Origin of the sequence: Desulfatiglans sp. (assembly GCA_012513605.1) — a bacterium.
In the GTDB taxonomy this organism is placed as follows: domain Bacteria; phylum Desulfobacterota; class DSM-4660; order Desulfatiglandales; family HGW-15; genus JAAZBV01.
Genome location: JAAZBV010000069.1, coordinates 1 through 105,174 on the forward strand (window position 1 = coordinate 1; position 105,174 = coordinate 105,174).

Below are 105,174 nucleotides of genomic sequence, written 5' to 3' on the forward strand. Positions count from 1 at the left end.
CAAAGGGAATAGTTATCGTCTTAGAAAGAATAATGAAAAGGAGGCAATAAAATCAGATCAAATTGAAATGTAAAGTGGCTCAGTTTTCACGACCGAAAATGGCTCACTTTTTAACGACCATTGACAACTGATTCTCTGTGGCTGCTGCCCGATGGAATACCTGTGTATGCCTCACCAATTTGATCTACAAGAATTCCATTTCTGCGGGGTTTATCAGTTTGATGTATTGCAAGCCCAATCCCTGTTGTCATAGTTTTAAAATGGAAGCTGGCATCTACAATAATTGTTTGCCTGAGAGACATAAAAAAATCCTTTTATTTTTAATATCCTGTTGAACAGCCAGACTGCCAAGCGTCTCATTGGTGATATGATTTCAAAAATGAGATGGTTAATTTAAATAAATTTCGGAAAGGCATAAAAGCATAGGCACCCTAATCCACCCTTCCCCATTAAATTTCTTTTTTTGATATTTATAAAAGAAGGATGTAAACGGTTAATAAGCTACAGAAATATTTTTAAAATACCATTTATTAAAATTTAGTTTACTTCTACTATCTTCAAAAATACTATTCTTATTTATAATTTGTAGATCAATTTTATCAGGTAAATCTCCCCTTGTTTTAATCTGATTTTCTTGTATTGAATTTCCCGGTATATAAAAAACATGCAATTGTCTTCTACTAACATCATTAAGTAATAACCACCAATTCTGAGTTAAACACTTTTTTGATGGATTTGCCCAAAACTTAAGATTTGATGCGTTTTCCGACGAAAAAGTAATAAAACCATTAACATTGATTCCATTTTGTTTGCATAAATTGATTGCATCACTTTTCGATAAGGATTGTGCATGTGTACCGGTAATATCATTATTAGTTATAGGTTGTTTACTTATACTTTCTTGAATAGCACTATTCACTTGGGAAATATTGATATTAAAGGATTTTGTAGCTTCATCAAATTCTTCTTTTGTATATCTGCTTAAGAAATGTTTCGCAAGTAAATCCCAAATTAAATCTTTTAACAGTTCTTTTTTAATCACTTGAATATTTTCAAATTTTTCCTTTTTTTGTTGTATAAACTTTTTTATAGATTCTTTATTGAAATTATGTTTACTAAAAAGCTCAACAAATTTGATGCCGTCAGGATTATCCGGTAGAAACTCTATCTCTATTTTATTCTGTTCTTCATCATTTTTATGATAATTATAATCAAATATATGAATTTTATTACATATTAATATTCCTAAATCATTATTCAACTGTTTCAGGTAACTAAAAAGTTGCTTTATCATGCTGTTATTTATGAACATGCAACCTTGTTTTAATTCGATGATAAATAAATCAGTTTCATGATTCCTAATAATTATATCTGTAATAACCCTTTCAGTTGAGCCAATTTGGATATTTCGCTGCCTATCAATTTCATTTTCTAGGCGACTATATCCAAATAATTCAGAAAAAATACTCTCCCATATGCTTTGTATTTTTTGTTCTGGTGAATTGTAATTCTTAACATAATAATCACAGAGTAAATTCCACTTTTCATTTGATGTCATAATATTTCCTTCAACAACGAATTATTTGTCCTATTACCGCCCGCGTAGCTTGAACCTGACATTGCCTCACCAGTTCCGGATATCTTTACTTTGGAGATATAATACAAAGAGATGAGCCGGAAATCTTTAATTTTATATGGTTGATTTTTTAAAAGAAACGAAGGGATAATACTCATTTAAAATGTAATTATCAATAATAAATAATATGTTGAAGTCTGATAACTATCCGGGTGATTCCTGGTGAATTGGGGATTCACTTAAGGATTAAAATGGATGCCCGACTTCTCGGACATGACGACATATTGTTCTTTTTCTTTTAAGCAAATAAATTATAATGCCACTTATGTGGACATTAAGGAGGCTAAACATGAAAAAATCATTCGGGGCTAAAACGCTTATATTCCCCACGCCTGTATGGTGTGTGGGCACATACGATGCCAGGGGTATAGCAAATATTATGACCATTGCATGGGGCGGTATATGCTGCTCCGAGCCTCCATGTGTGAGTATTTCCATTCGTAAGGCCACATACACCTATGGCAATATCATTGAACGAAATGCATTTACCTTAAGCGTGCCCCCTCAAAAACAGGCGGCTATAGCTGATTACTTTGGCATGGCATCGGGTAGAAATGAAAACAAATTTGAAAAGGCTGGTATTACACCTGTAAAGGCGGCCTTGGTTAATGCCCCATACCCTGAAGAGTTTCCCATGTCGCTTGAATGTGCGCTTATGCAGTACCATGACTTGGGGCTCCATACCCTGTTCGTGGGGAAAATCCTTGATGTCAAGGTGGATGAGGCGGTTTTAAATGAGAAAGGAGAACCGGATATAAACAAGGTTGATCCCTTTGTCTTTACACCCTTTAGCGGCGGGTATTATGGTATTGGTAATTTTGTCGGCAAGGCCTTTGGCATTGGCAGGGAGTTATGCTGATAATATGTCGCCCCGATGGGGCTGAAAAAAAGATGCACATATAGTGCTATTAATATACCGCACCTATGGTGCTTTTATTGTCTGCACATAGAGATCAGAAATTTGTTTTCAAACCCCAAAGGGGTGGCATGTTAATAGAAAAATACTGTTTTTAAGTAACTATACCTACAAATTCTTGTGAGGATCCTTGATACAAGATCATTTTATATCCCCATCAGATTTTCCCAGCGCCTTTCTAATGGTTTTTGACAGGTCAGACAGGATAAATGGCTTCATCAGAAAGCCTTTTATATTAAGTTCATCTGCCCTTTTATCAGTAATCCGGTCGCTGAAACCTGTGCAGAGAACTACCGGGATATCATTATGGATGGCATGGAGTTCATTTATCAGTTCAAGCCCTGACATAAATGGCATTTCAATATCACTTAATACAAGATCAAATTCCATATGCCTTGCCTTGAATGCCTTAAGCGCAGCCTGGCTTTCGCTGAATGCTGTAACCCTGTAGCCAAGTTTTTTCAGCATCTCAACGGCCATCTCCATGAAAGTGGCCTCATCATCAACAAAAAGGATGTGTTCCTTCTCAGTTTTAATAACCGCACTGTCGTACAATTCCTTTCCATCACCAGCATGACAAACAGGGAAAAACAGACTGAATGTGGCGCCATCTCCATATGTGCTTTTGACTGTGATTCGACCTCCCGAGTTTTTTACTATATTTTGCACTACAGAGAGGCCCAGACCTGTGCCCCCTTCCTCCTTTCTGGTCGTAAAGTAGGGGGTAAATATCTCCTCCAGGTCATCTGCCTTTATACCGCTCCCATTATCCATTACCTCCAGCTTCTGATATCTTCCAGGAGCAAGCCCCTTCAACTCCGGCTCTTCGGGATTATCAATGATTACATCAGATAACCGCACCTCAATAATCCCCTCTTTCTCTTTTATTGCATGGCTTGCGTTCGTACAGAGGTTTATCAGCACCTGATATATCTGGGTCGGATTAGCCATAACCGGTGACTTACTCTCGATCTTTTGTATTATCTCTATACCGGGAGGCAGGGAGGATTTGATAAGCTTGAGCACCTCCTGGGCTATAGCGCTTACCTTGATCGGCCTTTTTTCCATGCCGGCCTGCCTGCTGAATGTGAGTATCTGGTTAATAAGCTCCTTTGCCCTGTTGCATGCCACCTGTATCTGTTCAATATTTTTATTGTTCGGGATATTTTCACTGCTGTCTAAAAGCGCCAGTTCAGCATGGGCCATTATTGCCATGAGGATATTATTAAAGTCATGGGCTATGCCTCCTGCAAGGCTGCCTAATGCCTCCATCTTTTGCGACTGGGCTATCTGCCTCTCGTAACTGTAAAGCCTCTGTTCAGCATACTTACGCTCCCTGATTTCATACTCAAGCCTCTTATTTGCCTCTTCAAGCTGAAAGAGTTTATCCTCAAGTTTGTGAACAAGGGCCTGATTATAAAGTCTGAGATAGACCTCTTCCTGAGGTGATTCCAGCTCTTTATCAGGGTGTGCGCCGGTTTTGTTCCTGTTCATCAGCTCTTTCGTGATCCTGATCAGTTCAATGGTATCAAGAGGTTTTTTAATAAACCGGTCAGCCCCAAGGCTTAATGCAAACTGTTCGTCTTCAGGTTCTGTATAGGTGGCAGTATAGAAGACAAATGGGATATTTTTGAGGGTTTCATCCTTGCGCCACTCGCGGCACAGGGCAAAACCATCCATAACGGGCATGAGGATATCAGAAATAAGCAGGTCTGGCGGGTTGGCGCGCCCCTTTTCAAGCGCCTCTTTTCCATTTGATGCTGTCTCAACTTCAAAGCCGTTTCCTGCAAAAAGTATCTCAGCCATATAAATGTTCTGCTTATTGTCATCCACAACCAGTATTCTTTCCATGATAAAGACCTTTCAAATTCGCAGTTTATTACAAATATTTTTTTATCTCATCAACAAAGGTGTTGGGGTTGATAGGTTTTTCTATATACCCGGTACACCCGGCTGCTATGGCCTTTTCCTTGTCGCCAACCATTGCATAGGAGGTAACAGCTATTATAGGCACCTCTTTTAACCCTGCCGACTTTCTGAGGTTTCTAGCCACCTCATAACCGTCCATGCGGGGTAACTGGATATCAAGGAGTATGAGATCAGGTATTTCCCGGCATGCAATCTCTATCCCATCATGCCCATCCATTGCCTTTATCACCCTGAAGCCATTTTTTTCAAGTATGAAATTCATCAGGTACATGTTCTGTTCATTATCCTCAATAACAAGCACGGTTTCTGACATGATTATTTCTCCCTTAAAGGTAGCATAAATGAAAATTTGGCGCCCCTGCCAGGGCCGTCACTGCTGGCTCTGATCTCGCCACCAAGCAGCCCGATAAGTTTTTTACAGATCGACAGACCAAGCCCGGTGCCTTCATATTTCCGGGAAAGGCCTGTTTCGATTTGCTGAAATGCCCTGAAAAGCTTATCCATATCTTCAGCAGCAATTCCAATGCCTGTATCAATGACCTCTGTTAATATATTCCTGTCGTCAACCCTGCACATTATCTTTACACCGCCTCTCTCTGTAAATTTAATGGAGTTGTTAACAAGATTGAGCAAAATCTGTTCAACACGTCGCCTGTCGCTCATTATAATTGGGATAGATTCGGATACTACACCTTCAAGCTGAAGCCCTTTTTTTAAGGCCATTTGTGAAACTGTTTTTATCACCTGGTTGATAACACCGGCCATATCCACCTGTTCAGATGCCACATTAAGCTGCCCTGCCTCTATCTTTGAAAGGTCAAGCACATCATTAATAAGGCTTAAGAGATGCTGTGCGCTTTCCTGAACCATATTAAGCTGTTTTGCCTGTTCATCATTCAGGGGGCCGACAAGTTTCTGGAGAATAATGCCTGTAAACCCGATTATGGAATTAAGAGGAGTGCGCAGCTCATGAGACATGGAGGCGAGGAAAGCGGATTTAAGCCTGTCCGCCTCTTCTGCCCGATCCTTTGCGATGGCAAGCTCTTTTGTGCGCTCCGCCACCTTTATCTCAAGAAGGTCATAGGCCCTTTTTAGCTCCTCCTGCGCCCGTTTTCGTTCGGTAATATCCCTTATAATAACAAGGTCTGCCGGTTTATCCTCATATGTTATTCTGCCAGCGTTTACCTCAGCATATATCTCCTGACCATCCTTCCTTAAAAGGATTGTCTCATATATGTTGTAAAGCAAATCACCTGTCAGCCTGCGGTTGTAAAAGTCTACGATATTTTCCTTTGCATTAGGGTGAAGGTATGCAGAAAAGGGCTGACCTACAAAATCTTTCTTGTCCTGTCCTGATAACTCAATAATACTTGGATTTGCATATCTAATGATCCCATCCTGCAGGATGATAATGCCATCATTTGCCCTTTCAACTACATTGCGGTATTTCAGTTCGCTTTCCCTCAGGGCGGTTTCCGCCTCCATGCGCTCTTTGATCTCCTTTTGTATGCGTGCGACCTGCATGGCGTTTGACACGGCAAGGCCAATGGTCTTCCCGATAGACATGAGTGTTTCCTTTTCAAGCTCATCTATTGTAAACCTTGTTTTATGGATCAGATTCATTGCCCCCAGTACCTCATCCCTTGCAAGTATGGGGACTGAATAAATACTAACCATGTTTTCCTGCATGAGGGCATCTTTTACGCCATTTTCTACCCTTTGATCCGAGGCAATATCGGTTGAAAAGAGCACCAGTTTTTCTTTAACAGTCCTGCCCGTGAGAGATCCATCAAGGGGAAGTATTGCAGCCTTTTTAAGTGTGTTTTCAGTGAAGCCCTCAGAGTAAAGCAGGTCGAGTTCTCTTTTTTTATTGTTAAGCATAAAAAAGGCCACGGCTGTGGATTTACTGTAGTCCATCATTGCCTTTACAGCACGCTCAGCTACAGTGTTGATATCAAGGGTGCTGTAGACTATATCTGCTATCCTGTTTATTGCAGTCAACTGGGTCTGCTTTATTTTTATTTTGTTAAACATCTGGTTAAAGGCATCAACAAGCTGACCTATTGCATCCTTGCCATCATATTGAAGTGAGTAATCAAACTTACCCTTTCCTGCGAGTTCTGCATGTGCGGCCAGGTTATGTATCGGGGCGCTGATCTTTTTTGAGGCTATGAGGGCCAGGGCAATGCCCGCAATAACCGCAATAATACTTATGGTAATGATTCTTTGTTTGAAAGATAATAATTTCCTGTGAGCTTCATCAAAAGAAAAAGCTATATGGAGGGTAGCATATTGTTTGCCGTCTATAATAACAGACGCTGATTTTATGTATTGAAATTCATTTTTCTTTGAACCTGATTCCAAAAGGTTGCTGTCGCTTATATCCAGAGCATATCGCATCTTTTCAGGTAATTCTGAAAGCAGATCGCCATCAAAGGCATGATCGGAATGCGCAAGAACCCGGTTATCTGCGCTATCAACGATCAGGGCATAACTCACCTCATCAATCTTGCTGAGCCCATTCACAAAATTATCAAGCAACTCTTTATTATAGATGACAAAGCCATGAGACATAGAAAGACGCGTCAGATTAACCAGGTCGTCTGCCCTTCTCTTATCTTCTCTTTGCATGACCTTTTCAAATGACCCGATAAGTATTACGATTATGATAGTAATTACAAGCATGACAGGGAGCACAGAGGGGAGCATTAGCTTGTACCAGAGTCCACGGTCTTTAAATATTATCCTTAATAATTTCATCGCTCTGTTTCCTCTAAGATGACATCATGCATTTCAACCATGCCGGACAGGGATGGATGAAAATTTTTCACATTTGATGTGACCGCATAAAATTCAGCAGGGCCATATCCGAATATCATGGGTGCCCCATCAAAGATTATCCTCTGTACTCTTTCAAAATATTCCTTCCTGAGAGAGGGTGACATGGTTTTCTGAACCTTCTCCATTATCATGTCCAGTTCGTCTGAGATAAACCCGGAATAATTTGCTGACCCCCTGCCTGTTAATTTGGGATCTATTATATCGACCGGGTCAAGGGTGGAGTTACCCCATGACCCTGCAAAGATATCCCAGGGGGCATTAGCGCCAATCATGTCAGGCCTTGCATCCCTTACAACCTTGACCCTGTTTTTAATACCCAGTTTTGTGAGATATAAAGATATACCATCGGCAAAGAGGAGTTCACTTTGATTCGTGTATATCAATATTGTTTGCCCGTATGGAAAGTTTGCCTCGATAAGGAGCCTTTTTGCAGTCTGAGGGTCATAAGTATATGCCGCAAGCCCGGGATCAAAACCGGTTGTGTTCGGTAGAAAAATGGTTGAGAGCCTCTGACCCTTTCCCATGAATTTCTGTTTTATTATGGTCTCCACATCAACCGCATGGTTCAGGGCGCGCCTCACCCTTTCATCTTTTAAGTAAGGACGGGAGAGGTTTAACTCCGCAAAAACAGACCTTGTAGCCGGGATACTTTGTATTGCAACATCCTTTGACATCCTGACCACAGGAATCAGGTCTGATGGTATGTTAAATATTATGTTGCAATCCCCCTTTTTCAGCATTGAAATCTGCTCAATGTATGAAGGGACTACCCTGAAAACAAGATGTTTTACCGGGGCAGCCTGCACAGGAGGAAGTTCCGGAGGGCCGCCGTAATAATCATTAAAGGATTCAAGAATGATCTCAACCCCCTTTTTTCTGCCTGCAAATTTATATGGCCCTGTGCCTATGGGCTTTTCATTGAATCCTTCATAACCAGCCTCTTTCATATGTTTTTCAGGAACGATCTCCTGTAATGAAAGCATAAGCGGGAGGTTAGGCCATGGATAGGCTGTTTTTATCACGACAGTGTAGTCACCCATTGCGTGTACCTCTTTTACCGGTACAAAGAGCCCTTTTCTCGGGGAGGAGGGAAATCCTGTGAAGGATGGGTTAATGACACGGTTTAATGTAAAGACAACATCAGATGCCGTAAGGTTGTCACCGTTATGGAACCTTACACCCTTACGCAGTGTAAACTCCCATTCCGTGTCGCTTGTATTCCTCCATCCGCTTGCGAGCTGAGGGACTACCCTGTTGTTTACGTCCCTTGCAGTGAGGCTGTCAAAGATATTTTTCAATACAATCTGGGTGTTCCTGCTGCGATGGCTTACAGGGTCCATTGACTCCACATCCTCCTGGATGCAGATCACCAGGCGGTTATTTTTATCGACTGTGTCAGGAGCTTCTGTTGCATATGCTGTTAATGATATGAGAAAGAAAAGGCATTCAAGGAAGAGAATGCTCAAGCACTGCTCCCCTATTCTATATGTTTCTCTCCCCCTTAAACGTAAGGCAACCCTGACAAGCATGAAAGCCTCTAACCTAGATAGTAAAACTTATACGGGTATGGAACAATTCTGGTAAACAATTACCTGCCATTAAATTATAAGCTGAAATAATTGCTTAACCAAGATTTGGAAGAGATTATAAAATTCTGTATAAATTATGTCAATTCATGAAAACAGGCAAAGTGTAAAAACCTTGATGGGGCATTCACCTGTCTTGACATTAAAACCCAAATAGGAAATTATACCTCCTCTTTAATAACTAAAAATATATTCCAGGGAGGCAACAATGGCCAGTAATGTAATAACCAGGACTGACTTTAAGGATATAGGCACTGTAAGGCGCGGAAAGGTAAGGGATGTCTATGATATGGGGGATAAACTCCTTATCGTTGCAAGCGACCGCATATCCGCATTTGATGTTGTAATGGATGACCCTGTGCCTGACAAGGGTAAGATACTTACCGCCATATCGGTCTTCTGGTTTGAAAAACTCAAAAAGGTTGTTGAAAACCATATTATATCGGTAAACCCGGATGAATACCCTGAGCCGTTAAGAAGATATAAAAAGGAGCTTACCGGGAGGAGCATGCTGGTAAAAAAGGCAAGGCCCCTGCCGGTAGAGTGCATTGTAAGGGGTTACATCTCAGGTTCAGGCTGGAATGATTATAAAAAGAGCGGCGCTGTATGCGGCATTCCCCTTCCTAAGGGGCTTACTGAATCGGAGATACTCCCGGAACCCATATTTACTCCATCAACAAAGGCGGAGCTGGGCGAGCATGATGAGAACATCTCCTTTGAAAAGACCATTGATATACTTGGTAAAAACACCGCTGAAAAGATCAGGGACCTTAGCCTTACTATCTATGAAACAGGTAGAAAATTCGCAGCGGAAAAGGGGATCATAATCGCGGATACAAAGTTTGAGTTCGGTTTTATCGGTGATAAACTCATCCTTATTGATGAGGTGCTTACACCTGATTCATCCCGTTTCTGGCCAATGGACACCTATAAACCCGGAGGGGCCCAGAAGAGTTTTGACAAGCAGTACTTAAGGGACTACCTGAACGGTCTTGACTGGCCCAAGGCACCGCCTCCGCCCAGGCTTCCATCTGAGGTTATTGAAAAGACCCGTGAAAAATACATGGAGGCACTTGAAAGACTTACAGGAAAAGGGCTGGGTTATTAATCAAGCCTCATTTCCCTGCCTTGACAAAGCAAAACCAGATGCTTAAGGTAACAGTGGTTTTTTACAGCCCTTTTATCAGATCAAAATAAGGAGTCAGTTTTAGGAATTATGAACAGAAATTTATTCGACAAGAGTAAAAAGATTGATGTCAAGGCAGATGAAACGGAAACAAAAGAGGGTGTTACATCAGCAAAGAGTGAAGCAGGCTCTATAGAAATAACCCCTGAAGAGACCTCAACAGATGATCTTTTAAAAAAGATAGAAGAGCTCAAAGAAGAATCAAAGAATAATTATGATAAATATCTCCGCTCACAGGCGGAAATAGAGAATATTCTAAAGAGGAATAAAAAGGATAAAGAGGAATGGTATAAGTACGCAAATGAGGGGCTCATAAAAGAGCTGCTTCAGGTTATTGATAACCTTGAAAGAGCGCTTACCCACTCCTGCAATGAAGAATCATATAATGCCCACATAGAAGGGGTAGAACTTACACTCAAGGGTCTGAAGGACATACTCACAAAGGCAGGCCTTTCCGAGGTGAAAACCATTGGTGAAGATTTTGACCCGTGCCTTCATCATGCTGTTATGCAGGAGATGAGTGACAGCGTGGAAAAAGGCAAGATACTTAAGGAGTTCCAGAAGGGCTATCTTCTTAACCAGAGATTAATAAGACCTGCCATGGTTGTTATCAGCAAGGGGGTATCTGATGATAACATCCCTGACGAGACCTTCCAGGGGGCATGTGAAGAAAATAATATAGAGTAAAGGGGGATAAGAAATAAAAATGGGAAAAATTATAGGAATTGATCTTGGTACTACAAATTCATGTGTTGCTGTTATGGAAGGTGGTGATCCGGTTGTAATTGCCAACCAGGAAGGAAGCAGGACAACACCCTCAATAGTTGCCTTCAATGACAAGGGAGAGAGGCTTGTTGGGCAGATAGCAAAACGTCAGGCTGTGACAAACCCTGACAATACTATCTTTGCGGTAAAAAGGCTTATCGGAAGAAAATACGCATCTCCTGATGTGCAGAAGGATGTGGGCATTCTTCCATACAAGATTACCCAGGCCTCAAATGGTGATGCGCAGGTAACCTGCCGCGGCAAGGACTACAGCCCTGCTGAAATATCATCCATGATCCTTGTAAAGATGAAACAGACCGCAGAGGATTACTTGGGCGAGCCTGTTACAGAGGCGGTAATTACAGTTCCTGCATATTTTAATGACAGCCAGAGACAGGCAACAAAAGATGCCGGCAAGATTGCAGGCTTAAACGTTTTAAGAATAATAAATGAACCTACTGCTGCATCCCTTGCCTATGGAGTAGATAAAAAGGGTGATAAAAAGATAGCAGTATTTGACCTTGGCGGCGGTACATTTGATATATCAATCCTTGAAATAGGCGAGGGCGTGTTTGAGGTTAAATCTACAAATGGCGACACACACCTTGGCGGAGAGGACTTTGACAACAGGGTAGTTAATTATCTGGCCGATGAGTTTAAAAAGGATCAGGGCATTGACCTGAAGACTGACAAGATGGCGCTACAGCGTCTTAAAGAGGCGGCTGAAAAGGCAAAGATAGAGCTTTCAGGCTCAATGGAAACAGATATCAACCTGCCATTTATCACGGCAGATGCGAGCGGCCCGAAACACCTTAACATTAAACTCTCAAGATCAAAATTGGAGGCCCTTGTTGATGACCTTATCCAGAGGGTCATAAACCCCTGCAATATTGCCATCAAGGACTCAGGCTTCAAGGTCAGTGAGCTGGATGAGGTTATCCTTGTCGGCGGTATGACAAGGATGCCCAAGGTACAGGAAAAGGTTAAGGAGATATTTGGTAAGGAGCCCAGCAAGGGTGTAAACCCGGATGAGGTTGTTGCTCTTGGCGCTGCAATCCAGGGCGGTGTGTTAAAGGGAGATGTAAAGGATGTACTTCTTCTGGATGTTACACCCCTCTCACTTGGTATTGAGACCCTTGGCGGTGTCTTTACAAAGCTGATAGAAAAGAACACCACGATCCCGACAAAAAAGAGCCAGGTATTCTCCACCGCCGCTGATAACCAGCCCGCGGTTGAGATACATGTGCTTCAGGGTGAAAGGGAGATGGCCGCAAACAATAAGACCCTTGGTCGCTTCCAGCTTGTGGGTATCCCGGCGGCTCCCAGGGGTATACCCCAGATAGAGGTAACCTTTGACATAGATGCAAATGGTATAGTAAGTGTTTCTGCAAAGGATATGGGCACAGGCAAGGAGCAGTCAATAAAGATAACCGCATCAAGCGGGCTTTCAGAGGAAGAGATCAAGCAGCTTATGAAAGACGCTGAGATGCATGCCGATGAAGACAAGAAAAAGAGGGAGCTTGTTGACGCAAAGAACATGGCTGACAGCATGATCTATACAACAGAAAAATCCCTCAAAGAAGATGTAAAAGATCTGGATGCAACCTCAAAGTCAGCGATTGAAACGGCCATTGCAAACCTGAAAAAGGCAATGGAAGGAGACAATGTTGACGAGATCAAGCGCCTGACAGAAGAGCTTACACAGGCATCACACAAAATAGCTGAGGCCATGTATGCAAAGGCCAGTGCAGAGCAGCAGGCGCAGCAGCAGGCAGGCGGAGCAGGTGGCGACTCTTCCGGCAAGGCAAAGGATGATGATGTTGTTGATGCGGACTTTGAGGAAGTTGGCAAGGATAAAAACTAGTGCATTTCACTAAATTCCTTATAAAAAAGGCTGTTCCCGTGATTTTATCGGGAATGGCCTTTCTCTTTTTTTCCTGCGGGGCAATGCATAAGGGGGTGCTGTCTGAAAAGAGAGTAAGAACTGCGCCAGGCTATTCAAATGCCCTGGCAGATTATGAGGCAGGCAGGTATGGCAATGCCCTTGAGGCATTCAACCGGATACTCAAAAACAGGCCGGATCACCCTGATGCCCGCATTATCAGGTATTACAGGATTTTCTCTCTATACCACACAGGTGATTATAAAGGTGTTGTTTACTATGCAGCAGATTGGTTAAAGGATTACCCTGAGAGCCCTGAACGTTACAAGATGCAGAGGCTGATTGGTGATGCAAACATGGCAATGGGTCTCATGCATGAGGCCTGCTTCTGGATGACTGTCTCCATTAAGACAGCAAAAGCAACAGGTATATCAGGAGATTATGAGGGTGAAACTGTCAAAGTTGTTAATGATATTATCAGTATGACGAGTGAGGCAGACCTGAACAGGATCAAAAAACTTGACGGTATAAGCAGATTCATGCCTGCCATAAACCTGAGGCAGGCTGAAATAGCCCTTGCCAGAAATGCATTCGTGCAGGCAAAAAGGCTTGCAACCCTTGCTGTTAATTCCGCATCTGAGCAAAACGATACAGTGCTTGTCACAAAAGGCAGAGAGCTCTTATCCCGGATTTCTGAAACAAAAGAAGAAAACATCATTGCAACCAAAAAGGTTATAGGTTGTCTTTTGCCGCTCAAGGGTGACTACGCTTTATACGGGGAGGAACTCCTGAACGGGATTGAGCTTGGTCTTGATATATTCGGCGCAGGAGAGGCGGGAGCCCCCATAGAACTTGTTATAAAGAATACCAATGCCTCACCCGAAGATACAATTACTGCGATTACCGAATTAATCCAGAAGGAGAAGGTTATTGCCATCCTTGGCCCCCTTTCTCAGGCTGCATCTGCTGCTGCTGCAAAAAAGGCGCAGGAGCATGGTGTGCCGATCATAACCTTTACCCAGAAACCCTCTATCATAAAAGAGGGAAACTGTGTATTCAGGAACTATCTGACACCTGAAAAGGAGGTGGATGCCCTTGTGACAAAGGCTATTGGCGACATGGGCATGCTGAGGTTTGGGATATTTTACCCTGAAACCTCCTATGGTAAATACCTGATGAATCTCTTCTGGGACAGGGTGGATGAGATGGGTGGTATAATAACCGCAGTTGAGTCTTATAAACCGGGTGATACTGACTTTGCTGAAGGCATTAAGAAGATGGCCGGGCTTTACTATCCACGTCCAAAGTCGGTTATTGAAAGGCTAAAGGCTGAGATGCTTGCCCTGGCAGGCATAGTAGATGCGGAGGTTATCCCCGGTCAGGAATATACCCCTGAGACCCATGCTAGCGCTTCAGGTACAGCTTTACCTCACGAGGGGATTGGCCTGGAACCAATGTATGATATGGAAGCTGCCACAGAAGAGGCCCTGGTCGATGATAACCCTGATGCAGAAATAGATACTGAGCGGCCTGATATCGAACAGGCCGATAATATAAAACCCGGGGCAGATGCCTCTGACATGGCACGTATAGAATATCATGCAACAACAGACCCAATAGTGGATTTTGATGCGGTGTTCATACCTGACAACAGCCGGAATATTGCGCTTATTGCGCCGCAGTTCCCTTTTTACAATGTCTTTAATGTCCCCTTCTTAGGCACCAGCCTCTGGCTCTCAGGTGACCTTTTAAAAACCACGTCCGAATACATTCAGGGGGCTGTTTTCCCCACAGGTTTTTATGCGGATAATGAATCCACAGGCATTATGGATTTCGTAAACCAGTACAGGGATATTTATGGCAAAGAGCCTGGGATTCTTGCTGCTACCGGGTTTGACACCATAAAGATGATGAGCGTTCTTTTTACTGAAAATGATATCAATACCAGGTCTGATTTTAAGCAGGCACTCATTGAATATAAGAACTACTCAGGAGTGACAGGACAGATATCATTTGATGAAGATGGCGAGGTTGAAAAGATGCCCACGCTCCTAACCATTCATGGTAAAGGTTATCATATTCTGAAATAGTATCCCTCAGCCTGTCATTCGCATGAAAGGCGGGTCATTGATCCCGGTACACCGGGGAATCCATTTTTACTTAGAATTTGGTGTAGCATGGCATGGTTAACCGAAGGTTATTTCTCCGCTTTTTTCTCTTCCGTTTTCTCCTTTTTTTTCTCAGGCCTGGCAAAGCGCGAAGAGAATATACCCACCTCATACAGAAGGACCAGAGGCCCTGCCATCAGGCACTGAGACACAGCATCAGGAGAGGGGGTAAGTATTGCCCCTACAATAAATGCAAAGAGGAATGCATACTTACGGTGCTTCTTTAAAAAGGGGACAGTAACGAGCCCCATCTTGGTTAAAAAGAAAAGCACCACCGGGAGCTCAAACACAAGGCCAAAGGCAAGTAGCATCTTTGAGGCGAAACCAAAATACTGCTGAACAGATGGCATGGCCCTGAGGCTTTCGCTTGAATAGCCGAGAAAGAATTTAAACCCTACCGGGAAAACAATAAAATAACCGAATAGCGCACCGGAGATAAAAAGCACTGTGGATGAAATGACAAAGGGCGCAACATACCTTTTTTCATCGGGGTAAAGACCTGGCGCAACGAATTTCCAGATCTGGTAAAAGATTACAGGTGATGCTACCAGTATGCCTGCAACAAATGCGGTCTTAAGCTCTATAAAAAACATCTCCGGAAGGCCTGTAAAGATAAGGCTGCTCCCTTCAGGCATGTTCTTTGTGAGTGGCGCGGTAAGAATACCAAACAGCTCTTCAGCAAAATAATAGGCGCAGCAGAATCCAATGCCTACTGCGATAAATGCGCGGATAAGTCGTTTTCTAAGCTCCTCAAGGTGGCTCATGAAAGGCTGCTTTGCTTCATCAGTCATTTTTCAGGGGTCTCCTTATTATCTGGCTCAGTGGCTGCGGAAGCTTGTGCAGAGGGTGTTTCAGGGTTTGCGGCATCTGCCGCAGGTTCGTTTACCGGTGCGGTTATTAACGCCTCATTTACCTCAGGGGCCTCGTCAGCGGCATCATCTGCCATATCTGTGGCCGCCTTATCAATAGACTTTTGGAAGTCATGTAATGTCTCGGTTGTCTCTTTTTTAATAGCCCTTATCTCTTCATCAAGGTTCAAACTCGCCTTTATCTCCTGGGATGCCTTTTTGAATTCAGCCAGACCCTTGCCCAGCGCCTTTGCCAGGTCAGGCAGCTTGCTCGGCCCTATTACTATCAGGGCTATTACCATAATGACTAATAATTCAGTCATTCCTATTCCAAACATGATAAACCTCTTTTAATGTTAAATATTCCTGGTTAACGCAATTTCATCACAGTTTGGGAATTTAGTGCACTTCAGGCAGTCTGACCATACCTTGTGGGGCAGTTCCGATTTATCCACAATACTGAATCCCAGCTTTTTAAAATATTCCGGCACATAGGTAAGTGTGAATACCTTGTTAAGCCCGAGGGCCTTTGCCTCTTCCATACACTTTTTTACAAGCATTACACCGTAATTGTTCCCGTAATACTGCTCCATTACAGCAAGGGACCTTATCTCTGCAAGGTCCTCCCAGCATAATCCGAGTGCGCATACTGCTATTATGCTGCCGTCATCGCCTGTCACCACATAAAAGTCCCTCAGGTGTTCATACAGTTCACTCAGTGAACGGGGGAGCAGTATCCCCCTGTCGCCATAATGATTAAGCAGGCGCTGGATCTGTGGAACCTCATTTATATATGCCTTTCTGATCATTTTGCCTCTACCTTTGAGATAAAACCATTATGCCCCAGTTCATTTTTAAGCCGTAGATGGTATTTAACCGCATCGTTACGGTCATGGAATCTCCCGCACATTATGCGAAAGGTCTTTTTACCATTTACAGTAGCTGCATAATAATATGCATCATATCCACGATCAACAAGATCTTTTATCGTTTCTTTAGCCTTTGTGAGGTCGCTTATAGCAGCGATCTGCACGGAATAGTGTTCCCCCGCCACTCTTTCACGATCAGGGGGCAGCTCCTTTGATGATGAAGAGAGACTTTTTTCCTTTTTCTCATTCACCAAAGGGGTTTGAATGGTATCCTCCTTAATGAGGGGAGTGGCCTCCTCACCTGTTTCCTTTGACCTTATTACCACCCTTACCTCATTACCTGTATCAGACATGGGGCCCTTTTCATCCCGTGAAAGGGTGATCTGCTGATCAGGGATCTTATCTTCTGCTGTAATGAGGTCCTTAATCTTTGCCTTCTTTTTTTTATTTTCAAGATCAGCATAAAAATCAAGAGAAGCCTCCTTTGGTGGTTCATACTCGATTTTTTCATTCAGGCCAAAAAGCGCCCTGACCCTGTTTATGGGGTGTTTTATATCAAACATGGCCCCGGGTATAACCCCTTTTCCGACCAGCACCCCTAAGACAAACATCCAGAAAAAAAGAAAGAGTATAAAGCAGCCAAGCAGGAAGGCGTAGCTGCGGCTTATAACGATCATCTTTTGTCCTGACCTTGATTTTTCTTTTGCCTTGCCCATATGGCTCTACATCTTCTCCGGGGCGCTTACACCCATCAGGTTCAGCCCGTTTCTCAATACTATCCTTACCCCTGCCACAAGGGCAAGCCTGGCCTTTGAAAGATTCACGTCACTGGTGATAATCCTGTTTTCCGCATCCTTGATCCCCAGGTTGAAATACCTGTGGAATCTGGCTGCAAGATCAGTAAGAAAATAGACAATCCTGTGTGGCTCAAATGAGTCGCAGATACTGTCAAGGAGTTCAGGGAACCCATCAAGCGTCCTTATAAGGTCTATCTCTTCTTCAAGCGTTAGCATCTTAAGAAGGTTAATGTCCGTGTCAGGCAGCACATCAACACCCTCTGCCTCTGCCTTCCTGAATATGCTGCATATCCTTGCATGGGCGTACTGCACATAATAGACCGGGTTTTCATTATCATTCTTTGTTACCATATCTATGTCAAAATCAAGGGGAGAATCACTGCTCTTGGTAAGGAAGACAAACCTTGCCGCATCAACATTCACCTCCTCAAGCAGGTCCTTCATGGTCACATACTGCCCTGCCCTTTTTGACATCCTTATCTCCTCACCCTCTTTCCATAGCTTTACAAGCTGTATAAGCAGGACAGAGAGCCATTTGCCCGAAACACCATTGGTCTTAAGGGCAGATTGAACCCTGTTTATATACCCGTGATGGTCAGCCCCCCAGATGTTAAGCGCCCTTTTAAAGCCCCTCCTGTATTTATCCATGTGATAGGCGATATCAGATGCAAAGTATGTGTACTGGCCATCCTGTTTTTTTATTACCCTGTCCTTGTCATCCCCATAACCGGATGTGCTGATCCAGAGGGCACCATCCTTTTCATAGAGCTTGCCCTTCTCCTTCATCTCATTAAGGGCCTTATCAACAAGACCATTTTTAAATAGATCCGATTCATTGAACCAGGTATCAAAACTGACCCTGAACTGTTCAAGATCCTTTTTCAGTTCCGTGAGCATCTTTGCTTTTCCGATCTCGGAACAGGTAATGATTGCAGCCTCTTTATCCATAGCAGAAAGGTCTGCCTCTTTTTCTATCTCCTTTGCAAGGTCGATAACATAATCACCATGGTAACCCTTTTCAGGGAAGGGGTAATCCGGCTCCTTCATCTGTTTCCATCTTGCGTAAACAGATTCCCCTAAAAGCCTGATCTGCACACCCGCATCATTTATATAAAACTCCCTTGAGACCTCATATCCCCTGAACTCAAGGATTCGGCATATGGTATCGCCCAGGGCCGCGCCCCTGCCGTGACCAAGGTGCAAAGGGCCGGTCGGGTTTGCGCTTACATACTCTACAAGTACGCTCTCATCCCTCTTTGCTGCTGCACCATACCCTTTATCAAGGTCAATTATGTTTTTAAGACCTTTGAGCCACTCTACGCTGCTGATGGTAAAATTGATAAAGCCGGGACCGGCTATCTCTATCTTTTCAAGAAACCTCTCAGGGTCCCTGAAGTTATCCACTATTATCTTTGCAATGTCACGCGGCGCCCTCTTCTGTGATGATGCGAGCATCATGGCAAGGTTTGTTGCCAGGTGGCCGTGCTCCCTGCTGGCAGGCACCTCTACCACATAATTAGGGGGTGTTGTCTCCTTTAAAAGCCCCTCTTCTATACAGTAATCAAGGGTATTTTTAATAAGTATATTGAGATTTTCCTTCATATTTCTTTTTTACCAACTCCTTTTACATCTGATTCTTAGATATATTCCCTTTCAAGGCCTTTGCCAAAAGATAAATATACCTCATATGAAATGGTGCTGCATAGCCCTGCTATCTCATCACCGGTTATGGTTTTTTTGCTATCTGTACCTATGACAGTGCATTCATCCCCTGCCTTAACAGCATTAATCCCTGTTATATCGCAGGCAAGCATGTTCATGCAAACATTACCTCTTATGGGTGCAAATTCACCACCAATAATTACCCTGCCTCTGTTGGAGATGGCCCTTGGTATGCCGTCTGCATAGCCTGCCGATACAATAGCAATCTTTCTATTACCCTCTGTATAATATCTCCTGCCGTAACTCACCGGGGTATTATCATTAAACTCCCTTATCTGCAGTATGTGGCATTTTAAACCCATTACCGGCCTGAGGTCTAACCCTGTTTTGAAATCAGGGGATGGCAGCCCTCCATAGAGCATGATGCCTGGCCGCACCATGTCAAAATGGGAACCCTTATGGGCGATAATCCCTGCGCTGTTTGCCAGGTGGTTTAGCCTGAGATCAAGCCCCATTTTTTTTGCCTCGTTAACCACTGCATTGAATCTCTCTATCTGCCCTTTTGTAAAGGCGATATCTTCTTCATCTGCGGAGGAGAGGTGCGACATGAGCGCCTCTATCTCAAGGGATTTAAAACCTGCAACCCTTTTTATAAAGGATACGGCATGGTCACAATCTATTCCAAGCCGTCCCATACCGGTATCTATCTTTACATGTACCTTAAGCCTTTTATCCCGGATGGAGGCCACCCTTTCAAGTCTTTCAGCCGAATCCAGGTCATATACAACAGGCGTAAGCCCATTATCAACAGCAGCAAAGGCCTCCGCCTCTTTATCTATGCCGCAGAGGATGATTACAGGTATCCTTATGCCCTCTTCCCTGAGCATCAAGGCCTCACTGATAAATGAGACACCAAGCGAGTAGACCCCATTTTTTTCAAGGGTTTTTGAGACAGGCACCATACCGTGACCATAGGCATCGGATTTTACAATCCCCATGATGCTTATGCCAGGCCCTATGCAGCCTCTTACCTCTCCAAGGTTATGTACAATGGCCCCAAGGTCTATAGTCAGTTTATTAGGTGATATCAGCATTCCAACCCTGTAATATTTTTTAAGAGAGTATTAGATATATGATATGTGGTTGTATATCAAGGATTATATGAGGTCCATTCAAACACACAGTCATGAACCCCGGCTCCTTCCAATCCATTTTTCAGTTGTATACCCGGCTGGTTCCTGCCTGCCTCTTTTACCAATTAAAGCTTTTGACTTTATTAAATATTTTATATAAGTTACCCCTCTTGTTATTCGCTTGATGCAACAATTATCAATAGGGGTAATAAAAGATAATAAACCACGGAGAGCACGGAGTAAAAGCTTTTAATCTTCTCCGTGTCCTCAGTGCTCTTGTATGGTTGAAGTGACAGACTAAAATTAAACCGCAAAGACGCAAAGGGCGCGAAGAAAAATAAAAATTATTTATTAACAACTTAAAAGAAGCTTTTCTCCGTGTCCTCCGTGCTCTCCGTGGTGAAATATTATGTTTGATATTGAAGAATATGATTTTGAATTAAGGGAAGAGCTGATTGCCCAGACCCCTGCCCCGGACAGGGACAGGTCACGGCTTCTTTATGTGGAGAAGCTTGAGGGGCGTATATCTGATTACAGGTTTTATGACCTACCCATGCTCCTAACGCCGGGTGATCTCCTGATAATTAATAACACAAGGGTAGTGCCTGCAAGGCTCTACGGGCACAAGGAGAGCGGCGGCAGGGCAGAAATACTGGTGCTTGAACACCCTGAGACCCTGGATGAGAATATATCTGAAAGCAGGTGGTGCCTGTTAAAATCCTCAAAAAGGCCAAAAAAGGGGAGCAGGATCTTTTTTGAAAAGGGTCTTATCGGCACGGTTGAAGAGGTTACCGAAGGGGGGCTTGCAAGGATCTCTTTTTTGGGTGCAGCCTCCATTGATCATATACTTGAAAATGATGGCACTATCCCCCTCCCTCCATATATAAAGAGAGAGGATAATGGCCTTGCCCCTCTTGACAGGGAGAGGTATCAGACCATATTCAGCGCAAAGAGGGGTGCGGTCGCAGCCCCTACAGCAGGGCTTCATTTTACAGATGAAATTGTATCTGCCCTTAAAAAAAGGGATATAGAGGTTACAGGTATAACGCTTCATGTGGGATACGGGACATTTCAGCCTGTAAGGGTGACAGACATAAGGGAGCACATCCTTGCCGAGGAGTATTACAGCATCACGGGTGAGACCGCAAGCGCGATCAGGAGGGCAAAGGATGAAGGCAGGAGGGTTGTTGCCGTGGGTACAACCACTGTGAGGACACTTGAGAGTGCGGCTATCAAATCGGGCTGTATTGAGCCATCCAGCGGGAAGACAGGGCTTTTAATTACACCCGGTTTCAGGTTCAGGGTGATAGATGCACTTATTACAAATTTCCATCTGCCAAAGTCATCGCTACTTTTCCTGGTCTCAGCCTTTGGTGGCAGGGAGCTTATTAAAAAGGCATATGCCCATGCGGTTAGAAGTGAATACAGATTTTTCAGTTATGGCGATGCCATGCTGATTGACTAGAGAGGATAAGATTTTTGGAATTTCAGATTACACATAAGGATGGCTCCACAGGTGCGAGGTGCGGCATAATAGAGACTGCGCGGGGCAATATTGAGACCCCTGTCTTTATGCCTGTGGGCACGCAGGGGACAGTAAAGGCCCTCACACCGGAGGACCTTACAGATGCAGGGGCACAGATAATACTATCCAATACCTATCATCTATACTTAAGGCCCGGCCATGAAACAGTAAAAAAACTTGGCGGCATACACAGGTTTATGAACTGGGACAGGCCTGTGCTTACGGACAGCGGCGGGTACCAGGTATACAGCCTTGCCAAACTGAGAAAGATTACAGAGGATGGGGTTACATTCCAGTCGCACATAGACGGGTCAAGCCATTTCCTTGGCCCAAAGGAGTCTATGGCCATACAGAGGGCACTTGGAAGTGATATTGTTATGGCATTTGACGAGTGCACACCCTGGCCGGCAGAATACAGGTATGTGGAAAATTCTGTCAGACTCACCACAAGATGGGCAGAGATCTGCCTTAACGAGGAGCTTGAAAAGGAGCAGAACCTCTTCGGGATCGTGCAGGGGGGCATGTACAGCGACCTGAGGGAAAGGAGCGCTAAAGAGCTTGTAAAACTGGACTTTCCTGGCTATGCACTTGGGGGCTTATCGGTCGGGGAGGACAGGGAGACAAGGGAGCGCGTAATAAGCGAGACCATCCGGTTTCTGCCGGAAGAGAGGCCCAGGTACCTTATGGGTGTTGGAAAGCCAGAGGATATCCTTGAGGCAGTTATCCTTGGCGTGGATATGTTTGACTGTGTGATGCCTACCAGAAATGCCCGGAATGGCTCACTTTTTATTGATGGCGGCAGGATTGTAATAAAAAATGCAGAATATAAGGAAGATAATTCCCCATTAGATGAAAACTGCGGGTGTTATACATGCAGGAACTATTCAAGGGCCTATCTGAGGCACCTTTTTATGGCTGAAGAGCTTTTAGCCTACAGGCTGAACACCATACACAATATCTATTATTACATCCATTTCATGGAAAGAATAAAAAATGCAATAAAAGATAATAAAATATTGGAATTTCAAACAGAATTTTATAGATTAAGAAACTGAACTGAAAAATAAAACATTGGAGGGATTATAATGATAGATGTAGCATACGCCATGGGGGCGGGTGGCCAGGCAGGGACACAGGCACAGGGTGGAGGCCTGATGGGCTTTCTGCCCTTTATAGCATTGATAATTATCTTCTATTTCCTGCTTATGAGGCCGCAGCAGAAAAAGGCAAAGGAGCATCGTACAATGCTTACGGCCCTGAAAAAGGGAGACAAGATAATAAGCTCAGGAGGGCTTCATGGTGAGATCACCGGCCTTACCGATGATGCAATAATAATGGAGATCGCCCCAAAGGTAAGGGTAAAGATATCAAGGGGTTCGGTCGCAGGCAAGATTAACTAAATAAAAAGGGGGAGATAAATCGTGTCAAAGAACTTGCGCTGGCGCGGCATAATAATCGCGATCTTTATTGTCATTGCGCTCATATACCTTGTTCCATCCATGCCAGGTGGCATGCCCCAGTGGTGGTCAGGGGTGCTGCCCCAGGATAAGATACATCTGGGGCTCGATCTGCAGGGGGGCATTCATCTTATTCTTGAGGTAGAGGCTGAGAAGGCGGTGGAAAATGACCTTGAAAGGGCAGTGGATGATATCAAGGATGAGTTAAGAAAAGAGAAGATAAGATACCTTGATCTGAAACGTGAAGGGATAACCGGCATTAATGTTACCCTCATGAGGGAAGAGGATAAGGGCACCTTTAAAGATATGATCTCCGCCCGCTACAGGGAGTATGATATAAAAGATGGCGGTTCTGTGGAAAATGGGGCAAGATACACGCTGCTCCTAAAGCAGGAGGCCAGGGATGAGGCCATGAAGCTCGCCACTGAGCAGGCACGTGAGACAATAGAAAACAGGATCGATGAATACGGTGTGGCTGAGGCAGATATAAGGCTCCTTCAGAACCACAGGATACAGATACAGCTCCCCGGTGTATCAGACCCTGACAGGGCCAAGGATCTCATGAAAAAGGTTGCAGAGCTGGAATTCAAACTGGTTGATACTGAAAACAGCATTGATGAGGCGCTTAAGGGTAATGTGCCACCCGGCAGGGAGGTGGTTTACGAGGTCGATCGTGACAGGATATCAGGAAATGTAACCAGGACACCCTATCTGCTTAAAAAACGCGTTGAACTTACCGGAAAATATATCACTGACGCCAGGGTAACCCTGGACCCACAGGATGGCTCCCCCTATGTCTCTCTCTCATTTAATAATCAGGGCGCAAGGATCTTTGAAAGGATAACAGGGGAGAATGTTAATAAGCAGCTCGCCATTGTCCTTGACGGCAATGTCTATTCTGCCCCCAATATCGATGAAAAGATATCCGGTGGTAATGCTGTAATTAGAGGCAGGTTTTCAATGGATGATGCAAGGGATCTTGCAATCGCATTAAGGGCAGGCTCTCTTCCTGCGCCGGTAAAGTTCCTTGAGGAGAGGACAGTAGGCCCATCCCTTGGCCAGGACTCTATAAATAAGGGGTTCCTCTCCATGATCGTGGGTGCTATTGCAGTAGTTATATTTATGGCCATATATTACGGGGTATCAGGCCTGATAGCCGATCTCTCCCTTTTGATTATGTTTGTTCTGATAATGGCAGGGCTTGCTGCATTCAAGGGAACCCTTACTCTCCCAGGTATTGCGGGTATAATACTAACCATAGGTATGGCCGTTGATGCCAACGTACTCATCTTTGAACGAATACGTGAGGAGCTTAAGCTGGGCAAGACTCCTAGAACCGCCATAGATGCAGGATTCAGCAAGGCCATTGTCACCATCCTTGATGCAAATATAACCACATTGATAGTTGCCATTGTCCTGTTCCAGTTCGGCACAGGCCCTGTAAAGGGGTTTGCGGTGACCTTAACTATCGGTATTGTGGCGACCATGATAACGCAGGTGTTTATTACAAGATTTATTTTTGACTACCTGTACACAAAGCTGAACTGGAAAAGGATCAGCGTTTAAGTAATAATGCGTAATCTCAAATATTGGAGCTGATGTATGCAATTAATTAAAGATGATGTTAACATAAACTTTATAGGAAATAGAAAAAAGGCATATGCCTTTTCACTTGCACTGATTGTTATAAGTATACTGCTGCTTCTCTACAGGGGCGGCCCAAACCTGGGGGTGGATTTTACCGGTGGCACACTTATACAGGTAAAAATGGCAAAGGCGCACACCCCGGCAGAGTTAAGGGAGGCGCTGAAACCTATTAACCTCCAGGACAGTATTATCCAGGAGTTTGGTGAAAAGGATCTGTTCGAGTACCTTATCAGGGTGCAGAATCCTGATATAGAGAGCGAAGGGCTTGAGGATAAGGTGATCAATGTCCTCTCTGAAAAATTCGGTGAGTCTGCAGAGATGAGAAGCTTTGAGATGGTCGGCCCAAAGGTGGGTAGTGACCTTCGTGATAAGGCAAGCCTTGCCATATTATATTCCATCCTTTTGATTGCCATCTATATATCCGGACGTTTTGAGCTCAAGTGGGCCAAGAGCATAACCATGACAGTTGCGCTTGGTTTTGTGATATTTATTGCCTCAAAGATGGGGGCAAGCATAGTCTGGCTTTCCATTATAGTGCTCATTGCCACAATCATCCTGTTGTGGGTGCTTAACCTTAAATATGCTATGGGCGCGGTAATTGCGCTTGTCCATGATGTTACCATAACAGTCGGTGTATTTGCCCTTACGGACAGGGAGATATCCTTAAGTATAATTGCTGCCCTGCTTACTATAATCGGTTATTCACTGAATGACACGATTGTTGTGTTTGACAGGATTCGTGAGAATGTTGCCCGGTTTAAAAAGCGCGACCTGGGAGAGGTAATGAATACAAGTATCAACCAGACCCTGAGCAGGACGATCCTTACCGCTGCAACAACCCTGGTAGCTGTTATTTCCCTCTATGTGCTTGGTGGGGCGGTTATACATGATTTTGCATTTGCAATGATCATAGGTATTGTGATCGGGACATATTCATCCATATTTGTGGCCAGCCCCGTAATTCTTGCATGGGAAGGCAAAGCGGAAAAAAAGAAGTGATAACTTTTTTAAAAGATTAGTACCGTGGCATTATCAAACAGAGAAAGACTGGCAAGAAAGGTAAAGAAGATAAGAAAAAAACCGGGCGAAGGCAACAGGGTCAGCCCGGTTTTTATCATTATTATTATTGTTTTATTGGCCGGAGGGGTCTATTTGTACAGGGGCTTTAATCCCTCTGAGGTCCGGCTCAATTATATAGTTATCACAAAAAACTCGGAAACCATTAAACTAATTCAGGGGGAATCTGCCAGTTTTCACCCCTCTGACACCTGCAGAATAGGCGAGATATCCACAAATGTATTCTTCAACCAGGGGATAAGTCTCACGTCGGCAGATATTGATGTAGATGGCCTTTTGTACGGAGACACAGCCCTTGAAAAGCTACTTAATGATAAGGATATCTTTAAACGTCATCAGGTCACCCTTGAGGTTAAGCGTAATCAGGATGTTGCAGGCACAATAAAAATTGTTATTGAGCCGGATGTTAAGGACTGGGTAGCAAGGGTTGAAGGCGCCCCTGACAGTAAAACAAAGGTCGAGATTCTTGAAAAGGCAGTAGATACAGGTTTTACTGACGATAAGATCATAGAGCTTCTCGTTGATGAATACATTGCATCAAAGGCATGGCTCAAGGCGACTGACCTTATTGAAAAGAGTGCAGGAGATTCACCAGATTCAGAGGATATTAAGAGACTCCTTAAGGTATATGAGGCGGCAAAGAATAATGTAAAAATAGCCGATATGCTCGTAAGACTTATAAAGTTGAACCCGGAAGACCTTGACTTAAGAAAGAGACTCGCTGAACTTTATGAAAGAACTGGTAAAAGAGAAAATGCAATAACCGAGTACAATATACTGCTTGAAAAGGCGCCTGAAAATGAAAAGGCATTTATATACAAGACTATCGGTTATCTCTATTCTGAAAGTAAACAGGCAAAAAACGCCATAGGCGCCTATCTGAAGGCCCTTGAGCTTGACCCTGAGGATGTGAATATCTACTATAATCTCTCCGGTTTGTATGAGAGTGCCGGTGACAAGGTAAATGCTGATAAATATCTTACAATGGCCCTGGCCAAAAAGCCTGATGATATAGAGAGCCGGATCAGGATGGCAGAGGGCCTTATAGCTAAAAAGGAATATAAAAAGGCAGAGGAATACCTGAATGAGGCCATAAAGATCAGACCAAATTATACTGATGCATGGTTAATGCTTGCAAACCTTGAAGAAAAAAGGGGCAACAAAAAGGCATTAAGGGAACATTATAAAAAGATCCTCTCCCTTGTGCCGGGCAACAAGACAGTCCTCTTCAACCTGGGCACACTTGAGTATGAAACAGGAAACCCTAAGACCGCAAAGGATTACTTTCTAAAATACCTGAAAGCAACTCCGGGTGACATAGAATCAAGGGAGTTTCTCTTTGATATCTATAAAAAAGAGAAAAATGACAAATCTGCCTTTGAGCATGCATTAAAAATAGTTGAAAAGAGCCCTGGGAAAAAACAGTATTACCCCTTTTTATTTGAATACCTGAACAGGCAAAAGGATTTTAAGGCCATGTACAGTGTAATGGATGCAGGTCTTAAAAAGAACCCCGGAGATGGTGATATAACAAAATACCTCATCATTGCATGCCTTAATACTGGTAAAGAAAAGGAGGCAGCCACCCACATCGAGGGGCTGCTCAAGCAAAAGCCAAATGATGTGCCCACCCTTTTGCAGCTTGCTAGGCTCTATGAAAAGCTGGGAAAGCCCGCTGATGCCCTTAAAACTTATAAAAAGGTACTGGATCTTGCTCCTGGTAATGGTGAGGCTGAAGATGCATATCTCAGGTTAAGGATGGAGACTCTCTGATAAAAGGATTTCAGCACCTTTATGACAATCAAAAAAAAGATAGAGGTCACTGCCGCAATAATAAAGCATGAGGCGAAGATCCTTATTACAGAACGGCGGGGGGGCACACACCTTGAGGGGTTCTGGGAATTCCCCGGCGGTAAAAGAGAGCAGGGTGAAGCCCTTGAGGAGTGTGTTAAAAGGGAGATAAGGGAGGAACTCGGGGTAGTTATAAACCCTTATGAGCTGCTTATATCTGTGACCCATGAATACGAGACCAAAATAGTGGAGCTATACGCATTTTTATGCTCCCTTGTTAATGGCTCTCCCGCTCCCCTTGAAGGCCAGAAAATGCGATGGGTTGACACGGAGGAGTTATCTCTCTACCAGTTTCCTCCGCCAGATCAGAAAATTATAGAAATTTTATGTAAAGGCGCCTAATTTATGCTTGAGAAATTAAAAGAAAAAGGATTTGAAATATTAGCCTTACATCATGCCGAAGCGATATTACAACATGATATGCCAGACGCCGTGACAGAGCTGGAATCAGTGCTTTCCAACATTACATTGCCAGTCGAAGAACTTGTTAAAGGTGGTGGAGGTGAAGGTCAACTAACCCAGAGGATGAGGCATGCCTTATCAAATTTGGGATGGAAAAAGCATATATTTCAAATCCAAAAAATTGTTGATGGTGTAGAAAAAGAGGCGATCTCCCATGAGATAGACCATGTAAAGCATTTTACCTCCGGTACATTTGCTTTAGAGATAGAATGGAATAATAAAGATCCTTTTTTCGACAGGGATCTGGAAAATTTTAAACGTCTTCATGCTGATGGCGTTATTTCAATAGGTGGAATCATAACGCGTGGAATATCTCTTCAGAACAACCTCAAAAAAAGTATAGCTAAGTTTGCAAAAAAAAATCATATTAAATGTACAGATGACCTTTCTCCTTATTATACCCCCACAGAAAGGCAGATAAAAAATATAGAAAATTCAGTGTCAAGTGCAGGATCATTTGGAGACGGCTGGGCAAATGTGTTTGTAGCAGATAAGTTTGGAGAGGCAACTACCCATTGGAAGAAATTAGAAATTAGAGTGAAAAGGGGAGTCGGGAATCCATGCCCATTACTCTTAATAGGCATCCCAGGATCTATTGTTACATTGTAATGTAGGGGATTGGTATGGCAGGAAAAATAATTAATCTCACTGAAGTAAACCCGTCTCGGGATCTACTCGAAAAAATAGAGGGTCAATATTCAACAATATTGGCTGACCCTCCGTGGCAGTTTCAAAACCGCTCAGGAAAGGTTGCGCCTGAGCACAGAAGGCTTCTAAGGTACCCCACAATGGAACTTAAAGAGATAATGGACCTGCCTGTTTCAAGGCTTGCTGCTGCAAAATCACACCTTTATCTCTGGGTGCCAAATGCACTGCTCATGGAGGGTCTTAAAGTCATGGATGCATGGGGGTTTACATATAAAACCAATATAGTCTGGTACAAAATACGAAAAGACAGTGGCCCTGATGGCAGAGGGGTAGGCTTTTACTTTCGTAATGTCACAGAGCTAATCCTGTTTGGTGTCAGAGGAAGTATGAGGACGCTTCAACCTGGCAGGACACAGGTAAATCTTCTCGCGACCCGAAAACGAGAGCATTCCAGAAAACCTGATGAAATTTATGGGCTTATTGAGTCATGCTCTCCAGGGCCATATCTGGAATTATTTGCCAGGTTTAAACAACCTGGATGGCATCAATGGGGTAATGAAGATGTTGAAGAGAATTCATTGTATAATGTAGCAAAAAGAAAAGGACATTCTGATGCCCAGTTTAGACTTTTTGAATCGCCCAGAGGTTATAAGGCGAATCAATAACTGCCATTCAGTGAAAAGAAGGCTGTTTTACTTTAAAGAAATTGAAGGATATTCTCATGCCCCTGAAGACTAAAATCGTTGCAACCATATCAAATATGAACTGTTCGCCTTCGTTTATAGAGAGGCTGTACAGGGCAGGTATGACAGTGGTCAGGCTCAATACCGCCCATATGACCCATGATGACGCCATTAAGGTGATAGAGGATACTCGAAAGGTCTCGGATAAAATAGGTATACTTATTGACACAAAGGGCCCTGAAATCAGGACATGCGCAAGTGATTCGCCGCTCAAGGTAAAATGCGGGGATAAAATACGGATCAAAGGGGCGCCGGGAAAGCCATCCCATGATGATGTAATCCATGTATCCTATGAATATTTCGTAAGAGATGTGCCTGTTAAAACCTCCATACTGATTGATGATGGCTTTATTGCCCTTACTGTAACCAGTAAGGATGAGGAATATCTGCATTGCAGGGTTGAAAATGACGGGGTTATATATCCCAGGAAAAGCATAAATATCCCATCTGTACATGTGAAACTCCCGGCCCTTTCTGAAAAGGACAAGGCTTTTATCGAGTTTGCAGCAGACCAGGAGCTGGATTTTATTGCACATTCCTTTGTAAGAAACAAAGAGGATGTTATTGCTGTGCAGGATATTCTTGACAGCAAAAAATCCCCAATAAAGATCATAGCCAAGATAGAGAATGCCCAGGGGGTGCAGAACCTTAATGAGATCCTTGATCATGCATATGGTATCATGATTGCAAGAGGTGATCTCGCAGTAGAAATCCCTACAGAGCAGATACCCCTTATTCAGAAAGATATCATCAAAGCCTGTATAGAGAGACGCAAGCCTGTTATTGTGGCCACCCAGATGCTTAACTCCATGATAGATTCGCCAAGGCCCACAAGGGCAGAGGTCTCAGATGTGGCCAATGCCTGCCTGGATCATACAGATGCGCTTATGCTTTCAGGGGAGACCGCAAATGGAAAATACCCAGAAGAGGCAGTGAAAACCATGGCCAGGATAGCGCTCGAGGTAGAGAGCAAAATAAGCAGCTATGTTGATGTCTCCTATTCCCTTGAAAACAGGGTCACAGCATACCTTGCAAAGGCCGCTGTAAAGGCGGCGCTGAGGCTCAATACAAAATGCATTGTTGCGGATTCAATGACAGGAAAATCCATAAGGGAGCTGGCAGCATACAGGGGTGATAACCCTATTTATGCCCAGGTCTATGACAAACGGGTGGTGCGTCTCCTCTCCTTATCCTTTGGTGTTTTTGCCGAATATTCGCCTATGGATGTTACTTCAACGCGCCCTTTAAGAAAAAAAATCTATTATCTTATTAATGAAATACCATTTAATGATGAAGATCTTATAATCATTCTTGCAGGGAGTTTCGGCGTGGAGCATGGGGCCTCATATATAGAGATAAGCTCTATTGAAAAATTCAGGGAAAAATGTGCATAATTTTTTTATTGTGTTTCAAGCGATTAGAATTTAATAATAGGTATAAATCCGAAAAAATAAGGTCTGAGTAACTATGCCCAGTCTCCTCGTAATAAATGGCCCCCTTCAGGATCAGGTCTTTGACCTAGGTTCAAAGGAGATCTTTTTCTGCGGCAGAAGCCCGAAGATGAATGATATTGCCCTGCTGGATATATCTGTCTCCCGCAAACACTTCAAGGTATTCAAGATCGGCAGGGATTTCTTTATTGAGGACCTGAACAGCAAACATGGCACCCTGGTTAATGGAGAGCCCATATCTCCAGGTGAGGGGTTCCAGATCAATGAGGGAGACCTTGTATCTGTCGGCAATACTGTAATGAGGCTTATTGATGTCGGTGGAAGGGGCTCATTAATCAAGCCTGCCACCTCACCTGACCATATTCCAGGTGAAATCTCTTCAGAGGATAAACCTAAAAAGGAGCGCCGCACCGCAAAAGAGCTTGAGCTGGTCTACAATGTTTCAGAGTTGCTAAAGACCCAGATGGATATAAATGCCTTTTTCAAGCTGTTTCTCAACCTGGTGCTGGAGACCCTGCCCAGGATAGATAACGCAAGTGTCTTTTTAGCGCAGGCTGGAGACCCAAAGGGGAAAATGGTAGAGATAGTAGCTGATTCACATGAAAAGACCTCCTCAAGGTACAAGAAAGAGATCATGAAAAGGGTGGCAAATGAAAAAAAGACCATAAGGATGTCCAATACAGATTTTGAACTGCCCCAGGCATACATAGAAAAGGGAGATACCCTTGAAATAAAGTCCGCAATGGGTGTCCCGATAATAAGCGGAAATGAGCTTCTTGGCGCAATTTATATTGAATCAATAAAGCCTTACGGGTTTCGCAAAAAAGACCAGTTCCTGCTTAACTCTCTTGTAGGCCCGATAGCAGTAGCTATTGAGAAAAACAGGCTGAACGGGAAGATAATACCTGAAAAAACACTTCCCTTTAGACAAAAATTGCTTAATATTTTTAAAAAATATTGATATTTTTAGCTTTATCAACCTGAAAACATGGAGGTATTATGGCAAAAAAAACAATCCAAACCAAATGGTTATTGCTGGGAGTCTTAACAGTGATGCTGTTCTTCAAGGTGTCATTGTATGCTCAGACTGAAAAGGGGATAGAATTGTTTAATGCCTATGAGTTCAGCAAGGCAGAGCAGGTGCTTCGGGACAATCTGAAGAGCGATCCCGGCAATATAGAGGCTGGCTATTACCTCGGATTGTCCCTTTATATGCAAAAAAAGTACGAAGATGCACTTAACGTTTTCAAGGGTATCAAGGATTCAAAAAAGGAGATCCCCCATAATAACGGCAGGCTTGAAATCATGATAACGCGTATATGCCTTGAACTTAAAAAATATCCTGAGGCGCTTCAGAGCCTGGAGGAGGCAAAGGCAGCCAAGGCTGACCCGGCAGATATACATGTTTACCAGGGGGCATATTATCTTGAGACAGGGGAACCCAAAAAGGCTATAAAAGAGCTGGAAAAGGCTATCAAGATTGACCCGGATAATGCATATGCGTATTTTTATGCGGGTTACGCCTATGTGCGTCTCGGACATCCGGCAGATGCAGAAAAGGCGCTTAAAAGATTTCTTGAGCTGGCGCCATATGCGCCCGAGGCAGAAAGGGTAAAGATTCTGGTAGATGCCCTCTGCTGAAAAAGGTATTGATAAAGCATTTAAATTTAACAGGGGTTTAATAGTCTGATATGAACAGCAACGAAACCAAAGATGATGATCTGGCCGTAGTCCGCCTTAAATATAAAAAGGGTGACCTTATAATAAAAGAGGGTGATTATGGGGTATCCATTTATAAGATAATTGAGGGATCGGTAATTATATTTACTGAAGCAAATGATGCTGTTATTCCGCTTGCCACCATAGGGCCTGGCGCTGTTATAGGGGAGACGATCTTTCTTAATGATAAAAATATGATGGAACGAAGGTCTTCATCCGCAAGGGCGCTTGATGATACCCTGGTGGAGGTGTGGCATCCGAAGCTATTAAAAATGGAATATGAACAGATGCCCCCGGTAATAAGGTACCTGGCAGATCAGACACTCACACATATTGGAAGGATGAATAAGATTGTAGTAAAACTCACTGACCAGAAGATAAAGAGAAGAGGACATCAGAGAGAGGCTGACCCCTGGGCGACAAAAAGGCGTTATTACAGGAAGAGGGTAAATCTGCCTTTTCTCTGTACTCCCCTTTATTCAAGTTCAAAGAGCACATTGAAGGGGTTGATAAGGGATATCAGCCTCGGTGGAGCAGGTCTTGAAATAAGGCCAGTATTAAGCCCTGTTTTCCCATACAGGGTTGGAGAAGAATTTCTTATTTCAACTACACTCCCTAATAATAGAAACATAGAGTTTTCATGCAGACTCGTGAGTATCAAAGAGGGTAAATTCCATGATATACGTATTCTGGGGGTCTCATTTATTGAACTCTCCGAGCACTCGGCAAAAAACCTGGGCTTTTTCCTGATGCCCTGATGAAAGGAATCGTGTTATGTCAATTGAAAAGTATTTATACCCCTATATTACCCAGGAAGAGGAATACGAAAAGGGCGAGGCAATTATCAAAGAAGGGAGCAGGGGTGACTGGGTCTATATAATCCTTGAAGGGCTTGTAAAGATAAAAAAGATGTCGCTCAAGGGGCAGATAACTATTGCACCGCTCACTGAAGGGGAAATATTTGGCGAAGCCACCCTCTGGCAGGCAGGTCAGGGGGTAACAAGGAATGTATCCATAGTTGCAGAAACAAGGACAAGGGTAGGGCTGTTGGATACAGCACTCCTGTTAAAAGAGTACGAGTCCATATCCCCAAGGCTGAAAAGCCTTATCTCATCTCTCATACAGAGACTTACAATCACCACACAGAAAGCAGTAAGACTTGCCACAGAATAGCTATTTCAGGACATCGTTTTACTCAGATAAAGGGGTTTTTACATCATGAATTGCTTCATCAAGAGAGGTCTAGTCCTTTTCAGCCTGGTCATATTTTTATCTATCGGCAATACAGTTGCTGCCGAGAATGGGGATGAACTCTTTCCTGTTTATGAGAGCATAAAACCAAATATTGAATTCTGGAAAAAGGTTTATTCTGAATGCACCACATCTCAGGTGATTATCCATGATAAGAGGCACCTCTCCCTTATATATGAGATAATTAATATTAAAGGCAAGGATGAACCAGGGGCACAGAAATACAACAAAAATATTGTAGACAAAAAAAAAGAGCATTATTCAGATATGCTTAAAAGGCTTGCATCAGGCCATAAGGCATCATCAGAAGAAGAAAAACGCATTCACGGGCTCTTTTCTGAAAATAACCTGAAACATCTTCTCAAAGAGGCACATGATAATGTGCGCGCCCAGCTTGGTCAGAAAGACCGTTTCATGGCCGGTGTAATACGTTCCGGGTCATATATAGATGAGATAAAGCAAATATTAAAGAGCCACGCCATGCCGGAAGATCTGGCATACCTTCCCCATGTTGAGTCTTCATTTGATTATCAGGCATACAGCAAGGCCGGGGCAGCTGGCATCTGGCAATTCACCAATGCAACAGGGAAAAGATTCCTGAAGATAGATTATGCTGTTGATGAACGACGTGACCCTATACTCGCGACACATGCAGCAGCAAAATTTTTAAAAGAAAATTATAAAACCCTTGGTTCATGGCCAGTGGCGCTCACAGCTTATAACCACGGTCCGCAGGGCATGCAGAGGGCCGTTAAGGAGCAGGGTAACTACGAAAAAATATTTAACAACTATAAGAGCCGCTCATTTGGCTTTGCCTCCCGGAATTTTTATGCAGAGTTTCTTGCTGCACGCGAGGTGGCGAAAAATCACAGGAAATATTTTGGAGAGTTAAATTTTGACAGGCCCATAAAAAGAATAAATTTGGAGGCCCCAGGTAATATAGATATAGAGGATCTTGCCAGACATTTCAATCTTTCAGTGAGAGTCCTCAGGGGATTAAACCCTGCATTCCGAGAGCCAATATATTTAAATCAGAAATACATTCCAAAGGGATGCACTATTCATCTACCCCCTGATTCAGTATCAAAGGAGATGCAGGCCTCTTTAAAAATACCGGCACAGCTTTTAAAGGGCAGTCAGAAACCCAGCCACTTTTACCAGGTAAAAAAAGGTGATACCGCCAATAAGATAGCAAGGAAACATAATGTCAGGCTTCAGGACCTTATAAATGCAAACCAGCTCAATTCAAGGGCAGCAATTTATATAGGGCAGAACCTGAGAATACCTGTGGCCGGGGAGAAGATTGCGGCTGCATCTGTTAAGAAAGAACCCGTTTTAAAGCAAGAGCCGGTAAAGAAATCCTCCGATACTGGCAAGTCAGTATCTCCTTCATCTGCAGGAAAAGCTGACACCCCAATTTTACCCGGCATTGAAGGGGCTGAAATTGTTGCTCTTCCTCCCCCTGACTCTATTGAGGAGACTGTATTAATAAACCCGGCCATAGTAACTGGCGATTTTAATGTAAAAAAGGTCATGCTTGTTAATGGTAAATCTGTCGGCACAATACAGGTAGAGCCTGAAGAAAGCCTTGGCCGCTATGCAAGCTGGCTCCAGACAAGCAGTCAGAATATCCGGACTCTTAACGGGTTTTCCGCATCAGCTAATATACGTGTTGGCCAGAAAATAAAGATACCCCTCAACAATGTTTCAAAAGAGACCTTTGAGGAAAAAAGGTATGAATATCACAAAGAGTTAGAAGAGGATTTTTTTGCATCCTATAAGGTTGATAGGACAGATGAATACATAATAAGGGGGGGAGATAATCTGTGGTCTTTGTGCAAAGAAAAATTTGAGATCCCTTTCTGGCTTTTAAAAAAGTACAACCCGGAAACAGACTTCAGCCGTCTTGCATCCCGGCAAAAGCTGATAGTGCCGGTTGTATCAAAGATAGGGAATGGAACCGGCATTAACTAATAATTGATTTTAAACCTGAAGTTGAAGTTCCGGTCTTCATTGCTTGAGACTGATGATGGATACTGCATAAATCCCTGGAAGCTGTCACTGAAGTTGCTGCCGCTAATAGAGAAGGACATATTGTCTGTGAGTTTCTGCTGATAGGTCAATGAAAGACCTACAGTGTTGTCAAATGCCTCCACTTCATGGCCTGGAAACGAGTATTTCTGAAGAGGCATGTGCAACCCGCCTGTCATAGACCATTTGTCCGATGAAGAGAAGAGCCTGTAGTTCAGGTCAAGGGCCACCCTTGGAAGGTTATACCTCTCTATCTCAGAACTGTAGTCAAAATATGAGAGAGATGGGATAATGGACATATTGTCGTTCACATCAAAACGCCCTGAAATCTTAAGCCCCTGGGTATATTCAGGCCTGATCTCGTCCCTTATGCCCTTATAATCCATGTAATATGCGCCATCAGGCATATCCCTGTCATATAAAAAGGCGCTTCTAAAATAGCTGAAACTGGTCAGGCTGGAATGAGATTCCCTGGTAAACCCGAACTCCATAGTATTATATATATTAATGATATCGCTGTATTCTGTGTAACCATCCAGACCTGATCCTGAAAGGTTATGAAGCCTCTCATTATTCATGAACGAAAGATTTACATCTTCTGAGTTGATAACCCATTCCATACCTATGAAGAAATCACCCGGACTATATTTATCTCTATCAGATAGGCGTTTTGAGCTGACCACCTTTGTGCGCCAGTACGAGGTATTCAATGAAGATATTGCAATGCCGGTGCTCCTGCCTGCATGAATGAATTCACCATTGGACAGGTATATACCTACATGGTTGATCCGCTTTTTTTTGCCACTCATTGAAAAAAAGATAAGATCGCCAGTGCGAAGGGCATCCAGAGAAACCGGGGAAAATTCGGGCAATGAAGACTGCTGTGATGACTGGTGCGGCAGATCAATGCTGAAGTATTTACTGTAGATCTCTTTTACAAAACCGGAGCAGTCAAAACCCTTTATTGTTGCTCCGCCGTATTTGTATTGTATACCAAGGTAACTCTTCATCAGCTCCTGAAGATCTTCGTCAGAAAAGGAGTTCAGCCATGATATCTGTTCATTAACCTGTTGTGTTGCAGCCGCTTTTGCCTCGATAAATGGAGAAAAGAAAAGAAGTATCAGGCCTGAAAAAAAAAGTCCCCGAAACGCCTTTTGAGATATATGAGAAAGAAGCCTGTTCATAAAATCAACTATTTCCCGGTACCGCCTGTGTATTAAGTCTTAATGAGTAAGTGAAAAAGCTACTGTCTGTATTTGCCTAATGCAATAATCCTGCCCGGATGATCGCACTTTATGAAACAGATGGTGCAATATATTAGGAAGAGACCTTTCTGTCAAGATTTTTCAGGCAGGGATAATCCATGAATAACATATTGAATTATCTAGAAATATTGATTATAAATCACCTTAAAAAATTGATTTAAAAGTTGCATGAATAATATTTGCTTTTCTGTGCCTCTCTGTTTTATATTCCTTTGAAATACACCACCTCAATCAACCTTTTTTATACCAAGGAGTTATCTTATGTCGAAAAAAATAGACTCTGACAGAAAAGAAGCGCCGGAACAGAAGAAATTCACAAGACGGGATTTCCTTGCCATCAGCGGGACTGTTGTGGCCGCTGATGTCCTGCTCGCAGCAACCCCGGTGGGAATGACGGCAACTGCTGCTGAAAAAGAGGCGGCCTCCTACCCGGAATCAAAGGCCTACCTGGTCTATGACAGCAAGAAATGCATGGGCTGCACCACATGCATGCTGGCCTGTTCATTGACCCATTACGGGGTTCAGAACCTCTCTTTGTCACGCATCCAGATAATCCAGGATTCATTTGGCAAATTCCCGGACGATATAAAGATTGCGGTATGCCGCCAGTGCGTAACACCTCCCTGTGTTATAAACTGCCCTGTTGGCGCAGCATACATAGACACGGAAAACGGCAATGTGAGGAGGATCAATGAGGAGGAGTGCATAGGCTGCAAGACCTGCCTTGAGATGTGTCCGCAGCAGCCGCACAGGACTGTATGGAATCATATCGCTGAAAAGTCCTCAAAGTGTGACCTCTGTATTGACATCCCCTTTTGGAATGAAAAAGGGGGGCCAAATGGCAAGCAGGCATGTGTATCAGCATGCCCCATGCAGGCTTTAAAGGTTGTTTATGAGACCCCTGATCAGAAGGAGACAGAGGGGTATAATGTGAACCTGCGCAATGATAACTACCTGAACCTGGGGCTTGTGGATGACAGCAGGATCGTGCCACCCATGATGAAGAATGCAAAGCCAAAGCCCTTCTTCAGCAAACCCAAACCTGAATCAAAGGAATAGGAGGTAAGATATGAAAGGCGGATATACAGGTAAAATAGCAAGGGTAAACCTGACCGATAAAACGGTCAGCACACTTTCGACAGAAAAATATCTGGCATTTGGGGGCGGCCATGGAATAGGATCGGCAATATTCTTTGATCTTGTAGGTGATCAGTTGCCATTTGATGCATTTGATCCAAGAAATCTGATCATGATGATAACATCACCCTTTTCAGGCACCTTTATGCCTGGCTCAGGAAGGTGTGACGTACAGGGGCTAAGCCCAATGCTTTATCCGATAGAATGGTTCGGGCACAGCAACTTTGGAGGCCGCTTTACGGCCCAGTTGAAATTTGCCGGATGGGACGGTGTTGTTGTTGAAGGAGCGGCAGATAAACCCTGCTGGATAAATATTATTAATGACAAGGTGGTCATTGAGGATGCCAATGGAATATGGGGCATGGATACATGGGACACCCAACAGGAGATTGCAAGAAGGGTAATGCCCTCTCTCAGGCATGGCGAATGGGCTGAGGTAAGTGATGATGATTACTCTACTCAGGTGCCGGCCGTGGTGTGCTGCGGCCCCGCTGGCGAAAATAAAAGCCGTCTTGGCTGCCTGCTTCAGGGACCAGGTTCACAGGCTGCATTGTGCGGTTTCGGAGGGGTATTCGGTTCAAAGAATCTCAAGGCCATTAGCGCCATAGGAACGGGGAGTGTGCCCATTGCCGATCCCAAGGCATTTATGGATACGCGTCTGTGGTTTAACAAATTTCAGTGGAATGTAGACAACCCTCGTGAGGGCAACCGGTTTCTTTCCGGAATGTACAGGGTGTCGGCAGGCGCTCCCAGCGGCGCGAACACCACCAACGGACAGGTTCCTCTTGTTCCTGCCAGGGCTGCCGCCTGCGCTTCGTGCCCGCGGGGCTGCCGCATGCGAACTGCAAGTTCTGACAGCAATGAATCCGTTTGCGGCGGGACAATGACCTTCGGAAGTTTAGGGGCCGGCGGAGATCAGAAGAAGACGCGCAGAAACAATGACCTGATGCAAAAATATGGTTTCGGTCACTGGCAGCTTATACCGACAAAAAACTACCTTAAGAATCTTTATGACAGGGGTCTGGTGGGAAAAGGCAAAATGATCGAATGCGATCTCCCTCTCGATCAGTGGGACTCAGAAAGTTTCCCTGACATGCTTATGGAGGCAATGGCATCGCGCAAAGGAATAGGCAACGATCTTGCAGAAGGCGCCGCGAGATTCGCCAAAAAATACGGGCTGCTTGAGGAAGACCTTCATAAGGGCGTGCTTCCTCTGACTTACTGGGGCACTTCCGACCACTACGATGCCAGGATCGAGGTGGAATGGGGGTATGGATCCCTTTTGGGAGAACGCGATCTTATGCTGCACATGATGTCCGATTATCCCCTGCACTGGATGGCGTGGACGGGTGATCCCTTTCTGACAGCCGAGCAGGCAGCCAGGCTTTATACCGATGCCATGGCGCCTTACAACGGAGACATATTCATGGCGGATTACAGTGAAGAAAGGATGTACTCCGAGAGCAAGGTCAAATCGGTTGCATGGGTTAAGCATTATGAAAAATTCTGGATCGGGGCGGGCGGTTTCTGCGGCTGGCGATGGCCCATGTGCATTACCTGCACCACTGAAGACAGGAGAGGCCCCACGCCGGAAGCGGAGCCAAGATTCTGGAACGCGGTAACGGGCCAGAACCTCTCATTTGCAGATGGGATGGAGATCGGACATAAAATCTATACCCTTGACAGGGCCATCTGGGTGCTGCAGGGCAGACACAGGGACATGGAGGTATTCCCCGATTACATATATGACCAGCCTTCAAGGGGAAGTGACATGCCCATGTACATAAATGGAGAATGGAACTATAATAGTGGCGCCGGTAGAAAGATTGACAGGAAAAAGTTTGAAGAGTGGAAGACAAAGTTCTACAAGTTCGAAGGTTATAACCCTGAAAACGGCTACCCGACACGCAAAACCCTTGAAGGCATGGGGCTAAAAAATGTTGCAGAGCTGTTAAAGAAGAGGGGCAAGCTGGGGTAAACGATTTAAATTTTTTAATTCAGATTTGACTATAGGCGGGGGGAACCTCTCCCCACCTATAGTTATTAACTGATGTTGAGAAGAGTGTCTTATAGTTATTCTTCAATTGTTTTTCTAATATCGAGCCATTGCTAAAGGATATTAAGTATAGTTTCCTTATCATTAACATATCTTTTAAAAACCAATATTCCAAAAATGAGGATAGCCCAATCCCATTTATGTAATACCTGGCAATGTTATTATTTCCATCAGCCTCTTCCTGCAGGTTTAATATTGTTTTTTAATTCTTTCAATTTCTTCCTTTACTGTATCGGAAAGGTTTAATGTTTTTTCATCCAGACGTTGTAAGCCACCTGAATACGAATAAGGGCAAGATGGGTCTATAGATCTTTGGATGTTTAATTTTTTAAGACTTGCGGGCACAAGCTCTTTTGCAGCACGTTCCACCAAACGTCTTCTGGACTGGTTTTCCCCTGTGAGTTTTGCTCTCATTTTAGCATATGATAAGATGCTTACAGGAGAGTCTTTGTGTCCGCCATACAGGCTAAATACAAAATTGGTTTCTCCTGAATAAATATCCAGTTCTGTGATTCCCACTACCATTGTATATGGATCTTTTGAAAAATAAGGAGAAATTGATAATGAAAGCCAACTCATAATAGGGTCTGCTTCCCATTGGTAACCTTCCTCATCCATTTTATTGAAAATTTGATTTATGGAGGTTACAGCCTGGGGGCCTTCCTCTTTTGCTTTTTTCATTATTTCCTCTTTTAGTTTTGATAACGACCAGTCATTAAAATCAGATTTTGTTTTCCATATATTTGAGGCAATTTTTTCCAGATAGGGTCTATAGGTAGACCTCGATGATTCAGGCGGAGTCCAATTGACAGGCAACCTTCTTATAACAACAGGAATTGATGTGATCTTCTCGTATGTAATAGCTATTTCATCAAGAAACCAAGGATTGCACGGTTCTAAGGGGATGAGTATAACCTTTAGCCCTTTTTCATTCTGATTTAAGACCTGGTATGAGGAGATTGTAGGAATGTCTTTGTTTAATATTTTAGCAGAAGCATTCAGGAGTTTTTCTTCCTCTGCATCTCTTTCGACTATTTTGGCACACTGAATTGCCTCCTCACTATTTTTTATTATCGAGGAATATTCTATTTGAGCATCATAATTTGATGGGCTGGTCTGTAATAAATTTCTGTATACATCTATAACCCTTGGATCATTTTTGCTTGCAAGCAATTTGGCAAATTCATGAATAGGTCCTCCCCATCTTCCCATAACAACATTACCATATTTTAAAGCCACCTTATATTGATGTTCTCTGGCTGCTGATGTAATAGCGGTAATATAACTATCAATATTTGTCGCAAATGTATTGGGTACTTTGTATTTCCAAAAATATGCTCCTTCAGGAGTACCATATAACAGATTTACCGAATGATCGGATTGTGTGTCACTGATAAGGATAACAGCAAAAAACTCTTTCAGGGTGAGTATATTTCCCCCGACTTCTTTAATGCTTTTATCAATCTCTTCGGCGATTCCCTGATATACAGACTGTATTGTATTGGGTGTAGCGTCAAGATATTTTAAAGTGATTTCATGTTTGGGTAGATTTTCCCATTGAAGCAGAAAGAAATTCTCATCTTTTATATTTTTATGTAATTTCCATTCGCCTATTTTATTAGGGAAAAAAATTTCCTCTTCCACAAAACCAAAAAACTTGGGCAGATCTTCTGCATTAGTAACATATGGTAAAAATATTAAAGACATGAAGATTATTATTTGGATTGTTTTTGTCATTCCAGGTTCCTTTTTTTAATAGAGACATTATCAAGATTTAATGGTTAGTCACCTGGTCGTAATGATAATGGTGACTTTTCATTTTTTCTAAAGGTTGCGGTTGTTCTAATAATTTCATTTTTAATCATTATCGTTAAAATAATCGTAGCCTAGAACCATTTTCAAATAGGTGATGCGGCAACAACTCCAGTGTCACTATGTCCTGCTACTGCGGACAACAGCCTATTTTTCTGATTATTTAAGCCTCAAAAATAGTTAAAAAACCTCGAACGATAATTACTCTATCAACTGAAAGACAAAACAATTCCTAATAACACCACGCAACCGATTGGCCATATAACCGATGCAATAATAAGGATAACTGCTTGCTGCCGTAACTTCCAAAGGTCATTATGTTGTCGAAGTAAGGCTATGGACTCCTTACGAAAAAGAAACGTAAAGTTCTTTGGCTCCCATATGTGGGAGGTGTGACATATCGTTTAGCCTCATCTGGACACTTCTTCAAGAAATGATTACGCACACAATTGAATTGAAGCGCAGTAAAAAACCATAGCACACCGGTCGAAATAAAAATTATCAATGGTACTATTTCGTTTTGCATGATCCTGAATCCTTTCCAAAAGCATATCCAGCAGTTTTAACAAATAATCCTTGTATCTCCGCGAATGTAAGACTAAACCCATTTAGTTTTCTTAACTACCTTTAAAATAATTTTCTATATTATTCTCATCGATATATTGTTTAAGTTTTTTGGATATATATGTACCAACCGGGAAGCCCAAATATAATAAACTCAAATATAATTTCATCAGATAAAATCCCCATCTTTTTTGAAAAACAATTCCTAATCCAATAAAGGAATGAAACAAAGAAGATAATAATATGAAAACTTGAAATTCAATAGTATACCTAATATCGACTCGTAATAAAAAATGCATAGTCATTCCTAGGATAGCTATGCCAATAAGTGTATATCCGAATATGAAAATTGGTTTTAAGATATAATTTGTTTTCATTTTTTACAACCCTTACCCTGTTTCCAATACCATCGTATAAGCATTGAGGGGTGCAACCTTTAATTAGTCAGCAATTTATAAAATAAAAGACAAATTACACTTACACATACAGCTACAATGGCGATTTGGATAGTTTCTTTAATTAACCACCCTTTAGGTTTTTCCACTATTTTATTATTGATTATTGAATATAGATCCGAGCCCTCTTCTACTTCATTTTTTATTTTTTTTATTTCATTTGCAATATCAGTAACCCATGCCTTCCGCTCAGGTACATGCAATTCAATTAAAGAGTTGTTATGCAATAAAATGGTCAATTTAGAAGATATGAAATCAGGATGTTTCATATTTATTGAATTAATGCTTTCAAGGGGAATAGATTCGTCTAGCGTTTCAATATTAAAAGCATTTGATTCAAAATGAAGCCGAATATTTGTTAGATACCATGTCCCGCCAACCCAAGCAAATGGTGTTAGATAGTTACCGCGGTAATTCCCACGACTTTTTCGTATCAGTTTTTCATTAACATTGAATTGCATATATTTATTTACCACTTGAAGAATTGTTCGTTCCAGAAAAACTGCTTTTATTTGAAGAAGGATTGTTTTTTACATCTGCAAATACCGGGTCTGAAACCATCAAAATAGAATCTACCACTCCAGTTGTTATTCCTGTACGCACCGCTGCTTGTATTCCGGTTTTTGAAATTGTAGTTACGATATTCCCTACACCTGCTCCTACAAAAGCAGAAATGGTGCCAGATACATCAGCATTCGCGACATCAGATATATCACCTCCCATTAAAGATGTTGATGCTGTACCCAATAATGTCCTTCCGATCAAAGAGGCTGGAGTACAACGATTTTCCAAGCTGATACCCGCAGAGCTCTCAGGATTTCTTTATTTTGCCTGTTTTAATTAGTACAATCATAACTAGAATAAAAATAAAAATAAAACAGAATAAATAAATAGTTATAAAACGAGATATTTTCATTTCGCATAAAACATTAATCCACAGATATATAATTTGACCAGGTATGATTAAAAAAAATAATAAAAAAATAAAAGGGAGGGTAACCCTCCATATTATATCTATCGCCTTAAAAAATTTATTTTCATTATTACTTTTCTCTTCAATGTAAGTCTTAAATTTGCCAACATACAACATAAAGAATCCTATGCCTAGTCCGACTAACATAGACATGATTACAACAAAGAAATATAAAAAAGGTACTTTACACATTATTTAGCTCTACTGCCTCCATATATCCCTTATTCTTTAATCTAAATTATGTCTTATATTTTTAATTTCTCGTTTCTCTTGTCTTAATAAAATAGATTACTCCAACAATTACAGCAAAAATTAGCGCAACGATTTCTCCATCAAAACCAAGTCGATTACTAAAGCTAGCGAGCACTGCACATACAAGAATAAATGCTATAAAATATACACCTCTTTTCTTGTTTTTTCGTATTTCTATCCATGAAATTAGCAAGATCCAAATTATACAAATTATGGTTAGAGCTCCCATCTGAAAATCCTTTATTTTAGTTTTAGCTAAATGATTCTTATTTACTATTATTAGAAGATGTCAACTGGTTATATGCGAATTTAGCTGTGGGGAACAAAGTTCCTCTTCCAACAGCAGTAGCTATTTCACCTAATGCAGCATTTCTATTGGAAACTTGCATAGCTGTGGCAATGGGATTGCGGTACTTTCCTGCCGCCATAGCAATTTCCCTTGCTTTTAAATTTTTTGAAGCGACACTATATGCTTTATAAGCTTTAATTGCTTTACTACCTTGAGTAAAAGCCCCATACCCTATAGCACCGGATACTGCCCCAACCCCACTAGAAATAAACACAGATTTCAAATTAATATCTGAAAAAGCACTTTCACCCTGTGCTATATTCGATGCCGCTTGAAACATAAGATCAGCAGCGGAACCTCCAATCGCCCCAAAAACAGCACCTAAAATTGCTGCTTCTCCTTCTGGATCAATCAACAACACCGGGTTGTTGTTCACATACACATATAGATTTACATCCCCACCCCCGAACCCCAGGGGGTCTTCTGATATAAACCTTCCCAGTGTCGGATCATAATAGCGGGCTTTCATATAGAAGAGACCATTAGGTTCTGACATAACACCATACTGCCCTACATACTTGAACGGTTGCACAAAGGTTTCCTGTTCATTTCCTATTTCTCCAAAGGGTGTATATGCGTACTTGTTTACTATATTCTGGCTGCTGTCTGTTATGGCAATTGTGCTTCCTGTTGCATTATAATGATAGCAATATAATTCTCCTGTTGCAGTTACCATCGCCATTAAGCCATTACCATATATGTAATACCTCTGGATTACATTATTTGCATCAGCCCCTGCAAGCAGGTTGCCTCTGGCATCATAGATATATTTTGTAGTAACACCATTTCTTACAGCCCTTACCCTGTTTCCCATACCATCGTAAAAGTACTGTATGGTACTCCCTATGGTCTTAAGCCTGTGCTCATAATCAAAGGTGTATGTCGTGCTGTTTTTTGCTGACAACTGCCCTTCGTCATCATGGGTGAAGGTGTCTGCCCCTGCGGTTAGCAGCCTGTTCTTCTGGCTGTTGTATGTATAGTTAATGGTTTGGGCGCTTGGGTCGAATGTTAAAGGCTCATTTTTCGCTATATGTGTCCTGTTGCCATTGTTATCCAGGGTAAAATGATAGGTGGCTAAGGGTGTTGTATCGCCTTTTTCATTCTCCAGATCAGCTAACCTGTCCGCATTATCATACCCATAATAAACCTTCGTCCCATTAAACTGGTCTATCTGGTCAAGACGCCCTGAAGCATCATAATAAAATGTGCTCGCCGGGGTGCCAGTTACAAAGTTGATGGTAACTGTCTCAAGCCGGTTCAGTTCATCATAGGTGTAGGTGACTGTCTTATTGCCCGGATAGGTCAATGTGGTGAGGTTCCCTGCATTATCGTAATTGTAAGCAATCTCAAACCCCTGTGCATCTGTAAATCTCCTGAGCCTACTTGCTGCATCATACTCATTGTATGTGGTTGTACCAATGGAATCCTGCATCCTGTACAGGTTATCACGTGAATCATACTGGAAACTCACAGTTGAAGCATCCTGATAGGTGATTGTATCCATCTTACCGCTGGGAGTGTAGCTGTATGAGATAGTATTGTTTTTCCGGTCTGTGATGGTATGAAGGCTCCCATCATCATAATAGGTGTAGCCAGTTGCCTTACTTAGAGGATCTGTCCTGGTTAAGATTTGCCCCCTGTTGTTATAGGTAAAGCCTGTATGTGAACCAGCCTGATCATTCAGGTCTGTCATCCAGCCTCTTGAGTTGTATGTGTAATCTACAATAGGTTCTGTATCCACTTTGGAGGTATCAGGGTTTCCGAATGGATCATATGTTAATGTGGTTATAATCCCTTTGCCATCTGATGTTGTATTTGTAAGCCCGTTTGGATAATAGGTTATATCTCTATGAATCTCCTTTCCTGTTTCAGGATATGTGGTAGTTTTTTCAAGGCGATGTTCAGAGTCATAGTCAAGGTGAGAAAGGTTTCTCTGTATGACATCATTCATAGTCAGATAAGTATCTGTAAGCTGGAATTCCGTATCATATGTATATTTAGAGTCATATTCTATTCCTGATAAAGGGCCTACAGCCTTTACAAGATTATGATTGCCATCATATATAAACTCTGCCTCATTTCCCCTCGGGTCAGTCGTTTTAACAACATGGTTTTGTCCATCGTATTCAGAGTAACTCCTGTTACCTATGGCATTTTTAAAACTTACGGTTCTCCCCTTATCATCAAAATAATAAACCGCCTGGTTACCTTCTGTATCCTCTTCTATATTTCTGTAACCTGAAAAATACAGGTTGTATGTCCTGTTAACTATACTGCCATTAATCTTTCTTGGGACTGTCTGGGTTTTAACCCTGTCAAGCTCATCATATGTATTGGTTACAGTTATTATATTCAGGGGGTTGGTAAGGGTTGTAATCCTGTTTTTGGTATCGTATCCATATTGCCACAGCTTATTCTCAAGGTCTCTGAAACCAGTCAGATTACCATTGGTGTAGTCATATGATACTGACCTACCTGTGGAATCTGTAACAGTATCAAGGAAATCACCATCATATGTTAAGGTTAATGACCTTTGAAAGGTATCCCTGACAGTTTGTAACTTGTCTCCTGAATACTGGAATGTCAGAGAGTTATTGTCCGCATCAACGATTGAACTAATCTTTTTATCTGTATTGAAGTTTATATTCATGTCAAAGCGGTCTTCCAACCTGAAGGTTGTACCTTCAACCAGTTTCACAGTCGTATTCGGAGGGGAGTTATATGTCCCATCCGCGAGTTTCACAAAATCAAGTGTTTTACTCCCCATATGGACTGTAACTACATTATCAATAAGTTGGTCAACCATCCATTTTTGTATCTGTGAAATCGTTAGCCAGTTAATCAGGCTGTCTTGAGTCTCCATCAGGTCATTTGCTACAAATAAAGAAACAATAGCCGATGCCGAATCAATTGGTGTTCTTCTGCCTAAACCGGGGTTTCCATCAGAGTGTGTTTCGAGAAACACATCATAGTTATGAGACCAACCTCTTCCCAGGACGCCATCCTTATAATTTGAACTGCTGTTATATGAACGGGTCAATCCCAACCCCATTGTGCCTGATGCACCTAATGAGATATCTGTATTACTGGACAGAAAAGCCCCTGAAAGCATATCTACTGGGTCATTACTTGTAGGGGGGTTCAACTGGGCTTGTGTGCTGATATTTGCCACTGAAAGAGAGGTTTGGTAGTATACTTCATCAACATTTACTGGTTCAGAAACACTAGAATATCCGCCATTATAATCACCGGAGATAATCATCCCTACTGACCCGCTGTTTCCTGAATGGTAATACTGGATATACCCCAGGCCAGTCCATTCGTTTAATACAATATTGGCATCCTGTGGTAATATAAATTTAAAGCCGGCATTAACGAGGCCTTGAATTTCGGTAATTTTAGTTGATTGATAATTCTGTAATTGGGGGGTAATGGTAGAAAAATTGCTGCTGGTTACATAAAAGCTTTTCTTATTGTTTGCATTTGAAAGTTGGAGGAGTTTTACAGTTGATGCTCCGATTTTATCTATCCCCTGTAACTGTTGCAGGATTCCATGTTCAAATGCGCTTGAGAAACCACCTATTGCAAAAAACCATTGAAAAACTTCACTACTATTACCATGTTCTGAAGAGGGTGTAACATACCCCATTTTTACATCAATATAATACCCTTCTTCCTGGGCCATTATTCCTATTTTATGCTGCCTTACAGGGATTACTCCAGCCAGTTCCCCCATCATTTTCTCTACAAGGCTGCACTCATTAAGCCAGGTCATTGCCATTATATTGAGTGATTCTCCAAGAACTGTTTCAGACTCAGGCGTGCCTGTTACTTTATTCTCAGTAAGTGTCTTGTTACGTTCCTGCATTAACTCATTTGACACGTTTTCAAAATCACATGCCAGAGCATATGCACCGCCGCTTTTCAGATGAAACGTTTCTGACTGGTCACAATAAGTCCCGCCACTCGATGCATAAGGGTGGTTTGCTGTGACAACTAAATTATATACTGTTCCAACAGTTGTAGCATTCCCTGTGGCGACCAATTCGCCTTCCACCTTGAGTTGAGGTGCATTGCTCGCTCCTGTAAAGAATATCGTTACCCTTTTACCTGCAATCTCAAAACTTGAAAAGGCACGGTCAATCCCCTGATGCTGCACCCTTATCTTGAGCCGATAGGTATCAGGGATAGTTGAAAAAACTGTTTGATTGGCAATATTTGTTTGAAATGGAAGGGTCGTAGGGTATGTTTCAAGCTCCTCATATATACCCTTTGGGCCGCCTATTATCTCTCTGATTTCAGAATTAGGTTTATTACTCCTGATGTAATTAACAAGATTGTTGCTATAGCTTTGAAGAGTTGCCTGAATATTACTTTGATTCAAATTCTGTATATAATCAGCTCCGATTGTAGCACCGGCAGCGGAAGCACTTAGTAGGGCAGTCTTATTGTATCCCATTGCCGAGGCCAGATCGATGCCTGTATCGTAATTGTTCTTTCTGAAAGCAGGGTCAAAGACATAATTGGTGCCATTAATATTTACCCGAACCCAGACTCGCATTATAGTGACCGAGTTACTGCTGTATGATACTGGAATGCCGCCATTGGCAAATACCTGGGCAATTACACCTGGATTAGAATCAGTTCCAAGCCATGCTGCCAGGTCAGAAACAGAGTATGTTACATCACCTGAAACATAATCAGCTGTAAACCCAGAAGTTCTCACCAATGCAATTAATAGTGAGGCCTGATCAAAATCATTTCCCCTTCTTGCAAGAAGTGTTGCTGTAGCGCCATTAACAGAGCCAAATGAGGGGACATAATCTATGTGATTCTTCACATAATCAAAGATAAGCTTGGGGTCATGCTGTAAACCCCTGGCAAGTTCTACAATTTGAGGGGTAGCCTGGGTTTCAGATGTGGTCAACCCATCGCCCATTGACATAAGGAGTATATTCTCTTTTTTAAATGGCAGGGTTATTTCTTTTACATCTTTTTGCTCTAGAATTGCCCTTGCTTCCACTGGACTAACAGGCTGCGTTGCAGTGACTATCTGCCAGCCTGGTTCTGAGGCGTATGCAGATAAGCTCATTAATGTGACGATGGAGAATAAAAATATGTAAATCGAAGAATTTATTATTTTTCTGATGGTTTGTTTCATGGCTGTTTCCTTATCGTCCTATAACTGAGAAATATAGTATCAATTCTAACGTATTGTCTTATTCACACGATTTCCTACAACATCGTATTCATAGTACATCTCATATGTTATCTGGTAATCTGCGATAACTGCGGTACTGGTTAACCGGCCTAGTATGTCATATTTATTGTATTGCCCTGGGGCAGGTGTTGAGTTTGAGCTTATAGGATTGGTCTCAGCAATGTACTCGATATAATTGGTATAGAGGTCTAAATCAGGGTCGCTGTTTCTGTCATAGACTATCGGGTTTGTCCCTGAGTTTACCTCCCAGAAATTAGGAAGATCATCATTATCAATATCGCCATATGCGTCATTAACAAGCGGATTAAAGCCATAGGTAATCTCCAAACCATCGCCCATTGAATCACCATCCGAGTCTGCGTTAGTTGGGTTTAATCCGTTCAATACCTCGAAGCCATCCGTCAACCCGTCGTCATCTGTGTCATGGTCGTTGGGATCGGTATGGTTGTTGTACTCCCCTAGATTCGAGAGGTTATCAGTATCAAAATCCTCTTCAGCTCCATATGTAAGGGTGCCAAAATACCTTATTTCCCAGTCGTCATCCATACCATCACCATCCCCATCATTTAAAAGGAGCAGCATAAAAATAGGTGTTAAATCAGCCCCTGTAGAGGTTCTGTTTAACCCTGCATCTTCTGTGTTTTCTGAAAGGTCATTCTGTTTCGTATTACTTGTGTTTTCAGTTTCATCATCCAGATAAGGTGGAGTAAGGTCGAGGTCGGCATCAAGTTGCGGAGGGATTGTATCTATATTTTCCGGTACTGTCTTATTAATATCTTCAGGCAGTTCATTTGAATCATTCAACTCTTCTGATGGCCGGTCAACCTTGTTACCTGTTTCAAGGTCAATGGCCTCAAGATAACCAGTAGAATTGGAAATATTCGGATCTGTTCCATTTGTTATTTCCCAGAGATCGGTGAAACCATCGTTTTCTGAATCCGGGTCGTTTGGGTCTGTACCATACTTCTCTTCATCAGTATTTGAAATGCCATCGCCATCGATATCATTTGGGTCGGGTTCAAATCTGGTAGTTACCTCAGATTCAAATGGCCCTGATGGCATTTCAATTGTCTCACTTCCGGGAAGTGTCTCTTCTGCATAGCAATCAAATGTAATGAAAAACATAAGAATCAGAAATAAATACAAAAGTTTTTTCATATGTTCTTTTTCTCCGTACCTATTGATTAATCTATTACTTTTTCACATAAAGCTTTGTAAATCTACCATTGAATAACTTCATTACCAGTGAATAACATTAAAAGCAATTTCTAAATATAACCCACTTAAGCAATTTTATACCCATATAGTATTACAAGAATATATTTGTCAATTATTAATTTAAAAAGACAAATAGCATCCTGTTTAGAAAGATATTTTTTGTCTATTGTGCGTTTCAGGAGGCTATTTATGGCTGATCTGGAAAAAATGATCGGGAGTAAGATTACAGAGTTTCGCTTACATAAAAAAGCAACACAGGCACAACTGGCAGAGGAAGTGAATGTAAGCGTTGAGACAATCTCAAGGATGGAAAGAGGAGTAGCCTTCCCATCATTAAAAACAATGGATAAAATAGCCACTGCCCTTGGTGTTGCACTGAAGGATTTTTTTGATTTTGGGACCGGCAAGAAATTAGATAAAACCTGTGAGAGAGAGATCGCAAAAATTAATGCGTTCCTTAGATCATATAATAAAAACGAGATTTCTTTAGCGCATAAGGTTTTAAAAGATGTTTTTAGTTGGCTGGGCAAATCCAAATGATATGATTTTAAATATTTTCGCTGAATTCTCTCAAAGATACAGCTACTGAAGAGAACTCCTGTAAAAGTTGTTTATCAACAGTTACAAGGGGAAGATTAATATCCTTTGCAACAGCGATAAATTCACAATCATAAGCAGAGCATCTGGATTCTGAGGCAAGCCTTAACACCTCACCGGATGGAGCCTCATATTCCCGACCCTTTAGAAGCTTTAATGCACTATTCATAATGACCTTGGCCTGTTCCAATTTTATGATGTTCTTTCGCATATAAAGGGCAAGTACATTACGAAATTCACTACGCCATAGAATAGGGGCAGCCCACTCAAAGTCTTTTTTGAGCGCTCGTTCTGCAAAAACAGACTGGTCACTTGACAGGAAGAGATAACCGATAACATTTGTATCAACAACAATCATGGTCGACCCTCTGTTTTTGCCTGGTTAAATGCTTCATCACTGATCAGATATCCGGAGGTCAATTGGCGGAGCATACGAACATTTTTAAGCATCTCATCAAAATCTATAATGTGACTTGAGACAGCATTTTCAATACATACTATTATTTCGCTGTTGAGAGACCGCCGGTTTATTTCTGCAACTGACTTAAGCCGGTCGTAAAGTTCATCCGGGATATTCTTGACTGTTACGGTTGCCATATTTTCACCTCTTTATTGGTTTCAATATGCAACCATTATGCAACCATTGTAGTTTGATGTCAACTTCCTAATCTTTAATAGTAAATCTAGGCAACAGCCTGCCAGTTCTGGCCTTATATCTCAAATATTCTAAACCGAAATTTTCTTTCAGGTCCTTTTCCTCTTTGGGGATAAGGATCAGGAAAATAATATATGTGAAGATAATAGAAAGAAAAACCATAGCGTTATTTATTAAAAGGCAGACCCCCGGCATAATAAAAAATATGTGAGAGGCATACATGGGATTTCGTATTCGCGAGTATAATCCTGTTGTAATAAGCCTGTCCGCCTTCAGTGCCTTTTTTATCTCTGCGTTGCCTGTTGCCAGCATAAGGATACCGATACCGATCAGGATAATTGCAGCAATTATCAGGAAGATTTTTGGGACATGTAAAATCTCTGAGATATTTAACCTCAGGGGCAGCCAGGATAATAAAACCAAAACGGCATATCCGGGGAACATGATTTTGGGGCCGACACCCCAGGGGGTCATTTTTTTCATGAGGTCATGCCCCCTGCTGGCTGGCTAGCGGTTTATCTCTTGAGACAGTCATCTGATGCGATTCAAAACTGCATATGGGATTGGCATAAATCGTGAACAGGAGGTTCCTGACCTCGGGCTTAAGGTTATTGTATGCATTAAGAAACCCAGCTTTTTCTGGTTCAGTATATTTGTCAGCATACTTTTCTGTTTTATACAGGTGGTCATAGGCAATATAGTTCCTGGGCCAGAATCTGTATAAAGTATGTATCTCTTTATCGATGGCAGTGGCTAGAGCGTTCTTATCCTCATAATACCCTGTAAGGGGCGCGCCAAAACTGATGTGTATCCTGCCTTTATCACCGGAGAGCCCTGCCAGCATACTGATCAGGTCCTCGTTCTTCCTTTTTATATGTGCGCCATTTTTATTCTTCCTGTAGAGCTCCCATGCCTTGAGCCTGTCACAGGGGTCTTTCTCATAGGATATTGCCGCAGGGACAATGTTGCACTGCCTGATAAATTCGGCAAACCCGCCCTCCTTTTTCCTTTCAGAAAGATAGAACATATTTATTATGGCAGGGTTTGTCTGATCGATCCCATCCTTGGCGCGGCCCTCCCTCTGTGAGATCCAGAAATTGTTACCTTCATTTCGCAGGTAATTAAGGTATTCAGAAAGGTGCATGGATGCCTCAAGCTGCTCCTTCCTGGCGAGCCCCCTTTTTACGATTATTCCATTATTGATGCGGATAAGGTCTGAAACCGCATCGTTTAGGAGCAGGTTATCTCCAAAGGCAATGAAGGGGATGCTGAATCCGTTCAGGTAGAGGGCATAGTTCACAAGGGCAGGGTCCATCACTATATCCCTGTGGTTGGTCATGAAGATATATGATTTACCCTTGTCCAGTTTTTCTATGCCTGAGTAGGTAACACTGTCAGATGATCTTTCTATGATCCTCTTTAATAAAAAATCAGCGATTATCTGTGATTGAAATTTTGTCACACTCCTGATCCGTGAAAGTTTTTTCTTCAGTAAAAACCTGACCACCCAGTCTGCAATACCTTTTAGAGGTTCAGGGCATGAGGGCCATTTCATAATGCGGAAAGAGGAGACAAGTAGGTCATTTCCCGCAAGGCGTTTCATGACAGCGGGGACCTCACTGTCTATATATGGCCTGATGTCATCGAATCTGGATTTATTGTCTGTCATAAGTTTTAAAACAGCATCCCCTTTTTGTTTTCCTTTATCGCAGTCGTTATCTTATCCAGTCTTTTTTTTCGGGTTTCATCGGTCTTTGCATCAAAGTAGAAACCCGCATATTGCTTTTTTAAAGACATCGGCTTTTTCTCATATTCTTCTGCAAGGCTCAAGTCATTCCTGATTATCTCTTTGAAATCAAGGATCAGCTTATTAATATCCGGTCTGTTTTTTTCTTTATCCCACTCTCCATTTTCAACAGCCTTTTTTATCTCACGTTCACCAAAATCGGTCATGATCTTTTCTTTTCTTAATTTTTCAACAATCTTTTTATTTTTCTCAGACCATTTGCTGTTTTTTGTCCGTGGCGCAAAATATTTTATATAGCTTTTATCACCTTCTGACTTCATCTGCCCGTCTATCCATCCAAAGCAGAGGACTTCATTCAGGGCCTCATCTGCGGTGATTGAAGACTGACTCTTGTCTTTTATAAACCTGATCCAGATACCCGGTGATGTCTCTACATTCTTCTTAAGCCATTTACGAAATTCCGTTCTCTCTTTAAATTCCAGTTCCATCTTATCTTTCCTTTACTTATACTTAATCTTCAACACCAGTATTGTAAAATTTAATACAAAGGTAACTGCATTGGCCAGCATTACAGGCATATCTTTTGTCAAAGCCCCGTATATAAGCCAGAGCAGAACCCCGGTTGTAAAAATAATATACATGCTAAGAGAGATATCCCTTGTCTGCTTTTGGGTAATTACCTTTATTGCCTGTGGCAGTAAAGAGATTGTTTTGCAGAAGGCAGCAAACAGGCCGAGCAACGTAACCATATTAAATTCAAGCATTCAAAACATCCTTTTTATATTCTCCTCAAACGGCGGATAGATGATCCCCTTATCCGTCACAATGGCTGTGATCAGGTCATGGGGTGTTACATCAAAGGCAGGGTTAAAGACCTTGATTCCTTCAGGTGCGATTTTTCTCCCATACCAGTTTATGATTTCATCAGGATTTCTTTCCTCTATTGGGATATCCTTGCCTGTTGGGGTATTAATATCCACTGTTGTTGAAGGGGCTGCAACATAGAAAGGTATATTAAAATGTTTTGCAAGGATAGCCACGGACATGGTGCCGATCTTGTTTGCTATATCACCGTTTGCAGCAACACGGTCTGTGCCCACTATCACGGCATCAATCTTACCCTGTGACATCACCATGCCTGCCATGTTGTCGCATATAAGTGTGACATCTATCCCTGCCATAGAAAGCTCATACGCGGTAAGGCGCGCACCCTGGAGATAGGGCCTTGTTTCATCCGCATACACCTTTATGTTCCACCCTCTCTCCTTTGCCAGATATACTGGTGCTGTGGCAGTACCGTAATCTGTTGTGGCGAGACAGCCTGCATTGCAGTGGGTTAATATAGTCATGCCGTCTTTTAGAAGCGTAAGCAGGTTTTCACCTATACGCAGGTTTATTTCAACCTCTTCCTTTTGTATTTTTATCGCCTCTGCCTCAAGTAACCTTTTTTTTGTTTCAACAGATTCATTTTTTAGACCGTCTACCCTCTCTATCATGCGTCTGATTGCCCCGAACAGGTTTGAGGCAGTGGGCCGTGCCTTTGCAAGCATCTCGCCGTTTTGTTTCATCTTTACCATGAATGCTGTATGATCTGTGTCAGCAATATCCTTTATACCAAGGTACATACCGAATCCTGCCGCTATACCTATCAAAGGCGCCCCGCGCAGTTCCATATCCCTTATGGCATGGAACACCTCCTCAATGGTACGTTTAGGGTTATATTCAGTTACCACGGGGAGTTTCAACTGGTTTAATACATTCAGGGTGTTATCTTTCCATTCCACAGGTTTTATAAATTCCATTTTTACTCCCTATCTGGTTTTTTAATCAAATTTTATTATTAGTGATTAAACAGAAAGGGGAGCAGGGGCAGGATATGCCCTCTGCTCCCCTTATCAGCGTTAAGTTCTATTTTTTAGGTTCAGCCATAAAAGATTCTGTGGCAATAACCTCCTGCAGGCGGCAGAAATTCCACTCAGGGTCTGCCGGGCTCCATTTCCTGTTTTTATAATTCTCACAGCTATCAGGTTTAGGCAGGGGGTATTCCTCAATAGGGTCATCTATAAGGTTATAGAAGGTGCAGCTCCCTGTTTCCGGGTTATTGCCGCAGATAACCTTGTATGTAGCGTTTCTTGCACCCACATGCCTGAAATTATTTTTTATCGGGTTAACGGTTTCTGTTAACAGGTATCCCATATCGGGGTCTCTTAAGCCTGTCGCCCCTTTAAAAAGAATTGGAGTAAGGGAGACAGAATCTAAAGAAACCATGCCGTCACCTGTACGGTTTGGGACTGTTTTAGGCACCTCAAGACCTGCAAGCTCCAGTATGGTTGAGAAGAGGTCCACATTGTGTATCCACTCGTCACTCTGCTTGTTGGCCTTTATACCCGGCCCTTTAATGGCCATTGATACCCGCACGCCGCTTTCATATGTGGTACCCTTGCTGCGCTCTTTCCTGGTAATGTACAGGTTGTCAATGAACTCCCGTTTTTCGCCAAACATCCATGTTCCATTATCACCCAGGTAGATAATATATGTGTTGGGGTCGAGTTTTTCAACAGTTTCAATTACTCTACCAATCATGGTATCCATGGAGTTTGTCATGGCCCTCATAAGCGCCTCTGATGAGCATGAGCCCACATTGGCGGAACCGAATTGGCCGTCAGGGCCCATGCATGCCTCCATCTCTTTGCGTGATGGCTCATCCATGGTGTCGGCATTGGGTATAACCATCGGGTTAGGCATCTGGTTCCCTGTAATATGCGAGAGGTTGAAGGCAAACCATACAAACCAGGGCTTGTCAGGATTATTCTTTTCCTGCTCTGTGATCCAGTTGATGGTATCCGCTGTCTTTACTACCGCTGCATAGGTGGTTGGCGCTATGCCCGGAAGTGATCTCACAGGGGCCTTTTCTGTGCGCCACTGATCCGGTGGCGTGGTATCGTCCTGAATCTGGTAATCATATTCAAAGTATGTTGCAAGGCCGCCATGAAGGTTACCCCTGAATAGATCAAAGCCCGCCTCTTTGGGCTTCATACCGGGGTACTGACCAAGACCTGCTATATGCCATTTTCCGAATATGGCCGTGCTGTATCCGCCCTTTTCCTTAAGGTCCTTTACAAATGAATGATGATTCTGGGATAGCCAGTTAGTATAATCCAGAACCCCTGTCTTTGCGGAAAAAAGCCCTGTAAGAAGTGATGTGCGTGTGGGCGAACAAAATGGTTGTGTCCAGGCATGGGTGAATCTTATGCCTCCCTTTGCCAGGGAATCCAGCGAAGGGGTAGATGCCGGCCTGCCATTGATCATTTTGTAATCAGGGTGATTATGCCCTGATGGACCGTATTGCTTGGTAAGACTGTCAATAAGGCCAGGGTACATGTTGGTTGTAGCATCTATGCCTATATCGTCACCGATGATAAGCAGGATGTTCGGTCGTTTGGTCTTTTCATCTACTCTTTTTCCCAGTCCGCTCGCCGTTAACGCGAACGCCCCTGTGAGAAAAAAAACAAACAGAACAGATCCACATAAAAATGTTTTTACAGCTCTAATACTCATTGATAAACTCTCCTTCTCCTCCCCACTTCGTTGTCGTTTTTGCTTCAAGGCTCCTTTCACTTAAAAACTGTTTTGAGATAACAAAAGACTATCGAACAAAAAAGAAATCGTCAGCCAAAAGAACCGATTACTTTTTATGTGACTGAGTATATGAACTACGTTCTTATGCGTCAAGGATAATATATCAGGAAAGGCTATAGTCTTTAGTCTTTAGTCTATAGCCTAAAGCCTTGCTAACTATATGGGTATTAGCCTCTATTTTCCTGTTTTATCTGACCTGTTGCAGTAACCCCTTATCTACTTACCCACCCGGAGGCTATATTTTATTTCCTGCTTGATCATGGTTTCAAGTGTGGCATCAAGGTATTCCTTCTGGCAGTCAAGGGCATTAACATTATCATCACGCAGAAAGGTCATATACCGGCATCCGCCATAACAGAGTGGGAGATATTCGCAATCTATGCATCTGTCATTTTTCCATATTCCAAGGTTGTATGTGTCATTATATTTAAAAATTTCATCCTTTATATTCCCGATATTATATTCTTCTATCCCGATGAAACCGGGGCATTTATATAAAGAGCCATCATAATTGACCACATAAGAATTTTGTGATTCGATCATGCATAATTTATGTGATATGTTCAGGGTCTTATACCCTCGTCTCAGGATATCTTCTCGCAAAAGATCATTTGCTTCAAGAAGCCATGGTTCATCAAGGGTAATGCAGCCGCCCCTGTAATCTGTCGGGTTCATTACCCTTTCCGGTCGTTTTGCTACCGGATCAAACTTGATTACCCCAATCTTATCAGGGGTGAGCCCCTCCTTTTCGAGGTAATCAAGAAGCAAAGGGAAATCCCGGTAATTAGCTGCTTCAAAATTGCCCCCAAGGTTTATTTTTACAATATCCCACGTCTCTTTGATATTTTTTATCAGCAAGTCAAAACTTGGGGCCCCTGATTTAAATGGCCGGTTTTTATTATGGATATGGGCAGGCCCATCAATAGTGATCTTTACACCTTTAAGGCCAAGCCCGGCGAGTTCAATGGCTATTTTTCTATTAAGAAGGGCGCCATTAGTTACAAGGCTGAAGCTGTATGATACGCCTCTTTCTTCAGTAAATGCCTTTAATTTTTTTGAAATATGCTTTATCAGGTCACTGCTCAGCAGGGGCTCGCCACCATAGAAATCCACCAGAAGGGTTTTTTTATTCTCTGTGAATCTTTCTTTAATAAAATCGATCAGCCTGTCCGCTGTCTCCCCAGACATGTAGAGGTCACCCTTTAACCCCCCTTCAAAGCAGTATTTACAGGCAAAGTTGCAGTCAAGATTCATGACCACAATAATATTTATTCCAGGACTGTGTTTGTTAATCCGGTCATGCAGAGAGATTACAGATGCCTTTTCCTCTTCCCTGTCCGGGACAAGCATCCCCAGGCCGGTGAGCACCTTTTCATTTTCAGGGGAAATTACACCCCTTTCAATAGCCCTGAAGGTCTCCGCCCATATCTCAACCTTTGAAAGACGCCAGGTGGAAAAGAGGATAAAATTCCCTGGGTTTTCGCTTGAAGGGTAATATTTCAGATATCTGGAAAGTTCCATGCTGATAAGCTGAAAGATAAGGAGGGCTTCGCCCCCCTTATCTTTCCATTAGGGAAACACCCTGATGGGAATCAAGATTGCACTGCAACAATAAGCAATCATGATGATCAGATCATCCATATTTTGCCCATTATCAAACACCCTGATCTCTTCGTTTTCTGGATTTTTTTTCTGGCTTTCCATACGAGACCTCCATTATTTAGGTTAATAATGTCATGCACCTTAATACATATCGGTAAAGACCTAGAATTTGTATTTTAAGCCAAACTCAAACCACCTTTTTGGATTAATATTTTGTATGTATGGATACTGAGAGCCATTAAAAAGGTTGTGACCAACAGCAAAAAATTCTACATCATACCCCTGGAAAATCCTTATTGTCTTGCTGATGCTTAGATTCCATATGAAATCATCATAACTACTACCGGGTATGTAATTCAGATCGTGCCAGTTATAATAGCCAATGAGCTGACCGCTTATAGTTTTATTTTGATATCTGATACCAGTCACAAAGCTGTAGATTTCAGAAGCGCCAGTAGCGAGGGGAGGGTTAATATCCACATATGACAGGCCACCCTTAAAAGAAAAATTATAAATTGGCACACTCTCTGTCTCTATTTCAATGCCCTTGCGTTTTACCTCTCCATTATTGATAATAATATCATTATAGGCAGGAGGCCCTCCACCAAGAGGTATGGTTGTAAGGGAATTTTTCAGATCATGTAAAAAGATATTTGCTTTTAACCACATAAAAGAGAATGCAGACTCTGCTCCAACCTGGTATGACCATACCTCTTCGTGTTTAAGAGAGGGGTTTGGGTCAAGAAACATGCCTCCCCCTGATGTCCATGAGAGACCAGGGGCAGAAAAACCCCTGGCAATAGTGCCTCTTAAGATGGTATCTTTTGACAGCATATAGGTCAATCCCAGGCTCGGGCTTAAAAATGATCCTGTAATGCTTTCATGGTCATATCTTATTCCTGGTGTTACAGACCATTTCCCCCTTGAGATGGTATCGTTTATGTAGACAGCCCACTTTGTATTATCGGGTGAAAACTCTGAGATTACAGGTACCCCGATACTCTGAAGCAGAGAGCCGGCATTAAGGGTCTGATCATATTCTCCCTGCCCAATGTCCATTCCGAATACAAGGGAATTGATCTCTTTTTTCCACACTGCCTGAAATCTTGCCCCCAGGGATTCATCTTTTATTTTGGTATCGAGGTACAATTCACCCGGATCTCCTGTAATGCCAAGACCGAGGCTCTTGCTGCTTTGCGTGGTCTCCTGCCGGATATAATATGCAGAGAGACTAATATCAAGACCTTCTGCCACAGTGGCTGAGAGAAAGGGCGCGGTATAAAAGGTTTTAAGGCTTCCACTGATATTGATATCTGAATCAAGGTAATCCCCGAAGCTGTTTTGGATATCACTATATCCCATGCTCAAACCCGTTTTGATATCTTCTGAAAAAGGGATTTCTATCCTGGAATAGAATTGTTTATTATCAGAAAATCTGGATTGTACGAGCCCATCAGAATCCTGGGTGCCCCCATAGAGGTAATAACCTGCTTTTCCGATTTTTCCATGCAGGTCTGCCCTGTAATCCTGGCTGTTTTTCTTTCCATAAGAGGCATAAATTGAACCACCCGGTTTACTGGAGGTGCCTGTGGATTTTGTAATTATATTAACTACCCCGCCAAGGGATGACCCCCAGGCAGAAGATGCAGGACCCTTTATTATCTCTATCCTTTCAATGATGCCGACAGGGACTGTAATCGTTTCAGCAGACCCCTCACTGGTAAGATTCCAGGGGATGTCATCTACAAGAACAAGCGTATGACGTGGTTCAGAACCCTGCATGTTAAATAATGAAAATGCCCCGAAATCCCTGTTAGTGCCGAGAAAAAGGCCTGGCACACTGTCCAGTGCCTCTGCCACTGAATGGGCATTCATGGCCTCTATATCACCAGATGTAATCACCGTGACATTCTCAGCAATCTGGGTCACGGGCTTGGGGTTCCTTGTGGCTGAAACAACAAGGTCTTTATCCTCATAGAAGAGCCTGAGCATCTGCATCTCTTCTTCAGACTGTCCGAAACAGCTTATAGAAATAGATAACATCATTGAGATGAAGAGAAATACTTTAATATATTTTTTTCGCGGAAATGTTTTCATACTGCCTAAAATAATACCTTTACTTGTAATAAAATTATGATAATGTCTAATATACGTAATATACTTCAATATAGATTGCATTTTTACTTAACCAATAATCATTTGTCTATAACATAATTTTTATTATTAAGAAATAACAGATATATAACTGGCCTATTTCTTGCTTGAGCAATATAACTCTGAATTTGATAATCGTGAAAAAATATTTAGTTATAATTTTTTTATTTATCTTTTCAGCGATGCCAGCCTTCGCTGAGGGTGAAATCCTTGTCATTCAGAGTGTGAAGATTGCCCCTTATGAGGAGGCCCTTAATGGTTTTATAAGCGCCCAGGATCAAAAGATAAAACAGGTTGTCCTGACAGAGACACAATCCTTTGACATCAGGGATGAAATCGAAAGGACACAGCCCCCCCTGATTTTAGCCATCGGGCGTGATGCCCTCATGAATGTAAAAGATATCAGGGATATCCCGGTCATATATATAATGGTTCTCTCCCCAAATCAAATTCTTGATAATAGCCAAAATTTTTATGGAATAAACATGAATGTGCACCCTGAGAAGCAGCTGGAGGCATTTATTGGTGCAATCCCTAAACTTAAAAATATAGGACTGATATACAACCCTGACAACACAGGTGAACTGGCAGAAGAGGCTGCTAGAGCAGCAGAAAAAAAAGAGGTCAGTCTTGTCATTAAAAAGGCTGAAAAGGCGGGTGATGTTGTTAATGCACTAAAGGGTATGGCTGAGAGCATAAACGCATTCTGGATGTTCCCGGATGTTACCCTGCTGACACCTGAGTCAATGGAACTCCTGCTGATTACCTCAATTGAAAAAGAGATCCCTCTTCTCACATTCTCAACTAAATACCTTGAGATGGGGGCAATATTGTCAGTCGCTGTAGACCCCTATGATATGGGCATTCAGGCAGGGGAGCTGGCACAAAAAATTTTGGCTGGAGATAATCATAAAGAAAGCAGGCTTATATTCGCAAGAAAAGGTGTAATAACCCTTAACAAAAAGGTAGCAGGAAAGATTGGCATAGAACTGAAGCAGTATGAGGAATTACACGAAAAGAAAGACTAATAAGGGTTATATCCGTGAACACCCATTTTATAAAACCCGGCAAAATTGATCTTGTAATAACAGGTGTGACCATGCCAAAGCTATTCGACCCCAGGCATTAATCATTCTATGCATGCTTTGCTTGGAGAGTTTTTTAAGAGACGCAATAAACTCTGTTTTTAATCTAAATGTTGTTCGGGAGGGAATAAACAATAGATTCATTAACGGCTTATTGCGTCTCTTAAAAAATTTTGATGGGTGCAAGAGTATATAAAAAAAATAGAAATGTGAATCAGGAAATTCCTGATTTTTTTTGGGGAAAATATATTTTAACTTAATTAAACTAAAAATTGATAAGATTTTTTTTAATGGCGATCTTTGTCAGTTCTGTTAGTGAGTTTGCCCTCAGCTTTTCCATCACATTGTATTTGTGGGATTCAACAGTTTTAGGGCTAATAAATAATTTGTCGGCTATTTCCTTGATGCTCATTCCTTCGGCCAGATTCTTAAAAACCTCCTGCTCACGGAGACTCAGGCTGTTATAGGGGTCCCCCATTGGCTCTTTCATATGTTTAAGCAGTAAGTTAGATACAATTGCGCTGATATATGTCTCTCCGGTTGTTACTGCCTTTAAGGAAAATATAAGGTCTGATACAGGGTCTTCCTTGAGAACATAACCGGATACTCCCGCACTGAAGAGGTCAATAACAAATTCGCTTGATGAATGCATGGTATAGATAACTATCTTGATATCCGGTGTAGTTTGTTTGAGTTTCCTTACTACCTCAATACCGCTCAGTCCTGGCATGGAGATATCCAGAACCATTATGTCCGGCCTCAGGGCATCAGCAATCTTTAATGCCTCCCATCCATCAGTTGCCTCTCCTATGACCTCAAACTCGGAGATTTCGCGTAAGGCGCTTTTAATGCCTTCAATTACTACCCTGTGATCATCAGCAAGTACAATTGTGGTTTCAGTCATTCGTTTATCCATCGTAAAACAATTTGTAAATTAAGCCATTTTTTTAAACCGGAATTTCCACTGACACATAGGTGCCCTTTTCTGTTTCCGATTCAATTCTGAATTCACCATTGAGCTGCTCAGCCCTCTCCTGCATGATAAGGAGGCCAAAGGGGCTTTGTCCGTGCGTGTTTTCCATTATCTTTTCCGGGTCAAAACCGGTCCCATTGTCTTCAATGCTCAGAGCTATTTTATGGTCTTTCATAACAAGGTTGACATGAACAGTGGTGGCGTGTGTGTGTTTGACTATGTTGTTCATGGCTTCCTGCGTGATTCTGTATATGGCAAGCTCCTTTTCCTTTGAAAGCATTGATGGTATATTGTGAGTAAAGAAATTTACATCCATGCCTGTGCTCATTTCAAAATCACTTAATAGCTCTTTAATAGACGATACCAGACCAAGCGTTGAAAGTACACTGGGTTTAAGCCCGCGTGAAATATCTTTTATATCCCTGATAGCCTGAATTGCCCTATCTTTGCTTTCAATAATTTTATTCTCAAGCTCAGGGTTGTATGAGCCGACCTGACCCTGGATTATTTCAAGATTAATCTTTAAGGAGGTCAGTACCTGTCCAACATGATCATGCAGTTCCATGGCAACCTGTTCACGATCCTTTTCCAGCAGGTCAATAAGTCTTTTTGATAATATCTTTCTCTGCTCATGCTGTTCCATCAATTTCCGGTTAACAGCCATCAGCTCATTCTCTCTGATCCTAAGGGCATCTGCCATATTATTAAATGCCTCAGCGAGTAACCCCACTTCATCCCTTGTCTTTACAGAGATTTTTTCAGCTGCCAGCCCTTTGCTTATGGCATTTGCACCATCCATCAACCGGTTAAGGGGTTTTGCCATGCCCTTTGCTACAAAATATGAGGCGAAAAATGAGGCCGTCAAAAATATTATCAATAGTATTAAATTGGTAATCAGCAGCTCTTTTCTCTGCCTGTTTAAGATATCCTTACCAACCTTTACCATTGCATAACCTATTAAACGATTATCTGCCGGTTTTAGAATATCTTCTAACCCATGAGAAGCAGGCACGGCATAGCTTGACGTTGATAGTATTGGGGCCCAAAAATCAAATCCATTCCTGTCTTCAAAATAAACAGGTCCCATTGCATCCCTTATTTTTGTTAATACATCTTTTTCAATAATATCCCCCTGTCTTTTAACTCTATTGCCTGTATCTCTTTCCTGTTTTCTGTATTCTTTTAACAGCTTACCATCTATGTTAAAAACCAAAATCTCCAATACCTCATCCTCATGGGAGATAGCCTCAACCGGGGCATCCAGCAGCTCTTTATTCTCTGCAAAAACACCAATCCTGGCATTATGGGCAAGCGCCTTTACCTGAAAGAGCCCTTTTTTCAGGTTGGCATCATTGAGCTGGTTACTTTGATGGAAAAGGAAGATGCCTGTGAAAAAACAGGAAATAATAAATGCTATTAAACCGAACACGACAAACAGTTTGATGCTGAAGTGCTCTTTGATGCTTTTTATTAGATATATTTTCATTTTTAGCGTTTGAAATTGGAAAAGAAATTATTGTCTAATTATCATATATTTGTAGTTCATTAAATAAAAAAAGAGGAGCAAATGCTCCCCTTTTTATATTATGATAATGCAGAAAAAACAGTAGCCTTAAGACTGTGCGTCCTTTTTGCTTTCCATATTGTAATGAGCAGGCTCCTTTTCTTCCTTCTTTTCCCAGCAGTTCTGCTCCCATTTTTTACATACGCCACACTGTTCTTCTATCATCCCATGTTTACATCTCTTTGCATTCATTTTTCTTTTCCTTTCGCCTTATAAAAGGCAATAAAAAAGGGCTGTTCATTTTATTAGTGAACAGCCCTTAAATTATTTTTAGTTACTCTTCCCGATAAGACACGGGAAGCACAATGCCATTAAGCACTGTCTTGATCCTCCGAAAAAACACATAATACTTTTTACAAACTGACTTCATTAAAAAAACATTACCTTTCCTTCAAAGCGGTTGGTTTTTTACCACCAGGAAAGGTTAATGTCAAGCCGCTTTATTTTTTAAAGAGTTGATGTTTTTTTTGATTTCAGGCCTCCGATAAATTGCTACATTTACCGGAGCCCTGAAATGCGGTAGATGGCCTAAAAAACCAGCTTTAAATTCACACCACAACCTACACCAGGCATGGGAAAACCATAGACCTCCTGATATTTCTTATCAAGAATATTGGTGGCGTACACCCTCAAAACTATATTTTTTGTATAGCTATGCTGTAATCCCACATCAACAGTTATAAAAGAGTCAAGATTCATAACGTTTCCTTCACTCTTTCTTTCACCTATATACCTGATATCAGATGTAAGAAGCGTGTTATTAAACAGGCTGTACCTTATACCCAGATTTGCCTTATGCTCAGGTGTAATCTTCAGAAGGATTGCCTCTGCAATCAGTTTTGAGCGGTCATAGTCACTTTTTCTGTATGTATAGTTTCCAAACAATGTCAGGTTATCAAACAGGCTGGCATTAAATTCCACCTCTGTACCATAAAAGGACATGTTATCAATATTAAAGCCATAGGCGCTTGCATTATGGAAAACATCACCTGAATTCCCGACAATATAGTTATCAATATCAATATAGTAAAACACAAGTTTCGTATCCACATTACTCATGGGTCGATGAAATATGCCAAGATCATAATGCCAGCTTGTTTCTTCCTGTATCCCCTCTGGCTGTTCCTCTGAGCCTAAACTGGCCCATGCAGGGCGGTCTCAACACCCTGGGACATGGTAGTCCCTGTTAACCGACACATATACCTGGGTGTCATCTGTAAACTTGTATGTTAATGTAGACTTTGGCAGTAAAACCCTTGTATAGAGCTTATGTCTGTAGGCAGGTGTTCCTCTTACATCACTATATGCATATGTAAACTCTCTTACATGTGCGTACCTGAGACCCAGGAATGCGGTTAGCCTGTTGGTAATAGCAAGGGTGTCCTCAGCATACAGGGCATTCATGCGCCATACATCAGGGGTTGATTTTACCTCCATCCTTCTCTGGTCATAGCCTAAGAGAAGAGAGTTGTTTTCCCAGTAATCCATCTGCCACTGAAGCCTGCCCCCTATCTGTTTTTCTGCTCTGGCATCCCCTCCGCTGTAAAGCTGCTGGAGCCTGCCAGCGCTTACAGTGTAGTAATAACTGTCCTCACCGCCAGATGACTCATATATCTGGACCTTCAGTTTTGATCTGTTAAAGGGCTGATCAAAGGATAGATCAAGGTGCTGGGCATCTTTATCCTTATAGTTGTCTCCACCGGGGAATGATACTGCACGGTATCTTCTGATTGTGTCAGCATCCTGAGGCACAATAGGATAGTTCGGGTTATAAGCATTCGTATAAGTGCTGTTTGGATCGTTCACAACCGCATATCCTGCCTTTAACTGGGAATACTTCACCCCAAGGGTAAGGTACCCTTCAAACGGAAAAAGATATGAAACCCTGGCAGAATAATCATACCCCTCATAATCATTATTTAAAAGAAACCCGTCAGAGGTTTTATATCCATAATTAAAAAAATAGGTTAGGTCCTTAAACCCGCCATCAACAGCTACCCTTGAGGTAAAGGTGTTATACCTTGAGTAATCATTGGTAAAGGTTATCTTGGGTTTTAAGGTCTCCCTGGTGCTACCCTTTCTGGTAATAATATTGATGATGCCACCCTGTGAATTTTCATACTGTGCGGATGCGGCGCCCCTTATTACCTCTATTTTATCTATGTCGGCGCTGGTCAGACTTGACCAGTCCACATAGGTATCTGCCCCGGCTGTCGGGCCGGTAATAGTCCTGCCATCAATTGCTATTGTAAACCGGCTGTCATCAAAACCCCTCATCATCACAAGCTGCTGAGGGTCTGCCCCTGATGTGCCTCTAAGCACATCAATACCGGTTAAATGTGTGAGTATATCTTCAACACGTTCAACAGCGCCACTCTTATCAAATGCCTCTATATCGATAATAGTCTTTGTAGGGGTAATATTGACTGCGCCTCCATGAAAGGCAGTAACAATTACCTCGTCCAGTTCAAATTCATCTTCCTTTTTTGGGCAATCTCCTCTTTTTTTGCATTCATCATCGTCGAACTGTCCATATGTAAATGGGCATATCAGGGATAACATAATACAAAAAAAGAAGACCGGTTTTCTAATCCTGCACATCAATAAAAATCTCCTTTCTTCTTAATCCTATTCAGGTAAAAAACTGTAATCAGTTATCTTTTCAACCGGCACCTTTTCCGGTAAATAACCTATCTTCATCATTATTGCCTGCTGCCTGTACAGGCTCTCCTCGGGCTCTCTGCCATTACTGTATTCCCTGAGAGCCGATTTCATTGCTACCTCTAACTCAACACCAGTATATTTGGGCAGCCATTTTCTGGCCTTTTCCTCATTAGCCTGAATATACTCAAACGCCTTTATCAGACCCTTTAAAAAGGCCCTCACCTTTTCAGGGCTTTTCTTCAGGTATTTTTCAGTAAAAAAGAGGCCGCTGAAAACATATCCCGGTATTGCATCATTAAATGATGTCAACAACCTACTCGCACCATGCATCTCCAGCATGGTCGCTGTGGGGTCTCAGGCGACTATTACATCCACCCCCTTAGACCTTAATGCTGCCTCATGTTTCATGGCATCATCAAGCTTGATACCCTTGATCGCTTTGATATCGTTCTTATCCATGCCGACAGTCTTCAATGTCTCTGAAAGAATCATTGCCGTTGTAATCGTGCCTGACTCTGCAATCCTCTTCCCTTTAAGGTCTGCAATGCTGTTTATGTTGCTTTTTTGATCAACATGAAGGCCGCACCTCGTGCCCTTGTGAGCATGCCCGAGCCATGCTACTACCTTGACCGGTATGTTCTGTAACCCTGCATGAAAGGCCCCGCCAAGATCAAGATGGCCTGCATCAATATCACCATGAAGGGCTGCTGCAATTATATTATGCTCACCCACAAGTCTAACGAGCTCCACCTTGATGCCTTCCTTTTCCCAGAGCCCCTCTTCCAGCGCAACATAGAGTGGAAGGTCATCAATTCCGCGGCTGTAAGTTATCTTCATGGTCTCGCTGGCGATTGATATGCCTGATGAAAAAATCAGCGCTGCCGAAATAATCGTAATTATTAATCTTGTTAGTTTTTGCATTTTCATTTCTTAATCCTCTTTGAACCTTGCACCTTGAACCCTGAACCTTAAACCTTGTTTTTATGCCGATGTCTCCGCAAAGGATGAGTCCGAATGCCAGGAGAGCAGTTTTTTCTGAAAATATCTTGCTACCCTGTCCAGCCCGACACCCATAAGGGATATCACTATGATCCCGGCAAACATCCTGTCTGTTGCAAAAACCCTCTGTGCATCTATTACAAGAAAACCTATTCCCGAATCTGCTGCAAGCATCTCCACGCCCACTATTGCAAGCATGGACATGGCCGTTGATACCCTCATTCCTGTGATAATCATGGGAAGCGCTGATGGTATGAGCACCATTGTCCATATCTGGCTCCCCTTTGCGCCAAGGGATCTGGCTGCCTGTATAAGCCTTGAATCAACACCCCTAATGCCTGCTATAGTATTGAGAACAATCGGGAAAAAGCATGCCTTAACAATGATTACGGTCTTTGAGCCGTTTCCTATCCCGAACCAGACAAACATGATGGGCACAAGGGCAAATGTTGATATTGGTCTTATCAGCTCTATGAGGGGATCAAAGATCACTTCACATACCCTTGACCATGCCACAAGAAGACCGATGGCAAGCCCTAAAATCGCGGCTATAATGTACCCGGAGATTGCACGGAGAACGCTTATCCCGATGTGGGGGAATATCTCTCCCGATATGATCATTCCCCATAAAGATTTAAGCATAATGCTCGGGGCCGGGAAAAAAAAGGGGTCAATATATCCGCTCCTGCCTATGATCTCCAGGATCACAAACAGGCTAATGGGAGATATGAATATGTAATATTTACGCATAATAAAATAATGGTCTAAGGTTTGAGGTATGCGGTCTGAGGTGAAAAAACCTGAAACCAAAAACCGTATACCTTGAACCGATTTTTATAAGGCCTCCATCAACTGTTTTCTAAATTCACTTCGCTCCAGATAATTTTCCTCATCGCCTTTTCATACTCTTTGAACTCAGGCAGAAAAATAGTCTCCCTTGACCTTGGCCTGGGTAGATCTATCCTGATATCAGATATTATCCTCCCTGGCCTGTTGCTCATTATCACTACACGGTCTGACAGAAACACCGCCTCTGAAATACTGTGTGTAACAAACAGTACTGTGCATTCTGTTGTCTGCCACACACGTAAAAGCTCTGCCTGGAGCATCTCCCTTGTCAGCGCATCAAGCGCGCCAAAGGGCTCATCCATGAGCAACACATCAGGTCTGTTTGCAAGCGCCCTTGCAATAGCTACCCTCTGCTTCATCCCCCCGCTCAGTTCATGGGGATACTGGTTTTCAAAGCCTTCAAGCCCTATAAGGCTTATATATTTATCGCTTATCTTTTTACGTTCTTCCGCTGTAACGCCATTTACCTTTGGCCCGAATTCGATATTTTTTCGCACTGTCTGCCACGGAAACAGCAGATATTCCTGAAAGACAATTGCCCTTTTGGGGTCTGGCCCTTTTACCGCTTCACTATCGCATGTGATTTTTCCGGATGTGAGGTTTTCAAGCCCTGCAACAAGAAGAAGGAATGTGGATTTTCCGCACCCGCTCGGGCCGATAATGGATACAAATTCATTGTCAGCCACATGAAGATCAAAGTTTTCAAGTGCAACAACCCTTTTTCTCTTATTGAATACCTTTGATGCCCCTCTTGCTTCTATCAACGCTAAACTATCTCCCTGCCATTATCTGCTCAATAAAACTCTCTATACGAAGCCTCAACTGCCCCACATCAGACTGGGAGTAATCGGTAACAATATGTAAGAAAGGAAGGCCGTATTTTCCCTTTACGATTTCACCCACACGGTATGACTCTATATTGAATGTGTGGCATGACTGCCAAGTGAGGTCAATTACACCATCTATGTTGAATTCCTTTATAAGATATTCGATGTCGTCAAATCTCTGATTGTTCGGGGTCATGCATGAGCAGGTTACCCTTAAATACCTGTCTGCGATCGCATCAAGCGGGTGTTGATCGGTATCTATAGGGTCCATGAGCCTTGTATAACCGCCGCAACCCTCCTGGCACACAACAACACCCCCCAACTCCTCCACAAGCCTTAATACCTTGTCGCATCCAAGGCTGTTACCCAGGCCTGTCCAGAGGATCCTTGGCCGCTCCTTTCCACAGGCATATTCCTTGTTCTCTACCCTTTGTTTAAGTGCGTTAAGAACAGACTCCATCTGTTTCAGGTATGATCCCCTGTCAACAGAGTAGCTCATCTTTGTTGAGAGAGAGACAAGATCGAGCCCCATTATGGGAGGCGGCGAGGCTTTTCTGCATTCATGGATCTCTCTTAAAACTTCACGCTCCCGGTTTCCCTGTTCAATGGCCGCAGAGAGGGCATCATCTGTTATCTTTGTATCAAGCTGATATTCAATGAATTCCTTCATCTTCCTGACCTCATCACGCCAGTGTGCCTTTGCTTCCGGGTCATCCGGTTTTTGCGGAAGGTCCATGATATGCATCGGCTTGTATCTTCCAAGCAGCTCATACATCTTTTTCCTGCCGTCACAGGTGGTTTCTCCAACAAGGCAATCAGCAAGCGGAAAAATCGGGCAGGAGTTATTAATGGCACGACCAAAGGTTGCCTTTACCATAGGGCATTGGTCAGCAGGCAATACCTGTTCTGCTGCCTCTATGGGGCCTTCGGTTGTCCCGCATAAGCCAACGGTTATTGCCCCTGCTGCCCATACAATCTCTCTGGGAAAATATGAACAGAGGGAACCCACAACCTTTTTACCCTCATCCTTTGTCATCTCAAGCTGCATGGCAAAATCGGTCTTAACCTCTTCAATCTTTTCTTTAACAGTCAGCTCCATAGACTATCTCCTTTCCGGCGGGACATTATGTTGCCTTGTTCTGTAAGTCAAACTGGAAAAACCTATTAAATGCAGCTTTATATTAGGAAATGCCTATAATGGTCATATAACTGTCATTTTCAGCGTTTTTTCAAATGATTATCGGAATATCCGATTATAATCGAATATATTATAGTGTAAACCAGTTTGACTTCAGGAATTCAAGGCTATATGCATCTTATGCACATTTTCAGTTGTTGTTAATTTGCATAAAAATCACAATAAATATTTAATTGATCAGGCTGGAGGGGAAAAATGATCAGATATTTAAGTTTGGTAAAAGGGTTACTATTTTTTCTATTATTAGCAGTATGCTGTAATGCTTATGCGGAAGGTTCATTCCGGGATTCAATAAAAAATGGCAAGGCCAATGGCGAATTAAAGGTATGGTATCAGACCAATGATAAATCAACAGGTGGCCACGACCTTTTTGACAAGGAAAACAGCATATTTGATGCAGGCCTTAATATTGGCTATACAACATCACCATGGTACGGGTTTGCTGCGGCTGTCAATTTTTATGCGGTTGATGACCTTGGGGCAAACGGCGATATAGCCAACAACAGCGCCCACAGGATAGACGCGAGCGAATCTGTGGCATGGCTTGGGGAGGCATATATCTCCTATAATAAAGGGAAAAGCACGGTAAAGGCAGGCAGGCAGAATATAAAGTCACCCCTTATTAACAGTGATGACTGGGCCGTGTTTCCTAACAGCTTTGAGGCCCTGTGGTTTCAGAACAAGGACATTAAAGACACCAGAATAACCGCCGCATATGTTACAAAAGAGAGGAAAATTAAGAGCGATTCATTTGAAGACTTTGCAGGTGATAATGGCAGCCTTATGATAGGCGCAGAAAACAAGACCATCCCGGGCCTCACATTGAGCGGCTATTATTATCATATCAGGAGTGCATCAGATATTGACTCCCTCTATTTTGAGGCCGCAGGTAAGATAAAGGCAGTAAATATTGCGGGTCAGTATCTCTATTTTAACCCTGATGCGCCCGGCTCTGATGAGACAAATGCCTTTGGATTTTTAGTTTCATCAAAGATAGGCATGTTTGACCTCTCAGGCGCATTCACCAGCGTTGGCAAGGGTACAATGATGGCAGCAAGATTTTCAGATAACGGCTGCAAGACACCTCTCTTTACCCAGACAATCAGCGGTGATGGTGATATCGCAGGGGCAACAGATACTGATTCTATTAAACTTACAGCCGGTATTACCCCTGTTGAAAAGCTTACATTAAGCCTCTCATACGGATACTATGATCATGGAAACTCATCATCAGCCAGCCCCGGCAATGAATCTAAATCAATAGAGCTCACTGCAAAATATACAGGCTTTGAAAATATCACCCTGTTTGCCGCCATTGTAAACTCGGATCATAATGGTGTAGGCGGCTGGAAGGGGGCCACACCCTCGGATGATCTGAATACCTTCAGGGTATGGGCGAGCTATAAGTTCTAATAATACAGAGGTTATCAACCTATAACAGGAGAGGGATAATCATGACACAGTTAAAAAATTTCTTTTCAACAAGATGGGGGATCATTGGCGTCGGTGCCTTTATTGGTGTATTTGCGGCGCTCCTCACAAAATGGGGAAACCCCGGCAACATGGGTATATGCGTTGCCTGTTTTAACCGTGATATTGCCGGCGCTGTCGGCCTTCACAGGGCAGATGTTGTACAGTACATGAGGCCTGAGATCATAGGGTTTGTTATAGGTTCATTTATTGCTGCCCTTGCCTTTGGCGAATTCAAGGCAAGGGCAGGCTCTGCCCCTATTGTAAGATTTTTCCTGGGGGCATTTGCCATGATAGGCGCGCTTGTCTTCCTGGGCTGCCCCTGGAGGGCAATCCTGAGACTTGCGGGTGGTGACTGGAATGCTATCCTGGGCATATGCGGGCTTGTATTGGGCATATGGATCGGCACACTTTTTCTCAAAAAGGGTTTTAACCTTGGCAAAAGCCAGAAGACACATACATCAGTTGGTCTGCTTATGCCCATACTTATGATTGGCTTTCTGGTACTCATGCTCCTCTTCCCTCAGGTGGAGGGAGAGGCCAAAAGCGGGGTGCTCTTTTACAGCGTAAAGGGGCCGGGCTCCATGCATGCACCCCTTCTTATCGCTCTTATAATCGGCCTTGCGGTCGGGTTTCTTGCCCAGAGGAGCAGGTTTTGCACAATGGGGGCATTCAGGGATTTAATACTTTTCAAAGAGGTGCATCTTTTACTGGGAGTCATATCCCTCTTTGTAGCCGCATTTATTATTAACCTTATTGTGGGCCAGTTTAAGCCAGGGTTTGAGGGACAACCTGTAGCTCACACAATGTATTTCTGGAACTTTGCAGGCATGACACTCTCAGGGCTGGCATTTGCCCTTGCTGGCGGCTGCCCTGGCAGGCAGGTTTTCCTGTCCGGTGAGGGTGATGGTGATGCGGCTGTCTTTGTAATGGGTATGATCACAGGTGCGGCGTTTAGCCACAATTTCACTCTGGCTAGCTCTGCTACTGGCATCGGCACATATGGCGCCGCAGCAGTGATCACTGGATTATTAGTATGCCTGTTTATTGGCTTTACAATGAGGACAAAATAGGTAAAAAAGAGGGAGGCATTATGGAAAAAGTTATTGATGCAAGAGGGCTGAGCTGCCCCCAGCCGGTAATTTTGACACTTGACACCATAAAGAATCTGGATAAGGGCGAGCTGCAAATACTGGTTGATACTGACACAGCAAAGGAGAATGTTATCAGGGCCGCAGGCAGCAAGGGCTGGCAGGCAAAGGATATAAAAGAGGAAGACGATGCCTACAGGATAGTGATAACAAAAGATTAGAGTTGACTGTTTTTGATTCCATTAAAAGGATATTTTCAGGTAAAGACCCTGCTTCCGGTAAAGATAGCGGATTCTTTCTGTTTGATAATACCAGTGAGGTCATACGCGCTGAAAAGATTCTGAAACAAAACGGGTGGCGGATCAGGGTTATGGGTCCGCCCCCTGAAATCAGAAAGGGTTGCGACCTTGTCATAGAATTCCCTCTTATGGAGGGGCTTAATGCATTGAGGCTCCTCAATGATGCAGGCCTTACCCCCATAGATATTGTGCCTGTAAAAAGCCCTCTTCTCAAACCTGTTGACCTTTATCATACAAAGGATTTTGGCAGATATCTTATGGTAAGGGCAGCCAATATGAAGCTCACCATTGATAAAGATTCTCTTATTATAGTCAATGTCTCAGGGGGAGGCTGCCCTGATGTGCCATATCTCGCAAAAGAGATGGTGGGAAAGCACCTTAAAGATGCACCTGACCCTGAGGATATGGGACATACGCTTTGCGGGTATGCGCTCAAACTTGCCTACGAGGAGATTAAAAAGCGATGCTTGCTGTAGTCGGTACTGTGCCTGACAGGGAGTTCCCCCTTGTTTTTGGGGAGGCTGAACTTATTGGCGACCACATCTCTGTGCAGGGGCATAAGGTAGCTATTAACCGCGGCACCCCTGCCCTTATAGCTGCGGTCTTAAAAACAGCCGAAGTTAAGGGCAAAGGAAGGGTCTTTGCATGGCTGGCCGGCGATATCGGCCTTGGAGATGGCAGCAGGAAGCTGTATAAAACTATCACAGAGACTGTTAAAAAGCATGATTTTGATGTTATCACCTTTCATTATCTTTTGCCTGATGCTGACTGGCATGCAAGAGTTATCTTTGCGGTCCAGGAGATGAAGAAGAAACCAGTACTCATAGCGGATGCGGGTTTTATGTATGCGGCCAAAATGAGCGGTCAGGCGGATGAATATGATCTTTTTACACCTGATGCCGGGGAGCTTGCATTTCTGGCAGATGAAGAAGCCCCCCACCCCTTTTATACCAGGGGCTTTATACTCCATGATGATAAAAATGCACCAGGTCTGATAAAAAGGGCTTATGAGCATGACAATGCCTCAAGGTACCTGCTTGTTAAAGGAGAAAAGGATTATGTGGCGGATAAAGGCGGTATAATTGGCTCCATAGATGCCCCATCTGAGGAGGCGATGGAGGCCATAGGCGGTACAGGCGATACACTCACGGGCATAGTCTCCGCCCTCATAGATTCCGGTATGGATATCCCTGATGCGGCAATCCTTGCTGCGAAGGTTAACAGGCTGGCAGGTCATTTAGCAAAAACTGATCCCTCGACCCAGATCGTGAATATCATAGAAAAGATCCCTGAAGCCCTTTTTGAACTGGCAAAGAGGTGATTGCATGGCGAACTCCCCAAAAAAGATATCTCCGCATATGACCGTGCTTGATATTGTATCGGAAAACAGGAGCGCTATTGATGTTTTTAAACGATATGATGCGCAGGCAGGTGAATGCATTTGCTGCTCCTCGCTTTTTGAAACCCTTGAGAATGTAGTAGAAAAATATGGCATTAATCTCAACACCATATTAAATGATCTTAATAATGCCTGATTTTTTCAGGCAGGATGGCTTGGGGTGTATCAATATTTGAATGACTATCTACCAATTTTAGTAGGTAGACCTCCTAAATTTGGTAGATCAATACTGCCCTGATACATGCATTCAATAATCCGGGCAGTATGGATTCAGACCCTGAATGGCGAGGGATGGTTTTTGAATCGGCAGTTGGGGCAGCGCTTTCATCAGTTTCCGGGGGGCGCTCTATTACTGGAGAGACGGTAAATATGTGGTAGACTACGTGCTATGCCTTGACAAAAAGGTTTATGCAATTGAGGTGAAGTCCGGCAGAAGAAAAAATATGAATGGACTGGCGCAGTTTATAACCAGATACAAAGACAGCATACCTGTAATAATTGACACTAATAATGTTGAGGCGCTTTTAAAAACAGCAGATCCAGGGGAACTGTTTCTTAATGGGAAAATCCTCTGAAATCAGGAATTCCCGATTAATATTCCATTTTGTATAGGAATAACCAGTTTGACAATCATTTTGACCACCTATATGGTACTATAGTTTTAATTCAACCACTGGAGTAAAAATGAACAGATTTTTCAGCTTCACCTGAGTGCATAGCACAGGTTCTACCCGGGCTTGGTAGATCAGGGCAAGGCTGAAAAATTTGTTTTCCCACTAGTAATATCAATCACCTTTTCCTGAACAATAAAGTCAATATAACAGTAAAAAAGTAAAATATCAGGCTAATATACATATTATTTGCATTTATTAAGCTTGGGGGATATAGGTAACACAATGAGGTTTGTAAAGATCAGCGCCAAGGTCGAGCGCAGGATAGAAGAGTTAAGACAATCAGACAAGACCGGCAAATCAATAGCCCAGAAGGCGGACAGCATTATTGAAAGCCTTAAATCAGGGGCATTTCTGGACTATACTGAAAATACAGGTGCCTTTACCAAATATGGCGAAAAACGTCTAAAGGGCTGCCGAAAATATGATTTTGGAAACGGATACAGACTCATTACCCTGCAGAAAGATACAATGATCCTTATACCTTTTATCGGCACCCATGACGAATGTGACAGATGGCTTGAAAAAAATAACAGGTCAAAGCATATAGCAGAGGGAAAAGGGACAATGGTTTATGTCCCGGAGACAGCAGCGAAGATGATGGATACAGATGATGAGCTCTGTTATGAAGCAGACGATATGTGCATGGATGAACCCCCGCTTGATCTGGATGAACAGATTTTACGAACTGTATTTTGCGGTATCGTAAATGGGGCAAAAAAAAGGGCTATGTGAGAAGCAATAATTATGGATTTTAAAACAGAATGGAAGCAGGAATACGAGAGTCTTAAAACCTTTATCTCATCAAATAAAGAGATATTGATCAGTCCGTATGAGACCTCAATACCAAGGCCTTTACGTGATGAATTCTACAGCCGGTTTGATCAGGTTAGAAAGGCCTTTGTCAGGTCATGGGAGAGCCACCTTTTTGTAGATATATGCGCCCTTGGAAGATCTTACACTGAGGCTGAAGAGCGGCTTTTTAAGATACTGGCTCTAAAAAAACATATAGAATTACAGGTTGATCTTGCCTCTATCCTCCATAACCCTGAAGAGGGTATGATGCGCCTTATCTATGATCCCCTTTTTGAACTTATTCAGTGTAAAATCACAGAGAACGATTTTGAGGTAAAGGCAGCGAAAAATCTTAATCAAAATGCCTTAGAGATGTTCAGGCTCGGCTATGAGTTGTGGGCGGCTATCTCAATTATACTTCTGCTTGATCCGGATAAGATCTTCAGGGTCAGCCTTGATGAGAATGATAAACCCTTTGTGTCAGAGCTTGATCAAATAGTTATAGGTGCTCAGCACCATCATGCTGCAAAACGTATTCCGGAGTTGATTCTTCATTCAAAAACGCTCAACACCCATATAGCATTCAAGATGCCGCTTAGAGGAGAGGTGGATTATTACAATCTGCCTACTGAGCTTCCCACACAGAGAATGCTTAGGGATCGCACCGGTGACACCTCTATGGCCCTTGCAGACAGGATGATATTTATGTCGGTCATACAAGATCTCAATAATATACCTGTATTTGCCGAACTGCATGAACGTAAAATTACCAGCCCTGATCTTACAATAGAGTTTCTAACCGCACATGATCTTTCGGATGAAGGCGCTTTGTCTCGCGTTCAAAACCGTATGCAGATCATGAAACCCAGTTTTGGAGGAAGAATAGTGGTGGTAAATCCCAGGGCAGAATCAGAGGTATATGAAACAGATAAAAATATAATGGCCTATTCGGTAGGGCTGGATGAGAGAAAATTACAACCGATCATAGATAAATTGTTTAGCAACCTTTAACTTTTATTACTTCAGGAGGAAAGATATGGCGGATGGAAGAAATAATATTGACCGCAGGAGTTTTCTTAAGAATGCGGGGGTCATCGTCGGCGGTGGCGCTATCGGTGCTGCAGGCATTGCCTTAAGGCCTGAAATGGCATTAGCCGCTGATGCTGTTAAATCGGTGCCTAAAACAGTTACTCAGTTTAGGTGCCCGATATGCAACAAGGATTTCGCAACCTTTGCAGAATTAAAACAACATTTCAAAACCGATCACCCTGAGCATGTTGAGCCGGTCACCACAAAGCTCAACATTAATGGTGAGGATTGCGAAGTGCTTATTGAGCCACACTGGACACTACAGCGCACCCTCCTTTTTAAGCTGGGTTTATCAGGGGCAAAGCATATGTGCGGCAGAGGCGCCTGCGGTTCATGCACCGTGATAATGGATGGAAAGGCCATTCTTTCATGTATGACGCTCGCTGTAGAGTGTGAAGGCAAAAAGATACAGACCGTTGAAGGTATTGCCGCTGATCCAAAATGGAGGCCTCTCATTGATTCATACTGTAAATGGGACGCCATGCAGTGCGGTTACTGCACGCCCGGGTTCCTGGTATCTGCCAAGGCCCTTCTTGATAAAAAAATCAATCCAACAGAAGAGGATTGCAGACAGGCCCTTGCAGGTAACATCTGCTGCTGCGGGACATATAACCGGCACCCCACAGCTATAATGGAAGCGGCCCCCCAGATAGCTAAAGGAGGTAAATAATATGGCTGATTTAACTATAAATGGAGACAGAAAGGAATTTAATGTAGTCGGTAAGCCAAATCTGCCTGGCAAACTTTCATGGGCAGTGGCCACCGGTGTGGCAAAATTCGGTGCAGACTATGTAGTGCCTGGCATGCTTGAAGCAAAGTTCATGCGCAGTCCCCATGCACATGCGCGGATAAAAAGTTACAACAAGGCAAAGGCAATGGCTGTGCCCGGTGTTGTGGATATAGTCACATATGAAGATGAGGATATTAAAAATTTTAAACGCAGCGGCGGTATGGGCGGCGCCCCAGCGCCTTTTATAACCGATGTTGCCCATGAAGAAAACCTGGAAGTGGGTTTCATAGTTGTTGCAGAAAACGAGGATATATGTGACGAGGCATTAAGGCAGCTTGATGTGGAATGGGAGATACTGCCCCATTCAGTGGATATTAAAAAGGCAAGAGAACCAAATGCCACAGTAATAAGGCCCGAAGACAGGGCCGGGGTCGCCAGTATGTTCGGACCTGCAAACAATTCTATCCCGAAACAGGGAAATGTTAACTTCTCAAACCAGAATCAGGGGGATGTTGAACAGGGCTTCAAGGAGGCTGACTATATAATAGAATATGACCTTAACATGCCTGCATACGCCTCCGCTTCACCCAATCCCCACGGCTCTGTTGCATGGTGGTTTGATGACCCCTACTTGGGGAGAGACAATATTCGTATAGAAGGGGCTGTGTGGCATGCGAGCGGCGGTAAAAATGCCATTGCACAGATGTATGGCCTGCCACCGAGAAAGACTGTACAGGAGGGTCTTTTCCAGGGCGGTAAATACTGTGACTGGACAATACGCAAATCACAGCAGATCACACCCTTCCTGTCCAGACGTGTAGGAAGGCCTGTGCGCTGCATAAACGAGCGCAAGGACACATTTGACTTTATGATCCAGCAGCGCTTTATTCACATGAAGGTCGGCTTTACAAAAGAGGGGCTGATAACGGCCTTTGATGACTTTTCAATAACCGACGGCGGCACACCGGGCAATTCCTTCTTCGGTACCATAGGCGACCAGGGGTATGGGCCATACATAGGCACAAAGTGTCAGAATATCAGGCAGAGGATGGAGGTTGTAGACTCTAACCGCGGTCTTATGGCCTTCAGTTCGCAGTTCTGCCCGTTTAACTGGGACTCTGTTACAATGGCATTACATATGATCGCAGATAAACTGGGTAAAGATGTAATTGATATTGCAAGGCTTAACCTGCACGGACCTGACGGACAGCAGGATATGCGGCCTGTTCCAAGCTTTGATGCCTGTATAGATGCCGGGCGTAAACTGATGAAGTGGAACTGGCATAAAAACGGGGCAAAGAAGCTGCCTGACGGCAGGATGCACGGTGCAGGTTTCAGGTATCAGATGTGCCCCAGACATGCAATGGGCTCAGATTTTCATGCAGTGCTTGAACTCAGGGAAGGGGTGGTGCATCTGCCTATTCAGGGACCCCATGCAGGGGTATTCTCAGTTGAAGGGGTAACCATGATAGCGGCTGAAGAGCTTGGTCTTAAATATGAGGATATCAGCATTGATTATGATCCAAACGCAATATTTGTATCTATAAGCGGCGGGGCAGACGGACTTGTAGCAACCGGCTGGGTTATGAAACAGTGCTGTCATATATTAAGGCAGCGCATCTTTGAGGCGGCTATTGCCGAGGCCGAAAAACCGGCAATGGGAGGGTTTGGTTTTGGCGCGCCCAAAAAGGCCGCTCCAAACCCCTTAAAAGGTAAAAAACCGGAAGATTTTGATATAGTAGATGGAAAGATAGTGCTCAAGTCAGACAATCGCACCGGGGTGCCGCTTAAGAGTATTCAGGCAAATGTGTATGCAACATTTTCCGGCCACCCGCCAGCACCTTTATGGCCTTCAAAGTATGATACCTTGAACACACTCTATTGCGAGGTGGCTGTTGATACTGAAACAGGAGAGATTGAAATCCTGAAGTATGGGGCAGCTGTTGATTCGGGAAAGGTTATAAGGCGCACCTCCCTTGAGAGCCAGCTTGATCAGGTAGCCTATTTCAGCCAGGGATGCCAGATGTTTGAGGACTACTACTATGATGAAAAAACAGGTGTAAAACTCAACATGAACATGATCGAATACAAGAAACCGGGTATGCTGGATGTGCCCACGCTGGATGTGGAGCTGATTGAAACCCGCGCAGGGAACGGTGTGTACGGCGCAAACGGCATAAGTCACTCCATGGCAAACACCCATCTCATAATATGTGCAATCTATAATGCGATTGGTGTATGGGTTGATCCACCTGCAACACCAGACAGGGTGCTTAAGGCGCTTGGGAAGATAAGCTAAGACCATAGTCTATAGGCTATAGTCTATAGGCTTATAAGATAAAGGAGATAAAATGAGACCATTTAATCATACAAATGCAACATCAATTGCAGAAATCAAGACAGCCCTGGCTGATGGCAAGACAACCCTCATAGCAGGCGGGACTGATCTTGTAGGCACACTTAAGGATAACATCCTGAGGGACTACCCCTCTACAGTAATCAATCTCAAGAGTGTTCCCGGCCTGGATTATATAAAGGAAGAGGGTGGAGTGCTGAAAATAGGGGCAGCCACACATCTGGCTGATATTGCAGCGGATGCAAACATACAGAAAAAATATACTGCCCTTGCACAGGCGGCTTCCCGGGTGGCATCACCCCATATCCGTGACATGGGTACAATAGGCGGTAACATAGCGCAACTTCACAGGTGCTGGTATTTCAGAAAGCCTGAAAACCGCTTTGATTGCAAGCGTAAGGGTGGGAACACATGCTTTGCAATGACAGGCGATAACAGGTATCACTCCATATTCGGGGCAGTAGGTGGCTGTATTGCAGTGCATCCGAGCGATACAGCGCCAGCGCTGATTGCCCTTAACGCAAAGGTGGTTACAGACATAAGGTCAATCGAAGCAGAAAACTTTTTTGATGTTAAACAGCCCGGGAATACTGTGCTTGAAAAGGATGAAATTATTAAGGAAATCCATATCCCTGCCCCGCCCAAAGGTGCAAAAAGCGCCTTTATCAAGTTTGCATTAAGGAAATCCATAGACTTCCCAATTGTAAACTGTGCGGTAATGACCGGCGCAAACCCAAGGATATGCCTTAACGCTGTTGCCCCGAAGCCATACAGGGCATTAAAGGCGGAAGAGGCGCTTAAGGGGAAAAAGATCAGTGAAAAGGTTGCAGAAGAGGCAGGGGCAGCAGCGGTTGCTGATGCAAGGCCCCTTAATGCAACAAAATTTAAGGTGCAGATAGCAAAGACACTTGTAAAAAGGGCCATCTTAGCTGCTGCTTAAATTTTACCTGCAGGAACTGCTGAAGGAGGATCAGTCAAACTGAATAGTTTGACTGATCCCTTTTTATTTACAATAGCATAGGCATAGGAACCAACACCAGCCCGGTATTAGTTGTCATTATATCTACTCTGAAATAATTCATTGGGAATATTGACTAATAATCGGTTTTGGGCTTGAATCAAAACTCCCTTTTACTGGTAACGAGGAGCTCTTCTATGAGGTATACATCTGAATTTATCGGTGAGGCGCTTGGCACCTTTGTCCTTGTCCTTTTCGGGTGCGGAGCTGTTGCTGTCTCTGTGCTGTTTGATGCACACAAGGGGCTTATGCAGGTGGCCTTGGTGTGGGGTATAGGGGTGATACTGGCCATTTATCTCACAAGGCATCTTTCATGCGCACACCTTAACCCTGCTGTAAGCCTCGCAATGGTTATTGGAAAACGAATGGCCCTTAATAAACTGCCAATATATCTGATAGCACAATTAACAGGCGCTATCATGGCAGGGCTGGCCTTGTACCTGCTTTTTAATCCCTCGATCATTGCCTATGAAGAGGCCAATAATATAATCAGAGGTTCGGCCCAATCTGTAAAAACAGCGAGGATGTTCGGTGAATTTTACAGCACCCCTGGTTCCATTGCGGTTGTATCCATGTCCCTTGCAATTGGTGCAGAGGCATTCGGCACCTTCCTGCTGGTTCTGATGATTTTCGCACTGACAGAGGGATGTAATGTGGGGAGGCCTCAGGAGGCCCTTGCGCCTGTGTTCATAGGTTTTACTGTATCATCTATTATATGCCTTATTGCTCCTCTTACACAGGCAGGGCTTAACCCGGCACGTGACCTTGGCCCCCGGCTGGTGGCATGGCTTGCGGGATGGGGTAATGCCGCCTTTCCGGATCAGGCAGGGGGCTTTTTCTATGTCTACATATTAGGCCCTCTTTTGGGAGGAGTCATTGCATCCCTATTCTTTGTCCGTGTGCTTGAGCCTGTAATGAATAAAAAATCAAACAGTACATGCTGTAATCCTTTTAAAATCGAAAAATAGGAGTTTATTATGAAAAAAACAAAACTCATACTGGTTGGCGGGTTTCTTGGTGCTGGAAAAACAACACTCTTATGGGAGGCTGCACAAACCCTCTCCCGAAAAGGGCTGCGTGTGGGGCTAATCACCAATGATCAGGCCCCTGGACTGGTAGATACTGCCTTTCTTTCGCGAGGCACGGTGAATGTGGCAGAGGTGAATGGCAGTTGTTTCTGCTGTAATTTTCAGGGGCTCATGGACGCAATGTCACGGGTCTCAGCAGATCATCAGGCGGATATCCTGATTGCCGAACCTGTTGGCAGTTGTACTGACCTCTCCGCCACCATAATTCAGCCCCTGAAAAAGCTTTTGGGGCAGGAGATAACAGTTTGTCCCCTGTCTGTTATGGCGGACCCGGCCCGGTTAAAGGATATACTTGATGGAGGGACATCAGGACTTCACCCAAGCGCTGCCTACATCTACAGAAAACAGGTGGAAGAGGCTGACATCATTGTAATCAGCAAGGTTGACCTTATGTCGCAGGCAGAGATTGATGTGCTGAAGGATCGGTTTGAAAAATTATTTAGCGGGAAGCCAGTCCTTGCCATAAGCGCTAAAACAGGTGAAGGCATGGATAAATGGCTTGATGTTGTAACAACCACCTCTGCCGCAGGGCAGTATCTTGCTGATGTGGATTATGACATATATGCTGAAGGAGAGGCGGTTCTAGGGTGGCTTAACGCCACAATTTTGCTTGAGGGTAAACCAACAAAGTGGAGGGGTTTTGCTGAACAATTTCTAAAAACCCTGGGTGAAAAATGTGAACTCCGATCTGCACCTGTCGGACATATAAAATTGATAATAGAGGCAGAGGACTCTTTTGTGATGGGTAATATAACAGGTAAACAGAGTGCGTTAAGTATACAGGGCGCTGAAATGACAACAGCCAGGGCCAGGCTGACCATAAACGTCCGGGTTCAGATGCCGCCGGATACACTTAACGATATTATAAATGAAACCCTTGCCTCTGTGGTTTCGGATCAGTTAACCATGAATATAGGGGCGTGGCGCTGCTTGAGCCCTGGAAGGCCGAACCCCACTCACAGATACAACCATATAATAACAGCGTAAAACATATATAGGAGTTTATTAATATTAATTTATAAGGAGAATAAAATGTTAACAGTGACAGCAAAGGCAAACGAAAAGATAACAGATTTTTTAAAGGGGCAGAAGGAGCCTTCATACATAAGGTTTTTCCTGTCAGAAGGGGGTTGTTCCGGCCCATCTATTGGAATGGGGCTTGATGAGCCTGACGCAAATGATGAAATAATTAAGGACAATGGAGTTACCTATCTAATAGACAAGGCACTTCTTGAAGAGGTAAAGCCTATAAGTGTTGATTTTGTAGAAACCGAAAGGGGTTCAGGATTTTCAATATCATCGAGCTTACCAAAGGGAGAAGGGTGCAGATCCTGTTCAAGCTGTTCATGATTTATTAACCGCCGCTTGCAGGGTATAAGTAAAATCAAAATAACCCCTCAGGCGGCGGTCTTTTTCCATTATCATCCTGATTTCAGATAAAACCTGGCCCTATCAAAAATTATTTTCAAAATCCTGGAGATATGGTATTAAAGCTACTGCACAGAGGAGCAAGGCTATAATAATATGGCCTGGCATATGCACACGCTTTATTCAGTAACAAGGAGATTTTTATTAACTCAATTTTTTCAAGGAGGGTAAAAAAAGATGAAACATGTAAAATCAGCCATTTTATCAGGCGTATTGATCTCAATTCTATTTTTAGGAGTTAGCATAGCGTCCGCTCAGGGCCAGTGGGAGGTGGTAATCCCAAAGGCGATCGAAGGGATTAAGGTTCGGATGGCGGCCTTTCATGATGAAAACTTTGGTGTCTGGGGCGGGGCTGGTGATGACGGCGCGCAGCACTATACCCTTGACGGCGGCAAGACATGGACAATGGCCAAGACCGGCGGCTGTATGTTCTCCGTGGAGGTTGTGGATACCAACATTATCTGGCAATCCTGTATCAGTGGCACCAGCCTGACCACAGACGGCGGGAAAAACTGGAAGGTTATAGCCAAGGATGTAGGCGGTATGGCAAGCATACTGGCATTTGCCGATGACAAAACAGGGTGGGTCGGGTCAGGCACAAAGTTCAAGATGACCACAGACGGTGGGGCAACATGGTCGGACCTCGCGCTGCCCGATGGTGTCACAGCAGTAGCAGCAATTTCACTCCGCACACCAGCGGATGGATACCTGTTAGATAAGAGCGGTATCCTGTATATTACCAAGGATGGCGGCAAGAGCTGGACATCCTCTTCCCTGGGGCTTAAAGACCCTGTTATTCAGGGTTTTGGCAGCGGCGGATGGATCAATGAGACCCCTGAGGCTGCTATACGTTTTACAGACGCTGATAACGGCCTGGTTGTTTTAGGCCTTTCAGGCAAGGAGAGTATGATCGCCCTGCGTACTGCTGATGGCGGTAAGATCTGGAAAGAGGAGGCCGTGCCGGCAAAATTGGGCAAACCCTTTATATCAAGAGATGGTAAGTTTCTGACAGTAGCCAAGTGGCTGGAAGGGCTTACCCTGCTCAAGGCAAAATAGTTTTTTAGACCAAAAGGCTTTCACTATTGCAGAGTGAAAGCCTTTTGATTGTTTGAGTAATAAGGGTGAGGCAGATATTCAGATGTCATCCCATCCTTATTCGTATGCATTTGGGCAATATTATATCTATATTACAGATTATGATTGTACGCATTATACAATGGCTTTTCCCATGTCTCCTTTTACTGAACCGGGATAGATGCTGTATCCATATCCCCTGCATCCTGCACTGGTTCTCCCGCTTTATCCTTGCCGGTATCTTTTTGTACAGCGGCTATATCAAATGGGACAGCCCGCTCCTGTTCGAGGCAGTTATATATAAATATGAACTGTTTCCAAATTTATATGTGCCCTTTATGGCGCGCTATTTCCCCTGGGTGGAGATGGGGCTTGGTCTTGCCCTCCTGATTGGGTTCAAACGGAAGATAAGGTATCTGGCAGGGGCCGCTACCCTGCTGCTCCTGTTTTTCATAGCCATTCTCACCATTACCTATCTTCGCGGGATAGAGGCGGATTGCGGCTGCTTCAGCTTTGAGGACCCCATATCTCCTATGACCATTGCCCGTGACTCTCTTATGCTCATACCCGCCCTGTATCTGTTGGGTGCAGAGCATCTGTTTCGCAGAGATGCGAAGGGATCATATAAGGGATAATTAACTTTGTGTATGAGATATCGCCATTATTAGCTCCCCAAAATGGCAGGAACCCTATCCGATATGGACAGGGTCCCTTTTTAATTCTAATGTTTAATCTTCTCCCATTCCCTGGCATAATTCTTTTCAAAATCAGGGCATCTGTATTCAGTGTGGCATTTCAAACAGGTTTTCACATCAGGGGCTGTCTGAGAAACCACTCCAGGGTCGGTCAGATGAGCCGTCCTGTCACCATGACAGTTTTCGCACTGGATATCTCTTAATTCCTTTTGCTGTGCCTTCATTGTAAAACCGCCTGCCTCCTCGAAACGTGTTGTGTGGCATACAAGACAGTCAGGGTTAAACTGCCTCTCTTTGTTAACCAGAGTCTGGAATGCCTTTGCATGGGTCGATTTTTCCCAAATCTCATATGCCTCACCATGACACTCTTTACAGGCTACTGATCTAGGCGTGACTGCCTCTTCCTGTGCAGAGCTTCCGGCGATCGGTGTTGTATAAAGTTTGTTTACCTCCTGGTTATACTCATCAACTATCGCCTTTACATTTGCATCATCAGCGATCTTGTCATCAAGAGGAACCAGTGTATTGCTAGCGGTTTTAGTCCCGTCAGCAGCCTTTTCAAGAACAAGCATCCCCTGATGCTGCTCCTTTTCACTGGACTGAACAATATATGTATTATTTGCCTCATAGGGGGTATCAAGTTTCTGTTTATGATGGCCTCCAACAATCACATCAATGCCGTCTATCTTTCGGGCAAATATCCAGTTGCGGCCCATATGCTGATGTGTCAGGACAATAACAAAATCCACCTTATCCTTTAGTTCCGCCACCTTTGCTGTTGCTGTCTCTAATGGGTCAAGGACAGATAAAGTGGAACCGGCAATCTCCTCAAAAGGTTTTGAAACATCAGGGGTATTTCCCATAATGCCGATTATACCGACCTTTATATTGCCTATGGTTCTGATCACATATGGCTTGAATAAAAGCTCATTTTTATCATTTACAATATTGGCAGAAACAAAGGGGACATCATACTTTTTCTCAAGCTCCTTTAGATAGTCAACACCAAGGGCAAGATCAAGTTCACCCACATTAATCGCATCAATGCCAAGCTCTTTATAGACCTTTGTGAACACCTCGGCCTTAAACCGGGCTGAAGGCATGTTTGAATCCTTTATTTTTTCGTGCTCATTAAACAGATCGCCTGAATCCACAAGAACCAGATTTTTTTCTGTCTTTCTGTATTCACGGATATATGTTGCCTTTTTATACAGACCGCCAAGCATCTCATCGCCGTCACATCCGCATGGTTCAAGATAACCATCTACATTGCCGGTATAGGCGATGACAATCCTTTTATTCCCCTCTGTGCCTGTGGAACCCGAAATCGTTAGAAGAGTAAAGAATAGACAAATAACCAATGGAAAAAATACTGTTTTAATTTTCATACTGAAATACCTCGCTTAAAAATTTTCTGTTCAATTACGACACCCCTGCAAATTTAAGCCTGCAGAGGATCGTTCAGATGCCAGGCTGGGAAAAAACTTGATCGTTCAGTATTATTAAAGTCTGCTCCGGTATGGCATCATTTTTTAGTCAACAGGGGTATTTACCTCACGGGCAAATCAATAAGCGCCCCTCATGTAAAACCAAAAAAATGATGCATATGTAGATTATCCTTTTTGAGATGCCGGGAATATATCATGTGAGATCATTTTGTCAACCTGTTGCAGGATAAGGGGGAAAGCGGTAATAGGCCATAAATTTATATCGGCATTGTCGATAAGATTTGCATAATTGATAGATTATTCCTGTTTGACCGTTTGCCTCTATTCATGCGACAAATCTGTTAAAAATATAAATCAAGGAGCATAAAAACATGACCGAAGATTACAGGGCAATGTGGAAAGATCTGGGGCTTAACCTTGAGGCGCATGACGCCCTGCTTAATGTGCTTGGCAAGGCATACAAGGATATTTACATGAATCAGGAAGAGCGGCCTCTTGCCATGGATTATTTTGATTTTGTTGTAAGCAATGTGCACAGCTTAAGGATAAAGGAGCTGCTTGATGAAAAAAAGGAAGGTCGAAAGATCATCGGTTCATATTGTGTGTTTGTACCTGAAGAGATAGCGCTCGCTGCAAATGCTACGCTTGTAGGGCTTTGCTCGGGCGCTGATTTTGCCATGGAGGAGGTAGAAAAATACCTGCCAAGAAATACATGTGCGCTTATAAAATCCTCATTCGGTTTTAAGCTTGGAAAGGTATGCCCCTATATTGAAAGCACAGATATGATAGTGGGTGAAAACACATGTGACGGCAAAAAAAAGGCATATGAGACCCTGAGGGGTCTTGTGAATAACCTCTATGTAATGGATCTCCCGCAGGTAAAATCAGGTCAGGGGAAGGCGCTGTTAAAGGAGGAGTATCTCCGTTTCAAAGAAAGTGTGGAGAGTCTTACCGGAAAGAAGATAACAGCGGAATCTCTTAAAGAGGCGATAAAGACAGTAAATGCAAAACGTGCGGCTATCCACAGGCTCTCATCATTAAGAAAACATGACCCTGCGCCCATCTCAGGGCTGGATGCTCTTCTTATTAACCAGGTCTTCTTTTATGATAACCCAAAAAGGTTTACAGCCTCTGTTAACAGGGTCTGTGATGAGCTTGAAAAGAGGGTACAGGAAAAGAAAGGGGTGTTTCCTGTAAAGGCACCAAGGATTATAATATCTGGGTGCCCACAGGCCGTACCCAACTGGAAACTGCCATACCTTATTGAGTCATCAGGGGCTGTAATTGTAGGCGAGGAATCATGTGTTGGCGAAAGGGGCACAAGGAACCTCACGGATGATTCAGGCGAGACAATAGATAAGATGATGGATGCTATCGTTGACAGATACTACAAGGTAGACTGTGCTATATTTACACCCAACCAGGAGCGCTGTGATCATGTACAGGAGATGTTCAAAAAATATAATGCAGATGGTGTAATCCATTACGGGCTCCAGTTTTGCCAGCCATATATTATGGAATCTATCCCTGTGGAAAAGACCCTTGAAAAGGAGGGTATCCCTACATTCAGGATAGAGACAGACTACAGCATGGAGGATGCAGGCCAGTTAAAGACCAGGATAGAGGCGTTTATAGAGCAGTTAAGATAGCTTTCAGCTTTCAGCATTCAGCTGTCAGCTAAAGAAAAAACAAGTTCACCACCCGCTTTGCTAGAGGCACAGAGGACACAGAGGTTTATTTATTTTTCACTTGTCGGAATGTTACGATAGATTAAAAAGGTTTTCTCTGTGCTCTCTGCGTCTCTAGTGAGTGTAACGAAAGGGTGGTGAAAATAGGAATATAATGAAATTTGCAGGCATAGACATAGGTTCACGCACAATAGAGCTGGTTGTTGTTGATGAATCAGAAAAGATCATACAAAATTTTCAGACGGATACAGGATTCAACCCTGCTCAAACCGCAAAAGCCCTTTTAGCGCAGGCGCAGTATGACCGTATCATGGCAACAGGGTATGGCCGTAACCTCTTTGAAATAGCTTTTGATGCACCAACAGTAACAGAGATAAAGGCACATGCTAGAGGAGCAAGGGCCTTTTTCCCTGAGATACGAGCAGTGCTTGATATAGGCGGTCAGGACAGTAAAGCCATGTCACTATTCGAAAACGGCAGGGTAAAAAAGTTTGAGATGAATGACCGGTGCGCTGCCGGCACCGGTAAATTTCTTGAGATCATGGCAAAGACACTCGGGTATGGTATCGATGAATTCGGTAAAGAGGCCCTCCTTTCCGAAAATGATATCAGTATATCAAGCATGTGCACGGTATTTGCCGAATCAGAGGTGACCTCACTTATTGCAAAGGGGCAAAACCGGCGGGATATAGCAAAAGGACTTCATGTAAGTGTGGTTAACAGGGTCGCTGGCATGTTAAACCGCGTCTCGCCGGATGGTGATATCGCATTTACAGGAGGTGTGGCAAAAAACCGGTGTATTGTTGATATGTTAACTAAAAAACTTGGAAAAACCGTTCTTGTCCCCCCTGACCCTCAACTGATCGGCGCATTAGGCGCAGCCCTTCTTTTAATCGCAAAAGACTGAAAATCGAAAGAAGTTATTTTTACCGCGAAAAACACGAAGTACACGAAAAGTTATTAACCTTTTACTTTTAATTTATTCTTTCGTGTTTTTAGTGTGTTTCGTGGTTAACTGTTTTATATGATACTTGTTTTGGTTTCAAGCAACTCCCCTTCACCCTTTTTCTCCAATGATATTGAAACAGCAAAAAAAGGCATTATTTTATGGCAAATATTTCGGCTTTAAAAGGTCAGAGGTTTTTAGAAGGGGATTAAAATGTTCGGGAGATATTTAAAAGATATAAAGATGGTAAACAAAGGGTCTCCACCAATCAAATTGCATGGGGCATGGGGTATCTTTTTTACCCTTTTCATTTTTCTCTTTATTGTTTCCGGCTGTTTAACAATTCCCATAAAAAAGGTTGACCCAATCAGTATAGAGCTGTTTCCTGCCTATGAAATGGCAGATGGCTCATCTGTTTCTCCTCAATCTGTTGCTGAGACCATACCTGATGTTGATATACTTGCAATCGATAATAATATAAAAAGGCTTATTGATGAAAAGGTAACAGGCATAGGGGATCCGGAAAGGCGTCTTGTTAAACTTACAGAGCTTCTCGCAAAGGTAGTGAAGTATGACACTTTAAGTGACCTGTACGGTGTAAAGACAGCACAGCAGACCTTTGATACAGGCACTGGAAACTGTCTCTCATTCAGTAACCTGTTTGTTGCAGCATCAAGATATGCAGGTCTTTCATCAAGGTTCTCGGCGGTGCCTACATTACCCAACTGGTCAAGGGATGGAGAAGTACTCTTTTTTACAAGACACATTGGGGCTGCAGTTGATATCAGATATGTATATTCCCAGGTAGTCCACCTCAGAATGATTGATGATAAAGAAAAATTGATCACAGTGGAGGACTCTGTAAGGTATTTCTTTTCTCCTTCAGAGCTTACCCCTTATAATTACCGGGTAAGCGCATATTATAATGAGACAATTCCTGACAGCCGTGCCTTTGCGCAGTACTATAATAATATCGGGAGTAAACTCCTTGCAGAGGGTAATCCAAAGGAGGCTTACAGGTATTTTATCAAGGCGATCAAGGTTGATCCAGACCTTAGCTATGCGTGGTCTAACCTTGGGGTGGTGTACAAAAGAAACAACCAGCTTGAGGCGGCAGAGGCAGCATATCTCCAGGGGCTTTCAGTAACCCGTGGCTCAAAGGATACCAGCATCTTATCCATAATCAATAATCTTGCGCACCTATATGATGCAAAGGGTGACATGGAGAATGCCGCATTTTATAAAGAGCAAGTGGCATCCTTCAGGAATAAAAATCCCTATTACCAGTATGCAGCCGGAAAGAGCGCCTATCAGGATGCTTTTTATGAAAAATCGGTTGGGTATTTCAGAGAGGCTATCCGGTTAAAAAAGGATGAGCATCTGTTCCATTATGGACTGGCCCTTGCCTATCATAAGACCGGGGAGATGAAAAAGGCAGAGGCAAGTATCAATAAGGCAATACACTATGCCATGAGTGTAGATAAAAAGAATTTTTATGAAAAGGCACTTGCATCATTAAAAAACAGTGGCACATTTTAATTAGTTTCCATCCAGAATTTGTCTATTTCTGAACGGACACTAATTAACACCTGCATTATCATGCCCGCATCTGCCTGAAATGTGTCCTTTACCATCAATAGATACATTTAATTAAAACAGAAAAATATCAGAGTCTTGACAACAGGTGAGAGCGACAATATTATGTGCAGCCAATATCATCTTGTCAGAGTGGTATTATTGTCTCAGGGTCATTTTATAATGGTCCTGTCCCCCCGTAATAACATGATTAACTTGGCAGGTTAAAAGGAATAAACCATATGAAAACATATCTAAAAAAGATCGGCTTTATTGTCCTGGCACTAGCATCACTTTCTACTGCCAATGCTAAGGCAGAAGATGGTTACAGGCTGTGGCTGAGATATGACAGGACCGCAGAACATGAACTTGTCGTGCAATATAAAGAAAATATTACTGAACTGGTTATCGAACATACAGACCCGGTAATAACAGCAGCCAGGGAGGAGTTGCAGGAGGGGTTAAATGGCATGCTTGGAGAAAAAATCAGTGTAAGCGAGAGTGTTTCAAAGGGTGGGGCGATTATCATCGGCACCCCCGAAGGCTCTTCCATTATCAGGCAGATGGTCAGCCGGACAGATATAAGGCTCATGGGTAATGAGGGCTATATTATCAGGTCCATTGTACATGATAACCGTCCTGTAACCATAATAGCCGCGAATAGACCAGTAGGGGTTTTATACGGGGCATTCCACTTTTTACGGCTTATACAGACCAGGAAGCCAATCAATAGTATATCAATCACCGAATCACCCCGAATTCAGAAGAGGCTCCTTAATCACTGGGATAACCTTAACGGGAGTGTGGAACGGGGTTACGCAGGCAATTCCATCTGGAAATGGGATGAGCTGCCTGAAAAGGTGGATAAAAGGTACAGGGATTATGCCCGCGCAAATGCATCGGTTGGTATTAATGGCACAGCCCTGAATAATGTAAACAGTCAGGCTGAGATATTGACCGGTAAATACATTAAAAAGGCCGCTAAAATTGCTGATGTGCTGCGCCCTTACGGGATCCATGTATATTTCAGCGTTAAATTTACAGCGCCTGTTGAGATTGGGGGGCTATCCACTTCTGATCCACTTGACCCTGGTGTGCAGAAATGGTGGATGGGTAAGGCAAAAGAGATATACAAAAGTATCCCTGATTTTGGCGGCTTTCTGGTCAAGGCCTATTCTGAAGGGCAGCCCGGCCCGCAGAAATATGGCCGCACCCATGCGGATGGGGCAAACATGCTTGCTAAAGCGCTTGCACCCTATGGGGGTATAGTCATGTGGCGCTCATTTGTCTATGACCTTTCCATAGATTCTGATCGCACCAAGTGCGCCTACCTTGAGTTTGTGCCGCTTGATGGCAAGTTTAATGATAATGTACTGGTTCAGACCAAGAACGGCCCGGTGGACTTCCAGCCAAGGGAGCCCTTTAATCCCCTGTTCGGGGCCATGCCCAAGACACCCCTGATGATGGAGCTCCAGATAACACAGGAATACACAGGCCAGGCAAAACACCTTGTTTATCTTGCGCCACAGTGGAAGGAGGTGCTCGATTCAGACACCTTTGCAAAGGGGAAAGGTACAACGGTTGCGAAAATAATTGATGGTTCTGCTGAGGGGCATACACTTTCAGGCATAGCGGGTGTCTCAGGCATTGGCACAGATAGAAACTGGTCAGGCCACATATTTTCACAGGCAAACTGGTATGCATATGGCAGGCTTGCATGGAACCCATCCCTCACATCTGCTGACATTGCTGATGAGTGGATCAGGATGACATGGTCAAATGAACCGGATATTGTTGGTACAATCGAAAAGATCATGGCCGGTTCATGGGAGGCATGCGTTGATTACATGACCCCCCTGGGGCTTCATCACCTTATGGCTGAAGGGCATCATTACGGGCCCGGGCCTGATCATGTGAACCCTGTCAGGGATGACTGGAGTTCCACCTATTACCACAAAGCGGATCAGTTCGGCATAGGGTTTGACAGGAGTTCAACAGGCACTAAAGGGACAGGGCAGTATGCTGAGCCCCTTAAAACCCTGTGGGATTCACCTCAAACATGCCCTGAGAAATACCTTCTATGGTTTCATCACCTGCCCTGGACATTCCCCATGTCATCTGGAAGGACACTCTGGGAAGAGATAGAGTTCCACTATAACAGGGGAGTTATTGAGGTAATTACCATGCAGCAGGATTGGGCATTGCTCAAAGAGAAGATTGACCAGGAGCGCTTTGATCATGTAGCTGAAAGGCTCACAATGCAACTGGAAAATGCAAAGGAATGGCGCGATGTGTGTGTTAAATACTTTGGCGGGTTTGCACAAAAATAATTATAGGAGAGTTATATATGAATCTGCATGCAATTGACGTAGCTATAATCCTGTTATATGTTGTAATTGTAATTATTATCGGCCTGATGATACGTAAAAAGGCTAGCGAGGGGATAACCAGCTATTTTCTTGGCGGAAAAAATCTTCCCTGGTACCTGCTTGGTGTATCAAACGCCTCTTCCATGTTTGATATCACCGGCACCATGTGGCTTGTAACCATCCTCTTTGTCTACGGCTTCAAGGGCACACTTTTGCCGTGGCTATGGCCCACCTTCAACCAGATATTTCTTATGATATATCTTTCGCGCTGGATAAGGCGATCTAATGTTCTCACAGGGGCCGAATGGATAGGGACGCGGTTCGGTTCAGGCAGGGGTGCAGAATTGAGCCGGTTGAGCGTTGCCATATTTGCAATAATATCTGTAACAGGATTTCTTATCTATTCATTTCAGGGGGTGGGCAGGTTCGCCTCTGTGGTGCTACCCTGGGAATTTTCCCATAACACATATGCTATTATGCTTATGACGGTAACAACCGTTTACGTTATCCTGGGGGGGATGTACAGTGTTGTGATAACAGACCTTATCCAGTTTCTTTTACTTGCATCGGTCTCAGTTATACTTGCTGCTATAGCGATGCAGCAGATAAGCCCCGAGATGCTTAATGCCGCTATCCCTGAGGGCTGGAGGTCTCTTGCCTTCGGCTGGAAACTTAATATAGACTGGAGCAGCCATATACCTGCAGTAAATGATAAGATCGCATCCGACGGTTATGGGCTATTCACCTTTGTCATGATGATGATTATATTCAAGGGCATACTGAACAGCATGGCAGGTACTGCCCCCAATTACGATATGCAGCGGGTGCTGGCCACAAAGTCACCAAAAGAGGCGGCCCTTATGAGCGGGCTTGTTTCTGTTGCCCTGTTCCCGCGCTGGCTCATGATTGCAGGGCTTACACTTATAGGTCTCTGCTTTTACAGCGGGGGGCTCAGGGAGATGGGGGCAGATATCGATTTTGAAAAGATCATGCCCTATGTGATCAATAATTATATCCCGGTGGGTGTAACAGGGCTCGCTATTGCAGGGCTCATTGCAGCTTTCATGTCTACATTTGACTCCACGGTAAACGCAGGGGCAGCTTACATAGTAAATGATATCTATAAAAGGTATTTTAAACCTGATGCTGACAACAGGCATATCATACGCATGAGCTATATCGCATCGATTGCAATAGTGCTTGTGGGCATTACATTTGGCACCCTTGCAACATCCATTCACTCTATCATGCAGTGGATTGTATCCGGCCTGGGAGGCGGATTTGCTGTGCCCAATATACTGAAATGGCACTGGTGGAGACTCAACGGTTACGGCTATTTCTGGGGCATGCTCTTTGGCATTGCATCAGCCCTTTTGTGCCCTGTGATCTTTCCTGGAATGGACCCCCTGTATGCTTTCCCATATATCATGGGGATAGCCGCCATTGCCTCTGTTATTGGCAGTCTTTTAACTGAACAGGATGAAGAAGAGGTGCTGATAAAATTCTATACAACTGTAAGGCCATGGGGTTTCTGGGGGCAGATAAGGGAAAAGGCAATGAAGATAGATCCATCCTTTGCCTCGGAAATAAGCGCAGGAAGAGACCTGGTTAATGTCCTTGTGGGGATAATCTGGCAGATGACCTTTGTCTTTGTCCCCATACTTCTTGTGATGAAGTCATTTAAATGGATGATCATCGCAATTATCGTAATGATAATTACCTCTCTCTTTTTAAAGAAAAACTGGTATGAGAGGCTAAATGATGATTAATAAAAGGATAATGATATATCTCTTTTCTCTTATTTTTCTCTTTTTTAGCGTGAACAGTGCTGAGGCCGGTTTTAAAAATTTTGTAAGGGCTGATGTAGATAAACTCATGGATGGTGACATGGAATACAGGTTTATCTCCTTTAATATCCCGAACCTCCACATGATAGAAGACCACATGGTTTTTAGTGAGATGAACCCCTGGCGGCTCCCTGATACATATGAGCTTAACGATGCCATTGAGACAGTGGCCCAGATGGGTGGTCAGGCAGTGAGGATATATGCCATCACTGTCAGACGCCCTGATGATCCCTCTGGCACTCCTAAGCATGTTCTTGGGCCTAACGAGTTTAATGAAGAGGCATTTAAGGCCCTGGATAACATGATGGCCATTGCTGCAAAGCACGGGATCAGGGTTATTATCCCGCTCATGGATAACTGGCCATGGATGGGTGGGAGAGAAGAGTATGCCGGTTTCAGGGGAAAGGGTAAGGATGCGTTCTGGACTGACCCTGAACTCAGAGAGGATTTTAAAAAGACCATAAGTTTTATAGTCAATCGCACCAACACTGTAACAGGTATTAAATACCGTGATGACATGGCCATCCTTGCATGGGAGACAGGTAATGAACTCACCAGCACACCCGAATGGGTTGCTGATATTGCTGCCTATATAAGGAGCCTTGATAATAATCACCTTATAATAGATGGCTTTCACTCAAACATGATCAGGGAATCATCCCTTACTGACCCTAATATAAGCCTTGTCACAACGCATCACTATGAGCAGGATCCCGGGTTAATGGCCAGGAACATACGTAAAAACATGGATATGGCCAGGGGCAGGAAGCCCTATTTTGTGGGTGAGTTTGGTTTTATCAGCACAGTGGGTCTTGAGGCGGCAATCAATGCAATAATGGATTCCGGATCATCCGGTGGGCTTTCATGGAGCCTGCGTTTTCACAGCCGTGACGGTGGCTTTTACTGGCATTCTGAGATGCTTGGCCTTGGCCTTTATAAGGCATTTCACTGGCCCGGTTTTGATTCAGGCAAAGACTATGATGAAACGAATGTCATGAAGATGATGCGTAAAAAGGCATTTGAAATCAGGGGAGAAAAGCTGCCGCCCATTCTTCCTCCAAAGGCGCCGGTAGTTATGGCCATTACCTCTCCCGCTTCCATCAACTGGCAGGGAAGCACAGGTGCATCAGGTTATGACATACAGAGAAGAGAGCTCGATAAAGGAGTATGGACAACTATTGAAACCGGTATATCGGATGCAGAGGAGGCATACCGCCCCCTTTATACAGATAAAGAAACCATGACTGGTAAGAGTTATGAATACCGCGTCAGGGCAAGAAATTCTGCGGGCGAGTCAAAATGGTCAGAGGCTGCGGGGCCTGTTAATGGCATTGGTGAAATAATCTCTGACCCAATGATGCGAACAGCAGATATATTTACAAGCGGGGGGAAGCTTGAATTCACAGTAAAAAATTCGAGGCAGGCAAAGGAGGATATATACAGGCTTTCAGGGGAAAAGGATGCCTTTATAGTATATTATCTCAATGACCCCTTTGATCAGTTCCAGATCGACTGTTTTTTCCCTGAAGTAGTAAGCTCTCCAAAGATAGAAATCAGTAAAGATGGTATTAATTATTCTGAAATTGTAGTCACCTCTCAAAACTATTATGTTGAAGACAAGGCATACGGCTATTACAAGCCGGTAAGGTACATATATAAGCAGCATGGGCTTGATGCAAAATATCTAAAGGTCACATGGAAGGGCATTATGCAAATTGCCCATACGAATGTAGGCCCGTAATGGAAAATATTACAGATATAAAAACCGAATTTATTAATGAAGTCGGGCAGAGTATACTCCCCTTCTGGCTCAGGTTCAGCGTTGATAATAAAAATGGCGGATTTTATGGCAGGGTGGATAACCTTGGCAATGCCATCCCTGATGCGCCCAAATCACTTATCCTTAACACCAGGATACTCTGGACATTTTCAGAGGCCTATTCCGCATTTGGTAGCATGGAATATCTTAAGATGGCCGACCATGCCTATGATTACCTGCATGAATTTTTCTATGACAGGGAGCATGGCGGCGTATATTGGCTTTTAGACAGTCAGGGTGTTCCCCTTGATGACAAAAAAAAGGCATATGGCCATGCCTTTCTTGTTTATGCCCTGGCCTCGTATTACAGGGTAACAGGTAAAAGGTCTGTGCTGGACAGTGCAGTTGGGGTTTTTAATCTCATTGAAAGGCATTTTCTTGATAAGGAGAATGGCGGGTATTTTGAAGCGGCCTTAAGGGACTGGTCTGTCGCAGAGGATATGCGGCTAAGCGCTATTGACATGAATGAAAAGAAATCCATGAATGCACATCTGCACATACTTGAGGCATATACAAATCTCCTGCGTGTGTGGAGGAACCCAACGCTTAAGGAGCAATTGAAAAATCTCCTTAAGATCTTTCAGGATCATATCATAGACCAGAAGACCTCTCACTTTAATCTATTTTTTGATGAGGCATGGCAGATAAAAAGCAGGCTGGTCTCGCCAGGGCATGATATAGAGGGGAGCTGGCTACTCTTTGAGTCTGCGGAACTTCTTAATGACCCTGATCTTAAGGCGGAGTTTAAAAATATATCTGCCCTTCTGGCAACCGCAGTGCTTGATCGATGCCTGGATCATGATGGAAGCCTTGTCTATGAAATACACCCTGACGGTGTAAAAAATATGGAAAAACACTGGTGGGTGCAGGCAGAGGCAATGGTGGGATTTCTTAATGCATATGAGCTTACAGGGGAGAGGAAATTTTATGATGCCATGCTGAGGGTATGGGGCTATATTAAGAATAACCTTATTGATAAAGAAAATGCTGAATGGTTTTATAAACTGCTTCATGATGGAACGGTAGATGACAAGGAGCCAAAGATCTCGGAATGGAAAGGACCATATCATAACAGCAGGGCATGTCTTGAGATCGCTGGAAGGTTAAACCGGATGAGTAAAGGTTAAAAAATAAAATTTATCTGTCATTCCCGGGCAGGAACATTGTTGTCAGGCTAAGGCGAAAAGCAAAAGCCTAAAACAATATCTCACACAGAGGCGCAAAGAACACTAAGAGAATGAAATGCTTTTTAAAATAATATTTTTTTTGTTTCATAACTTTGTGAGCTTTGTGACTTTGTGTGAGAAATGATTTTTCGTCTTGAATTATGGATAGATGTTTTTCTCGGGGATCTTAATATTATATCCCTTACCAGTAATGTGTTTTCGGTACGATATTTTTGTTAATTTGACGCCAATGCGGGCAGGCAGGAAGGGCAAACCTGTGAAGGATAAGAAATGAAATCATATTTTGATGAGAGATTGAGTCAGATTAAGGGGTACCATGAAAAAATCATTGATCATAAAAATGAACCCCTGTTCAGCATGCACGGTATCTACAAACGATATAAATACCCTGTAATAACAGCAGAGCACATCCCCCTTGAGTGGCGTTTTGATCTTGATAAGGAGAGAAACCCAAGGCTCCTTGAACGCGCGGGGATCAACTCCGTCTTTAACCCCGGCGCAATATTTTTTAATGGTAAATACTGTCTGGTGGTACGTGTGGAGGGGTGGGACAGAAAATCATTCTTCGCTGTAGCTGAAAGCCCTGATGGCATCAATAACTTTCAATTCTGGCCTGAACCAGTTCTAATGCCTGAAACAGATGACCCCGATGTTAATGTGTATGACATGAGGCTTACATTTCATGAGGACGGGTGGATATACGGGGTATTCTGTACAGAGCGTAAAGACCCTGATGCCCCGACATATGATCTGTCATCAGCGATTGCAAAGGCAGGCATTGCACGAACAAAAGACCTAATAAACTGGGAAAGGCTGAGTGATCTTAAAACCGTCTCAGCCCAGCAGCGAAATGTAGTGCTCCATCCTGAATTTATAGATGGCAAATATGCATTTTACACAAGGCCACAGGATGGTTTTATTGAAACAGGTTCAGGGAGCGGGATCGGCTGGGGGCTCTCTACATCCATAGAAAATGCCAGAATTGGTGAAGAGGTTATTATTGATGAACGCATCTATCATACAATCAAGGAGACCAAAAACGGCCAGGGGCCAGCGCCCATAAAGACAGATAAGGGGTGGTTACACCTGGCACATGGTGTGCGCGGGACTGCTGCGGGTCTTCGTTATGTGCTCTACCTGTTTATGACAGAACTTAAGAGACCGTGGGTACGCACATATAACCCTGGTGGTTATCTTATTGCCCCGCAGGATGAAGAACGAATCGGTGATGTAAACAATGTAGTGTTTTGTAACGGCTGGATCAAAGACCCTGATGGAAGGGTGCTGATATATTATGCATCATCAGATACCCATGTCCATGTGGCAGAGACAGATGTGGATACACTCATTGATTATGCAATAAATACACCCCCTGATGCCCTGACGAGCGCCGGGAGCGTAAAGGAACGGTTAAAGATAATAAAGGGTAATTTTAGGTAACGGTGCCGGGCTCACGCATTTATATGGAGTAGTGGAAAAGTGAACATAGGCGAAAAGGTAAATCAAAAAATGGTATTGCTATTTTATTAAATAAAAAACGAGACGGGATATGGACTTTGCCTGATGCATGTGAAATAATACCGCCCTGTAAAACCTTATTCCTGTTGCGATACCTGTAAATTTCGCGACCCCTGCCTGAAACAGGTTGATTTAGAGGAAGGACTGTGTGGAAAATATGAGTCAAAACAGATCCAGATTTCAAAATGAAAAACGCAGGCAACCCAGGTTAAAGGTACAGATATGGGCTGTCGAACTTAATGAAAATTCAAGATATTATCACATTCTGTCGAATCTGAGTGTAGGCGGTTTTTTCATAGAAAAAGAGCTACCCTTTTCAGTGGGATCAATAATTAACTTTGAGATGGAGCTTGATGGAGAAATCATCTCCTTTAAAGGGAAAGTAATAGACAACTATGTAAGTGCCGACTCCAATCGCCCTGGGGCCGGGGTTCAGTTTGTTGACCTGGATGAAAAAGAAAAGGCTAAACTAAATGCCTACCTGAACAAACTGGAGAAGTAATATTATTGGGCAGGATGATTTTATTATTAAGACTTTATTAGTGTAAGGTTTTTTATATGCCTGATCTGGATGATCAACAATTTGGGAAATATAAGCTGCTGAACAGGGTTGCTGAGGGCGGCATGGCAGAATTGTACATGGCAAAGCTCTCTGGTTACGAAGGTTTTGAGAAGCTTGTTGCCATTAAAAAAATCCTGCCTCATCTTGCCGAAGAGACAAATCTGATTAAGGCCTTCATCGATGAAGCCAAGCTTGCCGCGTTTCTGCAGCACCCTAATATCGTACAGATATATGATTTTGGAAGTGTGCATGATACATATTATATCGCAATGGAATATCTGTATGGTAAGGACCTGAAAATTGTCATAAAGCAGTATAAAGAAAAAGGAATGATGCTGAGCCTTGAAAATGCGCTCTACATCGCTACTCAGGTCTGCGCCGGCATTGATTATGCCCATAAACTTAAGGATTTCCAGGGCAAACCCCTTAATATTATTCACAGGGATATTGGTCCTCATAATGTTTTTATCACATATGACGGTCAGGTAAAGATCATAGATTTTGGTATCGCAAAGGCGGCCACCCAGGTCAATAAAACCCAGCACGGCTCTATTAAGGGGAAAATCACATATATGTCACCGGAGCAGGCAAAGGGCGAAAAGATCGATCACCGCTCAGATATATATGCCATGGGCATACTGCTTTATGAAATGGTTACCCATGAAAGAATGTTCGATGGAGAGATTAACTATAATCTCTTCAAAAAGGTTCTTGAATCTGAATACATTCCTGCTCAGCATTTAAACAGGGAGCTTCCAGAGGATCTTTGCAGGATTATTGACAAAGCTTTGGAGAAAAATCCTGATATGAGGTATCAGTCTGCAGAAGAGATGCTGACAGATATTGAAAGGTGTATGCTCAGGCTTTCTATAATTCCTTCTTACAGAGATCTTACGCGGTTTATGAATAAACTTTTTGATGAAGGGACTGCTGATGAGGCCGAAGAAACAGAAAATAGCGAACAAAGCAGCCCAACACTGAAGATATCAGATATGCCCGATCTTCAGTCTGAAAAAACTTTGCTTCTTTCTGATGCAGATTTACCTTACAGAAAAAAGCAAATATCAAAGTTTACATGTTATGCCCTGTCACTGATTGCATTAATATTTATATTGGTGGTTATAATAAAAAGGCCTGAACCCTTGATGAACTATTTTCATTTTAATGCCTCCAGTGAATCGGCTTCCGGACCTGCCAGCAACAGTCCCAATGCTTCTGACCAGGAAAAAGTCCTTTCGATGGGTGATTCATCCGGTTCCGGTGATTTAACGCAGGCTTATAATACAAATGCCGATTCTCTCGGGTTAAAGGAGGGGATTGCACTTCTTACCGCAGAAAAATTCACCGAAGCTGCCGCTCTCTTTGAGGAGATCCTGGCTACTGAGCCTCATGGTGGAGAAAGGATATCTGAATTATACTCTCATGCATTAGTCGGGCAGGCCTCCGGTATTTCAGCCAACATGCCTGAGAGGGCAAAGGCATTGCTGCTGAAAGCTGTAAAAATGAATCCTGGCATCTCCCAGGGCCATTTTCTATTGGGACGTATATATACACAGCAGAAGGATTATACCAGCGCAATTGCGTCATATCAGACGGCTGTTGATCTTGATCCTCAGATGTCTAACGCCTTTTTTAATATGGGTTACATATACGCAATTAAAAATGACTATATCAAGGCACATGAGATGTTCGCCCGGGTTGTTGCCCTCTCTCCCCCATTTCTGGATGAAGCGCTATATAATCTTGCGATTGTTCAAAGAAAAATGGGAAATATTCAGGATTGTATAAAGAATCTGGAAAAGGCAATAGCTGCTAATCCTGAAAACAATAACGCAAAAAAATTGCTTGAAACATTGAAAAAATAAAAAAGGGGATATCAACTATGATGAGAAAATCAGCTTTGCTCCTTTTATTATCAGGGGTTATTTTATTGTTTTGCAGCGGATGTAACCTGACAGGCGCGAAAAAAACAGAAGTTGTATATAAACCGGCAGACACTGTAAAAAGCCCGCCATATGTCCACACAGTAAAATATCCCGGAGAAACCTTGCGTATTATCTCAAAATGGTACACGGAAGATGAGAATAACTGGGAGGCTATTGCAAAGGCCAACCCCTATATGGATTATGAAAAGATGCCGGATGGGGCCAGGGTATTTATTCCTGAAAACCTCCTTAAGACAACAGCTCCATTATCTGAAGGGTTTATTTCCGACTCTATTCAAAAAAGCATACCCGTAGAGGAGATCAAACCCGTGGTAAAGGAAGAGGAAAAGAGGCCCCCGGTTTTAAAACCCAAGTCGCCGACTAAAAAGGCTGAAGATTTTGACCTGATTGGACCAAAATAAATTTAGAGGATATGCAGATGAAAAAAAAGATACAGATTTTTATCTCCTTCTTTACTATGTCAATGGTATGTGTTCACCTTCTCTTTGCTGCATCGGAAGCAGATATGAAACAATTAAAATTGAGTGATTTTAAAGAGACCCTTCGGAAAAGCGGCATCTTCCGAAATGCGGATTTAAGAAAATTGGATTTAACAGAAATAGATTTAGCTAAAACCTCTCTTCATAATTCATCATTGAACGAAACCATCCTGAAAAAAGTGAGACTTGTAGACGCCCTTCTGATCTCTACAGATTTGAGTAACAGTAATCTGCAAGAGGCAGAAATGACAGGATTAAAATCAGATAACTCAAATTTCACAAAGGCGGATTTAAGAAATTCGAATATGACCTGCGCTGCCATTATTTCTAGCATAATGACCGGGGCTGATCTTTCAGAGGCAATTCTTCGTTATGGATTAATCCTAAACAGCGATCTTAGCAATACAGTCATGAACAATACGGACCTTAGCTTCTCTTTAATAAAAGCTGATTTGAGCAATGCGGATCTTAACAGGGCGGATATGCACGGGGCATATTTCTCCAATGTTAAGCTTGTGAATGCCAACATGAGCAATGTCAATCTGAGCACTGCCAGGATGGAAGCCATAAACATGAAGGGCTCGGCTAAAGGTAGAACTATCCTTGTAAAGGCAAATCTGAGTTACGGCCATATAGAATCATCAAAGATGGA

General features: G+C 43.1%; 91 protein-coding genes. 52 read left to right on the plus strand and 39 right to left on the minus strand.

Features of this window, described 5'->3' with window-relative positions:
- Positions 1-110: 110 nt before the first annotated feature.
- Both GX654_08575 and GX654_08580 read right to left on the minus strand, forming a co-directional pair.
- The gene (locus tag GX654_08575) at positions 111-302 is read right to left on the minus strand and encodes a hypothetical protein (protein ID NLD36909.1); all 192 of its coding nucleotides are present in this window, start codon (positions 300-302) and stop codon (positions 111-113) included.
- Positions 303-493: 191 nt separating this feature from the next.
- On the minus strand, positions 494-1,558 hold the full coding sequence (locus GX654_08580) for a type I restriction enzyme HsdR N-terminal domain-containing protein (protein NLD36910.1): 1,065 nt from the start codon (positions 1,556-1,558) through the stop codon (positions 494-496).
- A 367-nt stretch (positions 1,559-1,925) separates the two neighbouring features.
- On the opposite strand from GX654_08580, the gene GX654_08585 reads away from it, so the two are divergent.
- The gene (locus GX654_08585) at positions 1,926-2,495 is read left to right on the plus strand and encodes a flavin reductase family protein (GenBank protein ID NLD36911.1); all 570 of its coding nucleotides are present in this window, start codon (positions 1,926-1,928) and stop codon (positions 2,493-2,495) included.
- Positions 2,496-2,693: 198 nt separating this feature from the next.
- On the opposite strand, the gene GX654_08590 is transcribed toward GX654_08585, so the two are convergent.
- Genes GX654_08590 through GX654_08605 form a run of 4 tightly spaced genes read right to left on the minus strand, consistent with a single transcriptional unit; the run spans position 2,694 to position 8,851 of the window.
- Complete coding sequence (locus GX654_08590; protein NLD36912.1) at positions 2,694-4,403, minus strand: response regulator; 1,710 nt, start codon at positions 4,401-4,403, stop codon at positions 2,694-2,696.
- Between the two features lie 28 nt (positions 4,404-4,431).
- Positions 4,432-4,794 (minus strand): response regulator, encoded by a 363-nt coding sequence (locus GX654_08595; GenBank protein NLD36913.1) that lies wholly within the window; start codon positions 4,792-4,794, stop codon positions 4,432-4,434.
- Between the two features lie 2 nt (positions 4,795-4,796).
- On the minus strand, positions 4,797-7,241 hold the full coding sequence (locus tag GX654_08600; protein ID NLD36914.1) for a PAS domain S-box protein: 2,445 nt from the start codon (positions 7,239-7,241) through the stop codon (positions 4,797-4,799).
- A complete protein-coding gene (locus GX654_08605) occupies positions 7,238-8,851 on the minus strand; it encodes a hypothetical protein (GenBank protein ID NLD36915.1) in 1,614 nt (537 codons plus the stop codon). The genes GX654_08600 and GX654_08605 overlap by 4 nt, the downstream gene beginning before the upstream one ends.
- Before the next feature lie 265 nt (positions 8,852-9,116).
- Here GX654_08605 and GX654_08610 point away from each other — a divergent pair, with 265 nt between their 5' ends.
- From GX654_08610 to GX654_08625, 4 genes are all read left to right on the plus strand, one after another.
- Complete coding sequence (locus GX654_08610; GenBank protein NLD36916.1) at positions 9,117-10,016, plus strand: phosphoribosylaminoimidazolesuccinocarboxamide synthase; 900 nt, start codon at positions 9,117-9,119, stop codon at positions 10,014-10,016.
- Positions 10,017-10,124: 108 nt separating this feature from the next.
- Positions 10,125-10,781, plus strand: a complete 657-nt coding sequence (gene grpE / locus GX654_08615) for a nucleotide exchange factor GrpE (GenBank protein NLD36917.1) — start codon at positions 10,125-10,127, stop codon at positions 10,779-10,781.
- Between the two features lie 19 nt (positions 10,782-10,800).
- Entirely contained in the window at positions 10,801-12,723 is a 1,923-nt protein-coding gene (dnaK, locus tag GX654_08620) for a molecular chaperone DnaK (protein NLD36918.1), read from the plus strand.
- Positions 12,723-14,831, plus strand: a complete 2,109-nt coding sequence (locus GX654_08625) for an ABC transporter substrate-binding protein (GenBank protein NLD36919.1) — start codon at positions 12,723-12,725, stop codon at positions 14,829-14,831. Before dnaK ends, GX654_08625 begins: the two co-directional genes overlap by 1 nt.
- Positions 14,832-14,938: 107 nt before the next feature.
- Here GX654_08625 and tatC read toward each other — a convergent pair whose 3' ends face one another.
- Genes tatC through alr form a run of 6 tightly spaced genes read right to left on the minus strand, consistent with a single transcriptional unit; the run spans position 14,939 to position 20,179 of the window.
- On the minus strand, positions 14,939-15,700 hold the full coding sequence (tatC, locus tag GX654_08630) for a twin-arginine translocase subunit TatC (GenBank protein ID NLD36920.1): 762 nt from the start codon (positions 15,698-15,700) through the stop codon (positions 14,939-14,941).
- Positions 15,697-16,095, minus strand: coding sequence for a twin-arginine translocase subunit TatB (locus tag GX654_08635; GenBank protein ID NLD36921.1), 399 nt, complete (start codon positions 16,093-16,095; stop codon positions 15,697-15,699). Before GX654_08635 ends, tatC begins: the two co-directional genes overlap by 4 nt.
- Before the next feature lie 18 nt (positions 16,096-16,113).
- The gene (locus GX654_08640; protein ID NLD36922.1) at positions 16,114-16,566 is read right to left on the minus strand and encodes an N-acetyltransferase; all 453 of its coding nucleotides are present in this window, start codon (positions 16,564-16,566) and stop codon (positions 16,114-16,116) included.
- A complete protein-coding gene (locus GX654_08645) occupies positions 16,563-17,342 on the minus strand; it encodes an SPOR domain-containing protein (GenBank protein NLD36923.1) in 780 nt (259 codons plus the stop codon). Before GX654_08645 ends, GX654_08640 begins: the two co-directional genes overlap by 4 nt.
- 6 nt (positions 17,343-17,348) lie before the next feature.
- A complete protein-coding gene (locus GX654_08650) occupies positions 17,349-19,025 on the minus strand; it encodes an arginine--tRNA ligase (GenBank protein NLD36924.1) in 1,677 nt (558 codons plus the stop codon).
- A 35-nt stretch (positions 19,026-19,060) separates the two neighbouring features.
- Positions 19,061-20,179 (minus strand): alanine racemase, encoded by a 1,119-nt coding sequence (alr, locus tag GX654_08655; protein ID NLD36925.1) that lies wholly within the window; start codon positions 20,177-20,179, stop codon positions 19,061-19,063.
- Between the two features lie 448 nt (positions 20,180-20,627).
- On the opposite strand from alr, the gene queA reads away from it, so the two are divergent.
- The 15 genes from queA (at position 20,628) to GX654_08730 (ending at position 36,023) form a co-directional block, all read left to right on the plus strand.
- A complete protein-coding gene (gene queA, locus GX654_08660; protein ID NLD36926.1) occupies positions 20,628-21,683 on the plus strand; it encodes a tRNA preQ1(34) S-adenosylmethionine ribosyltransferase-isomerase QueA in 1,056 nt (351 codons plus the stop codon).
- 5 nt (positions 21,684-21,688) lie between these two features.
- Positions 21,689-22,798 (plus strand): tRNA guanosine(34) transglycosylase Tgt, encoded by a 1,110-nt coding sequence (gene tgt / locus GX654_08665; GenBank protein NLD36927.1) that lies wholly within the window; start codon positions 21,689-21,691, stop codon positions 22,796-22,798.
- A 30-nt stretch (positions 22,799-22,828) separates the two neighbouring features.
- Positions 22,829-23,143: a preprotein translocase subunit YajC gene (gene yajC, locus GX654_08670; GenBank protein NLD36928.1), complete on the plus strand. Its 315-nt coding sequence runs from the start codon at positions 22,829-22,831 to the stop codon at positions 23,141-23,143.
- Between the two features lie 99 nt (positions 23,144-23,242).
- Entirely contained in the window at positions 23,243-24,766 is a 1,524-nt protein-coding gene (secD, locus tag GX654_08675) for a protein translocase subunit SecD (protein NLD36929.1), read from the plus strand.
- Positions 24,767-24,802: 36 nt separating this feature from the next.
- Positions 24,803-25,846, plus strand: a complete 1,044-nt coding sequence (secF, locus tag GX654_08680; GenBank protein NLD36930.1) for a protein translocase subunit SecF — start codon at positions 24,803-24,805, stop codon at positions 25,844-25,846.
- Positions 25,847-25,870: 24 nt separating this feature from the next.
- Positions 25,871-27,697, plus strand: coding sequence for a tetratricopeptide repeat protein (locus GX654_08685; GenBank protein ID NLD36931.1), 1,827 nt, complete (start codon positions 25,871-25,873; stop codon positions 27,695-27,697).
- A 27-nt stretch (positions 27,698-27,724) separates the two neighbouring features.
- A complete protein-coding gene (gene mutT / locus GX654_08690) occupies positions 27,725-28,117 on the plus strand; it encodes an 8-oxo-dGTP diphosphatase MutT (GenBank protein NLD36932.1) in 393 nt (130 codons plus the stop codon).
- A 3-nt stretch (positions 28,118-28,120) separates the two neighbouring features.
- The gene (locus GX654_08695; protein ID NLD36933.1) at positions 28,121-28,846 is read left to right on the plus strand and encodes a restriction endonuclease; all 726 of its coding nucleotides are present in this window, start codon (positions 28,121-28,123) and stop codon (positions 28,844-28,846) included.
- 14 nt (positions 28,847-28,860) lie between these two features.
- The gene (locus GX654_08700; GenBank protein ID NLD36934.1) at positions 28,861-29,550 is read left to right on the plus strand and encodes an S-adenosylmethionine-binding protein; all 690 of its coding nucleotides are present in this window, start codon (positions 28,861-28,863) and stop codon (positions 29,548-29,550) included.
- A 56-nt stretch (positions 29,551-29,606) separates the two neighbouring features.
- Positions 29,607-31,022 (plus strand): pyruvate kinase, encoded by a 1,416-nt coding sequence (gene pyk / locus GX654_08705; protein ID NLD36935.1) that lies wholly within the window; start codon positions 29,607-29,609, stop codon positions 31,020-31,022.
- A gap of 73 nt (positions 31,023-31,095) precedes the next feature.
- Positions 31,096-32,040 carry an FHA domain-containing protein gene (locus tag GX654_08710; GenBank protein NLD36936.1) on the plus strand — a complete coding sequence of 315 codons (945 nt, stop codon included), beginning with the start codon at positions 31,096-31,098 and terminating at the stop codon, positions 32,038-32,040.
- A 38-nt stretch (positions 32,041-32,078) separates the two neighbouring features.
- A complete protein-coding gene (locus GX654_08715) occupies positions 32,079-32,720 on the plus strand; it encodes a tetratricopeptide repeat protein (protein ID NLD36937.1) in 642 nt (213 codons plus the stop codon).
- Positions 32,721-32,770: 50 nt separating this feature from the next.
- Positions 32,771-33,556, plus strand: coding sequence for a cyclic nucleotide-binding domain-containing protein (locus GX654_08720; GenBank protein NLD36938.1), 786 nt, complete (start codon positions 32,771-32,773; stop codon positions 33,554-33,556).
- Between the two features lie 16 nt (positions 33,557-33,572).
- The gene (locus tag GX654_08725) at positions 33,573-33,971 is read left to right on the plus strand and encodes a cyclic nucleotide-binding domain-containing protein (protein NLD36939.1); all 399 of its coding nucleotides are present in this window, start codon (positions 33,573-33,575) and stop codon (positions 33,969-33,971) included.
- A 45-nt stretch (positions 33,972-34,016) separates the two neighbouring features.
- Complete coding sequence (locus GX654_08730) at positions 34,017-36,023, plus strand: LysM peptidoglycan-binding domain-containing protein (protein NLD36940.1); 2,007 nt, start codon at positions 34,017-34,019, stop codon at positions 36,021-36,023.
- Here the strand turns inward: GX654_08730 and GX654_08735 are convergent.
- Positions 36,020-37,264: a hypothetical protein gene (locus tag GX654_08735; protein ID NLD36941.1), complete on the minus strand. Its 1,245-nt coding sequence runs from the start codon at positions 37,262-37,264 to the stop codon at positions 36,020-36,022. The two genes, GX654_08730 and GX654_08735, sit on opposite strands and share 4 nt — an antisense overlap.
- Before the next feature lie 342 nt (positions 37,265-37,606).
- Here GX654_08735 and GX654_08740 point away from each other — a divergent pair, with 342 nt between their 5' ends.
- Positions 37,607-38,404 carry a 4Fe-4S dicluster domain-containing protein gene (locus GX654_08740; protein ID NLD36942.1) on the plus strand — a complete coding sequence of 266 codons (798 nt, stop codon included), beginning with the start codon at positions 37,607-37,609 and terminating at the stop codon, positions 38,402-38,404.
- A 10-nt stretch (positions 38,405-38,414) separates the two neighbouring features.
- Positions 38,415-40,460, plus strand: a complete 2,046-nt coding sequence (locus GX654_08745) for an aldehyde:ferredoxin oxidoreductase (GenBank protein ID NLD36943.1) — start codon at positions 38,415-38,417, stop codon at positions 40,458-40,460.
- A gap of 267 nt (positions 40,461-40,727) precedes the next feature.
- Here GX654_08745 and GX654_08750 read toward each other — a convergent pair whose 3' ends face one another.
- From GX654_08750 to GX654_08770, 5 genes are all read right to left on the minus strand, one after another.
- Entirely contained in the window at positions 40,728-42,275 is a 1,548-nt protein-coding gene (locus tag GX654_08750) for a hypothetical protein (protein NLD36944.1), read from the minus strand.
- A gap of 1,075 nt (positions 42,276-43,350) precedes the next feature.
- Positions 43,351-43,830, minus strand: coding sequence for a hypothetical protein (locus GX654_08755; GenBank protein ID NLD36945.1), 480 nt, complete (start codon positions 43,828-43,830; stop codon positions 43,351-43,353).
- Positions 43,831-43,834: 4 nt separating this feature from the next.
- Positions 43,835-44,116: a hypothetical protein gene (locus GX654_08760; protein ID NLD36946.1), complete on the minus strand. Its 282-nt coding sequence runs from the start codon at positions 44,114-44,116 to the stop codon at positions 43,835-43,837.
- Between the two features lie 744 nt (positions 44,117-44,860).
- Positions 44,861-50,104, minus strand: a complete 5,244-nt coding sequence (locus GX654_08765) for a hypothetical protein (protein NLD36947.1) — start codon at positions 50,102-50,104, stop codon at positions 44,861-44,863.
- A 45-nt stretch (positions 50,105-50,149) separates the two neighbouring features.
- Entirely contained in the window at positions 50,150-51,322 is a 1,173-nt protein-coding gene (locus GX654_08770; protein ID NLD36948.1) for a hypothetical protein, read from the minus strand.
- Positions 51,323-51,571: 249 nt separating this feature from the next.
- Here GX654_08770 and GX654_08775 point away from each other — a divergent pair, with 249 nt between their 5' ends.
- Positions 51,572-51,922 carry a helix-turn-helix transcriptional regulator gene (locus tag GX654_08775; protein ID NLD36949.1) on the plus strand — a complete coding sequence of 117 codons (351 nt, stop codon included), beginning with the start codon at positions 51,572-51,574 and terminating at the stop codon, positions 51,920-51,922.
- A 7-nt stretch (positions 51,923-51,929) separates the two neighbouring features.
- On the opposite strand, the gene GX654_08780 is transcribed toward GX654_08775, so the two are convergent.
- From GX654_08780 to GX654_08825, 10 genes are all read right to left on the minus strand, one after another.
- Positions 51,930-52,337 carry a type II toxin-antitoxin system VapC family toxin gene (locus GX654_08780; GenBank protein ID NLD36950.1) on the minus strand — a complete coding sequence of 136 codons (408 nt, stop codon included), beginning with the start codon at positions 52,335-52,337 and terminating at the stop codon, positions 51,930-51,932.
- Positions 52,334-52,576 carry an Arc family DNA-binding protein gene (locus GX654_08785; GenBank protein NLD36951.1) on the minus strand — a complete coding sequence of 81 codons (243 nt, stop codon included), beginning with the start codon at positions 52,574-52,576 and terminating at the stop codon, positions 52,334-52,336. Before GX654_08785 ends, GX654_08780 begins: the two co-directional genes overlap by 4 nt.
- A gap of 67 nt (positions 52,577-52,643) precedes the next feature.
- On the minus strand, positions 52,644-53,117 hold the full coding sequence (locus GX654_08790) for an isoprenylcysteine carboxylmethyltransferase family protein (GenBank protein ID NLD36952.1): 474 nt from the start codon (positions 53,115-53,117) through the stop codon (positions 52,644-52,646).
- Between the two features lie 4 nt (positions 53,118-53,121).
- Positions 53,122-54,303, minus strand: a complete 1,182-nt coding sequence (locus tag GX654_08795) for an acyltransferase (protein NLD36953.1) — start codon at positions 54,301-54,303, stop codon at positions 53,122-53,124.
- A gap of 5 nt (positions 54,304-54,308) precedes the next feature.
- A complete protein-coding gene (locus GX654_08800; protein ID NLD36954.1) occupies positions 54,309-54,869 on the minus strand; it encodes a hypothetical protein in 561 nt (186 codons plus the stop codon).
- Positions 54,870-54,881: 12 nt separating this feature from the next.
- Positions 54,882-55,145, minus strand: a complete 264-nt coding sequence (locus tag GX654_08805) for a SemiSWEET transporter (protein NLD36955.1) — start codon at positions 55,143-55,145, stop codon at positions 54,882-54,884.
- Positions 55,146-56,183 (minus strand): S-methyl-5-thioribose-1-phosphate isomerase, encoded by a 1,038-nt coding sequence (gene mtnA, locus GX654_08810; GenBank protein NLD36956.1) that lies wholly within the window; start codon positions 56,181-56,183, stop codon positions 55,146-55,148.
- Positions 56,184-56,289: 106 nt separating this feature from the next.
- The gene (locus tag GX654_08815) at positions 56,290-57,939 is read right to left on the minus strand and encodes a sulfatase-like hydrolase/transferase (protein ID NLD36957.1); all 1,650 of its coding nucleotides are present in this window, start codon (positions 57,937-57,939) and stop codon (positions 56,290-56,292) included.
- 297 nt (positions 57,940-58,236) lie between these two features.
- A complete protein-coding gene (gene gptM / locus GX654_08820) occupies positions 58,237-59,541 on the minus strand; it encodes a putative geopeptide radical SAM maturase (protein ID NLD36958.1) in 1,305 nt (434 codons plus the stop codon).
- 243 nt (positions 59,542-59,784) lie between these two features.
- The gene (locus GX654_08825) at positions 59,785-61,719 is read right to left on the minus strand and encodes a TonB-dependent receptor (GenBank protein ID NLD36959.1); all 1,935 of its coding nucleotides are present in this window, start codon (positions 61,717-61,719) and stop codon (positions 59,785-59,787) included.
- A 239-nt stretch (positions 61,720-61,958) separates the two neighbouring features.
- On the opposite strand from GX654_08825, the gene GX654_08830 reads away from it, so the two are divergent.
- On the plus strand, positions 61,959-62,804 hold the full coding sequence (locus GX654_08830; protein ID NLD36960.1) for an ABC transporter substrate-binding protein: 846 nt from the start codon (positions 61,959-61,961) through the stop codon (positions 62,802-62,804).
- A 322-nt stretch (positions 62,805-63,126) separates the two neighbouring features.
- On the opposite strand, the gene GX654_08835 is transcribed toward GX654_08830, so the two are convergent.
- The 10 genes from GX654_08835 to GX654_08880 form a co-directional block, all read right to left on the minus strand.
- Positions 63,127-63,777 carry a response regulator transcription factor gene (locus GX654_08835; GenBank protein ID NLD36961.1) on the minus strand — a complete coding sequence of 217 codons (651 nt, stop codon included), beginning with the start codon at positions 63,775-63,777 and terminating at the stop codon, positions 63,127-63,129.
- 31 nt (positions 63,778-63,808) lie between these two features.
- Entirely contained in the window at positions 63,809-65,320 is a 1,512-nt protein-coding gene (locus GX654_08840) for a HAMP domain-containing sensor histidine kinase (protein NLD36962.1), read from the minus strand.
- A gap of 126 nt (positions 65,321-65,446) precedes the next feature.
- Complete coding sequence (locus GX654_08845; protein NLD36963.1) at positions 65,447-65,590, minus strand: hypothetical protein; 144 nt, start codon at positions 65,588-65,590, stop codon at positions 65,447-65,449.
- A 336-nt stretch (positions 65,591-65,926) separates the two neighbouring features.
- Positions 65,927-66,508 (minus strand): TonB-dependent receptor, encoded by a 582-nt coding sequence (locus GX654_08850; GenBank protein NLD36964.1) that lies wholly within the window; start codon positions 66,506-66,508, stop codon positions 65,927-65,929.
- A gap of 48 nt (positions 66,509-66,556) precedes the next feature.
- The gene (locus GX654_08855; protein ID NLD36965.1) at positions 66,557-67,999 is read right to left on the minus strand and encodes a TonB-dependent receptor; all 1,443 of its coding nucleotides are present in this window, start codon (positions 67,997-67,999) and stop codon (positions 66,557-66,559) included.
- A gap of 27 nt (positions 68,000-68,026) precedes the next feature.
- Complete coding sequence (locus GX654_08860; protein NLD36966.1) at positions 68,027-68,371, minus strand: ABC transporter substrate-binding protein; 345 nt, start codon at positions 68,369-68,371, stop codon at positions 68,027-68,029.
- A 45-nt stretch (positions 68,372-68,416) separates the two neighbouring features.
- Positions 68,417-68,983 carry an ABC transporter substrate-binding protein gene (locus tag GX654_08865; GenBank protein NLD36967.1) on the minus strand — a complete coding sequence of 189 codons (567 nt, stop codon included), beginning with the start codon at positions 68,981-68,983 and terminating at the stop codon, positions 68,417-68,419.
- Positions 68,984-69,043: 60 nt separating this feature from the next.
- On the minus strand, positions 69,044-69,811 hold the full coding sequence (locus GX654_08870) for an ABC transporter permease (GenBank protein NLD36968.1): 768 nt from the start codon (positions 69,809-69,811) through the stop codon (positions 69,044-69,046).
- Positions 69,812-69,909: 98 nt separating this feature from the next.
- Entirely contained in the window at positions 69,910-70,674 is a 765-nt protein-coding gene (locus GX654_08875; protein ID NLD36969.1) for an ABC transporter ATP-binding protein, read from the minus strand.
- 7 nt (positions 70,675-70,681) lie between these two features.
- Positions 70,682-71,836 (minus strand): 2-hydroxyacyl-CoA dehydratase, encoded by a 1,155-nt coding sequence (locus GX654_08880; GenBank protein NLD36970.1) that lies wholly within the window; start codon positions 71,834-71,836, stop codon positions 70,682-70,684.
- 294 nt (positions 71,837-72,130) lie between these two features.
- Between GX654_08880 and GX654_08885 the strand changes: the two genes are divergently transcribed.
- The 16 genes from GX654_08885 to GX654_08960 all read left to right on the plus strand — a co-directional run bounded on the left by GX654_08885 (position 72,131) and on the right by GX654_08960 (position 87,078).
- Positions 72,131-73,348 carry an OprD family porin gene (locus GX654_08885; GenBank protein ID NLD36971.1) on the plus strand — a complete coding sequence of 406 codons (1,218 nt, stop codon included), beginning with the start codon at positions 72,131-72,133 and terminating at the stop codon, positions 73,346-73,348.
- Between the two features lie 41 nt (positions 73,349-73,389).
- Positions 73,390-74,478: a YedE-related selenium metabolism membrane protein gene (locus tag GX654_08890; protein NLD36972.1), complete on the plus strand. Its 1,089-nt coding sequence runs from the start codon at positions 73,390-73,392 to the stop codon at positions 74,476-74,478.
- 20 nt (positions 74,479-74,498) lie between these two features.
- Complete coding sequence (locus GX654_08895) at positions 74,499-74,717, plus strand: preprotein translocase subunit TatB (protein ID NLD36973.1); 219 nt, start codon at positions 74,499-74,501, stop codon at positions 74,715-74,717.
- Positions 74,718-74,719: 2 nt separating this feature from the next.
- Positions 74,720-75,271, plus strand: a complete 552-nt coding sequence (locus GX654_08900) for a DUF3343 domain-containing protein (protein ID NLD36974.1) — start codon at positions 74,720-74,722, stop codon at positions 75,269-75,271.
- Complete coding sequence (locus GX654_08905) at positions 75,259-76,116, plus strand: sugar kinase (protein NLD36975.1); 858 nt, start codon at positions 75,259-75,261, stop codon at positions 76,114-76,116. Before GX654_08900 ends, GX654_08905 begins: the two co-directional genes overlap by 13 nt.
- 4 nt (positions 76,117-76,120) lie before the next feature.
- A complete protein-coding gene (locus GX654_08910) occupies positions 76,121-76,330 on the plus strand; it encodes a hypothetical protein (GenBank protein ID NLD36976.1) in 210 nt (69 codons plus the stop codon).
- A gap of 760 nt (positions 76,331-77,090) precedes the next feature.
- Entirely contained in the window at positions 77,091-77,600 is a 510-nt protein-coding gene (locus GX654_08915; GenBank protein NLD36977.1) for a hypothetical protein, read from the plus strand.
- Positions 77,601-77,612: 12 nt separating this feature from the next.
- Entirely contained in the window at positions 77,613-78,671 is a 1,059-nt protein-coding gene (locus tag GX654_08920) for a hypothetical protein (protein NLD36978.1), read from the plus strand.
- Between the two features lie 25 nt (positions 78,672-78,696).
- Entirely contained in the window at positions 78,697-79,419 is a 723-nt protein-coding gene (locus GX654_08925; protein ID NLD36979.1) for a twin-arginine translocation signal domain-containing protein, read from the plus strand.
- A 1-nt stretch (position 79,420) separates the two neighbouring features.
- Complete coding sequence (locus GX654_08930; GenBank protein ID NLD36980.1) at positions 79,421-81,778, plus strand: xanthine dehydrogenase family protein molybdopterin-binding subunit; 2,358 nt, start codon at positions 79,421-79,423, stop codon at positions 81,776-81,778.
- A 52-nt stretch (positions 81,779-81,830) separates the two neighbouring features.
- A complete protein-coding gene (locus tag GX654_08935; GenBank protein NLD36981.1) occupies positions 81,831-82,775 on the plus strand; it encodes a molybdopterin dehydrogenase in 945 nt (314 codons plus the stop codon).
- A 215-nt stretch (positions 82,776-82,990) separates the two neighbouring features.
- Positions 82,991-83,821: an aquaporin family protein gene (locus tag GX654_08940; GenBank protein NLD36982.1), complete on the plus strand. Its 831-nt coding sequence runs from the start codon at positions 82,991-82,993 to the stop codon at positions 83,819-83,821.
- A gap of 9 nt (positions 83,822-83,830) precedes the next feature.
- Entirely contained in the window at positions 83,831-84,928 is a 1,098-nt protein-coding gene (locus tag GX654_08945) for a cobalamin synthesis protein P47K (GenBank protein ID NLD36983.1), read from the plus strand.
- Positions 84,929-84,973: 45 nt separating this feature from the next.
- Positions 84,974-85,291: a heme biosynthesis protein HemY gene (locus GX654_08950; protein ID NLD36984.1), complete on the plus strand. Its 318-nt coding sequence runs from the start codon at positions 84,974-84,976 to the stop codon at positions 85,289-85,291.
- Positions 85,292-85,546: 255 nt separating this feature from the next.
- Complete coding sequence (locus tag GX654_08955; protein ID NLD36985.1) at positions 85,547-86,425, plus strand: hypothetical protein; 879 nt, start codon at positions 85,547-85,549, stop codon at positions 86,423-86,425.
- Between the two features lie 140 nt (positions 86,426-86,565).
- Complete coding sequence (locus tag GX654_08960) at positions 86,566-87,078, plus strand: DoxX family membrane protein (GenBank protein NLD36986.1); 513 nt, start codon at positions 86,566-86,568, stop codon at positions 87,076-87,078.
- Positions 87,079-87,164: 86 nt separating this feature from the next.
- On the opposite strand, the gene GX654_08965 is transcribed toward GX654_08960, so the two are convergent.
- The gene (locus GX654_08965) at positions 87,165-88,526 is read right to left on the minus strand and encodes a hypothetical protein (protein NLD36987.1); all 1,362 of its coding nucleotides are present in this window, start codon (positions 88,524-88,526) and stop codon (positions 87,165-87,167) included.
- 431 nt (positions 88,527-88,957) lie between these two features.
- Here GX654_08965 and GX654_08970 point away from each other — a divergent pair, with 431 nt between their 5' ends.
- The 12 genes from GX654_08970 to GX654_09025 all read left to right on the plus strand — a co-directional run.
- The gene (locus GX654_08970) at positions 88,958-90,235 is read left to right on the plus strand and encodes a 2-hydroxyacyl-CoA dehydratase (protein ID NLD36988.1); all 1,278 of its coding nucleotides are present in this window, start codon (positions 88,958-88,960) and stop codon (positions 90,233-90,235) included.
- 193 nt (positions 90,236-90,428) lie between these two features.
- Positions 90,429-91,181: a 3-hydroxyacyl-ACP dehydratase gene (locus GX654_08975; GenBank protein ID NLD36989.1), complete on the plus strand. Its 753-nt coding sequence runs from the start codon at positions 90,429-90,431 to the stop codon at positions 91,179-91,181.
- Between the two features lie 252 nt (positions 91,182-91,433).
- A complete protein-coding gene (locus GX654_08980) occupies positions 91,434-92,759 on the plus strand; it encodes a tetratricopeptide repeat protein (protein ID NLD36990.1) in 1,326 nt (441 codons plus the stop codon).
- A gap of 278 nt (positions 92,760-93,037) precedes the next feature.
- A complete protein-coding gene (locus tag GX654_08985; protein ID NLD36991.1) occupies positions 93,038-95,125 on the plus strand; it encodes an alpha-glucuronidase in 2,088 nt (695 codons plus the stop codon).
- Between the two features lie 17 nt (positions 95,126-95,142).
- Positions 95,143-96,933: a Na+:solute symporter gene (locus tag GX654_08990; GenBank protein NLD36992.1), complete on the plus strand. Its 1,791-nt coding sequence runs from the start codon at positions 95,143-95,145 to the stop codon at positions 96,931-96,933.
- On the plus strand, positions 96,923-98,752 hold the full coding sequence (locus tag GX654_08995) for a cellulase family glycosylhydrolase (GenBank protein ID NLD36993.1): 1,830 nt from the start codon (positions 96,923-96,925) through the stop codon (positions 98,750-98,752). Before GX654_08990 ends, GX654_08995 begins: the two co-directional genes overlap by 11 nt.
- The gene (locus GX654_09000) at positions 98,752-99,957 is read left to right on the plus strand and encodes an N-acyl-D-glucosamine 2-epimerase (GenBank protein NLD36994.1); all 1,206 of its coding nucleotides are present in this window, start codon (positions 98,752-98,754) and stop codon (positions 99,955-99,957) included. The genes GX654_08995 and GX654_09000 overlap by 1 nt, the downstream gene beginning before the upstream one ends.
- A 330-nt stretch (positions 99,958-100,287) precedes the next feature.
- The gene (locus GX654_09005; protein NLD36995.1) at positions 100,288-101,457 is read left to right on the plus strand and encodes a glycosidase; all 1,170 of its coding nucleotides are present in this window, start codon (positions 100,288-100,290) and stop codon (positions 101,455-101,457) included.
- A gap of 226 nt (positions 101,458-101,683) precedes the next feature.
- Entirely contained in the window at positions 101,684-102,037 is a 354-nt protein-coding gene (locus GX654_09010) for a PilZ domain-containing protein (protein ID NLD36996.1), read from the plus strand.
- 56 nt (positions 102,038-102,093) lie between these two features.
- Positions 102,094-103,962, plus strand: coding sequence for a protein kinase (locus GX654_09015; GenBank protein ID NLD36997.1), 1,869 nt, complete (start codon positions 102,094-102,096; stop codon positions 103,960-103,962).
- Between the two features lie 17 nt (positions 103,963-103,979).
- On the plus strand, positions 103,980-104,444 hold the full coding sequence (locus GX654_09020; protein NLD36998.1) for a hypothetical protein: 465 nt from the start codon (positions 103,980-103,982) through the stop codon (positions 104,442-104,444).
- A gap of 17 nt (positions 104,445-104,461) precedes the next feature.
- Positions 104,462-105,174: pentapeptide repeat-containing protein (locus tag GX654_09025; GenBank protein ID NLD36999.1), on the plus strand; the 713-nt coding region annotated here is incomplete at its 3' end.

Coding starts and splice junctions, on each gene's coding strand:
- GX654_08575 (NLD36909.1), bottom strand. CDS start 302: ATGTCTCTCAGGCAAACAATTATTGTAGATGCCAGCTTCCATTTTAAA.
- GX654_08580 (NLD36910.1), bottom strand. CDS start 1,558: ATGACATCAAATGAAAAGTGGAATTTACTCTGTGATTATTATGTTAAG.
- GX654_08585 (NLD36911.1), top strand. CDS start 1,926: ATGAAAAAATCATTCGGGGCTAAAACGCTTATATTCCCCACGCCTGTA.
- GX654_08590 (NLD36912.1), bottom strand. CDS start 4,403: ATGGAAAGAATACTGGTTGTGGATGACAATAAGCAGAACATTTATATG.
- GX654_08595 (NLD36913.1), bottom strand. CDS start 4,794: ATGTCAGAAACCGTGCTTGTTATTGAGGATAATGAACAGAACATGTAC.
- GX654_08600 (NLD36914.1), bottom strand. CDS start 7,241: ATGAAATTATTAAGGATAATATTTAAAGACCGTGGACTCTGGTACAAG.
- GX654_08605 (NLD36915.1), bottom strand. CDS start 8,851: ATGCTTGTCAGGGTTGCCTTACGTTTAAGGGGGAGAGAAACATATAGA.
- GX654_08610 (NLD36916.1), top strand. CDS start 9,117: ATGGCCAGTAATGTAATAACCAGGACTGACTTTAAGGATATAGGCACT.
- grpE (NLD36917.1), top strand. CDS start 10,125: ATGAACAGAAATTTATTCGACAAGAGTAAAAAGATTGATGTCAAGGCA.
- dnaK (NLD36918.1), top strand. CDS start 10,801: ATGGGAAAAATTATAGGAATTGATCTTGGTACTACAAATTCATGTGTT.
- tatC (NLD36920.1), bottom strand. CDS start 15,700: ATGACTGATGAAGCAAAGCAGCCTTTCATGAGCCACCTTGAGGAGCTT.
- GX654_08635 (NLD36921.1), bottom strand. CDS start 16,095: ATGTTTGGAATAGGAATGACTGAATTATTAGTCATTATGGTAATAGCC.
- GX654_08640 (NLD36922.1), bottom strand. CDS start 16,566: ATGATCAGAAAGGCATATATAAATGAGGTTCCACAGATCCAGCGCCTG.
- GX654_08645 (NLD36923.1), bottom strand. CDS start 17,342: ATGGGCAAGGCAAAAGAAAAATCAAGGTCAGGACAAAAGATGATCGTT.
- GX654_08650 (NLD36924.1), bottom strand. CDS start 19,025: ATGAAGGAAAATCTCAATATACTTATTAAAAATACCCTTGATTACTGT.
- alr (NLD36925.1), bottom strand. CDS start 20,179: ATGCTGATATCACCTAATAAACTGACTATAGACCTTGGGGCCATTGTA.
- queA (NLD36926.1), top strand. CDS start 20,628: ATGTTTGATATTGAAGAATATGATTTTGAATTAAGGGAAGAGCTGATT.
- yajC (NLD36928.1), top strand. CDS start 22,829: ATGATAGATGTAGCATACGCCATGGGGGCGGGTGGCCAGGCAGGGACA.
- secD (NLD36929.1), top strand. CDS start 23,243: ATGCCAGGTGGCATGCCCCAGTGGTGGTCAGGGGTGCTGCCCCAGGAT.
- secF (NLD36930.1), top strand. CDS start 24,803: ATGCAATTAATTAAAGATGATGTTAACATAAACTTTATAGGAAATAGA.
- GX654_08695 (NLD36933.1), top strand. CDS start 28,121: ATGCTTGAGAAATTAAAAGAAAAAGGATTTGAAATATTAGCCTTACAT.
- GX654_08700 (NLD36934.1), top strand. CDS start 28,861: ATGGCAGGAAAAATAATTAATCTCACTGAAGTAAACCCGTCTCGGGAT.
- pyk (NLD36935.1), top strand. CDS start 29,607: ATGCCCCTGAAGACTAAAATCGTTGCAACCATATCAAATATGAACTGT.
- GX654_08710 (NLD36936.1), top strand. CDS start 31,096: ATGCCCAGTCTCCTCGTAATAAATGGCCCCCTTCAGGATCAGGTCTTT.
- GX654_08715 (NLD36937.1), top strand. CDS start 32,079: ATGGCAAAAAAAACAATCCAAACCAAATGGTTATTGCTGGGAGTCTTA.
- GX654_08720 (NLD36938.1), top strand. CDS start 32,771: ATGAACAGCAACGAAACCAAAGATGATGATCTGGCCGTAGTCCGCCTT.
- GX654_08725 (NLD36939.1), top strand. CDS start 33,573: ATGTCAATTGAAAAGTATTTATACCCCTATATTACCCAGGAAGAGGAA.
- GX654_08730 (NLD36940.1), top strand. CDS start 34,017: ATGAATTGCTTCATCAAGAGAGGTCTAGTCCTTTTCAGCCTGGTCATA.
- GX654_08735 (NLD36941.1), bottom strand. CDS start 37,264: ATGAACAGGCTTCTTTCTCATATATCTCAAAAGGCGTTTCGGGGACTT.
- GX654_08740 (NLD36942.1), top strand. CDS start 37,607: ATGTCGAAAAAAATAGACTCTGACAGAAAAGAAGCGCCGGAACAGAAG.
- GX654_08745 (NLD36943.1), top strand. CDS start 38,415: ATGAAAGGCGGATATACAGGTAAAATAGCAAGGGTAAACCTGACCGAT.
- GX654_08750 (NLD36944.1), bottom strand. CDS start 42,275: ATGACAAAAACAATCCAAATAATAATCTTCATGTCTTTAATATTTTTA.
- GX654_08755 (NLD36945.1), bottom strand. CDS start 43,830: ATGCAATTCAATGTTAATGAAAAACTGATACGAAAAAGTCGTGGGAAT.
- GX654_08765 (NLD36947.1), bottom strand. CDS start 50,104: ATGAAACAAACCATCAGAAAAATAATAAATTCTTCGATTTACATATTT.
- GX654_08770 (NLD36948.1), bottom strand. CDS start 51,322: ATGAAAAAACTTTTGTATTTATTTCTGATTCTTATGTTTTTCATTACA.
- GX654_08775 (NLD36949.1), top strand. CDS start 51,572: ATGGCTGATCTGGAAAAAATGATCGGGAGTAAGATTACAGAGTTTCGC.
- GX654_08780 (NLD36950.1), bottom strand. CDS start 52,337: ATGATTGTTGTTGATACAAATGTTATCGGTTATCTCTTCCTGTCAAGT.
- GX654_08785 (NLD36951.1), bottom strand. CDS start 52,576: ATGGCAACCGTAACAGTCAAGAATATCCCGGATGAACTTTACGACCGG.
- GX654_08790 (NLD36952.1), bottom strand. CDS start 53,117: ATGAAAAAAATGACCCCCTGGGGTGTCGGCCCCAAAATCATGTTCCCC.
- GX654_08795 (NLD36953.1), bottom strand. CDS start 54,303: ATGACAGACAATAAATCCAGATTCGATGACATCAGGCCATATATAGAC.
- GX654_08800 (NLD36954.1), bottom strand. CDS start 54,869: ATGGAACTGGAATTTAAAGAGAGAACGGAATTTCGTAAATGGCTTAAG.
- GX654_08805 (NLD36955.1), bottom strand. CDS start 55,145: ATGCTTGAATTTAATATGGTTACGTTGCTCGGCCTGTTTGCTGCCTTC.
- mtnA (NLD36956.1), bottom strand. CDS start 56,183: ATGGAATTTATAAAACCTGTGGAATGGAAAGATAACACCCTGAATGTA.
- GX654_08815 (NLD36957.1), bottom strand. CDS start 57,939: ATGAGTATTAGAGCTGTAAAAACATTTTTATGTGGATCTGTTCTGTTT.
- gptM (NLD36958.1), bottom strand. CDS start 59,541: ATGGAACTTTCCAGATATCTGAAATATTACCCTTCAAGCGAAAACCCA.
- GX654_08825 (NLD36959.1), bottom strand. CDS start 61,719: ATGAAAACATTTCCGCGAAAAAAATATATTAAAGTATTTCTCTTCATC.
- GX654_08830 (NLD36960.1), top strand. CDS start 61,959: ATGCCAGCCTTCGCTGAGGGTGAAATCCTTGTCATTCAGAGTGTGAAG.
- GX654_08835 (NLD36961.1), bottom strand. CDS start 63,777: ATGGATAAACGAATGACTGAAACCACAATTGTACTTGCTGATGATCAC.
- GX654_08840 (NLD36962.1), bottom strand. CDS start 65,320: ATGAAAATATATCTAATAAAAAGCATCAAAGAGCACTTCAGCATCAAA.
- GX654_08845 (NLD36963.1), bottom strand. CDS start 65,590: ATGAATGCAAAGAGATGTAAACATGGGATGATAGAAGAACAGTGTGGC.
- GX654_08855 (NLD36965.1), bottom strand. CDS start 67,999: ATGTGCAGGATTAGAAAACCGGTCTTCTTTTTTTGTATTATGTTATCC.
- GX654_08865 (NLD36967.1), bottom strand. CDS start 68,983: ATGCAAAAACTAACAAGATTAATAATTACGATTATTTCGGCAGCGCTG.
- GX654_08870 (NLD36968.1), bottom strand. CDS start 69,811: ATGCGTAAATATTACATATTCATATCTCCCATTAGCCTGTTTGTGATC.
- GX654_08880 (NLD36970.1), bottom strand. CDS start 71,836: ATGGAGCTGACTGTTAAAGAAAAGATTGAAGAGGTTAAGACCGATTTT.
- GX654_08885 (NLD36971.1), top strand. CDS start 72,131: ATGATCAGATATTTAAGTTTGGTAAAAGGGTTACTATTTTTTCTATTA.
- GX654_08890 (NLD36972.1), top strand. CDS start 73,390: ATGACACAGTTAAAAAATTTCTTTTCAACAAGATGGGGGATCATTGGC.
- GX654_08895 (NLD36973.1), top strand. CDS start 74,499: ATGGAAAAAGTTATTGATGCAAGAGGGCTGAGCTGCCCCCAGCCGGTA.
- GX654_08905 (NLD36975.1), top strand. CDS start 75,259: ATGCTTGCTGTAGTCGGTACTGTGCCTGACAGGGAGTTCCCCCTTGTT.
- GX654_08910 (NLD36976.1), top strand. CDS start 76,121: ATGGCGAACTCCCCAAAAAAGATATCTCCGCATATGACCGTGCTTGAT.
- GX654_08915 (NLD36977.1), top strand. CDS start 77,091: ATGAGGTTTGTAAAGATCAGCGCCAAGGTCGAGCGCAGGATAGAAGAG.
- GX654_08920 (NLD36978.1), top strand. CDS start 77,613: ATGGATTTTAAAACAGAATGGAAGCAGGAATACGAGAGTCTTAAAACC.
- GX654_08925 (NLD36979.1), top strand. CDS start 78,697: ATGGCGGATGGAAGAAATAATATTGACCGCAGGAGTTTTCTTAAGAAT.
- GX654_08930 (NLD36980.1), top strand. CDS start 79,421: ATGGCTGATTTAACTATAAATGGAGACAGAAAGGAATTTAATGTAGTC.
- GX654_08935 (NLD36981.1), top strand. CDS start 81,831: ATGAGACCATTTAATCATACAAATGCAACATCAATTGCAGAAATCAAG.
- GX654_08940 (NLD36982.1), top strand. CDS start 82,991: ATGAGGTATACATCTGAATTTATCGGTGAGGCGCTTGGCACCTTTGTC.
- GX654_08945 (NLD36983.1), top strand. CDS start 83,831: ATGAAAAAAACAAAACTCATACTGGTTGGCGGGTTTCTTGGTGCTGGA.
- GX654_08950 (NLD36984.1), top strand. CDS start 84,974: ATGTTAACAGTGACAGCAAAGGCAAACGAAAAGATAACAGATTTTTTA.
- GX654_08955 (NLD36985.1), top strand. CDS start 85,547: ATGAAACATGTAAAATCAGCCATTTTATCAGGCGTATTGATCTCAATT.
- GX654_08960 (NLD36986.1), top strand. CDS start 86,566: ATGATTGTACGCATTATACAATGGCTTTTCCCATGTCTCCTTTTACTG.
- GX654_08965 (NLD36987.1), bottom strand. CDS start 88,526: ATGAAAATTAAAACAGTATTTTTTCCATTGGTTATTTGTCTATTCTTT.
- GX654_08970 (NLD36988.1), top strand. CDS start 88,958: ATGACCGAAGATTACAGGGCAATGTGGAAAGATCTGGGGCTTAACCTT.
- GX654_08975 (NLD36989.1), top strand. CDS start 90,429: ATGAAATTTGCAGGCATAGACATAGGTTCACGCACAATAGAGCTGGTT.
- GX654_08980 (NLD36990.1), top strand. CDS start 91,434: ATGTTCGGGAGATATTTAAAAGATATAAAGATGGTAAACAAAGGGTCT.
- GX654_08985 (NLD36991.1), top strand. CDS start 93,038: ATGAAAACATATCTAAAAAAGATCGGCTTTATTGTCCTGGCACTAGCA.
- GX654_08990 (NLD36992.1), top strand. CDS start 95,143: ATGAATCTGCATGCAATTGACGTAGCTATAATCCTGTTATATGTTGTA.
- GX654_08995 (NLD36993.1), top strand. CDS start 96,923: ATGATGATTAATAAAAGGATAATGATATATCTCTTTTCTCTTATTTTT.
- GX654_09000 (NLD36994.1), top strand. CDS start 98,752: ATGGAAAATATTACAGATATAAAAACCGAATTTATTAATGAAGTCGGG.
- GX654_09005 (NLD36995.1), top strand. CDS start 100,288: ATGAAATCATATTTTGATGAGAGATTGAGTCAGATTAAGGGGTACCAT.
- GX654_09015 (NLD36997.1), top strand. CDS start 102,094: ATGCCTGATCTGGATGATCAACAATTTGGGAAATATAAGCTGCTGAAC.
- GX654_09020 (NLD36998.1), top strand. CDS start 103,980: ATGATGAGAAAATCAGCTTTGCTCCTTTTATTATCAGGGGTTATTTTA.